The sequence below is a fragment of the Nitrospirota bacterium genome (assembly GCA_040757335.1).
Classification (GTDB): Bacteria; Nitrospirota; Nitrospiria; order 2-01-FULL-66-17; family 2-01-FULL-66-17; genus JBFLXB01.
The window spans coordinates 57,672-169,201 of the sequence record JBFLXB010000002.1 but is presented as its reverse complement, the minus strand read 5'-3'; the positions used below and the strand labels follow the sequence as shown (position 1 = coordinate 169,201).

General features: G+C 60.4%; 91 protein-coding genes, 2 pseudogenes and 1 riboswitch (1 of these 94 only partly in view). Of the genes and pseudogenes, 22 read left to right on the top strand and 71 right to left on the bottom strand.

Features of this window, described 5'->3' with window-relative positions:
- The coding region (locus AB1451_02785; protein ID MEW6681833.1) for a membrane dipeptidase at window positions 1-2,596 on the bottom strand (2,596 nt) is incomplete at its 3' end.
- 937 nt (window positions 2,597-3,533) lie between these two features.
- The gene (locus AB1451_02780; protein ID MEW6681832.1) at window positions 3,534-4,091 is read right to left on the bottom strand and encodes a hypothetical protein; all 558 of its coding nucleotides are present in this window, start codon (window positions 4,089-4,091) and stop codon (window positions 3,534-3,536) included.
- A 247-nt stretch (window positions 4,092-4,338) separates the two neighbouring features.
- Here AB1451_02780 and AB1451_02775 point away from each other — a divergent pair, with 247 nt between their 5' ends.
- The 6 genes from AB1451_02775 to AB1451_02750 all read left to right on the top strand — a co-directional run bounded on the left by AB1451_02775 (window position 4,339) and on the right by AB1451_02750 (window position 6,929).
- On the top strand, window positions 4,339-4,647 hold the full coding sequence (locus AB1451_02775) for a type II toxin-antitoxin system Phd/YefM family antitoxin (GenBank protein MEW6681831.1): 309 nt from the start codon (window positions 4,339-4,341) through the stop codon (window positions 4,645-4,647).
- Window positions 4,628-5,053: a putative toxin-antitoxin system toxin component, PIN family gene (locus AB1451_02770; protein ID MEW6681830.1), complete on the top strand. Its 426-nt coding sequence runs from the start codon at window positions 4,628-4,630 to the stop codon at window positions 5,051-5,053. Before AB1451_02775 ends, AB1451_02770 begins: the two co-directional genes overlap by 20 nt.
- 359 nt (window positions 5,054-5,412) lie before the next feature.
- Entirely contained in the window at window positions 5,413-5,829 is a 417-nt protein-coding gene (locus AB1451_02765; GenBank protein MEW6681829.1) for a DUF433 domain-containing protein, read from the top strand.
- Window positions 5,826-6,170, top strand: coding sequence for a DUF5615 family PIN-like protein (locus AB1451_02760; protein ID MEW6681828.1), 345 nt, complete (start codon window positions 5,826-5,828; stop codon window positions 6,168-6,170). Before AB1451_02765 ends, AB1451_02760 begins: the two co-directional genes overlap by 4 nt.
- Before the next feature lie 142 nt (window positions 6,171-6,312).
- A complete protein-coding gene (locus AB1451_02755; GenBank protein MEW6681827.1) occupies window positions 6,313-6,531 on the top strand; it encodes a ribbon-helix-helix protein, CopG family in 219 nt (72 codons plus the stop codon).
- Window positions 6,528-6,929, top strand: a complete 402-nt coding sequence (locus tag AB1451_02750) for a putative toxin-antitoxin system toxin component, PIN family (GenBank protein ID MEW6681826.1) — start codon at window positions 6,528-6,530, stop codon at window positions 6,927-6,929. Before AB1451_02755 ends, AB1451_02750 begins: the two co-directional genes overlap by 4 nt.
- A gap of 6 nt (window positions 6,930-6,935) precedes the next feature.
- Here AB1451_02750 and AB1451_02745 read toward each other — a convergent pair whose 3' ends face one another.
- From AB1451_02745 to AB1451_02650, 20 genes are all read right to left on the bottom strand, one after another.
- Window positions 6,936-8,219 carry an outer membrane protein transport protein gene (locus tag AB1451_02745; GenBank protein ID MEW6681825.1) on the bottom strand — a complete coding sequence of 428 codons (1,284 nt, stop codon included), beginning with the start codon at window positions 8,217-8,219 and terminating at the stop codon, window positions 6,936-6,938.
- Between the two features lie 90 nt (window positions 8,220-8,309).
- The gene (locus tag AB1451_02740) at window positions 8,310-11,276 is read right to left on the bottom strand and encodes a BTAD domain-containing putative transcriptional regulator (protein ID MEW6681824.1); all 2,967 of its coding nucleotides are present in this window, start codon (window positions 11,274-11,276) and stop codon (window positions 8,310-8,312) included.
- A gap of 6 nt (window positions 11,277-11,282) precedes the next feature.
- A complete protein-coding gene (locus tag AB1451_02735) occupies window positions 11,283-14,270 on the bottom strand; it encodes a BTAD domain-containing putative transcriptional regulator (protein ID MEW6681823.1) in 2,988 nt (995 codons plus the stop codon).
- 1,179 nt (window positions 14,271-15,449) lie between these two features.
- Window positions 15,450-15,614, bottom strand: coding sequence for a hypothetical protein (locus tag AB1451_02730; protein ID MEW6681822.1), 165 nt, complete (start codon window positions 15,612-15,614; stop codon window positions 15,450-15,452).
- Complete coding sequence (locus AB1451_02725; protein ID MEW6681821.1) at window positions 15,572-15,760, bottom strand: hypothetical protein; 189 nt, start codon at window positions 15,758-15,760, stop codon at window positions 15,572-15,574. The genes AB1451_02730 and AB1451_02725 overlap by 43 nt, the downstream gene beginning before the upstream one ends.
- A 4-nt stretch (window positions 15,761-15,764) precedes the next feature.
- Window positions 15,765-17,807 (bottom strand): amylo-alpha-1,6-glucosidase, encoded by a 2,043-nt coding sequence (locus AB1451_02720; protein ID MEW6681820.1) that lies wholly within the window; start codon window positions 17,805-17,807, stop codon window positions 15,765-15,767.
- A gap of 284 nt (window positions 17,808-18,091) precedes the next feature.
- Window positions 18,092-18,595 (bottom strand): DoxX family protein, encoded by a 504-nt coding sequence (locus AB1451_02715; protein ID MEW6681819.1) that lies wholly within the window; start codon window positions 18,593-18,595, stop codon window positions 18,092-18,094.
- Window positions 18,592-19,368, bottom strand: coding sequence for a DNA-binding domain-containing protein (locus tag AB1451_02710; protein ID MEW6681818.1), 777 nt, complete (start codon window positions 19,366-19,368; stop codon window positions 18,592-18,594). Before AB1451_02710 ends, AB1451_02715 begins: the two co-directional genes overlap by 4 nt.
- Window positions 19,352-20,197 (bottom strand): DUF692 domain-containing protein, encoded by an 846-nt coding sequence (locus tag AB1451_02705; protein ID MEW6681817.1) that lies wholly within the window; start codon window positions 20,195-20,197, stop codon window positions 19,352-19,354. Before AB1451_02705 ends, AB1451_02710 begins: the two co-directional genes overlap by 17 nt.
- An 11-nt stretch (window positions 20,198-20,208) precedes the next feature.
- The gene (locus AB1451_02700; GenBank protein ID MEW6681816.1) at window positions 20,209-20,541 is read right to left on the bottom strand and encodes a DUF2282 domain-containing protein; all 333 of its coding nucleotides are present in this window, start codon (window positions 20,539-20,541) and stop codon (window positions 20,209-20,211) included.
- A gap of 280 nt (window positions 20,542-20,821) precedes the next feature.
- A complete protein-coding gene (locus AB1451_02695) occupies window positions 20,822-22,378 on the bottom strand; it encodes a mercuric reductase (GenBank protein ID MEW6681815.1) in 1,557 nt (518 codons plus the stop codon).
- A gap of 71 nt (window positions 22,379-22,449) precedes the next feature.
- Entirely contained in the window at window positions 22,450-23,229 is a 780-nt protein-coding gene (locus AB1451_02690) for a DUF3047 domain-containing protein (protein MEW6681814.1), read from the bottom strand.
- Between the two features lie 42 nt (window positions 23,230-23,271).
- Complete coding sequence (locus AB1451_02685; GenBank protein MEW6681813.1) at window positions 23,272-24,036, bottom strand: TVP38/TMEM64 family protein; 765 nt, start codon at window positions 24,034-24,036, stop codon at window positions 23,272-23,274.
- A gap of 31 nt (window positions 24,037-24,067) precedes the next feature.
- Entirely contained in the window at window positions 24,068-25,198 is a 1,131-nt protein-coding gene (locus AB1451_02680) for an inorganic phosphate transporter (protein ID MEW6681812.1), read from the bottom strand.
- Window positions 25,198-27,657 (bottom strand): methyltransferase domain-containing protein, encoded by a 2,460-nt coding sequence (locus AB1451_02675; GenBank protein MEW6681811.1) that lies wholly within the window; start codon window positions 27,655-27,657, stop codon window positions 25,198-25,200. Before AB1451_02675 ends, AB1451_02680 begins: the two co-directional genes overlap by 1 nt.
- A gap of 139 nt (window positions 27,658-27,796) precedes the next feature.
- Window positions 27,797-27,973 carry a hypothetical protein gene (locus tag AB1451_02670; GenBank protein ID MEW6681810.1) on the bottom strand — a complete coding sequence of 59 codons (177 nt, stop codon included), beginning with the start codon at window positions 27,971-27,973 and terminating at the stop codon, window positions 27,797-27,799.
- Window positions 27,974-28,050: 77 nt separating this feature from the next.
- A complete protein-coding gene (locus AB1451_02665; GenBank protein ID MEW6681809.1) occupies window positions 28,051-28,638 on the bottom strand; it encodes a sigma-70 family RNA polymerase sigma factor in 588 nt (195 codons plus the stop codon).
- A 127-nt stretch (window positions 28,639-28,765) separates the two neighbouring features.
- Window positions 28,766-29,293: a hypothetical protein gene (locus AB1451_02660; GenBank protein MEW6681808.1), complete on the bottom strand. Its 528-nt coding sequence runs from the start codon at window positions 29,291-29,293 to the stop codon at window positions 28,766-28,768.
- 21 nt (window positions 29,294-29,314) lie between these two features.
- Window positions 29,315-30,733: a mercury(II) reductase gene (merA, locus tag AB1451_02655; GenBank protein MEW6681807.1), complete on the bottom strand. Its 1,419-nt coding sequence runs from the start codon at window positions 30,731-30,733 to the stop codon at window positions 29,315-29,317.
- Window positions 30,734-30,739: 6 nt separating this feature from the next.
- The gene (locus AB1451_02650) at window positions 30,740-30,928 is read right to left on the bottom strand and encodes a MerR family DNA-binding transcriptional regulator (GenBank protein ID MEW6681806.1); all 189 of its coding nucleotides are present in this window, start codon (window positions 30,926-30,928) and stop codon (window positions 30,740-30,742) included.
- Window positions 30,929-31,102: 174 nt separating this feature from the next.
- On the opposite strand from AB1451_02650, the pseudogene AB1451_02645 reads away from it, so the two are divergent.
- Window positions 31,103-31,360 (top strand): annotated as a pseudogene (locus AB1451_02645) (EAL domain-containing protein).
- Window positions 31,361-31,553: 193 nt separating this feature from the next.
- Here the strand turns inward: AB1451_02645 and AB1451_02640 are convergent.
- From AB1451_02640 to AB1451_02630, 3 genes are read right to left on the bottom strand one after another with little or no spacing between them, the layout of a single operon-like run.
- Complete coding sequence (locus AB1451_02640; protein ID MEW6681805.1) at window positions 31,554-33,167, bottom strand: hypothetical protein; 1,614 nt, start codon at window positions 33,165-33,167, stop codon at window positions 31,554-31,556.
- Window positions 33,168-33,213: 46 nt separating this feature from the next.
- A complete protein-coding gene (gene tsaA, locus AB1451_02635) occupies window positions 33,214-33,675 on the bottom strand; it encodes a tRNA (N6-threonylcarbamoyladenosine(37)-N6)-methyltransferase TrmO (GenBank protein ID MEW6681804.1) in 462 nt (153 codons plus the stop codon).
- 49 nt (window positions 33,676-33,724) lie between these two features.
- On the bottom strand, window positions 33,725-36,529 hold the full coding sequence (locus AB1451_02630; GenBank protein MEW6681803.1) for an AMP-binding protein: 2,805 nt from the start codon (window positions 36,527-36,529) through the stop codon (window positions 33,725-33,727).
- Window positions 36,530-36,661: 132 nt separating this feature from the next.
- On the opposite strand from AB1451_02630, the gene AB1451_02625 reads away from it, so the two are divergent.
- Window positions 36,662-37,132: a pyrimidine dimer DNA glycosylase/endonuclease V gene (locus AB1451_02625; GenBank protein MEW6681802.1), complete on the top strand. Its 471-nt coding sequence runs from the start codon at window positions 36,662-36,664 to the stop codon at window positions 37,130-37,132.
- A gap of 74 nt (window positions 37,133-37,206) precedes the next feature.
- Here the strand turns inward: AB1451_02625 and AB1451_02620 are convergent, their stop codons facing one another.
- Window positions 37,207-37,431, bottom strand: coding sequence for a topoisomerase DNA-binding C4 zinc finger domain-containing protein (locus AB1451_02620; GenBank protein ID MEW6681801.1), 225 nt, complete (start codon window positions 37,429-37,431; stop codon window positions 37,207-37,209).
- 281 nt (window positions 37,432-37,712) lie between these two features.
- A riboswitch (cobalamin riboswitch) is annotated at window positions 37,713-37,903 on the top strand.
- An 82-nt stretch (window positions 37,904-37,985) separates the two neighbouring features.
- Here AB1451_02620 and AB1451_02615 point away from each other — a divergent pair.
- Genes AB1451_02615 through AB1451_02585 form a run of 7 tightly spaced genes read left to right on the top strand, consistent with a single transcriptional unit; the run spans window position 37,986 to window position 46,060 of the window.
- Entirely contained in the window at window positions 37,986-38,900 is a 915-nt protein-coding gene (locus AB1451_02615) for a helical backbone metal receptor (GenBank protein MEW6681800.1), read from the top strand.
- Entirely contained in the window at window positions 38,897-39,931 is a 1,035-nt protein-coding gene (locus tag AB1451_02610; protein MEW6681799.1) for an iron ABC transporter permease, read from the top strand. The genes AB1451_02615 and AB1451_02610 overlap by 4 nt, the downstream gene beginning before the upstream one ends.
- Complete coding sequence (locus tag AB1451_02605) at window positions 39,928-40,728, top strand: ABC transporter ATP-binding protein (protein MEW6681798.1); 801 nt, start codon at window positions 39,928-39,930, stop codon at window positions 40,726-40,728. The genes AB1451_02610 and AB1451_02605 overlap by 4 nt, the downstream gene beginning before the upstream one ends.
- The gene (locus tag AB1451_02600) at window positions 40,725-41,474 is read left to right on the top strand and encodes an energy transducer TonB (protein ID MEW6681797.1); all 750 of its coding nucleotides are present in this window, start codon (window positions 40,725-40,727) and stop codon (window positions 41,472-41,474) included. Before AB1451_02605 ends, AB1451_02600 begins: the two co-directional genes overlap by 4 nt.
- Complete coding sequence (locus AB1451_02595) at window positions 41,471-43,324, top strand: TonB-dependent receptor (protein MEW6681796.1); 1,854 nt, start codon at window positions 41,471-41,473, stop codon at window positions 43,322-43,324. Before AB1451_02600 ends, AB1451_02595 begins: the two co-directional genes overlap by 4 nt.
- A gap of 40 nt (window positions 43,325-43,364) precedes the next feature.
- Window positions 43,365-44,210, top strand: coding sequence for an NAD-dependent epimerase/dehydratase family protein (locus tag AB1451_02590; protein MEW6681795.1), 846 nt, complete (start codon window positions 43,365-43,367; stop codon window positions 44,208-44,210).
- The gene (locus tag AB1451_02585) at window positions 44,207-46,060 is read left to right on the top strand and encodes a hypothetical protein (protein ID MEW6681794.1); all 1,854 of its coding nucleotides are present in this window, start codon (window positions 44,207-44,209) and stop codon (window positions 46,058-46,060) included. The genes AB1451_02590 and AB1451_02585 overlap by 4 nt, the downstream gene beginning before the upstream one ends.
- A 142-nt stretch (window positions 46,061-46,202) precedes the next feature.
- Here AB1451_02585 and AB1451_02580 read toward each other — a convergent pair whose 3' ends face one another.
- The 5 genes from AB1451_02580 to metK form a co-directional block, all read right to left on the bottom strand.
- Window positions 46,203-48,335: a hypothetical protein gene (locus tag AB1451_02580; protein MEW6681793.1), complete on the bottom strand. Its 2,133-nt coding sequence runs from the start codon at window positions 48,333-48,335 to the stop codon at window positions 46,203-46,205.
- A gap of 133 nt (window positions 48,336-48,468) precedes the next feature.
- The gene (locus AB1451_02575; GenBank protein ID MEW6681792.1) at window positions 48,469-50,889 is read right to left on the bottom strand and encodes a BTAD domain-containing putative transcriptional regulator; all 2,421 of its coding nucleotides are present in this window, start codon (window positions 50,887-50,889) and stop codon (window positions 48,469-48,471) included.
- 218 nt (window positions 50,890-51,107) lie between these two features.
- Window positions 51,108-51,410 (bottom strand): hypothetical protein, encoded by a 303-nt coding sequence (locus tag AB1451_02570; GenBank protein ID MEW6681791.1) that lies wholly within the window; start codon window positions 51,408-51,410, stop codon window positions 51,108-51,110.
- A gap of 139 nt (window positions 51,411-51,549) precedes the next feature.
- Window positions 51,550-52,806: an adenosylhomocysteinase gene (gene ahcY / locus AB1451_02565; GenBank protein MEW6681790.1), complete on the bottom strand. Its 1,257-nt coding sequence runs from the start codon at window positions 52,804-52,806 to the stop codon at window positions 51,550-51,552.
- A 46-nt stretch (window positions 52,807-52,852) separates the two neighbouring features.
- Complete coding sequence (metK, locus tag AB1451_02560) at window positions 52,853-54,004, bottom strand: methionine adenosyltransferase (protein ID MEW6681789.1); 1,152 nt, start codon at window positions 54,002-54,004, stop codon at window positions 52,853-52,855.
- A gap of 167 nt (window positions 54,005-54,171) precedes the next feature.
- On the opposite strand from metK, the gene ccsA reads away from it, so the two are divergent.
- Both ccsA and AB1451_02550 read left to right on the top strand, forming a co-directional pair.
- Window positions 54,172-55,002, top strand: a complete 831-nt coding sequence (gene ccsA / locus AB1451_02555) for a cytochrome c biogenesis protein CcsA (GenBank protein MEW6681788.1) — start codon at window positions 54,172-54,174, stop codon at window positions 55,000-55,002.
- A gap of 8 nt (window positions 55,003-55,010) precedes the next feature.
- The gene (locus tag AB1451_02550) at window positions 55,011-55,970 is read left to right on the top strand and encodes a D-glycerate dehydrogenase (GenBank protein ID MEW6681787.1); all 960 of its coding nucleotides are present in this window, start codon (window positions 55,011-55,013) and stop codon (window positions 55,968-55,970) included.
- A gap of 47 nt (window positions 55,971-56,017) precedes the next feature.
- Here AB1451_02550 and AB1451_02545 read toward each other — a convergent pair whose 3' ends face one another.
- The 6 genes from AB1451_02545 to AB1451_02520 all read right to left on the bottom strand — a co-directional run bounded on the left by AB1451_02545 (window position 56,018) and on the right by AB1451_02520 (window position 61,917).
- Window positions 56,018-57,361 carry a sigma-70 family RNA polymerase sigma factor gene (locus AB1451_02545; protein ID MEW6681786.1) on the bottom strand — a complete coding sequence of 448 codons (1,344 nt, stop codon included), beginning with the start codon at window positions 57,359-57,361 and terminating at the stop codon, window positions 56,018-56,020.
- A 154-nt stretch (window positions 57,362-57,515) separates the two neighbouring features.
- Window positions 57,516-58,139, bottom strand: coding sequence for a serine O-acetyltransferase (cysE, locus tag AB1451_02540; GenBank protein ID MEW6681785.1), 624 nt, complete (start codon window positions 58,137-58,139; stop codon window positions 57,516-57,518).
- Window positions 58,139-58,627 (bottom strand): 2-C-methyl-D-erythritol 2,4-cyclodiphosphate synthase, encoded by a 489-nt coding sequence (ispF, locus tag AB1451_02535; GenBank protein ID MEW6681784.1) that lies wholly within the window; start codon window positions 58,625-58,627, stop codon window positions 58,139-58,141. The genes cysE and ispF overlap by 1 nt, the downstream gene beginning before the upstream one ends.
- Window positions 58,624-59,364, bottom strand: coding sequence for a 2-C-methyl-D-erythritol 4-phosphate cytidylyltransferase (gene ispD, locus AB1451_02530; protein ID MEW6681783.1), 741 nt, complete (start codon window positions 59,362-59,364; stop codon window positions 58,624-58,626). The genes ispF and ispD overlap by 4 nt, the downstream gene beginning before the upstream one ends.
- A complete protein-coding gene (locus tag AB1451_02525) occupies window positions 59,361-60,407 on the bottom strand; it encodes a PIN domain-containing protein (GenBank protein MEW6681782.1) in 1,047 nt (348 codons plus the stop codon). The genes ispD and AB1451_02525 overlap by 4 nt, the downstream gene beginning before the upstream one ends.
- A 22-nt stretch (window positions 60,408-60,429) precedes the next feature.
- A complete protein-coding gene (locus AB1451_02520; GenBank protein MEW6681781.1) occupies window positions 60,430-61,917 on the bottom strand; it encodes a DegQ family serine endoprotease in 1,488 nt (495 codons plus the stop codon).
- Window positions 61,918-62,126: 209 nt separating this feature from the next.
- Between AB1451_02520 and AB1451_02515 the strand changes: the two genes are divergently transcribed.
- The 3 genes from AB1451_02515 (at window position 62,127) to AB1451_02505 (ending at window position 67,343) form a co-directional block, all read left to right on the top strand.
- On the top strand, window positions 62,127-64,424 hold the full coding sequence (locus AB1451_02515; protein ID MEW6681780.1) for a tetratricopeptide repeat protein: 2,298 nt from the start codon (window positions 62,127-62,129) through the stop codon (window positions 64,422-64,424).
- Between the two features lie 400 nt (window positions 64,425-64,824).
- A complete protein-coding gene (locus AB1451_02510) occupies window positions 64,825-65,913 on the top strand; it encodes an ATP-binding protein (GenBank protein MEW6681779.1) in 1,089 nt (362 codons plus the stop codon).
- Window positions 65,910-67,343: a sigma-54 dependent transcriptional regulator gene (locus AB1451_02505; GenBank protein ID MEW6681778.1), complete on the top strand. Its 1,434-nt coding sequence runs from the start codon at window positions 65,910-65,912 to the stop codon at window positions 67,341-67,343. Before AB1451_02510 ends, AB1451_02505 begins: the two co-directional genes overlap by 4 nt.
- Window positions 67,344-67,410: 67 nt before the next feature.
- On the opposite strand, the gene AB1451_02500 is transcribed toward AB1451_02505, so the two are convergent.
- From AB1451_02500 to AB1451_02490, 3 genes are all read right to left on the bottom strand, one after another.
- Complete coding sequence (locus AB1451_02500; GenBank protein MEW6681777.1) at window positions 67,411-68,247, bottom strand: exosortase/archaeosortase family protein; 837 nt, start codon at window positions 68,245-68,247, stop codon at window positions 67,411-67,413.
- A 144-nt stretch (window positions 68,248-68,391) separates the two neighbouring features.
- Window positions 68,392-69,504 (bottom strand): dTDP-glucose 4,6-dehydratase, encoded by a 1,113-nt coding sequence (rfbB, locus tag AB1451_02495; protein MEW6681776.1) that lies wholly within the window; start codon window positions 69,502-69,504, stop codon window positions 68,392-68,394.
- Window positions 69,505-69,642: 138 nt separating this feature from the next.
- Window positions 69,643-70,770, bottom strand: a complete 1,128-nt coding sequence (locus tag AB1451_02490) for a hypothetical protein (GenBank protein MEW6681775.1) — start codon at window positions 70,768-70,770, stop codon at window positions 69,643-69,645.
- Window positions 70,771-71,567: 797 nt separating this feature from the next.
- Here AB1451_02490 and AB1451_02485 point away from each other — a divergent pair.
- Window positions 71,568-72,005 (top strand): fibronectin type III domain-containing protein, encoded by a 438-nt coding sequence (locus AB1451_02485; protein MEW6681774.1) that lies wholly within the window; start codon window positions 71,568-71,570, stop codon window positions 72,003-72,005.
- A 542-nt stretch (window positions 72,006-72,547) separates the two neighbouring features.
- Entirely contained in the window at window positions 72,548-73,504 is a 957-nt protein-coding gene (locus AB1451_02480) for a hypothetical protein (protein MEW6681773.1), read from the top strand.
- Window positions 73,505-73,601: 97 nt separating this feature from the next.
- On the opposite strand, the gene lhgO is transcribed toward AB1451_02480, so the two are convergent.
- The 31 genes and pseudogenes from lhgO to AB1451_02325 all read right to left on the bottom strand — a co-directional run.
- The gene (gene lhgO, locus AB1451_02475; GenBank protein ID MEW6681772.1) at window positions 73,602-74,810 is read right to left on the bottom strand and encodes an L-2-hydroxyglutarate oxidase; all 1,209 of its coding nucleotides are present in this window, start codon (window positions 74,808-74,810) and stop codon (window positions 73,602-73,604) included.
- Window positions 74,794-75,819 carry a Coenzyme F420 hydrogenase/dehydrogenase, beta subunit C-terminal domain gene (locus tag AB1451_02470; GenBank protein MEW6681771.1) on the bottom strand — a complete coding sequence of 342 codons (1,026 nt, stop codon included), beginning with the start codon at window positions 75,817-75,819 and terminating at the stop codon, window positions 74,794-74,796. Before AB1451_02470 ends, lhgO begins: the two co-directional genes overlap by 17 nt.
- A gap of 90 nt (window positions 75,820-75,909) precedes the next feature.
- Window positions 75,910-76,047, bottom strand: a pseudogene (locus AB1451_02465) (4Fe-4S dicluster domain-containing protein).
- Between the two features lie 30 nt (window positions 76,048-76,077).
- Window positions 76,078-77,436: a polysaccharide pyruvyl transferase family protein gene (locus AB1451_02460; protein MEW6681770.1), complete on the bottom strand. Its 1,359-nt coding sequence runs from the start codon at window positions 77,434-77,436 to the stop codon at window positions 76,078-76,080.
- Window positions 77,424-77,948, bottom strand: coding sequence for a DUF1566 domain-containing protein (locus AB1451_02455; GenBank protein ID MEW6681769.1), 525 nt, complete (start codon window positions 77,946-77,948; stop codon window positions 77,424-77,426). Before AB1451_02455 ends, AB1451_02460 begins: the two co-directional genes overlap by 13 nt.
- Window positions 77,949-78,004: 56 nt before the next feature.
- On the bottom strand, window positions 78,005-79,285 hold the full coding sequence (locus tag AB1451_02450; GenBank protein MEW6681768.1) for a class I SAM-dependent methyltransferase: 1,281 nt from the start codon (window positions 79,283-79,285) through the stop codon (window positions 78,005-78,007).
- On the bottom strand, window positions 79,282-80,415 hold the full coding sequence (locus AB1451_02445; protein ID MEW6681767.1) for a class I SAM-dependent methyltransferase: 1,134 nt from the start codon (window positions 80,413-80,415) through the stop codon (window positions 79,282-79,284). Before AB1451_02445 ends, AB1451_02450 begins: the two co-directional genes overlap by 4 nt.
- 95 nt (window positions 80,416-80,510) lie before the next feature.
- On the bottom strand, window positions 80,511-81,740 hold the full coding sequence (locus AB1451_02440) for a class I SAM-dependent methyltransferase (GenBank protein MEW6681766.1): 1,230 nt from the start codon (window positions 81,738-81,740) through the stop codon (window positions 80,511-80,513).
- 88 nt (window positions 81,741-81,828) lie between these two features.
- Window positions 81,829-82,875 carry an NAD(P)-dependent oxidoreductase gene (locus tag AB1451_02435; protein ID MEW6681765.1) on the bottom strand — a complete coding sequence of 349 codons (1,047 nt, stop codon included), beginning with the start codon at window positions 82,873-82,875 and terminating at the stop codon, window positions 81,829-81,831.
- Between the two features lie 62 nt (window positions 82,876-82,937).
- Window positions 82,938-83,708 (bottom strand): glucose-1-phosphate cytidylyltransferase, encoded by a 771-nt coding sequence (rfbF, locus tag AB1451_02430; GenBank protein MEW6681764.1) that lies wholly within the window; start codon window positions 83,706-83,708, stop codon window positions 82,938-82,940.
- Between the two features lie 174 nt (window positions 83,709-83,882).
- Complete coding sequence (locus AB1451_02425; GenBank protein ID MEW6681763.1) at window positions 83,883-85,979, bottom strand: VCBS repeat-containing protein; 2,097 nt, start codon at window positions 85,977-85,979, stop codon at window positions 83,883-83,885.
- A 235-nt stretch (window positions 85,980-86,214) separates the two neighbouring features.
- The gene (locus AB1451_02420; protein MEW6681762.1) at window positions 86,215-87,183 is read right to left on the bottom strand and encodes an SDR family oxidoreductase; all 969 of its coding nucleotides are present in this window, start codon (window positions 87,181-87,183) and stop codon (window positions 86,215-86,217) included.
- Window positions 87,184-87,223: 40 nt separating this feature from the next.
- Entirely contained in the window at window positions 87,224-88,069 is an 846-nt protein-coding gene (locus AB1451_02415) for a class I SAM-dependent methyltransferase (protein ID MEW6681761.1), read from the bottom strand.
- A gap of 840 nt (window positions 88,070-88,909) precedes the next feature.
- A complete protein-coding gene (locus AB1451_02410) occupies window positions 88,910-89,716 on the bottom strand; it encodes an FkbM family methyltransferase (protein MEW6681760.1) in 807 nt (268 codons plus the stop codon).
- Complete coding sequence (locus AB1451_02405; GenBank protein ID MEW6681759.1) at window positions 89,713-91,188, bottom strand: hypothetical protein; 1,476 nt, start codon at window positions 91,186-91,188, stop codon at window positions 89,713-89,715. Before AB1451_02405 ends, AB1451_02410 begins: the two co-directional genes overlap by 4 nt.
- A gap of 652 nt (window positions 91,189-91,840) precedes the next feature.
- A complete protein-coding gene (locus tag AB1451_02400) occupies window positions 91,841-93,139 on the bottom strand; it encodes a glycosyltransferase family 4 protein (GenBank protein ID MEW6681758.1) in 1,299 nt (432 codons plus the stop codon).
- Window positions 93,140-93,186: 47 nt separating this feature from the next.
- Window positions 93,187-94,164 carry a GDP-mannose 4,6-dehydratase gene (locus AB1451_02395; protein ID MEW6681757.1) on the bottom strand — a complete coding sequence of 326 codons (978 nt, stop codon included), beginning with the start codon at window positions 94,162-94,164 and terminating at the stop codon, window positions 93,187-93,189.
- A 12-nt stretch (window positions 94,165-94,176) separates the two neighbouring features.
- Window positions 94,177-95,019, bottom strand: a complete 843-nt coding sequence (locus AB1451_02390; protein ID MEW6681756.1) for a PIG-L deacetylase family protein — start codon at window positions 95,017-95,019, stop codon at window positions 94,177-94,179.
- Window positions 95,020-95,046: 27 nt separating this feature from the next.
- The gene (locus AB1451_02385; protein ID MEW6681755.1) at window positions 95,047-95,901 is read right to left on the bottom strand and encodes a hypothetical protein; all 855 of its coding nucleotides are present in this window, start codon (window positions 95,899-95,901) and stop codon (window positions 95,047-95,049) included.
- A gap of 71 nt (window positions 95,902-95,972) precedes the next feature.
- Window positions 95,973-97,586 (bottom strand): oligosaccharide flippase family protein, encoded by a 1,614-nt coding sequence (locus AB1451_02380; protein ID MEW6681754.1) that lies wholly within the window; start codon window positions 97,584-97,586, stop codon window positions 95,973-95,975.
- A 637-nt stretch (window positions 97,587-98,223) separates the two neighbouring features.
- A complete protein-coding gene (locus AB1451_02375; GenBank protein MEW6681753.1) occupies window positions 98,224-99,177 on the bottom strand; it encodes a glycosyltransferase family 2 protein in 954 nt (317 codons plus the stop codon).
- Window positions 99,162-100,607, bottom strand: a complete 1,446-nt coding sequence (locus AB1451_02370) for a class I SAM-dependent methyltransferase (protein MEW6681752.1) — start codon at window positions 100,605-100,607, stop codon at window positions 99,162-99,164. The genes AB1451_02375 and AB1451_02370 overlap by 16 nt, the downstream gene beginning before the upstream one ends.
- A complete protein-coding gene (locus AB1451_02365; GenBank protein MEW6681751.1) occupies window positions 100,604-101,857 on the bottom strand; it encodes an O-antigen ligase family protein in 1,254 nt (417 codons plus the stop codon). The genes AB1451_02370 and AB1451_02365 overlap by 4 nt, the downstream gene beginning before the upstream one ends.
- 33 nt (window positions 101,858-101,890) lie before the next feature.
- Window positions 101,891-103,591: a hypothetical protein gene (locus AB1451_02360; protein ID MEW6681750.1), complete on the bottom strand. Its 1,701-nt coding sequence runs from the start codon at window positions 103,589-103,591 to the stop codon at window positions 101,891-101,893.
- Window positions 103,543-105,450: an asparagine synthase (glutamine-hydrolyzing) gene (asnB, locus tag AB1451_02355; GenBank protein MEW6681749.1), complete on the bottom strand. Its 1,908-nt coding sequence runs from the start codon at window positions 105,448-105,450 to the stop codon at window positions 103,543-103,545. The genes AB1451_02360 and asnB overlap by 49 nt, the downstream gene beginning before the upstream one ends.
- A 47-nt stretch (window positions 105,451-105,497) precedes the next feature.
- Window positions 105,498-106,451, bottom strand: coding sequence for a glycosyltransferase family 2 protein (locus tag AB1451_02350; protein ID MEW6681748.1), 954 nt, complete (start codon window positions 106,449-106,451; stop codon window positions 105,498-105,500).
- 2 nt (window positions 106,452-106,453) lie between these two features.
- A complete protein-coding gene (locus AB1451_02345; GenBank protein ID MEW6681747.1) occupies window positions 106,454-107,314 on the bottom strand; it encodes a glycosyltransferase family A protein in 861 nt (286 codons plus the stop codon).
- Window positions 107,315-107,363: 49 nt separating this feature from the next.
- Window positions 107,364-108,086, bottom strand: coding sequence for a polysaccharide deacetylase family protein (locus AB1451_02340; protein ID MEW6681746.1), 723 nt, complete (start codon window positions 108,084-108,086; stop codon window positions 107,364-107,366).
- Between the two features lie 179 nt (window positions 108,087-108,265).
- Entirely contained in the window at window positions 108,266-110,428 is a 2,163-nt protein-coding gene (locus AB1451_02335) for a glycosyltransferase (protein ID MEW6681745.1), read from the bottom strand.
- A gap of 21 nt (window positions 110,429-110,449) precedes the next feature.
- The gene (locus AB1451_02330; GenBank protein ID MEW6681744.1) at window positions 110,450-111,496 is read right to left on the bottom strand and encodes a GNAT family N-acetyltransferase; all 1,047 of its coding nucleotides are present in this window, start codon (window positions 111,494-111,496) and stop codon (window positions 110,450-110,452) included.
- On the bottom strand, window positions 111,472-111,530 hold the final stretch of the coding sequence (locus tag AB1451_02325) for a DegT/DnrJ/EryC1/StrS family aminotransferase (GenBank protein MEW6681743.1). It continues 1,132 nt past the right edge of the window; the window shows 59 of its 1,191 coding nt (coding positions 1,133-1,191); its start codon lies beyond the right edge, outside the window; the stop codon is at window positions 111,472-111,474. The genes AB1451_02330 and AB1451_02325 overlap by 25 nt, the downstream gene beginning before the upstream one ends.

The following is a 111,530-nucleotide window of genomic DNA, read 5'->3' as shown; positions in this document are numbered from 1 at the left end:
CGCAGATCGTGGTGCAGAACCCGTAGCTCCCCGGCGCCAACTGGAAGCTCTGCACCGTGCTCGTCGCAAAGGTCGCCGTCCCCAAGGCGTCCAGCCCAAACGTCGCCACCGCCAGCGCCCGCGCATCAATGCCGATCGCCGCGCCATTGACGGTCAGCGTGGCGGTCCCCCGCCCGCTCAACACCCCGTCCAACGCCGGCGCATAGTCCACCAGGCCCGCGGGCGTCACCGTAAAGCCAAAGCCCGGCGCCCCGCAGATCGTGGTGCAGAACCCGTAGCTCCCCGGCGCCAACTGGAAGCTCTGCACCGTGCTCGTCGCAAAGGTCGCCGTCCCCAAGGCGTCCAGCCCAAACGTCGCCACCGCCAGCGCCCGCGCATCCACGGCGACTGCGTGTGCGATGCTGATCGTCCTCCCTGCGTAGACGCAGTTGTTGTCCTCATTGCTCTCGGCCACGGCGAATGTGTCATCGGCGCACGCCTGAAGGCGGTACGTACGGAGCGTCATCGTTGCGGGAATGGTCACACTGACCGCGCCAGTGGAGGGAACGCCAGGGGCCAGGCTGGGGACAGCCCGGCCCCCCGTCAACAGGAACCTTTCAACCAGACAAATTGCTGGACATACCGGCACCAAATAGTACTGCGTGACCGATGTACCAGCAGGCGAACCGCTCTGATTGAGTACAGTATCGGTCACGACAAAGCTCGAACCGACCGCAACCGCCGCTGGCGGATTACTCACCGACGTGACCACAAGGTCTGCCCTGCGGTCAATCATCGCCACGAACGGGCCAACCGTCGTGCAATTTCCTTGTCTGTCGCAAACTATGCGTGAACTGGTTTGTGCGGCGGAGTCCACGACCCCAGGCTCAACGGCCGTGCTGAGTGTAAAATTTCCCTCCGACAGTTGCGTGAGACCACTCGGCCAGTCGTTCGCTCTGCAGACGACGGAGAAGTTGTCCAGCTGCCAGCCCGAAGGCACAGGCGAACACGAAACCACTGGCGGCGTCTCGTCCTCAGCTTTCTCCCACATCCGCACGTAGGCCCCTGCGGAGTTGAACAGCGCATTCAGATCGTCGTCGTGCGGAAGTAGCTGGCGCACCTCCTCTATGAAATCGGGAAGCTGACCCACCGAGGCCATCCCCTCGTAATTGTAGTCAATAACCCGCTCACCGATCTGCTGTCGGTCGAATTGTGGGCCTGAGCCACCGAAGCCATCGAACGGGTAGCTCACGAGAGGAAACTGTCCGACTTCCCCGCCACAGAAGACTGGATCCGCTCGGGGAGCAGGCATTCCTGCGAAGCCATTGAAGTCGGAGCCGACTGCAACGGCTCCACCGTTCATCCGGTCGACCACGTAGAGATAGGCCTGTAGCCAAGCGTCCGAGGAATCATTGCAAACGAATGGGACGGATCCATCACTACGGTTATACTGGACAATGCGGTTGTGCCCACCCTGGTGAAGGATTACGCCGACAAGGCCACCGAGGTCGCGGATTCGATCAATCTGCTCGTCAGTCTTCTGCCCTTCGTGGCGATTTTCACCATTGCTAACACTCAGGATGCCGGTGTGCCCCGAAACGATTCCGGGATAGTTCGCCGTCTCGGCGCGATCGAGTATTGCGTTGGTGGTCAGAGTCGAGCTGTGGTCAACGTCAATGAGCATATGGTGGTTCATGAGCTCGTCGACCAGCACTTCTCCGAGAGGCGTCAATCCACGAGCGTTGCAGTGCGGGCCAGTCGGACCTCGGGGAGGCAGACCAAATTCAGATAGTGCATAGAGTGCCGCGGCGTTGAATGGCCCTGTCCAATAGGTAGATGCGATTGCGGCAGCTGACCCAAGATCGTGGGCCGTGTCTCGCCAACCTACCCGGAACTCCATGCCGAGGTCCTCTGGGCAGCCTGCTAAATCCCAGAATTTGCCGGTGATGACCGCGTTGTTGGCGTCGAAAACCTCATTATACAGGGCAGTTCCACCAAACGCGTTGTCGGCATTGTGCACCGGAAAGACATGTCGGACGCCGATGTCATAGAGATGTTGCACGCCGTCGCGAACCTGCTGTTCTGTGCAGTCGCCGTCCTTCTTACAGCCCAACAGGCTCGGCGCCTCGATTCCAAGCACGACTGCCAGCTTGCCCTCACTGATAACTCTGCGCGCATGGGCGCCTGAATAAACGATCCTGAACCAGCCCTGCCCCGGTCCACCGGACTTCGCATCAATGAACGCCTCGAGATCTTTGGCAGCCTGAACCTGGCGCTCGATCGCCGGCATGTCCTCGCAGCCGAAAGCCCGTAGGTGGAAGGTGGCTTGGCAAAGTGTTTGGTTGTTAACGGCCAGCATCACCATTAGCCGCTCGCCCCCCCGCCAGGCGCGCTCCAGCCACCGGTAGTACATCTGCTGGGCAGTAAGGACATCATGGGCGGGCCACCCGTCGAAGGGAAGTTCTGGTGCAGGATCAACCAGATTCCCCACAATATCGTAATGGGGAGGCTCGTCGATCCCACCTCCCACGTTGTGCTGGAGACGACCATGACCAAAAGGAGGGAGACCATAGAGACCAACCGTAAGAAAGGTATTTAGAGTGTCGAGCGTTCCCAATGGCCCATGGATGTAGACTCCCGAACACAAAAACGGGAAGTGAGGCGGGGGACAACCTGGCCGCCACGAAGGCAATTGGGGTATAAGTGGAGCGGGAGCACCGCCGATCCCCTGGACGGTATCAAGTCCTGCCGGAAAGAAGTCACTGTAGGGGAGCGCGGTCGCAATATTGTCATCGGGACTAAATGGTGCTCCCCAGAGCATCAGTCCTCCAAACCCAAGATTAGCGAACTGATGGGCGTGCAAGTCAGCGAACCCCCAGGCTGGGTCGCGAGCACTAGTTATGAAGACTTCGTTGCTGGAAGTACTTCGGTTGCCAGATGCGTCATAGGCCAGCACTCTAAAGTAATAACCTTGCTGATACCGTAGGTTATATTCATTGACACCAATAACAAATCCTGTGGCGCTTGGATCAGACATAGTTTCTAAGTAATTCGGACTGCCCGAGCTTGTCCCGAAGAAGATCTGGTATCCGGCAAGATCGCTCAATGGCGTGCCATCGGCATTGGTCGTTGGTGGACTCCAGGAGAGTAGCAACCCTGATGAGCTGCTTGTCGCCTGTAACCCTACCGGAGCTGCGGGGGCAACGCTGTCTCCAGCGTAGGCGGAACTGATCAAACCTATTCCTATCGTGGTAAGACCACACAGAATTGATAATATCCTTTTCATTTTCTCCGCCCCCACGGTTCCATCAGGATCACTTTGCGCTGCCCACCCGGCACCCTGCACGCAGGCTGAGTATCAACGAGTCCTCCGCTCGCCCAGTTCAGATACGCTCGATGCCCCTTGGAGCGATGGTTCGCCGGACCTACTCCACCCCGCGCAAGAAGGACTTCCATGAGCCGCGCACCTGCTTGATCTGCCCAAAGGCGGACTCAACTATCGCTTTGCACTGGGCATGGAGCAGCTTTCACTTGCCAATGACTCTTGTTGACAACTACGCCGCGCTCAGTTGTCTCTCCACCCAGCGCCATTGTCGATCCAACGCATGCCGCTTGGCCTCGACCCACGGAACGCCGTCCCACGCCGGCAGATACTCCCCCTTGTAGAGGCTCTTCGCCTCCTCCAGCCGCGCGCGGGCTGCGAAACGCTGCCCGAACACTTCCAGGCGATGGGCGCGGCGGACCGCCTCCTCGAACGCCCAGCAGTCGGCCCAACAGAACATGGGATGGAGCGACACCCGTGCCCCGACCATGGTCACGAATCCCGGCCCCTTTCTCTCGGGTCGGCCCAGGGCCGTTTGCAGGCGGTGAAGGGCCGCATAGAATTCGGTTACGCCGCGGTCGTCGTCCAGATCAGGCCATACCAGTTCCACCAGTTCGGCGCGCGGGACCTGCCGTCCGTCCAGGGTGACGAGCGCCAAGAGCAGTTCCAGGTCCTTTGGATCGTCCCACGCCTCATTCGGCACCACATCGCCGCGGAGCAGAATTTCGCAGGTGCCGAGCGTGCGGATCGCGAGCGCGGGCGCGATTACGGTCTCTGCTGATGTCGTCAACACCACTCTCCTGCTCCGAATGCGGCCACCACCGATCGTGCGGCGGGTGCAACATCGGATCGTTCACGGATCGATAATGAGGGCGACTTATACCAGAGTCCGTCTTACAAACCTCTTACAAGGTTTTTGATTGCCGGAGGCGGGTTCGGAAGGGTACGGCGTACCGTTATGCGTGCGTAGCGTCCGCCTTGACCATGACTAATTAGTTCTGTATAGTACTCATGAGTTCTCACTCGAGGAAATGGCGATGAAAAAGCACGTGGATACCACGCAGAAAATCCCGGCCCTCCAGGCCCGCACCCGATTCGGCGAGATCCTCAGGAACGTCCAGGCCCGACACACCCGCTATCTGGTGGAGAAGGGAGGGATCCCGGTTGCGGGGATCATCAGTGCGGAGGAGTTTCAACGACTGATCCAGGAACGCGAGGCCCGATTTCAAGTCATTGACGAGATTCGTTCCGGTCTCCCGCCCGTCTCGGAAGAGGAGGTCGTCAAGGACGTGAGCTCCGCGGTCTCTGAGGTTCGGGCCAAGCGGCGTGGATCGAGTCGTTCTTGACACCAACCAGATTGTCAGCGGGCTCCTGATGCGCCGAGGAGCCCAGGCCGAATTGCTGGATGCCTGGCGAGATCGGCGTTTCTTGCTCGTCACGTCCCCCGTTCTGCTGAACGAAGTCGAGGAAGTGTTGTCGCAGGCGCGCTTGCGGCAGAAATATCATCTTCGCGATGATCAGATCGAACGATTTCTGACTCTGCTCCGCATCGACAGCCTGCAAGTTGTCGGCAATGTTCAGGAGCCGGTCTGCCGAGACCCCGATGACGATGCGATCTTGGTGTGCGCGGTCGAGGGGCACGGTCGGTATCTGATCACGGGAGATCACGATCTCCTGGTGCTCAAGGAGTACAGGGGAATTCGTATCCTGACGGCACGTCACTACCTCGAGCGACTGCATCTGGAGCGATAATCTCCATATCGGTCGAGACGCTGCGGCACGTCGATGGAGGGAATCCAGGGCTACTGCATCCACCTCGCGAAGGAACGGGGCATTCTGACCGACGAAGACCTTGAGCGATTGCTCAACGAGTGAGTCGCTGTCAAGTCTTTGTTCTGCGCAATGACGGACCGGCCCGAGTACAGGCGCATCGTGGGGTCGGCCAACACGCCCGGGTTGTTGAACGGCGCCCGCCCAATGACCAGCCCCGCGCCCGGATCAGGACGGTCTTGGGCACATCCCCACCCACGATGAGGCCTCCGATCATCACATCGTTGCAGGGGATAGACACAACGTGTTACAGTGTATTACGCTTTGCCGGGAGGACCACTATGACCACCGCAACCAAAACCCTGAGGCTCCGCCAGTCCCTGCGCTCCGAGATCGACCGGATCGCCAAACGGGCTCGCCGCTCCTTCTCGGAGATTACACAGGACTTGCTCGAAGAGGCTCTGCGGATGCGGCACTGTCCCGGGATTTATTTCGCGGATGAACCGGCCGGCCGGGAGGCAAAAATCGCTGGCACGGGCCTGGGCGTCTGGGAAGTCATCGCGGTCTTTAAGGCGGTCTCACACAACGAACGGACGCTGCGGGCGCGTTTTCCCTGGCTGACGGAGGCCCAGATCAAGGCGGCCTTCTTGTACTACCGCCGCTATCCCGATGAGATCAACGCCCTCGTTACCGAAAACGAAACGCCGTCCCCGGACGTTTCCCCAAGCGAGCTCTCCAGCCGAATCCGCAGAACGTGAAGCTCTATCTGGATGAGGATCTGTCACCGACCCTCGCCCAGATGCTGCGGCGTAAAGGTATTGACGCCGTGAGCGCCCACGAGATTGGCAACCTTCAGCTTGCAGATCCGGAGCAGCTCGCCTACGCCGGCCGGGAGGGTCGATGCCTTGTGACACGCAACGCCCGGCACTTCGTGATGTTGGCCCGAGACGCAATTCATCGCCAGACCCCTCACGCCGGCATTCTGCTGATATCGCCTCGTTTCACCGGCGCGGAGGTCCGCACCCTGACGGATCGGCTCTCCCGTACGGCGAAGCAGTACCCGACGGGCTTAGGCCCGTATGACATCCTCTACCTCTGAAATGATGGGCTCAACGCTCCCGAGTGCTGCTGGAACGAGAAAATTCAGTACGGAGATGTCGGTCTGCAGACCTCCGTTTTCACAAACAGATCCCTTGCCAGTTCTACGATTCGTAGTGTAGTGTCATACAGGGAGGTGTCCTATGAGAACGGTACTGTCGGTCAGTCTTCCGGAACACATGTCGGCGGAACTCGACAAATTTGCGAAAACGACCGGGCGAAACAAGAGCGACATCGTGAAAGAATCCCTAAGCCTGTTTCTCTGGGAAGCGAAGTTCAAGACACTCAAAAGGAAACTTGAACAGAAAGCAAAGAAAGCCGGGGTGGTGACTGAGGATGATGTCTTCAAAGCGGTCTCGTGATCGCCGTCCTCGACACCAATGTGCTTATTGCCGCGCTGGTCACGGAAGGGGCCTGTTCCAAACTGTTGTTCCGGGCGCGCCGAAGGGATTTCTTCCTCGTGACGTCTCCCTTCATTCTATCCGAGGTGCAGCGCGTCCTTGCCAGGAAGTTTAGGGCCTCACGAGCGGAGAACGTCAGCGCGATCCGCCTCATCCGCGAGGCGGCCCACCGGGTCGTCGAACCGAACGTACGAGTAGAACGAACCTGCCGCGACCCCGACGATGATCACATTCTGGCCTGCGCCCGGGAAGCCGAGGCGGAGTATCTCGTGACCGGAGACCACGACCTATTGGTCATGGAAACGTTTCGCGGCACCCGTATCCTGACTCCCCGAGATTTTGAGCTGTTGTTCGCCTGAACCGCGCTACCACGCCCGGCTCAGCGCCATATGGACGGACGTGAATTCGTAGGATTCCTTGGCATCCGGGCCAAAGGGCAGGTTGGGGTTGGTATAGGTCACCTCGTTCTTGAACGCGTATTCGACTCCCCCGTCGATCCGCCACTTGGCGCCCATCTGATAGCCGCCGCCGAACGTGACGTGGTGCTCGCCGATGGGAGCCAGCAGGGGGTTCATGGTCTCGGCCGGGACCGGGTTTCGGCCGTAGTTGTAACCCGCCCGGATCATGGCCCGCTCGGTCGGCGCGTAGGCCAGGCCCAGGGCGAGCACGTACTGATCCCGCCAATTCTGGTCCTGGGTGACCCGAACGGTCGCGGGCGCGGCCGCGTTGTCGGGATCGCTTGCCTCCAGCGTGGTGCGCTTCACGGCGCCCGACCAGTCGATCCAATTCACCTCCCCGGACAGTAACCACCGATCCGTCGGCTCGATTGCAACCCCGATCCCCAGTTCCTGGGGCTGATCGATGCCTTCGGCCATGACGGACCGGTACGTCACATTTCCCAGCCCCACCGCCGACATATTCGCGATCATTTGCCCCTCGTCGAACTTCAGGGGCACCGGACTGGTATACGCCATGCCCACACGGATGCGGTCGTTCACGCGGTAGAGCAGGCCGAGCTTGGCGCCCACGTTGACGGTCTCCAGGTCTTTGAGCTCGCTGCCGAAGAAGGACCGCGTCGGGTCGGGATCCGCATAGGACGTGTTGGGAAAGAACTTTTGCTCGAAACTCGCGTAGGTGACCAGCAGCGACCCGCCCACGGAGAGCGCGTCGGTGACCTGCACCGCCACCGCCGGCGTCAATCGCGCCACCAAGAAGGCGATGGACAATTCGTCACGGGTGCCGAAGGCGGTCTCCAGCGCGTCGTGCTCGATGCCCGACCCGCCTTGCGCAAAGAGGCCGACCCCGATCGTGGTGCGACGGCCCAGGCGATGGCCGTACCCGAAATTGGCGAGTTTCGCCGGTGGACTTGAGACCAGCGCATCATTCCCGAACGTGTCTTGATGACGAAAATCATTCAATTGGAATCCGAGGGACACGTACAGATCCAACCGCCGGTTGTCGATCTGCCCGAGCCCGGCCGGATTGGTATTCGTTGCGGTGGTGTCGCGGGCAACTGCGAGATCCGCCCCGCCCATGATGTAGGACTCGGCCCCAAAGCCGATCAGGTTGAGCCCGTTCGAGGCCGCTGCCGGACTCGCCAGCGTGAGCAAGACGACCACCACGGCACATAACAGGGTGATGAATCTCATAATCCTTCCGTGCTCCGACGACGCTCCAAACCGCTGTGGGCGTAGTCCTCTGCCGGGCTATCCTCGAACAATCGCGTCCTACGGCGCAGCCTATAGCCGCTGTTCGACCCAGAGCCATTGCCGCTGCAACGCCTCGCGCCGCGACACGATCCACGCCTCCTCAAACCCCGGCAGGTACTCGCCCTGATACAACGCCCGCGCCGATTCAAGATGCTGCTTCCCCTCGCTCCACCGGCCGCGGCGCTCGGCCTGCCTGGCCTGCTGCACCGCATCGTCAAACGCGCAGCAGTCCGACCAACACTGCGCGGGATTCACGGACACAGAACCTCCGGTGAGCGTGATGATCCCGGTCCCGTTATTTCGCGAACCGTCCAGCACGGCCTGGAGTCGGTGCAGCGTGGTATGAAAATTCGTCACGCCGCGATCCCCCTCAGCTTCCGGCCAGAGCAGATCGCTGATCCGGCTCTTGGGCACCTGCTTGCCGCCCAAGGCCAGTAGGGCCAGCAGGAGCTGCAGGGTCTTTCGTCCTTTCCACGCCTCTGGAGGCACCGGCTGGTCGTGCAGCCGCACCTCGAATCGGCCCAGGGTGTGGATCTTCAGGGCGATCGTGGGGGTGACCTTCCAGTGCGCCATGAGCCGCTGGACATAGGGCGGCTCCAGGTTCCACTCCAGGGCTCGGGTCACCAGGATCGACTTGGTTCGCGGGAGGAGCCCATCGGCCTCCTTGTACTCCTCGGTCTTTCCCAACTTCAGCGCCCGGGCCAGATACGTTTTGGCCTTCTTCTCGTTGTGCTGATCCAAGGCCACCTTGGCCAACTGGAGCAGGACCCAGAAGGTGTAGAAGTTGCTCTTGGCCTTCTCAAGGCCGCGCAGGGCCGTCAGTAGGTTCCGCTCGGCCTTTCCTGTCTCGCCCATCTCGCCCAGAATCACCCCCTGGATATAGACACATAGATTGAGAAACAGCGGTGCCCCGCACGCTTTCAGAAGACGCACCGATTCCTCGGCGTGGATGAGGGCCTGGGATATCTTCCCGACGGAGAGGAGGTGGACGGCCTGAGTAAAGAACGTGAACCCACCGAACAGTCTATTCCCCGCTCGAATGGCCTGTTGCTGTATGGCCTCGATCGAGGAGACCGCTTCCGTGTGGCCCAGTCCCATCTTGATGCGATGATGGACCAAGTTGCTTTGGACAGCGGGGAGCATGGTCAGGAGCCCGTGCTCTCGGCAAAAGCTCTCCAACGCGGTCATCGACGCCAGGGCTTGTTCCGCCTCACCTTGAAAGGATTCGAGCAAGCCTCGAAAACAAATCGGTTGAGCGGCAATGACCGGGTCAAGGTGCTCCTGAAGACCAGGGTCCTCCACCTTGGCTAAGCTGAGTTTCGCAACCTGCAGTCTGCCGCTGTGTAGCGCCGCATTCGCGGCATAGCTCATGGCCATGATATATAGGGGGAATAGCCCATTTTGATGGGCCAAGTCTGCGGCCGCAAGACTCGACCGAAGCCCCAGGTGTGGCTTCGCTTCGGCATAGATCGCACTCAATCCATTGGCAAACAGGAACGAGGCACGGGCCATCGGTGAACAGGAGTCCGGAAATTTCTTTAGGAGGCGTCTCCCTTGCTGGGCATATTTCTTCATCGGTCGATAATCGTGGGCGCGGTAGAACCCCACGAAGATCAATGACCCGAGCGTCCAAAGCTGGCCTTCAACATTCCCTGTCGTTTCAAAACCTTGCAGCGCCCGCTGATAGCAGGCCTCCGCCTCTTGGGGCGCTTCAAATTCTCGCCCAGCGCCGAGCAGGTAGACCAGCCAGGGACGGCCTTCCACCTGGGTGGGCGGAATGGAACGGATCCACTGGCGCAATTTCATCCGCTTGCCTTGAAACACCGCGCCCAAGCCGATCTGCTCGATGAGCCCCATGGCTGAGGCGTACTGGCCGGCGGCCAGATACAGGTCCACGGCCTTGTCCGCTTGTCCCTTGGCCAGGAGCACGGCTGCGACCTGCTCAACCAGGTGCTGTTGTTCCTCGCTCGGGAGTTCCCTCACCCGATCCTGAAGGAACTTCCGCAACAGCGGATGATACCGAAACTGGGTGGCCTCCTTGCTCGGGATTTCCGAGAGCAGATGCTGCCGTACCAGGAAGCGCATGCGAGACGCGATGTCGCTGGATGGGCTCATGAGACCCGCGTCCTTCATCCCAAAGGATTCGAAGACCGAACATCGCACCATGAGATCCTTTGTGGTCGGATCCAGCCGGCCATACACCCCGTGATAAAAATAGTCGGCCAACCGATCGTCCGCGAGTGATGCCGGCATCCCCTCGACCACGATCGCTCTCCCGGCTCGCCGCACCCGATCTTTCAGCAGGATCAGGCCGGTCACCCACCCCTCCGTCGTCCGATGGAGGTCTACGGCCTGATCCGGGGTGATGGGAACCTCCAAGACCTCGTTGAACAGGGACTGCACCTCCTCGGTCGAGAATCGCAGCGCCTCCTGGTCCAGATGGAACAATGCCCGCTTGCCGATCCAGCCGGCCAGAAAGGTCGGGGGCGCGTTTCTGGACAGCAGGACGACCTGCACGCTGGGTGGCGCGTGCGAGATCACGACCTCGATGATCGAAAACAGAAGGGCGTTGTCTTCTGGAATCGAATGGCAATCGTCCAAGACCAGGGCGTACCGGCCTGATACTTGGGAGAACAGCTTTTGACAGTAGCTCCGGGCAAACATGACTGGATCGAACGGACCGGCGGTGGGCAGAGACGGAAGCGTCAATTGCGTCTGGGGAAAGGCGACGGCAAAGGCCTCAGCCAGCAGGCGGAGGAATCCCGCTGGGTCATTGTCCTGCTCATCCAGCGTGAGCCAGACGGCTTTGGTACGGGTCTGTTTGAGCCACGAAAGCGCCAGCGTGGTCTTGCCCAGACCCGCCAGCCCTGAAATGTAGATGATCTTGTAAGCCCGAGCGGCCTTGAGCCGGCTCAGACACGCTTCCCGAAGGAGAATCCGGGGAAGCGCCGGGCGGCTGGCCTTGGCGGAACCGAGGTCTGGGGAACGGGTCGACAAGCAGCCCTATCTCCCCGGCGTTGCGGGCGTTGTGAGTTGCTGTTCGACCCAGAGCCACTGCCGCTGCAACGCCTCGCGTCGGGAGACGATCCACGCCTCCTCGAACCCCGGCAGGTACTCGCCCTGATACAACGCCCGCGCCGATTCAAGATGCTGCTTCCCCTCGCTCCACCGGCCGCGGCGCTCGGCCTGCTTGGCCTGCTGCACCGCATCGTCAAACGCGCAGCAGTCCGACCAACACTGCGTGGGATTCACGGACACAGAGCCGCTGGTGAGCGTGATGATCCCGGTCCCGTTATTTCGCGAGCCGCCCAGCACGGCCTGGAGCCGGTACAGCGTGGTATGAAAATTCGTCGCGCCCCGATCCCCCTCAGCCTCGGGCCAGAGCAGGTCGCTGATCCGGCTCTTGGGCACCTGCTTGCCGCCCAAGGTCAGCAGGGCCAGCAAGAGCTGCAGGGTCTTTCGCCCTTTCCAGGCCTCCGGCGGCACCGGCTGGTCGTGCAGCCGCACCTCAAACCGGCCCAGGGTGTGGATCTTCAGGGCGATCGTGGGGGTCACCTTCCAGTGCGCCATCAGCCGCCGGACATAGGGCGGCTCCAAGCCCCACTCCAGGGCTCGGTTCACCAGGATCGACTTGGTCCGTGGAAGGAGTCCATCGGCCTCTTTGTACTCTTCGGTCTTTCCAAACTTCAGCGCCCGGGCCAGATAGGCTTTGGCCTTCTTCTCGTTGTGCTGATCCAAGGCCACCTTGGCCAACTGGAGCAGGACCCAGAAGACAAAGAACTGGCTGTTGCTCTGTTCCAGGCCGCGCAGCGCGGCCAGCAGATTCCGCTCGGCCTCTCGTGTCTCGCCCATCTCGCCCAAGACCACGCCGACCAGATACCTGTTGAGACTGTGAAACAACGGGCTGCCGCACGCCGCCAGGAGACGATCCGCCTCTTGGACGTGGCTCAGGGCCTGAGACAACTGTCCGGTCGAGAGAAAGCCGAGCGCCTCGCAATAGAACGTGAAGGCGCCGAAATACCGGTTGCCCCCTTGGAGGACTTGGTGGCGGATGGGTGCGAAGATGGCCGCCGCCTCCGTCTCCCCCATCACCATGCGATGGCGGGCCAGGTTGGTTTGCACAAACGGGAGTACGGTGACCAGTCCGTTGGCCAGGCAGATGCGTTCCGCCTCGATCAGAGACGCCAAGCTCGCTTCCGTCTCACCCAGAAATGACTCGACGACTCCTCGACACCCGAGCAATTGGCTCGAGAAGATCGGATCCAACCGCTCCAAAGGAACGGCTTGCTCGGCTTCCGTAAAACAGCGTTTGGCGAGTTGAAACTGCCCGGCGTACATGGCCGCAGTCCCGACATTGGACATCGCGGAGACGAACAAGGGGAGGAGCCCGTGTTGCCGGGCCAGGGCCGCTGCGGCCAGAAGGGCCCGAATCCCGAGCTGTGCATCATTGTGACCATACGTCGCACTAAAACCACTGGCAAGGAGAAAGAGGGTGCGAGCAATCGGTGAACAGGTACGCCCATACCTCTTGAGGAGGGTCCTTCCACGCCGGGTATACTCCTTGAGCGGCCGGAAGTCGTGCCCGCGCCAAAACCCCAGGACGATCAATGACCCGAGCGCCCGGAGTTGGCCTTCCGGATCCCCCGCTGCTTCAAATCCTTGCAGCGCCCGCTGGTAGCAGACCTCCGCCTCCTGGGGCGCGACAAACTCTTGCCCCGCGCCGAGCAGGTACGCCAGCCAGGGACGCCCTTCAATACGAGCGGGCGGAATGGAGCCGATCCACTGGCGCAGCGTCATACGCTTGCCTTGAAACACCGCGCCCAAGCTGATCTGCTCGATGAGCGCCATGGCGGGCTCGTACAGCCGGTAACTCAGATACAGGTCCACGGCTTGTTCCGCCCGCTCCTCGGCCAAGAGGACGGCCGCAGCCTCCTGGACCAGTGCGCCGCGTTCACCCTCCCCAAGGGCCATAACTCGCGTCTGTAGGAACTCGCGCAACAATGCGTGGTAGCGAAAGCGTCGTCCTTCACCCGTGGCGATCTCCACTACGAGATGGTGCCTCAGTAAGATGCGAATCATGGACTCCGCGTTGCCGGACGTGCCGAGAGTGCCAGGCGATTTGAGGGAGAAATCCTCAAAGAACGAGGTCCGCACCATGAAATCTTGCACCGCCGGCTCCAGCCGTCGGTAGACCTCGTGATACAAATAATCCGCCAAATGATCGCCCGCAGCGGACGGTTGAATCGGCCCCTCAAGGAACGAGCCGGTGGCACGGCCTCCCTCCCGTAAGAGAATCATTCCGGTCACCCATCCTTCGGTCACGTCATGAATCGCCTCAGCCTGCTCGCGGGTAGTCGGCACACCCAGCACCTGTTCGAACAGCCCGTGGGTCTCGCCAACGGAAAATCGCAGGAGCGCCTGATCAACAAGAAACAGTTGGCGTTTGGCGATCCAGCCGGCCAGAAAGTCCGGCGGCAGGCTCCGCGATAGGAGGACGATCTGCACCGACGGGGACAGGGCGTCCAGCAAGGCACTGAGAATCGACGGGATCGGGCCGTCCTCCCGGAGGGTGTGAAAATCGTCGAACACGAGGGCGTACCGACCGGTGGCCTGGGCAAACAATCGCTGGCAGTAGGTCCGCGCAAACGCCGCCGGGTCGAACGGGGCGGTAGTCGGCAGCGGTGGAAGGTCGAACTGGATGCTCGGAAATGCGACGGCAAAGCCCTCGGCCAGCAGCGGGAAAAACCCCGCCGGGTCATTATCCGTCTCGTCAAGGCTTAGCCACACGGCCTTGGTGCGGCTCTCTTTCAACCAGGAGAGAGCCAAGGTGGTCTTGCCCTGGCCCGCGGGAGCGGAAATGAAGAGAATCTTGCAACCGTGTGCGCTGTTCAGCGCGTCAAGGCAGTGTCTCCGGGCGAGAATCCGCGGGAGCTTGGGGCGGGTGGTTTTGGCGGCAAAGAGTACGCCGTGCCGGTCTGGTGAAGGAGCCATGTCCGCCCCACTCCTCGCTGCACCGCCCGAGCCGCCTCCAACTCACGCGGTGCGGTCCCGTGACTGTCACAAACAGCAGATAGAACTCCGCCGATGGCCGCCTAGGGGCCTTCGCGCGGTGAACCTGACTTGGGAACAGAGTACAGCGGCCTCTGGACGGGCTTGGCACCGGATGTCCAAGCCCCGGATTGTATGTCCCAGGCCTTCTCGGAGCTCGATTGAGGCCCAACTATACGCTAGGCGGATAACGAATTCAACGGGTTGTTTCCATTGCAGACCTCATGAGGACGCGAAAGCCCGTTCCGCGAATCGTGGAGCGGCAACCAGCCGATGGTGGCTACAATATTGAGGAGCGTCGCTGGAAACGATTCTGGTCAGGGGGGTGTGCGGGACTAAAAGTGGTGTCTCCTCCCGGATTTCTATTCTCTGGCGCGGTTAACCATCGTTAACTGTGAGGGTGTATTTCGGTGCTTCTCGGCGCCATCCAGTACCTTAAAGCAGTGATTGATCAAATATCTGTAACGCGATGATGTTACGAATCAATTACGGCTACACCTCTACTAAGGCGGTGAGGCCACTTTGCGCTCTATTCCGCTTAGGAAACCGCTGCTCTTACACGCCCCCCCTGCACCACGGACAGACTATTCCTAAATGGTATTTGCTACCGCCCTGCTACCGACTTTCGTGATCCAAGCTGATTTGGGCCGATTTACTCCCGGGAATCCCCCATGCAACCGCTTGATAAATCGTGCTCTCTGCTCTAGGATTCATCCTCCCGGGAACTGAAAAGCCTTGTGTCCGGAGTTCGATTCTCCCCCTCGGCACCACTTTTCTCTCAGATTTTCAATGGATTCTCGATGTGTTCATCCTATCGGCTTCAGTCCAACGATCAGGCGTGGGCGTGGGGACGCACCAGCTCGGCCTGGTCGGACAGATGAAGGGTTCGGCCCGATGTCAGCCATCGAACGGTGGACTCGTACGAGCGGTGAATCAGCTCGGCCGCGCGAACGAAGTCGGCGGGAGAGACATTGAGCGGACAGAGCGGTGGAACAGCGTCCCGTCCCGCTCCACATCGCGAGGGACAGGATGAGACTTCCCGTTCCATTGGCCCATCGCATCAGCTCCGACTCGGGACCGCGCGGAGTCCCTTGTAAGCTGTAGCCAATCAACGCGTCAGAATCAGCGCCGGCCGGATAGGCCCAGGTCTTGGGGCTCAACCTCCCGGCCCGGCGTCCAATGAAACAGGTCTCGCTGGAATGCAGGTATTTCGCCCAGCCTCTCCGGCCTGGAGAGGCAGAGCGTCACCCGGACTCCGCGATTCGCCAGGTGCCTGGCGGCGCACATCCCACCCCCGCCGTTTCCGCCAGGGCCCGCCGGAACAACGACCTCGCTCCGGCGCCACGCGTCACCCAACTCATGGGAATTCCCGGGTCACCCGGCCAGATCGGCAGGTCCTCCGAGATCGGGAGATTGACGTCGTAGAGGGTCATTTTTTCACCGCGTCCGTTTCGATCCGGCCCGCCGTGTTCTTATTTCCGCCAGGCGCATTGCAGGATAATTCTGAATCGCCGTCCATGCGCGAAGCACCTCGGCGACGGTCCACGCTTGGGCGATGCATCCCCGCGGTGTCATGGGGGCATCGCCATCAAAGATCTCACTGAGGCTTCCCACGCCGTGGGCCAACAGATGATCGGCCAGCGGATCCAGCAGCGCAAGAGCCCTCTGCGGATCCTTGTACACCCTCGCGTGAGCCAGGACGAACGGTCCCATCAGCCATCCCCACACGGTTCCCTGATGGTACGCCCCGTCACGACTTCGTTGATCTCCGCCATAATGGCCCTGATACCGCGGATCACCGGGCGCAAGGCTGCGCAAGCCATATGAGGTCAGCAGATGGGTTGCGCACGCCTCCACCACTCCACGCTGCTGAGCCACGTCGAGCGGGCTTTCGGGCAAGGAGACCGCAAGGATCTGATTCGGTCGTAACGACGGATCGTGTCCATCCGGTCCGTCCAGCACATCGTAGCAATAACCGGCCGTCTCGTTCCAAAATCTTTTGAATCCTTTGCGGGAGCGCCCAGCCATCACCTCATACTCCTTGTCCGGTGTTCCAAGGTATCTGGCGAACTCCGCCATGGCCCGGAGGGCGTTGTACCAGAGGGCATTGACCTCCACTGGTTTGCCGATGCGGGGGGTGATGACCCGGTCGCCGACCTTGGCGTCCATCCAGGTCAATTGCACCCCGGGCTCGCCGGCAGACAGCAGCCCATCCTCGGGATTTACGTGAATCCGGTAGCGCGTTCCCTTGACGTGCCAATCAATGACGTCGCGCAATGCCGGAAACAGCTCGCGGAGAAGATCGTCGTCTCCGGTTGCGGCATGATAGACGCGGATCGCTTCGACGTACCACAGGGTCGCATCCACGGTGTTGTATTCGGGGGTCTCGCCCTCATCAGGAAACCGATTGGGCAACATGCCGTGGTCCACATACCGGGCAAAGGTCCGTAGAATGGACCGGGCAACCTCCGGACGGCCCGTTGAAAGCGTCAGCCCTGGCAGGCTGATCATCGTATCGCGCCCCCAGTCGCCGAACCAGTGGTAGCCGGCGATGATCGTCCTGCCGTCGGGTTTATCCCTGGAGGGACGGTTGACGATGAACTGGTCGGCGGCAAGCGCGAGGTGATCGATCCATTCAGGAACAACACCTTTCGTTTTGGGTCGAGCCGCCTTCCAGTGCTTCATCACATCCCGTTCGTGCTGCTGACGGGTTGCGAGTGCGGCTCTTCCGTCCAAGGTTGGATTGCTCTCCGTACTCGCCACGATCGTCAGCGATGTCCCTGGTTCAAGCTCCGCGCGAAACGTCACCGCGTGGAGGTGATCCTCTCGGTGATCGAGCCCTCGATCGCGTTCAACAGGCAGATCAAATCCGAGATGCCACGCGTGGGCCGGCAGCGCTTCGGCCCCCTCCGCCAGCAAATAAAACGGCCGGGCTCCAGGAAACGCGGTGACCGAGATGCCGTCCTTGATCGGATCAAGAGCCATTCGCCACGTTCCACCCCGTGTGGTGGCGTGGTAGTCCCGATAATTCACCAAGGCCTTGACCTCCAGGGTGAGCGGCTCCGTGGCCCGACGAAGATCGTAGCGCACGTAGGTTGTGTTCTCTCCCTGTTGCATCCAGACGCGCTTCTCCAGCCACGCATCCGCGCAGGCGAATCTCCAGACAGGGGTCGCGCCTTCCAGGGAGAAGTGCTCGATGTGCCGATACCCGTGGGGAGCGACGGTCCCGTCCGCCCAACGGTTGGTGGAGAGCGGGTAGTCGCGATCATGGTAGCGGGCCGCCTCATCGAGCTTGGCGACCAGCAGGGTCCGTCCCAGCGGCGGCTTCAGCGCAGCCACCAGCGTGCCGTGATAGCGGCGCGTGAGCACGCCCGAGACCGTTCCGGACGCGTACCCGCCAAGGCCGTTGGTCACCAGCCACTCCCGTGTCTCGGCTGACCTGAGGTTGCCGCAAATCTCCCGACCGAATCCGAGGCTCATGACGCTTCGCGGCTCACGGATTTCGATTCCTGTTGACTATTGAAGCTCCCCGCAGCGGGCTGCGGGGAATTTTCGGAGTGCAAGGTGGTGAAGGAGCACGGTCTTCATGTTGCTCGCTTGCACCGCAGCATGCTGCGGGGACTGCGGTCCCCAGCGCCGCCAATGCGCGATCCGGGTCCTTGACTCTTCCAGCCTTCGTTCTTCCGGCGTCATGGTCAGCGTCACTCCGTGCTCAGAACGGCGAGGCCAAGGGCTGCGTGCCGACACCGGCAACGAGCGGCGCGTCAGGATACACCCTTGTCACCCGCCACTTGCCTTCGTCCGAACCAATAGCGCAACAGGGCGTCGGCCGAGAGCAGTCCTGGTCCGTGCAGGACCAAGTACAGGAAGAGAACGCCCCAATAGAACGCCTCTTTCAGGGCGGCCTCGGACAACTGACCGTACGAGATCGAAGCGACGATATTGAGCCCGAAGAGCGAGAGGGCCGCCCATCGTCCGGCCAGGCCGATCGCCAGCAGGAACGATCCTCCGAGCTCCACCGCGGTCGCCAGATACGCGGCGATTTCCGGCGGCAGGTAGGGCACGTCGTAGACCAGGGTGAAGAGCATCACGGTCGACATCCAACTGGAGATTTTGACCATGCCCCCCTTCCAGAAGATCTGAGCCAGGTACAGGCGGACAGAGAGGTCGAAGACCGGAATCAGCGCCTCCAGCAGTCGAACCAGGCCGCCGTGGGCGGAGACGGTGAAATGCGCCGCGCGCTTCAGAACACCGGCATCCTGTGTCATGGCTTCTCCCTGACGGAAAACCCGCTGATGATGTGCAGATCCAGAACGGTGGCAAACAACCGGGAGAAATCGAACTCGGGCTCGGACTCGATCGCCATTCGTTCGACCGAAGCCAGATCGACTCCCCGTGACATGGCCTCAAGCAGCCGGTAGTCCAGGCTGGCCAGCGGCGTGACCCGCACCTTCCCGTCCGCCCGCGTCACGATCACGCCGGTCTCTTCCTCGGGAAGCGGCAGGTCCACGACTTCATCCGCCGGCGCCTCCGCTTGCAGCGCCAGCCAGACTCGCTGGACCGGGAGAGGAAAAGACAGGAGTCGCGAGGCCGCATGAAAGCGGACCGTCACGTGCGACGGATCGACCGACGCGATAGCCTGAAGTTCTTCGCTTGACAGTGGCGGGGAATCTGCGGCCTGATGGACCTCATGGCAGGCCCATTCCAGCCTCGCCAGTTCCGGCAGCAGCGGGGAGACCCGCAGGGCTCTGAGAAACGCGGGCAGATGGCGCCCGTAGGGAAACAGGTCCCCGCTGGTGGAGGGATGAGCTTTGAGGTACCCTCGCGCCAATATTCCGAAATAGTGTTCGCCGATGAAGCGAAACAGGACCGGATAGGTGACCTTCAGCACCTGCGTGTAGTTGAGACGGATCAGACGGCGGTAGAGAGCCACGCTCCGCAGGGCCGACCCGTCGGGCGCGATCGCCGCTGCCACGGCGTGGGGTTTTCCCTCCATGACTCCCTCGGAAAACGTCCGCTGGATCTCACGAAGCCGTGACATGGCATGCTCCGAGAATGGTGTCCGCCTGATTGGCCTGGTCCGCCAGCACCGCAAGCGGCGGGAGATTGGTATCCCATTCGATCAGCGTGGGCCGCGGGCCGATGCGGTCGATCGCCCACCGATACAGGTTCCAGACGTCCGGATGCACGACCTGGCCGTGGGTATCGATCAGCCGTCTGCCGAAGCGATCGAAGCCCGCCAGATGGATTTCCCGGACGGCCTCAGCCGGAATCTCTCGCAGGACATCGAGTGGATCCAGGTGGAAGTTGATCGCGTTGACGTACACGTTGTTGAGATCGAGCAGAATCCCGCAACCGGTTCTCCGGGCCGCCTCGGCCATGAACGCTCCCTCCGGCACGGTGGAGTCCCGCCACGTCAGATACCGGGTGATATTTTCGATGAGCAGCGGCCGCTTCAAGACATTCTGAACTTCGTCGATCCGTGCACAGACGTGATCCAGGCTTTCCGGGGTGTACGGGAGCGGCAGAAGCTCGTTGAGAAAACGACCGCCCACGGAGCTCCAGGAGAGATGCTCTGACACGAATGCCGGCTCGAAGCGGTCGATCAAGGCCTTGAGTTTGTGAAGATGGCTGCGGTCGATCGCATCGGTGGAACCCAGCGAGAGACCGACCCCGTGAAAGCTCAGCGGGTACCGGCTCCTGATGCGCTCGAGAATCCGAAGCGGCGCGCCCCCATCCCCGAAATAATTCTCCGGATGGGTTTCCATCCAGGCGACCGGAGGGGGCGCCTCCAGGATCTCGCGAAAATGATGAGACCGCAGCCCGATCCCGGCCTGCGCCGGGATCGGGGCGGGAAGGTGAGAAGACATCGGGCGCCGCCCTACATCTTCTTCATCATCTCTTTCATTTTGGCCAAGTCCTCTTTGGTAATGGGCAGCACGGTGCCGTTCGCGAGCTTGGCGCACATGCCTTTCGGCAGAAAGACGTAGGAGTCGGATTCGCCGTCTTTCTTCGCCAAGCCCACGCAGGAATGGAGGCTGGTCTTGACCGCGCAGTCGTTCATCCCGGCCCGGGCCACGCCCCCGCAGGCCTCCCAACCGGCGGGCATCTCCGGCATCGGCGGTGCGGCGGCCGCGGTCTGGGCTCCTGCCAGGCTCAATGCGACCAACAGCGCGGACGACCCGACAGCGTTTTTTCTCGTCTTGGCGTTCATCTGAATCTCCTTTCCGGTTGATGTGTGTTCTGACCGACACCCTTACTCATACTGTTCACGTCATCCCGAGTGAGGACCAACTCATGCTGCCTCCTTTCCTCGCTTGCATAACCGAACCTGCACAGCGCCGGCAGGCGCCGAATACGCTGCCTCCTTCCACTCAGGTGGCGAAGCAACGCAGCCCTTGCGCCAGCCTGAATCCCCCCATCCCCCTTTGGCAAAGGGGGGCAAGGCGGGGGCCTTGCGCTCCAGAACGAGTGTGGTGTTCATTCTGGACCCGTTAGTAACGGCTCCAAGCAAACCACCGGCGAAGGGCCTTTTTCTTGCCCTCGGTCAATGTGGTCTTGCGCCAGGCGTTCGCCACCTTCTTGACGACCTCGGCCTGGGTGGGATACGGGTGGATCGTGGCGCCGATTGCGCCTAGGCCCAGCCCGGCCTTCATCGCGACCGTCAGTTCGCTGATCAGGTCGCCCGCGTGCGCGGCCACGATCGTGGCGCCCAGGATCTTGTCCGTGCCCTTTTTCACGTGGACGCGTGCAAAGCCCTGCTCCTCCCCGTCCAGAATCGCGCGATCCACCTCGTCGAGGCGGTGCGTGAACGTGTCCACCTCGATGCCCCGGCTCTTCGCTTCCGCCTCGTACAGGCCGACATGGGCGATCTCCGGATCGGTGTAGGTAGCCCACGGAATGATCAGCGAGGCGGTGCTCGCATAGCCCAATCCGAGCGGATGCGGAAACAGCGCGTTCTGAATCACGATCTGCGCCATGGCATCGGCCGCGTGGGTGAACTGGAAGGAAGAACAGACGTCACCGGCGGCAAAAATCTTGGGGTTGGTTGTCTGCAGGCGTTCGTTGACCCTCACGCCGCTCGTGGTGTCGTACCCCACGCCGACCGTGTCCAGCCCGAGGCCCTGCACGTTGGGCGCGCGACCGACCCCGACCAAGACTTCATCCACCGTGAGGTCGTAGTGTTGCCCGTGCGAGTCCACGGTCAGTCGCTTGCCGCCGCCGGTCTTGTCGATCCTCAGGTCCTTGCCGCAGCACAGCAGGCGGACCCCGTCGCGCTGCATGGATTCGCGGACGATGTCCGCCGCCTCGCGGTCTTCCTTGGGCAGGATGCCGTGCAGAGCCTCGACCAGGTAGACTTGGCTGCCGAACCGGGCAAAGGCCTGCGCGAGCTCGCAGCCGATCGGCCCAGCCCCGATGACCGCCAGACGAGGGGGCAGGCTGGTGAGCGTGAACACGGTCTCGTTGGTCAAGTAGCCCGCTTCCTTCAAGCCCGGAGTCGGCGGCGCAGTCGCGCGGGCGCCCGTGCAGATCGCGGCCTTCTTGAAGCGCAGGGTCCGGTTGCCGGCCTCGCCCGTGACCTCGACGGTGTCAGGCCCGGTGAACCGTCCCTCGCCCATGAAGACGTCCACGCCCAGGCTCTGGTAACGGTGCGCGGAATCGACCGGGCTGATCCGGGCCCGGAGTTTGCGCATCCGCTCCATCGCCGCGCCGAAGTCGTACCGGACCCCCTCGGTCCCCGAAATCCCGAACTCCGCGCCGTCCCGGACCGCGGCCCACGCGCGCGAGGCCGAGATCACGCCCTTGGACGGCACGCACCCGACGTTGAGGCAGTCCCCGCCCATGAGATGCTTTTCGATCAACGCGACCTTGGCGCCCAACGCCGAGGCGATCGCGGCCGTGACCAGGCCGGCCGTGCCCGCGCCGATCACGACGAGGTTGTAGCGGCCCGCGGGCTCCGGGTTGACCCAGTCCGGCGGGTGCACGTTGCTGACGAGCAGGCGGTTGTGCTCATCGTCCGGAAGGAGCATTGCGCCGTCGTGATTGACCATCGTCACCGTGCCCCCCGTTCCGTCTCGCCTCGGCTCATCAAGCGTGCCGCTCGCTGGCGGGCCCTTTCGCCTCACCGGACTCGTTTGAACACGATGTCGCCATAGTACGCCGTGGCGGCTTCGCCCGTGTTGTCGGTGTCGGTCATGATCGCGACGCCGTTGACCAGCAACGGCTCCTCATCGAACGCTTGCCGGTAGTCCTCGTAGAGGTTGCGCTCTTCTTCCATCCAGCGGCCGACATCGGCGTCACCGGATTCGACCACGATCATCTTGACGAAGTCGGTGAACGCGTTGGGGACGATCGTCCCCTGCGGCGTCCGGCGGTCCCAGATGTAGTTGATCGCGCCGATGGGGATGTCGCCGAACAGAAGCCGGCCAGCCTTGTACTTGGCCTTCTTGGAGAACCTGACCTTGTCGGGGTCGTACGCAAACGTGATGTAGAGCCGCGCCGCGTAGTCGTCGCCGGCTTTCTTCGTCACGTCGCCCTTGGCGATGACGTTGGCGATCCTCCACCGCCACGCAACGATGGGATACTCCTTGAGGTCGATCGCCACCTCGCGCGTGAGCCCCGACGCGCCCGCGCGGCTGTCCGCGCGCACCACCGTGCGGTCTCCGTCGCGCACGACGGCGTACGCGGTATGGGTGGGCACTTTCTTGAACGTGAGCGGCTTCCACCCCGGCGGAGGATCGGGACCTTCGGGCGCGGAGGAGAACGCGCCCACGATCAGCGCGTCATCCGCCGCGGCAGGACCCGCGAAAGGCGCTGCCCCCGCCACGACCAGCGCCACGATTGCGAACAGCGTCCAGGCACCGGCGTGACTCGTCCAGCCGATTGCCGATGGTCGATCCATGACCGCTCTCCTTGGCTCTGAACGTGAGGGCCATCGGCGTCTCTACCGGACCGGCGATGGCCGTCGCAGTTTCTGATAGATCACCGGGACGAGCGCGAGGCCCCCGAGGAGCGCAAAGGCGCCCAGCACACCGGGCGATACCACGTCCTTGAGCGACTCGATCGCCCCCAGTTGGCTGCCCGCATTGGCGTACACGGCGCTGCCGGGCAGAATCCCCACCGCGGTCGCCGCCACGTACGTGGAGAGCCGGACCCGCGTCAATCCCGACGCCAGATTGACGAGAAAGAACGGAAAGAGCGGGATCAGGCGCAGCGTCAACAGGTAGTTGAACGCATTCTGAGCAAACCCGCGCTGGATCGACGCCAGCCGCGGGCCGAATTTGCGCTCGACCGCGTCCCGGAGCAGGTACCGGGCCGCGAGAAACGCGAGCGCGGCACCCGAGGTCGCGGCGAGATTCACGTACACGGTGCCCCACAGCGTGCCAAAGAGGAATCCGCCGGTGAGCGTCAGAATCGCGGCACCGGGAAGCGAGAGCGCCGTCTGTGCGCAGTAGATCACGATATACGACCCGACCGTCGCGGCATAGTGCGCCTCGGTGTAGGCTCGCAGCGCATCCTTGTTCGCCTTGAGCGCGGCCAGGGAGAGGTATTGCCCCAGGTCGAAGTAGAAGAACGCGGTCACGCCCACCACGAAGAGGGCCAGGATCGCCAGCTTGCCGAGCAACGGCCCGCCCCGCACCGCGCGATGCGGGCCCGGCCTCGCCCCTCCGTTTCTCCGATCGCTCGTCACTACGTTCGACGGTCTCACTATGCAGAGCTCCGCGCTGAGAGTGCTCGTCTCAACCCTGACCGCCCATGGTGTAATAGGCGGCCGCGGCCAACACCGCCGCGACCGGCAACGTCGTGATCCACGCCAGGGCGATCGAGCCGATCGCCTTCCAACGAGCCTGCCCCGTGACCGCGCCGATCCCAAACAGCGCGCCGCAGGAGACGTGCGTGGTGGAGACCGGCAGCCCCCAGCGCGAGGCCCAGATCACGAGAAAGGCCGTGGCCAGGTTGGCGGTGAACCCCTGCCCGTGGTTCATCGCCGTGATCCGGTGGCTCATGGTCTCCGCCACCCGTCGGGCGCTGAGCAGGCCGCCCATGGCCATCGCGATGGTCACGATCGTGGCCGCGAGCGGCAGGTGCAGCGCCTGCGCCGTGACCAGCAGTGCCACGACTTTGGGCGTGTCGTTGAGTCCGCGCGCGAAGCAGACCGCCCCCGCACTCAGGTAGTGCAGCCGATCCAGAATGGTTTGGAGGCTCACCCCCCACATGTGCCCGGCATATCGCTGAAAGCACTCCTGGGGGTCGGCGATGGCGATCGAGGGGAATGTGCCGGCGACCGACGCCGCGAGGGGTGCCCCGCGCGGTTCAACCGCAATGACGCGGACTTCCTCCCCCACGCACACGCAGGTCTCTCGCGCAAACCCCAAACCCTTGCGGGCCCCGTGAAGGAGCGGATAGGCGGCAGCCGTGAGCGCGATGGCGGCCAACGGCGCGATCACGAGCGGCGCCACGAAGGCCGTGCCCAGCGACGCGAGGTTCACCCCCCCAAGACCGCGCGCCGCCAGCCCCGCGCCGACCAAGCCGCCCACCAGCGCGTGGGTGGTGGAGATCGGGAACCCGAAGCGGGTGGCCAGAAACACGGTGGTCGCGGCGGCCAACGCCACGGCGGACGCGAATCCCGAGTCGGCCAGCACGGCATCGGGCACCAGGCCCTTGCCGGAGAACTTGGCGACCAGCCCCGCGGCCACCACGATCGACGCCAGCGAGCCCGCGAACGTCGTGATCGTGGCCCAGCGCAACGCGCCCGGGTATTCGCTCGCGCCCGAGCCGAACAACGTGGCCACGCCCTTGAAATTGTCGTTGGCCCCGTTGGCATAAGCCAGCCAGAGCACGATCGCGCCGATCAGGAGGACGGTGGTCATCAGCAGCACCCCGAGGCGGGATCGCAGCCGCCAACCGTGGGAGCGATCTCACCGGTCACGCCCGTGACCGCGAACAGCCCGGCGTACGACGCGTGCGAGAGCTTGGCCGCGGTGTCGGTGCAGACCTCGACCGCCACGTTCCGCGGGAACCAGTGGCCCTCCTCGTCGCTGACGCCCTTGAACGGGCCGAGGTACGTCGCGGTCTGGCCCGCGTACACGCAGCCCGCGGTCTTTTCGAACTTGAAGCCACGTACGGTGACCGAGAAGAACCTGAAGCCCTCGACCTCTTTCCAGAACGTCTTCTTGAGGACCTGCAGCCCGTAGAACCCCGCGCGTTCCAGCGCCGCCAGGAACTCTTCCTCGGTCAGCGAGCCGCTGATGCACTCGCCCCACAACCTGGGATCTTGGCGCTGGTGCGGCGGGACTTCCTGGTCTGCGACGATGTCGGCAATCACGATCCGGCCGTGGTCCTTCAGCACGCGCCACATCTCGGCGAACACCCGCGGCTTGTCGGGCGACAGGTTGATGACGCAGTTGGAGGTCACGAGATCGACCGTCTTCGATTCGACGGGAATCTGCTCCAGATACCCCTCGCGAAATTCCGTCACGTCGTATCCGAGGGCGGCCGCGACCGGCTTCTGCGCCTCGCGCGCGACGGCCAGCATCTGGGGCGTCATGTCCACGCCGATGGCCCGGCCCGTGGGGCCCACCTTCTTCGCGGCGATGAACACGTCGATACCCGCGCCGCTGCCCAGATCGAGCGTGGTCTCGCCGGGTCTGATCCCCGCCGTGCCCACCGGCGAGCCGCACCCGTAGAAACGCTCGACGACTTCCTTGGGGATGTGAGCGAGGTCGTCGGGGTTGGGTTGCACGGGGCAACAGAGTTCCTCCTGCGGCGTCTCCGCGGCATTGCCGTAAAACTCGCGGACGACCTTGCGCGGGGCGTCCAAGTCGAACGTCAAGACGCACTCGGACCGGCTGGTGAGCACCTCGCCGGGCGTCTCATCGGTCGCGCACGTCACCGCGGCTTCGCCCATGCCCGTGTACACGATCGGCGCGGAATACCCGGACTTGCGGTTGGTCACCAGCGCCTTGCGCTGCTCGGTCAGCTCCTGTAGGGCGTCGGCGATCATGGCCTGGTGCAGCTCGCAGTAAGGGTCGTGCGCGTTGATCGAGCCGCCGTAAAAGTGGGCGTGCTCGATGTCGCCGCCCCCGCACAGGAACTTGAGCGGACAGGTCCGGCAGATCGCCTTGTCTTCGACCGTGGCTGACGCGAATGCGCGCGCCACCGTGCTCGACGTCCAGATGTCGGACAGGGGTCGGTCGAGGATCGACCCGCACGCCAGCGCCGGCACATTGGCCATCGCGGCCGAGGGGTAGACCTGGCCATCGGAATAGACGCAGAGGCTGGAGACCCCGGCGCTCGCCAAGTCGCGCTTGGTACCGGCCGGGTATCGGAGCCGGGTTTTCACGGCCTCGTGGTTGTCCACCATGACGCCCATGGATCGCCCCACCTCGCGGCAGCGACGCACCACCTCGATCACGCGTTCCACCGGGGGCGTGCGATCGACGCCCCCGTCATCCGCGCGCCCGCGCTTGTGCAGCCAGAGGAGGTGGTGCGTGGTCCCGCCAAGGCGCGAGACCAGTCGGGTGACCTCGGGGACATCATCGGCATTCGCCTCGGTGATGACGGTGCTGACCGTGACCGACAGTCCCGCGGAGATTGCGGCACGGATGCCGTTGACGATCCGCTGAAAACTCCCCCTCCCGCGGATCGGGTCGTTGGTCTCGGGCATGGAGCCGTCGAGACTGATCTGGATTTTCAGTCGCGCGGGGTCGCGCCGACGAAGCTCCTCGATCCGGCTCGGGGTGAACAGGATACCGTTGGTCAGGATCGCCAGTTCGGCTTGGGGGTCTTCCAGCGCGGCGTCGATGAGCGTCAGGATGTCTTTTCTGAGAAACGGTTCGCCGCCGGTGAAGAAGAACCGGCGCACGCCGAGCGCCCGGGCATCCGCGGTCACGCGCAGGAGCGCGTCGGTGGGCAGCCCCTTGTCGCCGTCCGGGCCGGAGGAGACCAGGCAGTGGCTGCACGCGAGGTTGCACGAATTGTTGGTGTGCAGCCAGAGTTCGGTCAGGCGCCGCGGCCCCAGGTGCGACGCGCGCCCGCGATACGGCTCCCGAGCGATGGGCTGGTGGGCCAGCATGCCGCGGCGGATCGCGTCGCGCGCGAGCGTGTCCACGTGCTGCCAGGCCGCCGCGAAGTCCAGTTTGGCTTCAGCGGCGTAGGCGCGGACCACCTGGCCGAACGTCCGCGTGCCGTCGAACAGATCCAGGATCCGCCGGCCGCGCTCGTCGGTCCCGATCCAGTTCGGCCCCGCGGGGTCGAGCAGGACGGTCACGCCGTCGAGCGTCATGGTCTCCCGGATCGGCACGTGCAAAACCGTCTCATGGGTCAACATCAAGTAGGGCCTCCTTTCCGACCTTGCTGGGACGTCACCTGGCGCCGCCTCACCCGATCGAGGCGACATGACGATTGCAACCGGTTAGTCGTATGCGCGGTCGAAAACTTACAGGCCCCGGGGAGCCAGGGCGCGGGGACTACCCCAGATCGATGAGTCGCTGGATGATCCGCCGACGGGCGTCGGTAGACAGGGTGTGCGGAGTGGCGTCGGCCAGTCGCTCGCCATTCGTAAGACTGACCACCTTCCGGAGAAAGCGAAGCTGGCGGCTGTACCGTTGGCAGAAGCGGCACATGACCAGGTGGACGGCCAGCATCCACCGCTCCCCAAGAGCCAGTGGTTCGTCCAGGGCTCTGGATGCGAGCGGCGCCATTTCCGAACAATTGAATAGTCTCATCGGTCCTCAGCAAACCAGTGCACTTCCAGGCAACGCCGCAGGGCTTGGCGCGCCCGGTACAAGATGACCCACACATGATTAGTCGTCGCAACACCGACAACCTTACGGATCGCCTCGCCATCCAGGCCCTCGTCCTCTTTGAGCGCAAAGGCCAGCCGCAACCGGCCGGGAAGCTGCTCGAAGCACCGGGAAAACACGCTCCAGAACTCCTGGTTTTCGGCGAACGCGGCGGGCGAATTACCCCAGTCGCCAGGGGGATGCTTCCAGCGGCCGCGCTCGTCGAAATACTCGTCGGCGTCCTCGTCGGACTCAAGGGAGTCGGCGGCGGGCCGGGCGCGATCGCGGCGACGGCTGTCCGCGATCTTGTGTTTGAGAATGCCGACCAGCCAGGTGCGTTCGGAAGAATGTCCCGCGTAACGATCTTTCGATTGCCACGCCGCCAGGTACGTCTCCTGGACCAGCTCCTCGGCCAGGTCGCGATCCGCAACGCGCAGCATGGCGAATCGAAACAGCGCGTCTCCGTGTCGATCCACCCACGACGCGGGGTCGTTCGCCTGGGCGATCTCGTGATCGGTCCGTTCCATATCGGCTGAAATGTCGTCCTCCGCGAGAGGGGTCCATCATACCGTTCACCTGTTGAGGGATCAAGATTGGGCAACCTCCTCCCTCTGCGTTACTGCCGTGAGCGGCGGTATCGGCGATTCGCTTCCTTCAGTAGACGAGGTAAGAATCCGCGCTCGTCCGCAGCCGGATCATCTCGGGCAGCGTCACCGGTTTAAAGAACTTGCCGGAGACCCGATCGAGATCGCCCGGCTGCTTGGCGATACCCGCAGTGATCAGCATCTCTTCGTCGATATAGAACTTCGCCCCCTTCTCATTCAGCATCTCCAGGTACTCGCCGTACACCCTGGGCACGCGTTCCAGGGGCACGCCGAACTGCCGGGCCAGCACCTCCCGCATCCGCTCCGGCAGCTTATACGCCTCGATATCGTCCTTGCCCCGCCAGCCGATCTTGTAGGTATTGACCGCGTCGGCGTCGATGAGCACGTTGACCTTCAACCCTTCTTCGAGCGCGGCCCAGATGGCGTTGTAGGCCACGCAGATCTGCGCGTCGTCGTGCTTGAGGCTCGTTTTCAGATGGATCAACATCGTCTGGGGTTCCGCCGCCGCTCGCACACTACTGATCAGCATCAGACTCACGGTGATAAGCACTCCCGCCATGACGGTTTTGGGGTTCATTGAGACCTCCTTTTCTCCGCATTACTCCGCGCAACAGGATAGCTTTGACACATCTTTTGTGAACATCTGGGCCGCCATCCGGATGGCCTCCGACATGGTGGGATAGACATGGATGGTTCCGATCAGATCGTCGATCGTGAGCCGGCACTTCACCGCCAGCGCGGCTTCGTGGATGAGATCCGCTCCTCGATTCGCGACCAGTTGGACACCCACGACCCGCTTGGTGTCTTGCTCGATCACCATCTTCACCAGGCCCTTCGTCTGATGGATGGCCGCGGCCTTGGGTAAGTGGGCGAGGTCCAGACAGTCAGCCTCCACTTGCATTCCCTGTGCTCTGGCCTCGGCTGCGCTCAGTCCCACGGCCGCGACTTCCGGATCGGTGAAGACCGCCCGGGGGATGACCGTGTAATCCATCGTGACGTGATTTCCACTGAGCATGTTCTGGGCCGCCACCACCCCTTCACGAGCTCCCACCGGCGTGGCCAGCGGTGGGCCCGTCACATCGCCCGCCGCCCAGATGTGGTCGGCCGTGGTCTGCATCGTGTGATCGACTTCCACAAAGCCGTGTTGATCCACTCTGACTCCCACGGTTTCCAGCCCGATCCCATCGCTGTTGGGGACCCGGCCGCAGGCGACCAGCAGCCGTTCGGCTACAAACCGCCTCGCCCGGCCCTGAACCTGCGCCGTGACTGCAGTCCCCCTGGACGCTTGAGCGATCTCACTCACCGCCGCATGGGTCTCGATCCTCACGCCTTCTTCGATCAAGATCCGCTGAATCGCTTGAGCCACCTCCTCGTCCAACCCCAAAAGCACGTGACCGCCCCGCTCCAGGATCGTGATCTTGGTGCCGAATCGGTGAAACATCTGACCCAACTCTAGCGCGATCACGCCCCCACCGATGATGACCATCGACTTCGGCGGCTTCTTGAGTTGAAAGGCCTCGGTGCTGGTGAGATACGTGACCTTGTCGATTCCCGGAAACTCAGGAATGCACGCCCGTGAACCGGTCGCAATCAGAAAGCGGGGAGCCTCCACCACCCGATCGCCGACCTGAACCTGGTGCTTGGAGAGAAAGCGGGCATGACCTTTTAGGATAGCGATTTTCTCATCCGCCTCAGCAATATCGATGTATTTTTGCCGGCGCAGTGTCTGCACCAGTCGATCCTTCTGTCGGATCAGGGCCGCGAAGTCCAACGTTCCACGTCTTATTCCCAGGCCCTGATAGGTGGTATGCGCCGGCGCATAGTAGAGCTCGGCCGCCCGGATCAGGTTCTTGCTGGGAATGCACCCCACGTTCACACAGGTGCCGCCGATGACGCGACGCTCAGTCATGGCCACCCGCGCCCCCAGCTCGGAGGCCTTGATCGCTGCGGCAAACGCCGCCGACCCGGACCCCAGGATCACCAGATCATATCGATCATCGGCGGTCAGGTGTGGCACGGCCGATCACCGCTCCTGTCGCGGCCCTGTCCGCCGGATGAACCGCACCCGCGCGAGGGCCGAGTCCGTATATTCCCGATAGCCCGAATCGCGCCGAGAGGGCGGCGGGATCAATCCCCGGCGCTCGTAGCAGCGGATCGTATCCACCCGGACACCCGCTTCTCTGGCAAGCCATCCAATGGTCGAGGGCTTCATCGAGCGCACTGTACACCCTGGACCTAGGTCCAGGGTCAAGCCCCTGAAACAGGCTGCTGAAAAGGTCCGTCTGCAGCGTGAGTTCTGAGGAGCCTCGGCCGCCTCACCGTCTCGGCGGCGCTCGTGGCTCGGAGCCGCTTCTCCTTGGCGCCACTCGCCTCACGTACAACCCCGGTTCGTCACGCGGTGGAACGGGGCGAATTTATCGTCTATTACCAGCCGCAAGTGGATCTCACGACCAAGCGGATCACGGGGATGGAGGCTCTCGTGCGGTGGCAACACCCCGAGCTGGGTTTGCTGTCGCCGGCCCAGTTCATCCCCCTGGCTGAAGAAACCGGCTTGGTCGTCGCGATCGGCGACGCGGTGCTTCGCCAAGCCTGTGCGCAGACCCGGTCGTGGCAAGCGGCGGGCATCGCGCCCTTTCCGATCTCGACCATTCAGGGCTACCTCGCAAGCCGTCCGATTCCAGCGGATGAGATGACGGCGCTGCTGCAAACCACGAGGTGGAGTGGCCGCGGCGACGACTGCCAAGAACGGGCACTCCCGCGCGCCGCCTAGGTGTACAGGCGTGACCTTTCCAGTGCCCCAGCGAGTCCCAAAGGTATTCCCCTCCATGAACAGGCGCTCAGAACCGAGAGGCGGTCAGGGTCACGTCCGCCTGCTTCCACGCTTTTTTGAACTGCTTCTCCACCGCCACCCTGTCCTTGTCCAAACCCTGCGCTTCCAACGCTTGGGACAACCCGAATAAACTCCAACCGTTGTCGGGGTGGCGTTGCAAGTCTTCGCGGTACACGGCCTCGGCGTCCTTGGGCAGGCCCGCGGCCAGCAACACCGCGCCCAGCGAGTGGCGGACGGGCGCGTGCCACCCGGGCGGTTCCTCGTACGTCAGCCCGTCTTCCAGTTCAACCGCTTTCCGGAGCTGCGCCACCGCGTCCTCGGTCCGGCCGCGATGCGCCGCGAGTTCGCCGCCCAACACGTACCCTGCGATCTGCAACAACGTGGACGCGGAGTTCAGACCCACCATCTGAGTGTCGGGCACCTCGACCGACAACATCCGCACCTCACCCAGCGCCTGATCCGCCCCCTCGAGCCGGCCTTTCGCCATGAACGCGAGCCCGCGCGCGTAGTGCCAGATCCCCCTGGTGTACGCGAACTCCTTGGCCGGCTCGGGTTCGTTGAGAATGTCGTCCCACTTGCCGAACCGCACCATCGCGTACAGGCTTGTGGGCTTGAACACCTCCAACGGCGGAATTTGTTTGATCGCGTCGTCCGGGACGATCGCGGACAAGTCGCGCGCGGCCTTGATCGCTTCGGCGCTCCGCCCGCCCATGGAGGCCGCGGACCACAAGAAGTGCACGTTGTGGGGGTAATACATCAGCGGATACACGCCTTCGGGCTTGCGGCCTTCGATATAGTGATGGTCGATCGCCACTGCCTCGGTGTTGCTCTTGACCGCGTCGTCGTACCGGCCCACGCGCATGTAGATGTGCGCCGGCATGTGCACCAGGTGCCCGGCGCCCGGCATGAGTTTGGCGAGGCGCTCCGCGCAGGGCACGGCGAGTTGCGGCTGCACGGCCTCGACCGCGTGGATATACAGATGGCACGCGCCCGGGTGGTTGGGATTTTTCTTGATCGCGGCCTCCAGCGTGGCCGCGATCTCCTGGGTCCCGGGGTGTGGGTCGCCCGCTTTGGTCCAGTAGTCCCACGGCCGCAGGTCCATCATGGCTTCGGCGAACAGGGCTTGGGCGTCCACGTCGTCCCGAAACTGCCGCGCCACCTCGCGCATGGCGTCGGCATAGGCCTTGTCCAGCGCGGCGCGGTTTCCCCCCGGTCCTGCGTAGCGGACCGCCAACGAACGGATATACACCTGCTCCGCCACGGTCGCCTTGGCGGCCAGCGCAACCGCTTTCTGCGCGGCCTCGTGCGCCGGTGCTTCCGCGGCCGGGTCCATCGGCATGTTGATGTTGGGACCCAACACCAGCGCCATTCCCCAGTAACACATCGCGCATTGCGGATCGAGGCGCGCGGCTTCCTGAAACGATTGGTGCGCTTCGGCGTGATTAAAGGCATATGCCAGCCGAAGCCCCTGGTCGAAATATCGCTGTGCGGGTTTGGACGACGTGGTGATCGGATGGTGCAGACTACCCAGGTCTTTCATGAGCGGGACTGCCGAGTCGGCCTTTTCCGCGGCCGCAGCCTGGCCCCATCCCAGAGCCAATGCCCCGGCCAACATGATCATCACCCCTCTGTACGCACGCGCCTGCCTCATTTGGCTCCTCCCCGTTTCACGGTCTTAGCGGGTTTTCTTCCACGGCGTCCATCCACCCGAGCGTGGCCTCGGGACGACAGTCAAAATGTCCCAGATAGGGTTTGATGTCCAGCACCGGCGTGCCCTCCACCACATCCACCCCTTTCACGAACAGGCGGTTTCCCTCGCGTTTGAGCAACTCCACCGTGAGAATACCGATCCCATTGGGCCGGTGGGGAGAGCGGGTGGCGAACACGCCGCGTTCCTGGGTCTGCCCAGGGGGAAACACCCTCAAGGGTTTGGCGGTGCTGAGATGGAACGCGAAGATCACGAACAGGTGAGAAAACCGATCGATGTCGAGCAAGCCGTCCGCGTACGCCGGGTCCACCTCGATCACCGCTTCGGCGGTCGGGGCCTGGCCCAACGCCTTGGGAATCTCGCCGGGCGTGCGATACGGCGTGTGAAACACGCCGATGGGCGTATACGTAAAGGCCGTCATCGGGAACCGATATACCGCAGCCTCGCCGGACGCCGCAAGCCCGCAGATGTCATGGGTTGGCTCCGACCGATCTGGCCAGGAGCAGATCGGGCTCCCCGCTCCATTGCAGGATGTGCTTGCGGGTGGCTTCCCGCAACCCCAGGGCCGCGGCCCAGTCTTTGCCCTGCGGGACCAGCGGCTCGCCGATCACCACGCTGACCGCGCCGCGCCGCGGGAACCACGACCCGTCGCGGAGGATCGACCGCGTCCCGCGCAACGCCACGGGCACCACCGGGGTCCCGGCCTGGGCCGCCACCACGAACGCGCCCATCCGAAACGGTCGCACGCCGGTGGCGCGGCCGAACGTGCCCTCGGGAAACACCACCAGCGAACGACCGCGCCGCGCCGCGTCGACGAGTTTCGCGGTGTCCTCCACGCTGCGTTTGGCGTCGAACCGCTCGACGAATTCCGTCCCCAGTCTCCGGAGGAAAAACCGGGCGACCAATCCGCTCGCCAACTCGCGCTTGGCCACGAAGCTGCCGCCGTAGGGCAACGACGCCGCCAGCACCACCGCGTCGAGATAACTCGCGTGGTTGGTCGCAAAGAGCACGGGCGTGCGCGGCGCGGTCCCGCGGATCACGAGCGGGATGCCCGCCAGTCGCAGCCCGAGGCGCGCGACCCCGCGCGTGATGCGCCACCGGACCCGTTCCGAGGGCATCACGGTGGCTCCGACCAACGCCAGCGTGATCCCGGCTCCGAACACCGCCCACGCGTACGCCGCGTAGGCCATGCGGCCTGCGGTGCGCAGCCCGCCGCGCGAGCTGATCAGGACCCCGCCCAGCGCCACGCGAGCCACTTGCAGCCAGACGGCGCGGCCGGGTTTCCCGAGGCTGCCGCGTTCGTACAGTTCGCGGCAGGCCGCCCGCCGGATCTTGCCGCTGGACGTCTTGAGCACGGCGTGCGGCGGCGCGAGCACGATGTCGTCGGGCGCGGTGTGCAACAGGTCCATCGCCAACGCGCGGATGCGGTCACGGAGTTCCTCGCGCGCGACCGGATCCGCCTCGCGGGTCTCGGCCACGACCACCAGCCGCTCGGTACTCGTGTCGGCATCAGCGGTCCCGAACACTGCCACGCAGCCCTTGCGGATGCCCGGCACCGCGCCCACCGCCTCCTCCAACTCGTAGGGGTACAAGTTCCGACCCGCCCGGATAATGACCTCCTTCGCACGGCCGGTGATGTAAATGTCTCCTTCAGCAAGGTACCCGTCGTCGCCCGACTCCAGCCATTCTCCGTCGAACAACGCCCGGGTGGCCTCCGGGTTGCGGTAATACCCGCTGGTGGTGGACGGCCCGGTGAACTGGATGCGGCCGACTTCGCGATCACCCACTTCGCGCCCGGTTTGGTCCACCACGCGGATCTGGTGACCCGGCAGCGGCCGGCCGCAGGCCACGAAGCGCAGCGCGGTGGGATCGTCGGGGTCCGCGGGCTCGGCCCGGCCCTGCGCGGTGAGGACGTCGCGCTTGATACGGTCGATCGGCGGCACCCGCCCCAGAGGAGGAAACGCCAACCCCACCGACGATTCCGCCAACCCGTACACCGGCGCCATGGTTTCGGGCCGGAATCCCGCGGCCGCAAACCGAGCCATGAACCGCGTCATGGTGTCGGGACTGATGGGTTCGGCGCCGTTCACCGCCAGGCGCCACGAACTGAGATCCAGCCCGGCGAGCGCGGTGTCGTCGATCTTGCGCACGCACAGCTCGAACCCGAAGTTGGGGCCGGCCGAAATCGTCCCCTTGTAGTCGGTGATCGCGCGCAACCATCGCTCGGGTCTCGCCAGGAACGTCAGCGGCGACATGACCACGAACGGCGCGGCGTAGTAGGAGCTTCCGAGCCACGCGCCGATCAATCCCATATCGTGATACAGGGGCAGCCAGCTCACCAGCACGTCTTCGGAACTCGCGCGCACCGCCTCGCCCATCGCGCGGATGTTGGCCAGAAGGTTGGCGTGGGTGAGGATCACCCCCTTCGGCGTCCCGGTGCTGCCCGAGGTGTATTGCAGCAACGCGATGTCCTGGGGGTTGACGCTTGGCTGCGCTTCTTCCCGCGCTCCCGCGCTCAGTTCCTCGACCGAGGTCACGTGCCGCAACGACGTCACCTGGGCCTTGAGCAACTGCGCGACCCGCTGCGCCTCGGGCACGGTAATCATGAGCGCAGTGCCCGCGTTGCGGAGAATCGTGGACTGGCGGCGTAGGTGGTCTTCGATCTGCGCCAACCGAAGCGGCGGATAGAGCGGCACCGGGATGCCTCCGGCCAAGAGAATGCCGGCGAACCCGAAGAAATACTCCCGGGAGGTGGGCAACATGATCGCCACCGTGTCGCCGGATCCGATCCCACGCGCCCGCAGACCGGACGCGACCGCGGCGGCACCCCGCCAGAGTTCCCCGTACGCGATCCGCTCGCGGCACCCCTGATCGTCCAGCAGGTAGACGTGCGGCCGCTCCGGGTGTCGCTCCACGTGCCAGCGGAGCACCTCCACCAAGGTGCCCGCGTCCGCGGGCTCACCTTCCACCGCCCCCACGCGGGCGTGCACGGTTTCAACGGTGCCGGCGGGCGCGGCGCCGGTCTCGCCGGCCAGCACCGCCCGCAGTAACTCCCTCGGCGTCTCAGCCGTCGCCATCACCTGCTCGGACAGCCGCACCCCGAACCGCTGCTCCAATCGCAGCACCAACTCGACGCGGCCCAGACTGTCGAACCCGAAGTCTCGTTCGAGCGAGCTGTCGAGCGTCAAAGACTTTGCCGGCGGAGACCGATGCAACTCGGTGGCCAACGCCTCCAACGTCTGCAACAGCGCCTGTGCGGTCTGTGGGAGGTCCATGCCTGGTCGGTGGATCGTCTCGCGGTCCGTGCGCAGGTATACCCTAGAACCCCATACCCACGCAACGTCTTGACGCGGTCGAAGCGACCGGCGTATATCTTCGTGGCGACGGGGTGAGTCGACGCTGACACCGTGAGGCTGTGGACGCTACATCCGAGGTACTTGGACGCCAAGGGGCTGGTCGCTCTCTGGCGAGAGGCCTTACTGGCCCGCGCCGTGCTGACCGGATGCACGCGCGGATACCGACGCCATCCGCAGCTCGCGCGGTTTCGCACCGCCAGCGACCCATTGGCGGCGATCAACGCCTACTTGGCGGGAGTCGCCGACGAAGCGCGCCTCCGCGGGTACGACTTCGACCGACGGAAGATCCGCGGCCGCCGCACGCACCCTCCTATCCCCGAGACGCGCGGGCAGTTGCTGACCGAATGGGACGACCTGCTCCGAACGCTCAAGGACCGGTCCCCGGACTTGGCGCGACTGTGGGAGGCGATTCCGCAACCCGGCGCCCACGGACTGTTCCGGGTGGTCGACGGGCCGGTCCGGACATGGGAGCGGGCGCCTGAACGGGCTCGCGGGCCGGACTATCGAAAAGAGATCATCTGAGATCGCCGTAGGTCGGCGCGGCGACTGCTCCCTGCGAACCGAATTTCGCCACTGCGGCGTGGCCGGATTGCGGCTCAGGACGTGGTGATGGTCGAGCAGCACCTCGGGTAGCGGGAGCACCCCCAGAACGACGTGCCGATCCTTGCGCCCCACGACGTGCGCAAGACCATCTGACCGCCGCATTTCGGGCACGCGGGTCCCCCCGCAGTGCCGAATTTTTTCTCACCAAACACGATCCCCGGGATGGATGGTCGACCAGCGCCCGGGTTCACCTTGCCTTGATGATCCCTCGATGCCATTGGATGACCCTCCCTGCACCGTGCCTCCCGCACGGCGCGTTGGTCCAGCGTTTACCGATTTCGGCTCGTCATGTCAAATATTTGCATAAACCGCGCCATCGACCCCCTATATCCGGATGTCCCTGACCCATCCGTAGGACTCGGGTCTCACCTGCGTGCAACCTGGAGCCTTACAGCTCCGACACTTTTGTGGGATCCCTCGGGCTGGAAACACCCGCACCACCCGGCTGATTCGAAAGCGCTGTTTCGAAAGCGCTTGACAGGCCCCTCTGTTTTCCTCTACAGTGCCCCTCGTTCCAGGTAGCCCGTATCGGGCTTGAAAAGGGAACCCGGTGAAAATCCGGGGCGGTCCCGCCGCTGTAACCGGGGACGATCCCCCAAGCAGTGCCCACTGGCCGAGTGAATCAGCCGGGAAGGGTGGGGGTAGGATGATCCGGGAGTCAGAAGACCTGCCTGGAGCTGATCGCGGTCGCGCCTCGCACGAAGGCCTGAGCCGCACTTCGGGATGAAGAAGCTGGGTGCAATCCTCGAAGGCATGGTGCCGAGGATTGCGCATGCTTCGCGTTTCTTCCCGACCTAGGCGGTCTCCCCTCTTTCTCCTCGCACCACTCGCGCTTGCGTCCGTTGCATCAGCGGAGCCTCTCTCCGTCCGCGACGATCTCGGCCGCACGCTGCGCTTCGACGCCCCTCCGCAGCGGATCGTGTCGCTCTCGCCCGCCGTCACCGAAATCCTCTTCCTGCTCGGGCTGGACGAGGCCATCGTGGGCGTCTCGGATTTCTGCAACTACCCCGCGGCCGCCCTGTCCAAACCCAAGGTCGGGGGCGTCAACCCCAATATCGAGGCCATTGCTGCGCTCAGGCCCGATCTGGTGGTAAGCACCGGCGGACTCGGCATGCGCGACACCGCACGCCGAATGGAGCATCTCGGCATCCCGTTCCTGGGTGTGGAGGCGGACTCGGTCGAAGCGGTCTTGACCCGGATCACCATGTTCGGCGAGATCACCGGGCGCCGCGCAGCCGCAACCGCGGCGGTTGACGGGCTCCGCGCGCGTCTGGCCGCGGTCGCGGCGCGGCGTTCATCCTCCCCACCGGTACGGGTGCTCTATCTGATCGACGAGAACCCCTACTTGACCATCGGGCCGAAGAGCTTCCTGTACGACGTGTTGATCAAAGCCGGGGGCCGACCGTTCGAGACCGGTCCCACCGAATCTTACCCGCGCGTGGGGCTGGAACCCATTTTGCGGTTCGATCCCGAGGTGATCTTTTTCGCCGGCGAGTCCGAACACGTGCCGGAGGAACGGATCGCAGCCTGGCGGCGATGGGATCGGATCACGGCGGTGAAGACCGGCCGCCTCTACGCGGTGCCTCGCGATTTGGTCAACCGACCAGGGCCACGAATCATCGATGCCATCGAGTTCTTGGCTTCGAAACTTAATGTCGTACATGAAGATTCTGCGGCTGGCCCGTGACCACGCTCACCCGACAACGCGCCGCACTCACGCTCGCGGTATTGACGACCCTGCTCGGCGTGACGGGCATTGCCGCGCTCTCGCTGGGGAGCGAGCCGGTGCCGATCAGCCGCCTGCTGGCCATCGTCGCCGGGTGGTACGCGCCGGTTTCACCCACCGACATGAGCGAAACCATCGTGCTCCAGATTCGCGGTCCGCGCATCGTCCTGGCCGGTCTGGTGGGTGCCACCCTGGGTCTCACCGGCGCGGTGCTCCAATCCATCCTGCGGAACCCCTTGGCCGAGCCTCATCTGATCGGCGTGTCCAGCGGAGCCGCGTTGGGCGTGATCGTGGCGGGGCTGTGGCCGATCCAGCACGCGCTCGCGGGCGCGACCGCCACGTGGCTGTTGGCGTTTGCGGGCGGCATGACCACCTTGGTGGCGCTTTATCGCCTCTCCATGGTCAGCGGTCGCATCCGACCCGAGACCCTGGTGTTGGCCGGCGTGGTCCTCAACGGCACCTTGTCCGCGGTGATCATGTTCCTGACCAGCTACGTGGATCCCGCCAGGATCTTCGGGCGCGTGGTCTGGCTCATGGGCAATCTGGGATCGGTCGAGTCTCGGGTCCTGTGGCTCATCGGTCCCGTGCTGGGCACGGGCATGACCTGGCTCTGCCTCCAGGGCCGGCCCCTGACCATCATGACGCTGGGGGCCGAGACCGCGCAGTCGTTGGGTGTCCACGCCGAACGCGTGATCCGCTCGAGCCTCATTGTCGCGGCCATGATGATCGGGCTGGTGGTGTCGCTCAGCGGCATGATCGGCTTTGTCGGCATTCTCACGCCCCATATCCTCCGCCGACTCATCGGCACGGATTACCGCCTGCTGCTGCCCGCGTCGGTGCTGGGCGGAGCGATGTTTCTGATCATCGCGGACACCGTGGCGCGGGTCGCGCTCGCGCCCACCGAGTTGCCGGTCGGCGTGATCACCGCGATCTGCGGCGGACCGTTCTTCCTCTGGCTCCTCGCGCAACGGCGCAAGGTGGTGGCCGGATGAGGGCCGGAGGGTCGGCGCCGCTCTTCGTGATCGATCACGCGACGGTGCGATACGGCGCCGCCGCCGTGCTGGACGCCGTCAGCCTCACCATCCATCGCGGAGAAACCGTGGCCGTGGTCGGGCCCAACGGCTCGGGCAAAAGCACCCTCTTGCGCGTCTTGGCCGGCCTGGTCGAACCCACGGTGGGATCTGCGACGCTCCACGGGACGCCGCTCTCGCGCATGACTCCCCGCACCCGCGCGCGACAGATCGCGTACGTGCCCCAGGACACCACGATCCCGTTCGAATTCTCGGTGCGCGACATCGTGGGAATGGGCCGGTCGCCGTATTTGTCGCCGTGGGGGTTCGAGTCCGGGGAGGACGAGGCCGCGATCAATGAGGCGATCGATCTCATGGAGCTCGCGCCGTTGGCCTCGCGGTCGATTCTGGAGGTGTCGGGCGGAGAACGTCAGCGAGCGGTCATCGCACGCGCCCTGGCGCAGAAACCCTCGGTCCTCCTGCTCGACGAGCCGGGCGCGAACCTCGATCTCCGGTATCAGGTCGCACTCCACGCGCTCCTGGCGCGGCTCACCGGGCCCGCCGGGTTGACCACGGTCACGGTCTCGCACGATCTCAGCGCGGTGGCGGCCTCCGATCGCATCGTCGCCCTGGTGGATGGGCGCGTCCGCGCGATGGGACCTCCGAACCGCGTGCTCACCGAGTCCATCATCCGCGAGACCTTCGGCTGCGGCGCGTTGGTTGATTCACACCCGCGAACCGGGCAACCGCGAGTGACCGTGGACTGGAGCACATCGTGAGTCCCACGGCGTGGCCGCGTTGGCTGGGACTGTCGATCGCCGTTCATGCCATCCTGATTGGCAGCGTGTGGATGTCGTTACGGACGACGTGGCAATCCACATCACCCGCGCCTCCCGCTTTGGTCATGTCGGTTACTTTGGTCGACCTGCGGAACGGTGACTCCACTGTGCAGACGGTGAGCCCACCCGCACAACCTCCGATCGCCCCGGAAGAGGCGCGCGTTGATGCGGTCCCACCGGACCCCCGCCCTGCGGCGATTCCCGAGCCGGATCCGGCGCAGCTGAACCAACCGGCGTCCCCCGAGGAACCCCCATCGCAGGTTCAGACGCCACTCGAGCCGCCACCGGACGCTGGCACGAGCACGGTGCCGAGCGATGCGCCCTCCCCGCCCGTGTTTCATCCCGATGCGCCCGCGGCACAGGCAGTCGCTCGCGCGCAATACCGCCCCCTGGTGCTGGCCATCCTGGAGCGCGCGAAACGCTACCCCTTGTCCGCACAGCGACGAGGTCTGGAAGGCACGGTCGAAATCGGGTTTCTCATCGGCGCGGACGGAGAGGTTTCGGATCCGCGAGTCCTTGTTTCATCGTCGTATCACGCACTCGACCAGGCGACTCTGGACATGGTCCATCGGATCGGGTCGCTGCCTGCGCCGCCGGAACGGACCCCGCTGCGGTTCCCGGTGCGCATCGAATACAAACTTGATTCCATCGCTTCACCGATATCCACGGAAGGAGCCCACCCATGAATCCGTTCTTGTTCGCCGTCTGTCTGTTCGCATTGCTGGTAGTCGGTCCGTTACGCCACGCATCCGGCCAAGAGAAGCCGGCACCCCCTCCGGATATCGTGGTTCAAGGCACGAAGACCGGGACACCCCTCGAACAGATGACCGGGGCGGTGACCGTGATCAACGAAGCCGAGATCAAGAGCCTGCGGGTCCACACCGTGCTCGAAGTGCTCCGGCACGTCGAGGCGCTGGACGTGGTGCAGTCCGGCGGCCCCGGCGGGATTACGTCGCTGTTCCTCCGCGGAGGCGAGTCGAACCACGTGTTGGTCCTGATCGACGGCGTGAAAGTCAACAACCCCACGACGGGAGCGTTCAATGCCGCGAACCTGACCGTCGATGGCATCGAACGCATCGAGGTTCTCCGCGGGTCGCAAAGTCCTCTCTACGGCTCCGAAGCCGTGGCCGGCGTGATCAGCATCGTGACAAAGCCCGGCCGGACGGGTGGTGACAATTCGCTGTCCGTCGAAGGTGGGTCCTACAGCACGTGGGGCGGCGCGCTCAACACCTCCGGCAAGGGCCCGGTCTGGGATCGGACGTTGTCGCTGTCGTACGAGGCTTCCAGCGGGTTCTCGAAAGCCGACCAGGATTTGGGCAACACCGAACCTGACGGCTATAAGAACACCACCTTCGTGGCGCGGCTGGGTCGCGGCGTGGGAGTCGGCGGACGCCTCGACGTAAACCTCAGGTTGAACGATGCCACCACGGATTACGACGACGCGTTTCCGCTGGCGGACAGCGCCGCCAAATCGCGCGACAAAGCCGCGGTCACCGGTCTGACCTATTCAGGGTTGTTCGCCCCCTGGTGGGATCATCGTCTGACGATCGGATGGGCGCGCAACCACCGCACCAATCAAGACACCGACGCCGGGGATTCCGACACCGACGCCCAGTCGCGCCAAGTGGACTGGCAACACACGCTCGACGTGGGCCCGGATAATCTCCTGACGGTCGGATACGAATACCAGAGCGACAGTGGGAAATACACGGCCGGGTTCGGATCCTACGACGAACGCATCGTGACCAACGCGGTGTACGTTCAGGACCAACTGGCGGCCCTGGACCCGTTGTTCTTCACCGCCGGGGTGCGGTCCGACGGCAACAATCGCTACGGCCGGCACAACACCTACAAGGTCGGTTCCAGCTTGGCGCTCGCAGGGTGGCGCTCACGCCTCTTCGGGAACTTTGCCACCGGATTTCGGGCGCCAGGTCTCGACGATCTCTTCTTTCCGCCCTTCCCTCCGTTCCCGCCGAGCTCGAATCCGGATCTTGAACCCGAAACATCGCGCGGCTACGAAGTGGGCCTGTTCCACGACCTGATCCCGAAGACCCTCAACCTCGAGACAACCTACTTCCATACCAAGTACCGGGATCTCATCGCCTTCAATCAGGCGTTCGTCCTGGCCAACATCGACAGCGCGGAGGTCACGGGGGTCGAGGTCTCCACCGAGCTGATCCCCGACCCCAAGGCCGCGATCCAAGCCAACTACACCTACACGAGCACGCACGACAGTTCGACCAACGACCAGCTCCTCCGGCGTCCGCGCAACAAAGCCAATCTCGCGCTGATCTTCAAGCCCGAACACGGGACCCAGCTCAGGGCGGACTACCGCTACGTGGGCGACCGGCTCGATGTCGGCGGGGTGACCACTCCGGGATACTCTCTCGTGAGCCTGGCCGCCTCGCGCGAGTACGCGTCCGGCCCGACGCTTTTCGTGCGAGTGGACAATCTGTTCGACCGCGACTATGAAGAAGTCACGGGTTTTGGCACGGCGGGACGGTCGATCTACGCCGGATTCACCGCGAAATTCTAGACGCTTTGAGCTCCCGCTCTCTTATGGTAGGCTGCATCACATGACCACGCCCTTGATTCGGGTCCTCATCCTCGGGTTCGGCAGACTCGGCGAGGCCCTGGCGCGCCGGCACGGGAACCACTACGAGATGCGTGGCGTCCGGCGCACGCACATCGATTCACCCCCCTGCGGGGTGTACGCGATGTCGCTCGACGACCCGCGACTGGTCGAGCACATGGCCTGGGCCGACCACTTGATCTTTTGTCCCGCGGCGGCCCCGTCGTCGGACCTCGCCGCCTACCGCGCGACCTATCTGGACAACATGGTGTCGGTCACGTCGCAACTGACCGAGCGTCGGATCACGCCCCGCTCGATCATCCTCATCAGTTCCACGGGCGTGTACCCCGAGTCCGTGGATGAACCGATTGACGAAAGTTACCACCCCGTCATCGAATCCGAGCGCCAGGAGATCCTGCTGCAGACCGAACACGCGCTGATCGACAGCGGACTGCCCTATGTGATCTTCCGCTGCGGAGGCCTGTACGGGGAAGGCCGCGACAAGTTCCGGTCACGCTTGGCTGAGGGCCTCATCACGTCCACGATGCTCACCCGCCAGTTCGTGCACTTCATCCACATCCACGACGTGTGCGACGCCATCGATCTCGCAATCCGACGCAACCTGACCGCCGAGGTCTTCAATCTCGTGGACGACTCCCAGATCCGACGGGTCGATTTCTACCAATTCGTGTCTACGATGTACGGACTGCCGATCCCGGACCGCGGCCCGGCGCCGAACGTGGCGCACGACCGCGTGATCTCCAACACCAAAGCCAAGACCCGCTTGGGGCTGACCCTGACCTCCCCCAGCATTACCGACTACCTTCGAACAACCGTTGGACGAGCATGACCAGAATCGGGCTTTCTCGTAACGCCCTCGTCGCGCGCACGTTTGAGCGGTTGGTCGCACAACTCGAGACCAGAAGGCACCGGGCCGCGCGCGCGAGTGCGTTGTTTACGCGCTGGCGGGTCGCCATCTTCGTCACAGGCGCGGTTGCCGTCACCATTTCCGCGTTTGCCGACCGCGCCCGAGGCGGGTGGATCCCATTGATCGTGTTCGGGGCGGTGTTTCTGCTCGTGGCCCGTTCCCATGGGCGGCTCAAGAGCAAGATCCGCCGATTGGACGCGTGGATCGCGCTCAAGCGCGCTCACCTGGCGCGCGTACGGCTGGATTGGTCCACGGTTCCTCCCGCAGACCATCCTGCACCCGACGACCATCCCTACGCCACGGATCTGGACATCACGGGCGCTCACTCGCTGTTGCGTTGGCTGGACACGACCATTTCCAGCACCGGCCGAGCAGAACTTCGTCGTTGGATCCTGCAACCTGATCCCGAACACTTCCACGAACGGCGTGCGCTCGTCAGGGAAATGGAGCGACTGCCCCTGTTTCGAGACCGATTGATTCTCCAGGCCAAGCAAATCTCCCCCGCTCCTCTGGATGGCGGGCGGGTCGTCGCGGCCGTGAGCCAAGGCCGGCCTCCGAAGCTCGGATTCATCTTGGCGCTCTCACTCGTGCTGGCCGCGCTCACCGCTACGCTGTTGACCGCCTCGCTCGCAGCAGGCGCGCCAGGGTACTGGGTGCTGTCGCTCATTGCCTATGGCGCGATCTTCTGGTTCGTCGCTCCCCAGATCGCGACCGCCTTTTCGCAGGCCGTGGAGCTGGAAGCCGACCTTGCGCCGTACTCCCGAGTCTTTGCGGTGCTGGAACGTCGCTCGTACCGGACGCAGCCCGCGCTCCGGCAGGTTCTCGAACCGTTCACATCCACGACCGATCGCCCGTCAGCCGCCACGCGTCGACTGGCCGGCCTCGTCGGTGCGCTGAACCTGCGGGCCAATCCGCTCGCGCACCTGTCGGTCAACCTGATTCTTCCGTGGGATCTCTTTTTCGCGGAACGGTATCGCAAGCTTCACGCGGAGATTGCGGACCACCTGCCGATCTGGATCGAGCGGCTCGGCCGAATCGAAGCCGCGTCCGCACTCGGACACTACGCCGCAACCCACCCGGACTTCGCGTACCCGGATCTCAAACTTCCCACCGACCCGTCGGCCGAGGTCGCCCTGGTCGCCACGTCGGTCGGCCACCCCCTCCTGCCGCCCGAAACCCGCGTGAGGAACGACTTCACGCTCAAGGGCCTGGGCGCGCTGTCGATCGTCACCGGCTCCAACATGTCAGGAAAGAGTACGTTCTTGCGAACACTTGGCGTCAACCTGTGCCTGGCTGAAGCCGGCGCACCGGTGTGCGCCGCGAGCTGGACATCGCCTTGGATGCGCCTGGTCTGCTGTATTCGCGTGGATGACTCGCTCGACGCCGGTCTGTCGTATTTTTACGCGGAGGTCAAACGCCTCAAGTACCTGCTCGACGCGGCGCGCAACACGAACGGCCCGCCCGTGTTCTTCTTGATCGATGAGATCTTTCGCGGCACGAACAACCGCGAGCGCCTGATCGGCAGCCGCCACTACGTGCGCGCACTTGCCGCGGCCAACGCCATCGGCCTGGTGAGTACGCACGATCTGGAGCTGGTCAAGCTGGAGGGAGAAAGTCACCGCATCTCCACCCACCACTTCCGCGAAACCGTGGACGAGCGCGGCCTCTCCTTCGACTACCGCCTCCGCCCCGGCCCCTGCCCCACCACCAACGCGTTGAAGATCATGGCCCGAGAGGGGCTGCCGGTGCCGAAGGAATCCGATGCGCCCTGAGCCGCTCCCCGGTTAGAAGCTCCCGGGAATCACGGCAACGCGCTGGAGCCGTTGCAGGACAGCACCACGCCTTCGCCCCCACCACGACCGATCCGACCACAGCGGCCGTGGCGAGACCATCCTACGCGAGGATTGTGAGGAATCAGAACAGCCACACCAGCACGCCATGTCCGCACGCCGATTCCGTCGTGGGGGGACCAGGCGCGGGATCTTCATGACCCTCGAACGGGCCGTGCAGGTGATCAAACGCGCAGAGATCAGGTGGCGCCCAGTGCGCACCCACAGGTAAGTCATTAACAGGATGGCGCTCAGTCAGTAGAAAAGGCCCGTCTTCATGCACGGGGCTGATCTCAGGGTTCACCACCTTCCAGGCCACGGCTCCTGGAGGCGGGTCCATCGAGGGATCAGCAGCAAAGACTGAAAGATCGGCGTTCAGGGTGGCCGAGCCGGCCGCCTGGCCGTTTGTTGTATTGAAAAATTGGAGCAGAACGTTACGAACCAAGATAGCCCTGAGCACATCGCCAGCAAAGTTCGTTTCGATACCGGTACAGGCAGTGACCGTGCAATCTAGGAGGGCAGCATATGCAATTGCAGCGACAGTGACCTGAAAAACAAGAAGCCTGGGGGCATGTGATTGCAGGTTGATGTATGCCGCCAAATGAACACCTTGTGCCTGATCAGGACAGTTCACCGTGACCTCGGTCCCCGCTGGGTCTGGAGTGACCGTGCATAGGGAAGGGGCGGCCTGAACATTGGTGATGCTTCCTGTGGCATCCGACAGGTTCGCCGTGTTTCCCCCGGTACCGCCTCCACCCCCCGTACCACCTCCACCGCCTGTATCGCCTCCACCACCCGTACCGCCTCCACCACCCGTGTCACCCCCGCCACCGGTATCACCTCCACCACCCGTGCCGCCCCCACCACCGGTATCGCCCCCTCCGGTCCCGGAGTCTGAAGGAGTCCGGCAGTGGACAAGGGCCACCAGGTGCCGCACACCCAGAACTTCATTATCCGGCCTATACATCAACAGGGTCACCTCCAGGGCGGTATCCCCCGCTTTTTGACAGGTATATTGAAGGGTCTGGGTGTTGTCTTGCTCCAGGGAAGGCGCCATCACTTCGAGGCGACCATACGGGCCAAACTTGTTTTCGATGTGATCCAAACTCACATCGGCGGCTCCCGTGGAACCGGAGAGCGTGGGTGAAGATAGGATATTACGGTTGATGTCCGTGATGCGAATCTCAAACCTCGGACTCGAAATCGAGTCCACCAGATCCTCGGTTAGCTTGATCTCGAAGGTCTCTCCCACCAAATGGGTGCTTTCAACCGGGACCACGGAGAATAGCCCCACAGGGCCAGGACCGGTTTCGGTCAGCCCATCCTCTGCTCCGCTCGCCAGGCAGATAATGTTGGTCTCTCCGTGGATACGGTACTGAACGGTGAAGGTGTCCTCAACGGGTAGAAAGGCTATGTCCAAGCTTTCCAGGATGACATCGGCCTTGTACCTCGCTAATCCGGCCGTATTACACCAATAATCGATGGCTCTCTGAACAGTGAACGCTCCGTCGTGCCGAAGACTCCCCAACGTACCTTCCAGGTTATCCCAGAACGTCCCAATGGGCCCACTGCTAAAATCTCCATATCGCACTCGATCTGACATCACCGTTGATTCCGCCGACTTCTCGACCGTCACCGTGACATTGAAATTCTCGCCTACTGGAATGATGTTTTTTTCAATCTCGATCTTCGCCGTGACTCCGGGGGCGATGATCCCCTGAAGGGTGGAAAAATGGGAGATCTTCCCCGTCACCGTGGCGGTCCCGGTGGACAGGTCAATGTCCAGTCCTTGCTGGTCCACCGGCTCGATGGTGTTCCCTGAAGAAGTGAGCAGCACGACCACTCCCCCGTCCAGGCTCTTACCGAACTGGCCGGAAAAGTTCTCCAACGTCATCGCAAGGTCCACCGGTTGACTGAACTGAAGTCCGTCAGGTTTCATCTCAAAGGCGAAACTCGGCTTGGCCCCGTCGAGGGATGTCGGCAAGCCGCTCGGATCGATTGACTCGATTGTGATCGTCTCGGCATTCCCCAACGCCCCGGCCGGGATGGTCAGGGTGAGCTTACCGTCCGCGGAGGTTACGGTCCCGCCGCTCGCGCCGATGACGGCAGATCCCGGCGGAAGCGGGGCTCCGTTGTCCCTGTCGCTGCTGCAAGCGCCCAGGACCATCACGAGTAAACCGACAGCAGCCGCGATCCCTGACATGACTCTCATCTTCATGACCGACCCCTTAGACTTGCCGTGAGCGAATACCAACAGTCCATCCAGCCTATGTGCAAGATTTTCTCACAGCCTCCGCCACAGATCGACTACAGATTGGCCCACGCTGGATCCAGGCGCAGTATGGACCAGCCTAGCCCTTGGGGATGAGGGCCTTGGTCGTTTCAGAGGGTTGGATGCCGAGGTGGGCGGCCAGGAGCCGCTCGCAGCGCTGGTAGACCGAGCGGGCCTCGGCGTGGCGGCCCAGGTGAACGTAGCAGGCGACCAGGTGCTGATACCATTCCTCGGCGAGCTCGTCCGCCTCCAACCCCTTCTCGTACCACCCGGCAGCCGTTGCCCACTCGCCTCGTTCGATCCAGTGCTGCCCCAAGGCGCGAAGGCAGCGCAGATACCCGGCCTTCTCCCGCGCTCGCGTGGCGGTGAGCCAGGGTCCATCACCCTCATCGGGAAGGAACGGTCCCTGATACAGCGTGGCCGCTCGCTCCAGCCGCGCGACACGCCCGGCGTCGGAGGCGTCTTTGCCGCGTCCGGCCGAGTCGGTCTTGGCTGGTTGGCCCGCGCCTGAGACGAGCCGCTCAAACGCCCAGGTGTCCACCCAGCAGCGCGCGGGATCAAGGCTCACGCGCCCGTGGGAGACGACCATGGCGTGGTCAATGCCCAAGAGGCGGCGCAGTCGGGTTAGGGTCACGGAAAAAGCCTTGTGCGCGCGATCGCCGTCAGCCTCGGGCCAGAGTGCGTCGGTGATCTGGTCCTCCGCGATGTGACGCCCACCGAGGGCGATGATCGCCTTGAGCATCCTGAGCGGCTTGTGCGGCGATTTTTTCTGAAAATGCATCGGCGATCCGTTCCTCACCACGCTGAATCGCCATCGCAGGGAACCGACCACGGTGCGGGCCTGCGCCGGCTCGCCCCGCCAGTTGTACCACGTCACGAGCGCGTAGCCGCTCTCCAGCCGCGCCGTGGGGTGCGTGGACTCGTCAAGCACCCCGTGTGCGCGCGCGACCCATTGTTCGATGTCGGGATGATCCGGCCGGCGGAGCGTCAGGGCAAAGAGGATCGCAGGAATGGCCTGGTCCGCGAACTGGGTGGGAGGGACGGCGTCGAGTTCTTGAGACAGACGATCCACCACCTTGATCCAGGGGTCCATACGGCGAAATGCGTGCGACTCGATCAGGATCGCGCGCAATGCGCCGATCGCGCTGGCCCACTGGCCGTCCCGATCCCCTCCCGCCGCAAAGCCCTCGGCCGCTCGCTCAAAGTGGGCCAGACTGTCGGTGGGGTCCACTGAGAGACGGCACACGCCTGACCAGTACCCGAGCCAGGGGTCTGTACGCAGAAGGCGCGGAGGCAGGCGCGACAGCCACGCGCGGACGGTCTGCTCGTGCCCCTCACGCACCAGGTGCCCAGCCTGTTGGCGGATCAGCTCGGCGAGGGAGGGCGCATCCCCGGTTTGCCCAAACAGAGCCGCGGCGTCAGCCACCGCCCCTGCCGCGAGTAGCTCCTGCGCCGCGGCTCGCTGAACGCGGCGTAAGGCCGGCGGGCGGAGCGCCTGCTCGGCGCGGTCGATGAGGAGGTCACGAAACATGGGGTGATACCGGTATGCAGCATTGGGCGCGCCCGTGTGTTCCTCGACGAACAGGCGGCGCTGGGCCAGCTCCGATAGGATCGCCCCTGCATCGCGCATTCCGGAGAGGCGCACGGCCGCCTCAGGCGTCACGGTCTCAAGGTACGCGGTCGTAAGCAGCAGCGTCCGGGCGCGCTGCTCGATGTGGGCAAACACCTCGGCGTCGAAATAGTCGCGCACGGCCCGTGGATCGGCCTGTGGGGAGGGGTTTGCCGCGGCCGCGGTCAACCAATCGTCGCGCAGGAGAGTTACGCCTGCCGCCCAGCCAGACGCTCGCGCCACCAGCTGCGACAGGGCCGCCCGCGGGAGCCGCGATCCACCGTGTGCGCGCGCGATCGCGGTGGCCTCCGCCCGCGACAGCCGTAGGTCGTCCCACTCCAGGATGGCGAGCTGCCGCGACGCCAGTAATCGCGCGAAGATCGGCAGCGGAGCGTGGCGGCTGATCACGATCACAGTCAGCCTGTTCGGAATTTCCGACAGCCCCGCTAAGATAACCCGATTCAGGTCGGCCCCCTCCCCCGCGGCCTGGTAGTCGTCCAGGACCAACACTGCGGGTCGTCTGAGGCGGGCATACAGCTCGCGAAAGAAACCGCGTGGCGAGGCGCCCACGCGCGCGCGCGAGGCGGGGCTCGGGGGCGGAAGCGGGGTCCAGGGACCGGGATGGAGCCGACGCGCAGCCAGGGCCAAGGCGCGACCAAACGACGATGGATCCGAGTCGCCCTCATCCATCCGGTACCAAATCGCCGGCACCCGTCGGCTACGCAGGTAGCTTGCGACCAAGCTGGTCTTACCCGACCCGGGTGGTCCCGTCACCCACACGGCAGCGCGCCGGGAGGCGCGATCCACCAAGCGAAAGAGACGCGGACGCGCCACAAGGCCGGTGGCGTCCGGAGGGGTGAACTTGGCAAGACCAGTCGATGCGCGCCCCATATCAATTCAAACAAGACGGCTATGCGGACTCACATAGGCGCCTTGTCAAGACTCAGCTAGAACTTAGCGTGGTTCGCGAGTGCGAGGTCAAGCATAAAGCACAAAGACTGGGGGGTGGCCAAGTCCAGAATCGGTATCACATGCCAGCAAGAAAGGACCGCCCTTGCGGAGGATGCCGGGCGAATCCGCACCCATCATACCCTGCGAAGCGATCGCCCTTAGACGCTGCGTGGTCGAGCCGCTTCCGAGGCCTGGGGCGAGACAATGAACACGTCGCTCTCTTCAGGCAACGGCGTAGTCATGCCGCCGCGGAAACGGATACTCTCATTCCAAACGAGAATATTGACGTCCGGCAGCACCTCGCCGGCCTTGGTCAACACGTGATCCCGCATGCCCGGGTAGTGTGTCCACAGCAGCGACAATGCGTCGGCTACCGTCTTCGGGGAGGCATCAATGGTCACGCGGCTCTGCCCCTCCGTGAACCGGTGCAGAGCCTTCGCGAGATGGAACGTCACGGGCACGAGGAATCACCTCCTATCCCGGTTATGGGACCCTCCGGATGACGGCTCGACCGCATCGCGCTCACGACACAAAAAACGGGGCGACCCTCACGTCGCCCCTTGGAGAACACATCCGTTTTCATCTGACGTGTACGGGCGCTTACGTCCCCATTTCCCACGAGGCCAAGTATTTCTGCTGCTCCTTGGTGAGCGTGTCGATCGCGATGCCCATGCCGTCGAGTTTCAGACGGGCGATCTGCTGATCAATTTCCGTGGGCACGGGGTAGACGTCCTTCTTGAGTTTCTTGGCATTTTTGACCATGTACTCGGCCGACAGCGCTTGGTTGGCGAAACTCATATCCATCACGCTGGACGGATGACCTTCAGCCGAGGCCAGATTGATCAACCGCCCTTCACCGAGCAGGTTGATCCGGCGACCATCCGCCATCGTGTACTCCTCGACAAAGTCTCGGATCGTGCGTTTTCGCTTGGAAAGTCGTTCCAGCGCCGGGATATCGATCTCCACGTTGAAGTGGCCGGAGTTGGAAATGATCGCGCCGTCCTTCATGACCTTGAAATGTTCTTTCGCAATGACCTTGACGTTGCCCGTCACGGTACAGAAGAAGTCGCCCAGTTTCGCGGCCTCGTCCATCGGCATCACGCGATAGCCGTCCATCACGGCTTCGATCGCCTTGAGCGGGTCGACCTCGGTGACGATCACGTTGGCTCCGTGCCCGTGCGCGCGCATGGCCAGCCCTCGGCCGCACCACCCATAACCCGCCACCACGAACACCGACCCCGCGAGCAGCCGATTGGTGGCCCGCAGAATCCCGTCGATGGTGCTCTGTCCCGTTCCATAGCGGTTGTCGAAGAAGTGTTTGGTGTTGGCGTCGTTCACCGAGATCACCGGAAACTTCAGCACGCCGTCTTTCGCCATGCTCCGAAGCCTGATCACGCCGGTTGTGGTCTCTTCGGTCCCGCCGACCACGTCCTTGGCCATGTGGCTCCAGTCTCCGTGGAGCTGGGAGACCAGGTCAGCGCCGTCATCCATGGTGACGACCGGGCGGTGCGCCAGCGCGGATTGCAGGTGTTTGTAGTACGTCTTGTTGTCCTCGCCCTTGATCGCAAAGACCGGTACCCCGGAGTGCTTCACCAGTGAAGCCGCTACGTCGTCCTGGGTGGACAAGGGGTTGGACGCGCAGAGTGCCACGTCGGCGCCGCCGGCTTTGAGCGTTTCCACCAGCGTGGCGGTCTCGGTGGTCACGTGCAGACACGCGGATACGCGCATGCCGGCCAGCGGTCGCTCCTTCTTGAAGCGCTTGCGGATCAACCGGAGCACCGGCATGTTTTGCTCAGCCCATTCAATGCGCAGCCGGCCTTTCTCGGCCAGGTCAATATCTTTAATATCGTAGTCCATTGTCGAAAGAACTCCTTCGTTGTGGCCTGTGAGCCGTGAGCTGATTTTACAGTCCTGCGTCCTTCTTTAGTTTTTCCGCCAGATCGGTCCGTTCCCACGTAAACTCGGGCTCCGACCGGCCGAAATGACCGTATGCCGCGGTCTTCCTATAGATGGGCCGGCGCAGCTTCAAGTGATCGATGATCCCGCGCGGCGTCATGGGGAAATGATCGCGGACCAATTTACCGATTTTCTGTGGCGAAATTTTACCGGTGTTGAACGTGTCCACCAACACCGACACCGGATCCGCGACCCCGATCGCGTACGCGAGTTGAACCTCGCAGCGGTCCGCAACCCCGGCGGCGACCAAATTCTTCGCGATGTAGCGGGCCATGTACGATGCCGAGCGATCCACTTTGCTCGGGTCCTTCCCCGAGAACGCTCCGCCGCCGTGGCTGCCCACGCCACCATAGGTATCGACGATGATTTTGCGGCCGGTGACGCCGGTGTCGCCCTGCGGTCCGCCGACCACGAATCGGCCGGTGGGATTGACGTGATACGTGATCCGCTCCTCATCGAGCATCTCTTTGGGGATCACGGGTTTGATCACCTTCTCGATGATGTCCTCACGGATCTCCTTCAACGTGATGTCCGGGCTGTGTTGCGCAGAGACGACGACGGTTTCGACCCGCAGTGGCTTGCCGTCCTTGTACTCGACGGTGACCTGGGATTTTCCGTCCGGACGCAAGTACGGCAGAATGTCTTTGCGGCGCGCTTCACTGAGGCGACGCGTCAGCTTGTGGGCCAAGATGATGGGCGTGGGCATCAGCTCCGGCGTTTCGTTCGTCGCGTATCCGAACATGAGCCCCTGGTCGCCCGCGCCCCCGGTGTCTACCCCCATTGCGATGTCCGGAGACTGCGAGTGGATCGACGTGATGACGGAACAGGTCTCATAGTCGAACCCGTACTTCGCTCGGGTATACCCGATGTCTTTGATGGTTTCGCGGACGATGTCGGGAATCTCGACGTACACATCGGTGGTGATTTCACCAGCGACAAACGCGAGACCAGTGGTGACCAACGTTTCGCACGCCACACGGCAATTGGGATCCTCGGCGATGATCGCGTCGAGGATCGCGTCGGAGATCTGGTCGGAAATCTTATCGGGATGACCCTCCGTCACCGACTCCGACGTGAACAAAAAATTCACACGACTCATACCCCACTCCTCCCTTCCTCGCTTGCGAGGGATCTTAGAAATTTCTCACGTGGTGCCCGTCCGGCAAATTGCCCAATCATATGCAAAATCCTCCACGTTCCGCAACAAAAAAGTGTCCGATGTGGTTTGTTTGACAATCTTTTTGAGCTTCTGGCATCATCCGACTGATGCCGGTTGCCGCAACCGCCGCCTTTCACGCCAGCACTCTCGCTCTGTATTTTGCCAGCGCGTTTCTCTACCTTTTTGATCTCAACCACCACGGTCGCGCCATTCGGTGGGCGAGGCCGCTGACCATTGTCGCGTTTTCGTTCAACAGCCTGATCTTCCTGCTGGACTGGTTTCGCCAAGACGGGATGCCGCCGATCGGTTTGCGCGAAAGCTTCGCCCTGCTCGCCTGGGCGCTGGCGCTGCTGTTTATTCTGATGGAGTGGGGCTACGGCGTGAGCAGCCTCGGCGCCTTCGTGGTGCCGGTCATCTTCTTCTCGGCCGCGGCCGCGTCCATTTTTCACCCCGGAAGCCGCGAGGTGGTCCGCGAGCAGTGGAACATCTGGCTGAATCTGCACATCATCCTGGTGTTTCTCGGCCACGCCGCATTCGCGTTGGCCGCGACCTTGGGCGTGATGTACCTGATCCAGGAGAAACATCTCAAGGAGAAGCGATTCACCACCTTGTTCTTCCGGCTGGGCGCGGTGGGCGAACTCGATACCATGCTCTACCGCACCATCCTGTTGGGATTCCCGCTGCTGACCCTCGGCATGCTGAGCGGCGCCATCTATTCGCGCATCGCGCACGGCGTGTTTTGGGCGTGGAGCTCGAAAGAGCTCTGGTCGCTGGCCGCCTGGACGATTTATGCCGTGCTACTGTACGGCCATCGCGCGTGGGGTTGGCACGGACGTCGCGCCGCGTTTTTCGCGATCGCCGGGTTCGTCGCTTACCTGCTCGCCTACCTGGGCCTCAAGGTCGCGTCCTGGCTCGCGGGTCAAGGCCAGACCATCTGACCACGGAGTTGTCGGAGCCGCCCCCGGTCCTGCTGACTCGGCGACTCCCGCCGCGCGCGATGGCGTTGCTCTCGTCCCGCACGGCTTTGACCTGCAATCCCCATGACCGCGAGTTGACCCGGGAGGAGTTGCGCCGCATGATCGCGGGGCACCACGGTCTCGTGGCCATGTTGACCGACCGGATCGACGCCGAGGTGCTGGACGCGGCGCCGACGTTGCGGGTCGTCGCCAACTACGCGGCCGGGTACAACAACATCGACTTGGCGGCCGCGCGGGCTCGCGGCATCGTCGTGACCAACACGCCGGGCGTCCTGACCGACGCCACCGCGGATCTGACGTGGGCCCTGATCCTGGGGATTACCCGGCGCGTGGGTGAAGGCGAACGCCTGGTGCGCGCGGGCCGATGGACCGGGTGGGCGCCGACGCAGTTATTGGGCATGGACCTTCGCGGAGCCATGCTGGGCGTCGTGGGCATGGGCCGCATCGGACGAGCGGTGGCGTCGCGCGCCAACGGGTTTGGGATGCGCGTCGTGTTCACCGCGCGCCGCCCCATGCCCGACGTGGATCCGGACTGGCGAGCCGCCTCGTTGCCCGACCTGCTGGCCACCGCCGACGTCGTCTCCCTTCACGTGCCCCTCACGGATCAGACCCGCCACCTGCTCGGGCCGGACCAGTTGGCGATGATGAAACCGACCGCGTACGTGGTGAACACGTCCCGCGGATCAGTGATCGATGAGGTCGCGCTCGCCGACGCCCTGGAAGCCGGCCGGATCGCGGGCGCCGCGTTGGACGTCTATGAGCGGGAGCCGCAGGTCCACCCGCGCCTCCTGTCGAGCGAGCGCGTGCTCTTGCTCCCGCATCTGGGGTCCGCGACCACGGAAACGCGCGAGCGAATGGGGTCGATGGTGGTCGAGAATCTTCTCGCGGTGTTGGAGGGTCGCCGTCCGCCCAACGCGGTCGACGAATAAAAAAGGGGGGCGCACGATGTGCGCCCCCCTTTGGGATCCGAACGACGTTATCCCCTGAGAGTCTGGAGCTTTTTCAGACGATCGGGGTACCGCAACTTCCTGAGGGCCTGGCTTTCGATCTGGCGCACCCGCTCCCGCGTGATTCCCATGATCGAGCCGATCTCCTCGAGCGTCGACTCCTTCGCGCCCCCGATGCCGAACCGCATTTTGATCACCAGGGATTCTTTCGGCGTCAACGTGTCGAGGATATCCGCCACCCGCTGCGAGACCTCGGTGGTCAGCAGGCGATCGTACGGCGACGGCGAGACCTCGTCGCGGATCAAATCCTGCAGCTGAAGTTCCTCGCCCCCGACCGGATCCTGCAAGCCGAGCGGTTCCTGCACGACGCGCAGGATCTCGTCGACCTTCTTGGCCGGAATTCCGGTTCGCCGCGCGATCTCTTTCGACGTCGGCGTCCGAGACAACTCCTGCTTCAACGCCTGATGTGCCGTCAGAATCTTGTGGAACGCCTCGGTCAGGTGGACCGGAATCCGAATCGTTCGTGACTGGTCGGCCAGCGCGCGCGTGATCCCCTGGCGAATCCACCACGTGGCGTAGGTGCTGAACTTGAACCCTTTGGTGTACTCGAAGCGGGTGATCGCCCGCATCAACCCCATGTTGCCTTCCTGAATCAAATCCAGCAGCGCCAGACCGCGGCCCATGTAACGCTTGGCAATGCTGATGACCAATTTCAGGTTGGCTTCGACCAACTCCCTGGTCGCTTCGGTGATGATGCGCTCGGCTTCGGAGAGCTGGCCGTTCCAGCGGATCACGGTCTTGAGATCAAGGCCGTCGGCCCGCAATCGCCGCTCCCATCGCTCGCGGCCGGCCCCGTCTTTCACGTCCTTCCCGGTCGCCAGCTCGACCAATGTTCGGACCAGGGCGACCAGGGGACGCTGCTCCTCGGGCACTGCCGCGGACAGCCGCCCCGTGACCGCGGTCAGGCGAAGCTGATCATCGGGCGTAAAAAACCGCTGGAGGCGATCCAGGGCCGTGCGATCCTTTTGGCGCACCGACCGAATCACGTCGGCCAACATCCGAAGCCCCCACTCCAATCGCTGGAACAGTTTCGTCTCAGCTTCCTTGGTCAGGAGCTCCTTCTTCCCCATGGTGCGGAAGTACACCCAGATCAGGTCCTCGGTGGCTTCCTGGACCTCTTCGGTCTCGGGTTCTTCCGGTTCCGGGGTCTCAGGGGCAGAGACCTCTACCGACACGCGGGCAAGATCCCGCGACAGATCGTCTTCCGCCAAACCGTCTTGCTCGAAATTGTCTTTGGGCGACGAACCAGATCCCTGTTCCGTCGCTTGCTCCTTGATCGTCGACACCTGCATCTCCATTCCCCCTCGCGTCATGGCTTGCGCCAACCGACTCCAACCGGTCGAACCTCCTGATCCGACGGCGGCCGGTTTCGTTTATTCAATCAGTTGTCAAGAGGGCTACAATTTTAGCAGGCACAAGCCGTTCGCGCAAGCTAACGCATTTTTTATCAATTAAAACAATGGGATGCTAAGGAAGGCGTTTTTTCAATTCCCGGATTTCTTGCTCCAGCAGCTCCAACCGCTCAGCCACCGGATCAGGTAGTTGGCTGTGGTTGAGGGCGTTCTCCGGCGCGTCAACGTCGCCCTTGATGATCTTGCCCGGAATTCCGACCACGGTGGAGTGTGGTGGAACGGATCGGAGCACCACCGAGTTCGCGCCGATCTTCACGTGATCGCCGATCACGATCGGCCCCAACACTTTTGCCCCCGCCCCCACCACCACGTGGTTCCCGAGCGTGGGGTGGCGCTTGCCGCGTTCTTTTCCGGTGCCGCCGAGCGTCACGCCCTGAAAGAGGATGACGCTTTCGCCGATCTCGGTCGTCTCGCCGATGACGACCCCGGTTCCGTGGTCGATGAAGAAGCCCGGCCCGATCGTCGCGGCGGGGTGAATTTCGATCCCGGTCAGAAAGCGGCCGATCTGCGACAGCAGGCGCGGGAGCACCGGGATTCCGGCGCGCCAGAGCCAATGGGACACGCGGTGCAGCACGATGGCGTGGAGTCCCGCGTACGTCAGCAACACCTCGAGCGAGCCGGTCGCGGCCGGGTCGCGCTCGAACACCGCGGAAAAGTCGCGCCGCAACGTCCGCCACATCATCGCGGCCGCTCCTTGGCGCGGAGCAGGCACACCGCCTGCGCGGCAATGCCCTCGCCGCGGCCCAGACTCCCCAGTCGCTCGTGGGTGGTGGCTTTCACGCTGACCGCAGCCTCCGGGACGCGCAGCGCCTTGGCCATCACGGCTCGCATCGCGGGAACAAAGGGCGCGAGCATGGGGGCCTCCGCGATCACGACCGCGTCCACGTTCCCGACCACAAGACCCAGGCCGTCCACCCGGTCGACCACCGCCTCCAGCAGGCGCACGCTGGCCATGTTCCGGTACGTGGGATCCGAACTCGGAAAGTGGCTCCCCAGGTCGGGCAACGCCGCGGCGCCGAGCACGGCGTCGGCCACCGCGTGCAGGAGCGCGTCGGCGTCGGAGTGCCCGTCGAGACCCCGGTCATACGGAATCACGACGCCGCCCAGCACCAACGGCCGGCCCGGCACCAGCCGGTGAACGTCGTACCCGATGCCCACGCGCGTCATGCCAGAGGGGACGGCATCGGAGAGACCCGGGGCTCGCGTTCGGCCGGAGTTCGAAACGTCGCGAGCAGCTCTTCCGCGAGCGAGAGGTCTTCGGCGCGGGTGATCTTGAAGTTGAACGGCTCGCCCTCCACCAACGCGACCGGGAGCCCGAGCCGCTCCACCAAGGCGGCGTCGTCGGTGCCCACGAATCCGTCGACCTTCGCCCGTCTCACGGCCTCGCGAAACAGCTCGGCGCGAAAGGCTTGCGGCGTCTGCGCGGTCCACAGTCCTTCGCGATCCACCGTGGTCACCGCGCCGTTGCGGGGCGCCCGCCGTTTCAGGGTATCCACCACCGGCAGCGCCGCGACCGCGGCCCCGGACGCTGCGGCGGCCGCGATGACCCGCTGCACCAGATCGCCGGTCACGAGCGGACGGGCCGCGTCGTGGATCAGGACGATCGAGGCGTCGCGGGCGATCGCGTCGAGTCCCAGCGTCACCGACTCTTGACGCACGCTCCCGCCCGGCACGATGGCGCGGATCTTGGCGAATCCATACGGCTCCACCACCGTGGCGCGGCACCGCGCTTCGTCTCCCGGGGGGACGACGACCACCACGTCATCGATCGCGGAAACGGCGTCGAACACCGCCAATGTTCTCGCCAGGATCGGCCGGCCGGAAAGCGGCAGAAACTGTTTGGGAGCAGGCGCGCCGAGCCTGGACCCACGGCCCGCAGCGGGAATGATCGCCCAGACGCTCACGCGGAGGCGGGCCGTTCTTGGCGGGCTGCGCCTTCGCCGCGGTCGGACTCGTCCCGCACGCGGGTAAAGATCATGCGACCCGCGGTGGTCTGGAGAACGCTGGTCACCACCACGTCGATGTTGCGGCCGATGTAGCGCTTGCCGTCGTCCACCACGATCATGGTGCCGTCGTCCAGATACGCCACGCCCTGATTCGCTTCCTTGCCTTCCCGCAGCACGAACACCCGCATCGCTTCACCGGGCAGCACCACCGGCCGCAGCGCGTTGCTGAGTTCGTTGATGTTGAGCACCTTCACGCCCTGCAGGGCCGCAACCTTGTTCAGGTTGAGATCGTTGGTCACGATCTTTGCGCCCAACTTCTTGGCGAGCGCCACCAGTTTGGCGTCCACTTCTTTCAGTTGCGGCACATCGTCCTCCATGATGGTGACCGTCACCTCGGGGAGGGTCTGAATCCGGTGCAGGATGTCCAGGCCTCGCCGCCCTCGCGCGCGTTTGAGCGAGTCCGACGAGTCCGCGATGTGCTGCAGCTCGTGGAGAATGAACTGCGGAATCAGAAAGGTGCCGTCGAGAAATCCGGTTTCACACAGGTCGGCGATGCGACCGTCGATGATCACGCTGGTGTCGAGCAGCTTGCGCCCCGAGAGCGGGCCGGTCCCGGCCGGGCCGCCGGCACGACTCGTCGTCTGCGGAGCGAGCCCGAACGCCCACGTCCCGCCGAATCGCCAGCCGAGATAGCCGAGCGCGAGCAGCACGGCCGCGGCCCAGTACATCCCGGTCACGGGACCCACGGGCACGTAACTCGTGGCCCAGAGCACGCCGCCGCCCGCCGCGAGACCCGCCACGGTGCCGAGCACGGCCGCCGCCACCCGCTGCCACGGCCAGTGGTCGGCCAACAGATCGAGCGCCAGCGGGATCACCGCGAAGGCCAACCCGATCAGCGCGCCCAGGGCAAGGCCCTGCGCCCCTCGGTCTTCCTCACCCGCCGCCATCGCCACCCCCAGCGCGACCGCGGCGACTACCAGGATGATGCGCGCGCTCCACATGATGGACCGTTCAATGCCTCCGTCACGGCGTAATCGTAATATACAGCGTCTGGCCCTGGCGATTCACCAACAGCAGGATCGACTCGTCCTTCCCGATCTCGCCGGCGACGCGATTGAAGTCCCGGGTGTTGCGCACGAGCTGCCGGTTGATCTCGATCACGAGATCCCCCCGTTGCACGCCGGCGTCGTCGGCAAGACTGCCGGGCTCGACCCGCGTCACCAGCACGCCTTCTTCGTCGTCCGACAACCCGAAGCGCTGCGCCAACTCGGGGGTGAGGTCCTGGACGCTGAGGCCGGCCAGCGCCCCGCTGCCCTCTTCTTCGGACGGCACGCCGCTTCGCCCCAGGTCCTTGGGCTGCTCGCCGATGGTCACCTCGAACGCCTTTTCCTTCTTGTCCCGAATCACCTTGATGTTCACCTTGGCCCCGACCGAAAGTCCGGCCACCTGGTTGCGCAACTGGACCGCGTTTTCCACCGCCTTGTGGTCGATTTCAATGATCACGTCGCCGCGCGTGATGCCGGCCTTGTCCGCCGGGCTCCCCTCCAGAATGTCGCTGACCAGCGCGCCCTTCGCGGTCTTGAGCCCGAACTGCTTGGCGAGCTCGGGACTCACTTCCTGGATGGTCACGCCCAGCCAGCCGCGCACGACCTTGCCTTTACTGACCAGGCTGTCGATGACGGCCTTGACCATCTGGCTGGGAACCGCGAACCCGATCCCCATGTAGCCGCCGCTGCGGGTGAAGATCGCGGTGTTGATGCCGACCAGCTCACCCTTGACGTTGACCAATGCGCCACCGGAGTTCCCGGGATTGATCGCCGCGTCGGTTTGGATGAAGTCTTCGTAGTCCGCGATCCCCACGTTGGCCCGCCCCACCGCGCTGACGATTCCCATCGTAATGGTCTGGTTCAACCCGAACGGGTTGCCGACCGCCAGGACGTATTCACCGACTTGAATCGTGGTGGAATCGCCCCACGGGATCGTCGGCAGATTGGAAGCGGCGATCTTGACCACCGCCAGGTCGGTCTTGGGATCGGTGCCCACCAAGGTCCCCTTGAACTCGCGCTTGTCCGACAGCACCACCTTGATTTCATCGGCTTTGGCGATCACGTGGTTGTTGGTGACGATGTACCCGCCGTCGACGATCACGCCGGAGCCCAGACTCTGTTCCTTGCGCTGTCGCGGCGTTTCAAACTGCCGATAAAATTCGTCGCCGAAGAACCGCCGAAAGAACGGATCCTCGAAAAACGGATTCCCCGGCCCGCCCCCCTCCTCGCTCTTGACCACGCGGGTGGTGGAGATATTGACGACCGCGGGAGTGACCGCCTTCGACACCTCCACGAAATTCGGCGCCGTCCCCAGCATCGCGGCGCGCTCCGTCGCCTTCGGCTGGTTCTGTGCCTCGCCCAACCGCAGCCACCCGAGGTCGGACGCGAGCGTGACGCCCAGCACCACGCCGATGCCGACCAGTATCGAAGCCACCAAAATCCCGCGCGTCACTTTCCTAGTCATGCCGATCCCCATTATCTCCGCCTCTGTGATCCGTTCCGCGTTCGTGATTCATTTCGAATGCGACATGCGACCGGCCCGAGGTATCCCGAACCGCGATCGGATTATACGCCCCGATTTTTCCGATTGCAAAGTTGCGCGGTGCGGCGAACGCCTTGACCTTTGCAGGGGCATCAGCTAAGGTTCCGCGTCGACGAGGCTGGATTCCCGATATGACTCGCGCGTTTCGCTCGCTGGCGTTGACCGCCGGCGTCATCACGATCTTGGTTACCGTGGCGGGATGCACCAAAGATCCGGCCGTGCAAAAGCGCGAGCACTTCGATCGCGCCGAACAGTACATGACCGACGCGAAGTATCCCGAGGCGGTCATCGAGTACCGCAACGTCCTCAAGATCGACCCCAACGACGCTCAAGCGAACCTCCGCCTGGGGCTGGCGTATCTGAACCAGCATCCTTTGACCTATGCCCAACCGGCGTTCGCCGCGTTGAGCAAGGCGGTCGAGCTGGACCCCTCGCTCCTGGAGGCCCAACTCAAATTGGGCGAGTTGCTGGCGCTGAATCGTCAGTTCGACGCGGCCCAAGCCAAGGCCGAACTGGTCCTGGCCCAGAACCCGCAGGACCTCGAGGCGCTGCTGCTCCTCGCCAAAAGCGAGTTGGGTCAGGGTCGCCGCGACGCGGCCCGCGACGCGGTCGCGAAGGCCAAGGCCGCCCATCCCACGGATCCCAAACCGTGGCTGGCGGAGGCGGCGATCGCCGTGGCCGCTGAAGAGTACGGCCCTGCCGAACGCGCCCTGAAAGAAGCGGCCCGGATCGCACCCACCAGCGTGGAGCCGCCCCTCGCGCTCGGCAGCCTGTATCGGGTCCAAGGCAAGAACGCGGAGGCCGAAGCCCAGTATCGCCAAGCCATCGCGCTGAAGCCCGACAACATGGGCCTTCGCTTAACGCTCGCCCAGTTCTTGGTAAACGTCGGGGAATTGACCCGAGCCGACGCCGCATACCAGGACGCGATCAAAACATTCCCGGAGAAGACGGGAGCGCGCCTCGCGTACGCGCAGTTCCTGATCGCCACCAGGAAGCTCGACGGAGCCATGGACCAGTACCGCGCGGTCCTGAAAGAGCACCCCCGCGACGTCGTGGCCCAAAAACAACTGGCCGGCCTGCTCATGGATCAACGCAAGCCCGAAGAGGCGCGGCCCTTGGTCGCGGACTTGACGGCCCAGCGGCGCGGAGACCCCGACGTGCTCTACCTGTCGGCGCGGTTGTTCATCGCGGACCGGGAGTTCGACAGCGCGGTCACCGCGCTGCAAGAGGCGCTCAAGGCCGACCCCGATCACGCCAAAGCTCACCAAACCCTGGGCCTCATGTACGCGATGCGCGGCGACATTCAGCAGGCCAAGGCCGAGTTGGCCGCCGCGGTGAAGGCCCAACCCGCGCTGTGGGACGCTCGGCTCGCGCTGGGCGACCTGCACCTCCGTACCAAAGCTCCGGATCTCGCGTTGGAAGAAGCGCGCGCCGTGCTGGCCGCGGTCCCGCGCTATCCCCCGGCGCTGCAACTCGCGGCAGACGCATTGCTGGCGAGCGGGAAAACCCGCGAAGCGCTCGCGCAGTACGACGCGCTGATCGCGGCGGCGCCGTCGAGTTACATCGGCTATTACCGCAAGGGCCTCGTGGATCGCGCCATGGGAAAACCCACGGAGGCCGAAAAGCAGTTCAGAGCCGCCCTGGATCGCGCACCCGGCGCTCCCGACGTGCTCGGACAAATGGTCTCGATCCTGCTCCAGAGAAACGACCACGCCGGAGCAGTGAGTCTCCTGGAAACCCAGCTCAAGGCAGCCGATTCTTCGGCACCCCTACACCACCTGCTGGGTACGGTCTACATGGCCGCGAACGAGCCCACAAAAGCCGAGGCCGAATTCCAGCGGGCCATCGACCTGAACAAGAGCTTTCTCCCGGCCTACGAAGCCCTGGGCCGTCTCTACAGCCGCGGCCGCGACCCCGAGAAAGTGATCGCGCACTACCGCGCCATGATCGAAGCCGCCCCGACCGCCGCCCCACCCTATTTCTTGCTCGGAATGGCCTATGAAACCCAGCAGCGCTACGACGACGCAATGGCGGAATACGAACAAGCCCTGAAGCTGGATCCCCGCTTCGGGCCCGCTGCCAACAACCTCGCGTGGCTGTACGCCGAGCGCGGCAAGAACATCGACGTGGCGCTGAGCCTGGCCCAGACCGCCATGGAGCAGTTGCCCAACGACCCGGGCGTGGCGGACACGCTGGGATGGATCTACTACAAGAAGGGAGCGTACCTCAAAGCCGTCACGCTCCTGCGCGAGGCCACCGAAAAACTCCCTGACAACGCCGTCACCCACTACCACCTGGGAATGGCCTACCACAAGCAGGGCGACGCCAAGGCAGCCAAACGCGAACTCGAACGCGCGCTCGCGCTTGACCCTGGGTTCCCAGGCGGAGACGAAGCGAAACAGGCCCTCGCCGAGCTGCGCCAGAAGTAACGCCCCCCCCGGATTCGCCCCGCTTCGCGGCCGGGCATCGACTCCAGCACCGAATCACCGCATACCCCGCCCCAGGACAAAGCTCCCGACTTTAGGTCGCAGGTTGCTCAAAAAGCTCCAGCCGCAAGGCCGCAGCGAGGAGGAAACCGGAAAGCGCTTCGCGCCGCCCAACGGCGCTGTCAATGCCACGTTCCGCTCGCTTGGCGAAGCAGCGTACTGGGTCGTACGTGAGGCGAGTGGCGCCACGAAGAAGTGGCGCTGAGCCACGAGCGCCGCCGAGACGGTGAGGCGGCCGAGGCTCCTCGAACGCAGCGGATGGACTTTTTCAGCAACCTGCCCCGCGGGCTTGCCGAAACGCCTCTGACTGCTACACTGCACCCGGGGATCGTTCCCGCAAGCCATGAAACAGCCAGCGCTCGTCGAACAACTCGTCGGAAACATTCGGGCCGGCCTCATCGCGGTCGGTACGCAGCGCAACGTCCTGATCGTCAATCCGGCCGCAAAAGCCATTCTGGGGCTCAACGGCCACCCGATTGAGGGCCAGCCGTTTCCAGAGGCACTGGCTGCCTATCCCACCTTGGTAGGATTCTTGCACGACTCCCTGCTGATGAGAACGCCCTTGGATCGCGTGGAGCTTTCTTTGGCCAGCGACCGCTCGGCGCGAACAATCGGGATCTCGGCCTCGCCGCTGCTGGATGAACGCGGACTCCAACTCGGCGTGGTGGCCTTGTTCAAAGACATCACCCAGACCGAGCGGAGCGAGGAGCAAGCGCAGCTCAAGGAGCGCCTGATGGCCCTCGGCCAAATGGCCGCCGGTCTGGCCCACGAGATGCGCAACCCCCTCGCCAGCATCAAAGTGACGGTGGGCCTGCTGAGAAAGGCCTTTGGCAAGGACCGGGAGATCGATCAGAAGCTGCGATCCATCATGGGCGACGTGCAGCGCCTGAACCAGAGCGTGACCGATTGCCTGGCGTTCGCCCGGCCGATCCGACTCGATCCCAAACACGTCCAACTCAATGACGTGCTGGAGAAGGTGCTCAATCAGACCATCCTGCTCGAGCACACGTACCCCTTTGAAGTGGTCCGAAAGTTGGCGCCCGATCTCCCCAAGACGTGGGTCGATCCCCAACAGCTCGAGATCGTGTTTTTCAACCTCATCAACAACGCGATCGACGCGGTCCGCATGCGACACGGCACGATCGTCATCTCCACCAGCGTCCAACGCGGCGCGGGCAAAGAGCGCGATCAACTCGTGACCACCATCGCGGACAACGGCGAGGGCATCCCGCCCGACCGCTTGGCCAAGGTGTTTTTGCCCTTCTTCACCACCAAGGGCAAGGGCTCGGGCCTGGGTTTGGCGAACGCGAAAAAAATCGTGGATCACCTCCAGGGCACGATCGAGGTGACCAGTGAGCCTGGCAACCACACGCGATTTTCCGTCCACCTCCCAGTGATCACCACCCTCACCGAGGAGGCTGCGGCGGCATGAAGAAAATTCTCGTGGTCGAGGACCATGATTCGCTCCGCAAGGGCGTTGTCGAGGCGTTCCAGCGCTCGGGGCATCGCGTGAGCGAAGCGCCCGACGCTGAAACCGCGATCCGGATGATCGGCGAGGAGTTCTTCGGGGTGGTGATCACGGACATGTCGTTGCCCGGCAAGACCGGCCTGGACGTGCTCAGGGCCGCCAAGGCCACGAACCCCCTGACCACGGTGATCGTGATGACCGCGTACGGCACCGTGGAAAATGCGGTCGAAGCGATGCGGATCGGCGCTGACGACTATCTCCAGAAGCCGTTTCAACTCGAAGAACTCGAGCTCAAGGTCTCAAAGTCGCTCGAGCATCAAGTGGTGCGGCAGACGCTGGACGACCTGCGCGGCCGGATCGGGTCGCCAAACCATCTGGTCGGCACCAGCCCGGCGCTCAAACAGCTCATCGGCGTCATCGAAAAGGTCGCGCGCAGCCACACCACCGTGCTGATCCAGGGCGAAACCGGCACCGGCAAGGAACTGGTGGCCAACGCCATCCACGCCGCGAGCCCGCGCTCCGGCCGAAGCCTGGTCAAGGTCAACTGCGCGGCCCTGCCCGAGCCGCTGCTGGAGAGCGAACTATTCGGCCACGAACGCGGCGCGTTCACGGGCGCGGATCGTCAGCGCGTCGGACGGTTCGAGCTCGCCAACGGCGGCACACTGTTCCTGGACGAGATCGGCGACATGAGCCTGCAGACGCAGGCCAAGCTGCTGCGGGTGCTCCAGGAGCAGACCTTCGAACGCGTGGGGGGAGAGAAGACGCTGACGGTCGACGTGCGGCTCATTGCCGCGACGAACAAGCAGCTCGACGCCGAAGTTCGCGAGCGCAGGTTTCGCGACGACCTGTTCTATCGACTCAACGTGGTCATGATCGATTTGCCGCCGCTGCGGGAGCGCCGCGAAGACATCTTGCTGCTGGCCAGGCACTTCCTCGACCGCTACGCCCGGGACCTGGGCAAGCCGGTCGGAGAGATCGACCCTGTGGCGTGCGACCTGTTGGAGAATCACTCGTGGCCCGGGAACATCCGGGAACTGGAGAACACGATCGAGCGCGCCGTGCTGATGGCCGAGGGCAGCTCCCTGCGTGCATCGGATCTGGGCTTGGCCTCATTCGGCGGATCCGCCATGGCTCCGCCCCGCGATGAAACCCGTCCCCGCGTTTCCAATCAGGTGCCGGTTCACAGCGGTCCGGCCGATCAACATTCGAAACGGCTGGACGAGATCGAGAAGAACACCATCCTTCGCGTGCTGGCCGAAAACAACTGGGTGCAGAAAGACGCGGCCCGGCTGCTGGGGATCAGCCCGCGCGTGCTGAACTACAAGATCAAGAGCCACGGCATCACCCACCCCTCGTGGCTCAAACACCGCCCGCCCGACCACACGAGCGACTGACCGTCACCAGCTCCCGCGGCGGGCAACATGGCCGAACGTGGTGGAGGACGATCGGCTCACCCAGCGCTTAGGACGCTCTTGGCGCTATTCCAAGCCGGTCAATACGTTGACCGCCTGCTTCGGCCCTTCTCAATAGCCACATCACAACCGCCAGGAACGTTAGCGCGACCAGGAAGAACGGAATCCCGCCTTGTGTGTGAAGTGGGCCTGCGAGGATTCGTGCGTCTATGTAATTGCCCACCAAAGTGAGCGTGACTATTCGGAGTCCGTTTTTCAGGACCGCAATGGGAAACACGACGAGCGTCAATGCCAACCTTGTCCACGCCGATGTCAGGAACAGCTTCCCGGCGACGATACTGGTCAGTAACAGCGCAATTGCGGAATGGATTCCGCTACACGCTTCTGCGACCTCGATGCTGATCCCGGTCAGATGAAAGACGAAACCCTCACGCAGGACCGGCACACCAGCGAGCCCAAACAGCGCTGAAGTCGCCTCCGCGGACGATTCCTGCAGCACCGCGACGATTTTCCCCAGGGCAACGGTGGGAATGGGAACGATGAAGAGAAGAAACAGCAGAGGGAAGAGCGCTGGTTTAACGGCCCGCAATCCGTAACAGAACGTGAAGCCGCCGATCCACATGATGACGGCCGACAACGTCACTAGGGAAAGATAGTCATTCCCGCTGAGTCTGTGGCCTTGGCCAACCCCAATGGCATACAGAGCCGCCCCCGCCACGATCGTTCCCAGCCCAATTGGCACAGCATAGCCGGTGTCCGCAAAGATCTCCTTCCTCCCCAAATAGAAGAAGTACGCACTCACCAGCGGAACGAGCGGGATGTAATCGTTGGTCTCGTGATCGAGTGATTGGACGAACAGCGTCTCCAGGTCTTCGTAGAAGACCACGATGGTCGCGATAAAAAAGCACAAGAAGACCAGGTGCCTTGAGTCAACAAACCGCGTCACGCGCCGCCCCGCACTCTGATCATTCTCGTCACTCTAGTCAACGGTCACTTCGGTAAACGAAAGGCGGCTCTCGGGTTCGATCGCTCAGCTCTTTCTAACCGCGTAGTTCGTTTCAATCCACTTCTGGTAGTCGCCGCTCCTGACGCTGTCGACCCAGGCCGCGTTTTGCAGGAACCACGCGATCGTTTCACGGAGCCCGTCCTCAAAGTTGTGGCGTTGCTTCCAACCGAGTTCGGACTTGATCTTGTCGCAATTGATCGCATAGCGGCGGTCGTGTCCAGGGCGGTCGGGCACAAAGGAGATGAGGTCACAATAGCGCTTGATACCTGATGCCGCGTCTCGGATCCGGGAGTTCTTTGCGATCGGATACATGTCTTCCAGCGCGTCGCAGATAGCCGTGACCACTTCAAGATTCGTCTTCTCGCATTCGCCGCCGATATTGTAAGTCTCCCCGGGCTTTCCCTGGCTCAGGATCGTCCAGATGGCCTCGCAATGGTCCTCGACATACAGCCAGTCGCGGACGTTCTTCCCGTCGCCATACACGGGCAGCTTTTTTCCCTCCACGGCGTTCAGGATCATGAGCGGGATGAGCTTTTCCGGGAAATGATACGGGCCGTAGTTGTTCGAGCAATTTGAAATGGTGACCGGCAACGCGTAGGTGTGAGAGTAGGCCCTGACCAGGTGATCCGAGGCCGCTTTCGATGCGGAGTACGGACTGTGCGGGTCGTACGGCGTGGATTCGAAGAAATATCCCGTTTCTCCCAGGGAGCCGTACACCTCGTCGGTGCTGATGTGATGGAACCGAACGGCCTTCTTCGTCGCCCAGAACTGCCGCGCGGCTTCGAGCATGCTGAACGTGCCGCTGATGTTCGTCTCGATGAACTCCTTGGGGCCGAAGATCGAGCGGTCCACGTGGCTTTCAGCCGCAAAGTGCACAATGACCCCGATGTCGTACTTGGCCAAGACCGTCTTGACGTGTTCGTAGTTGCAGACATCACCGCGCTCGAAGAAATACCGCTTCCCGCCGTGTTGATCCGCCACGTCCGACAGGCTCAGAAGATTCCCGGCATACGTCAGCTTGTCATAGTTGACAATCGTGCCCGTGAAGTCCGATCGGCCCAACACGTGCCTGATGAAATTGGAGCCGATGAATCCGGCGCCGCCCGTCACCATGATGTTCGCCGTGGCATGATGCATGTCGTCGTTCCTCTAAGGAGATGCCGGTGCTGGGTCAGGTCCTCTTAACCGAAACCCGTTCCGGGTTCTGTCTGCATGCAGGCTATTGTAACACTCTGAGATCATTGGATGTGGCACAGCACGGGCTACACACAGGAGTCACGGACGTGACTGCCATTGCGGTGCCGTGGCCGTCAAGGTCACGAGGAACAGGTGACGCTGCCCGCCCACGTTGGGGATGCCGGAGGAACGTTGGGTCAGCGACCTGTAGTCCAGACGAGCTGTGAGCCAGCGCGTCAGGTCGTGCTCCACGCCGGCGCCCGCCATGAATGTCACCACGCGGACCGAGGCATCGGTCCCAAGCGTCGGAGCCGCCAAGTTTCCCACAATGCCCAATTGCACGTTGGCCTGTGTGTGCCGTCCCATCCCCCGTAACGCGTCGGCGGTCAGGCTCCGCGTGACCGAAACAGTATCGGTCACACCCCCTCCTATGCCGGAGTCTTGTTGAGCCCTGACACGAAACTGGGTGTCACTCCAGTTCCGGACGAGATCCAGGTTTAAGGCAAGGCGGGTCTGGTCGTCCTCAATCGCCAAGACGCCGGCTTCGCCCCTGAACCTCAAACTCGATGCCGACGAATACTCAACACCAGCCGTGAGCCGAGCCGCCGTCCGGGAATCCGTGTTTGCCGCGAACGCCGTGCCGGATGGCACCGTACGGGTCGTACTCACGGCGGGTCTCAGCGTCAGGGTCGTACGCGTGGACCGACGATAGCCGAGCCCTAGTTGCAGATCGTGAACAATCGAGTCATACGTGGGCGCCGTGGATGTCACCAGGCTCGTTTCGACCTCCTCGAAGTAGGTCGCCACGTACGTGTACTCAAGGCTGGATTCGAGACGCCTGGACCACGCGTAGCCGGCAATCACGGATCCGCGCCATTCCGTACTTTCGATGGTGGCCGGAAAGAGCACACCGCCTCGAGACACCGCCTGACCACTGAGGGAGGTCCCGGGCAATTCCGTCATTCGCGTGTATGACCCCCCTAGCCTGAGGTCGAGACGGCGAACCCACCGTTTCAACCCCTTCAGTGCCGCCTCAATCTCGCCCTGGTGCGTGAACCGGTTGAGGTCGGCTTGCTGGCGATACCATTCTGCCGCCGCCTGATACCGAATCTGACTCCGAATGAGGCGCTCATCGAGCTGAAGGTTGACCCGAGGAGCGACGACCGTGCTGAAGCCACCAACCGGGTCAGTTTCCGACAGGAACAAATTGTTGTCGTAACGCGCCACCAAGGTGAGCGATGAGTCAAGGCTGATCGGGGCCGAGTAAGCAGGCCGTGTTTCCGAACCCTCCACCCGAGCAACAGCAGAACCGAGGGACCGCGGTGCCGAGAAAGCGGGTCGCGTCTCCACAATGGCCGGCAAGCCAACGCCAAAGAGCAGACACCAGATGATCGTCGGGCAGAGGATTGATGACCCCGACCGCGTGGGCCTGAACGAAGTCGACCGCGCGCCCCCCACAGAGCGATGGAGCGGTCTCGAAACCCGCAGCGTCGTGGGGCTCACCAATCGAGGAACGCTGAACCGATTCGGAATTCTGCTCTCACTTTGCGACCGAGCATGGACCAAATCCGCCGCCGGAATCCGAAGACCGCTGAGGCCGCAGAGTACACAACGCTCCCGGCGGAGTCAAACCGCGCAGACATGGACAACGACAACCGGTCGTCGACGCACCCCTCCCCTGCAAACAGACTGGCCCGTGATCGGAAGACCTCATGTATAGAACCACTAAACTTAGAGCGTCATCGTTGACTTCTTCGCAGCAAGGACATATCGTTGCTTAGTTACGGTTGCGAAATCTCAGTTTTGTGATGTGAACTCGATTTCGGCGATATTGCCGGATTTCTGGCAACAACTCGCGGGACTGACGATCGCTAAATTCAGCAATTTCAATATACTATGAGCAGTTGGTGTTGGCGGATCTTTCGGCACATGTATTGCTAATCCCGAACGAGACTGGTGAGCCATCCAAAGTGCCGGTGAAGCGGGCGGGCGATGGCCACCCAAACGATGGGGTGCCGACAGTTATGAAACGGACTCTGAGAGCGGGTGCAGCAATCCACGGAACGACCGTGAGGCACGGGGCACGTCTCCTCGGCCTCATTTCCGTCCTCTCCGTCCTCCTCACAGCCCCCGGATGTGGGGGCGGAGGGGGAAGCACCGGGAGCCCCCCAGCGAACCCCATCCCAGCAGGTGTCGGCTCCGCAACGCTCTCCTGGGAAAAACCCGCCACCAATCAAGACGGCACACCCTTGACAGATCTGGCGGGATACCAAATCTACTATAGCCAGACAACGCCGGTCACAACGGCTGACAGCCAGTTGATCTCAGTGCTCAACCCGAACCAAATCTCCTACGTGGTAGCAGGTCTTGCGCCGGGCACATACCACTTCGCAGTTACGGCTGTTAATTTGCAGGGAAGTGAAAGTCCAATGTCAAATGAGGCAATTAAAACGGTCGATTGAATCACTCACTTTGGCATCTCTTTCTCAAGGTGTTGCTGAACACGCAGAGACGCCGCGCGATAGCCATCCACTATGTCATCGCTGCGAAGATCGATTGGGTTTTCTTTCGCGAGGGGGCCAGCCCTACAAACGAAAGTTTCGCCAACAAACAACCCAGAAGAACTCAAGACAGAAAACGGAGGTGTGCGATGATACGTCTTTTCTTTGTAACTCTTTTAACACTCCTCTTTCACACTATAGACGTACAAGCCGCTAACTGGTATGTCCGACCCAATGGTGGAGCATATGGGAAGGAGGATGGGACCAGTTGGAGCAATGCCTATGACGGGTTCTCAGGCATCACTTGGGCGTCCGTGTCATGTGGCGATTCCATCTGGATCGCTGGTGGAATGTATACTCAAGACCTTAATCTCCAAAAGAAATGTACCAGCAATTCCAGGTTATCAATTCGCCGCGCAAGGGCCGACGCTCCGGACTCCGCTGGAGCATCAGGTTGGTCCGCTGGGTTTGATTCGACGGTCACACAAACGCGGGCCGGCATTGTGGTAAATGGCGACATTGACTACATAACGGTATCTGGGAGGACTACTGGAAGCGGTGGAAGTCACGGATGGCATATCAATTTCTCAGGAGCCACTGCAGGGGCAGGTATAGCACTTATCGATGGCGCCGATGCTGATTATAATACGTTTGAGTATATCGATATTCAAGGACCTGGCGAGGTCACTTATTCCGGTGATGGCCGGGGATTAGATGTCACACCGTTTGCCTCTCCGACTCTCTCCACAGGAAACACGTTTAGCCATATGAAGATCTGGAATTGGGAGTCCGGTGCCTACAACGTGTGGGCAGATGGCAGTATATTCGAATATATAGAAATGTACAATCTAATGGCCGTAAACTGGCAAGCTTTTCATCCAAACGGCATTTACATTCAGAGCGCTAAGGACGGAATCGTCAGATATTCTGACTTTCATAAAGAAACAAATGGTACCGGCGAAGGGATCTTTTTTGAGCAAGGCGGAGGAGCCAGCAATTGGCAGATTTATGGCAACATTTTTTATGATCTCGACAGCGGGAACCTTAAGGCTATTGAGATACAGTCTACGGTGCCAAACCTCAAAATTTTTAACAACACATTTGATAATGTTGTCAACGTCACTTATGGCGGATCGACGTACTGCGGACCTGGTTCTGAATTCCGAAACAACTTGCTCTATTACTCCAGTGGTGGAAGCTGCGGAGCAAGCTCGAACAATCTGGCACTGACATCACCTAACCCATTTGTCAATCGGGCTGGCCACGACTATCGTATTGTTAGCACGACAGGGAGTGGCTATCCGAGAAACATAGGTATGGATCTTTCTTTATATTATGCGGTAGATATGGAAGGAACAAAATTTGGCGTCGACGGCACATGGGATATAGGCGCTTTCGAATATAGCTCTAGCTCTGCTAGTATCCCTCCTGCTGCGCCTTCCAATCTCCAAGTCAACTGACGTCAGGAGCCGCTACCAACTTTAGGACGATCTCGCACAACGGCAAAACGTAGCCAGGCCCAAGTCCTTGAATTGGCAAGCCGTGTGTGGGTTCCCGTCATCTGACCCACCTCTTTTCAATCTCATCAACGAGAAATCTGCTAAACGAGAACGAGCAAGTAAATGCAGGAGACACCGCGTTCAAAACGTGAGTGGAGTTTTCTCGATGTTCCACCACAAAATCCATCACGAGCGATCGTGTTGTCGTATCAACCAGCTGGGCCCTGATTCCAGGCTGCAGGAATTCCCCGAATCGCCGTATGTCGATTTTCTTGACGAGAAGAGAGGCCTGATCCTTCAGATACGTTCCGGAATATTTTTTGATCTCCTCGAGAGCGAGCACTCTGAAGTTCGAGTGATTCGAGATAAACAGGCCCGCTTCGTGGAACACTGTCGTCAGAAACTCCGTGAATTTGAAATTTTCCACTCCTCGATAGTTTTCACGCCAGAACGCAGGAATCGCCGTGGGGCCGATCTTCACCCTTCCGTCCACGGTCTTGGTGAAATGGACTCCGAGAAATGGCATCCGCAAATCCGGGACCGGATAGATGTGTTTACCGATCAAGCTATTGTCGCTGTACTGCATATAGAGCCCCTTGAAGGGCACGACTGTGTATTGCCGGCCGACGGCGAACTGCTGGGCGATCTTGTCCGCGTAGAGTCCGGCGGCATTGACCAAATACTTGAAGCGAATTCGCCGACTGGTGGTGTCCACCGTAGTGTCGTCGGTCCTGCGCTCAAGTCGCTCATTCAGGAGGATGCTGACCTTGCCCTTGAGCGATTCCGCGATATGCGCAACGACCTCTTTCGGGTTGACGGTGGCGGTGGATGGCGAAAAGAGAGCGGCTCGGCGCGTCCTGGCATTGGGCTCGATTTTCGCAAGCTCGGCTTCGTCGACCAGCTGGAGGGCCACACCGTTCTTCTCCCCTCGGCTCTTCAGCTCGTATAACAACTCGATCTCTTTGTCGTCTTTTGCGACAACAACCTTCCCGCATTGATTGATCTTGAGCTGATGCTGTTTGCAGTAGTCGGTCAAGAGGCGATTGCCCTCGACCGTGAATCTTGCTTTCAGGCTGTCGGGCGAGTAATAGAACCCGGCGTGGAGAACACCGCTATTTCTCCCGCTTGCATGCGCACCGACAGAAGGCTCTTTCTCAATCAACGTAATACTCGTCGCTGGCGACCTGACGGACAATTCTCGCCCGATGGTGAGGCCAATGATTCCACCCCCAACAATCAGGATGTCGGTATTAAGCGTCGGTCTCACGAGAGTCAGTTGGCAAGATCGTCAACGCCGTGTGCACCCGCTGCGGCCTGAAGTAGCCACGGAGGATAATTCTCCTGGCGGTGCCGAGAACAGAACGCGCTTTGTCTTTGAACGACAGGCGCAGCCAGTTTCGGAACAACGAAAATCCCTCAAATCGTGGCGTGGGTATCCCAAACATCCTCATAGCCAGCACGCGACCCCAAACTGCCCCCCGTTTGTGGAGCAGATTTATTTGCGACGCCTCAAGAATCGATGGGTCGGCCGGTTTCAGGATCACATATCCGGCATCCATTGCCCCTCTTAGGGTCTCTCTGCCGCGTTCGGTCCGCACAAGCACGAGCGAGTGGCCCTGTTCCCCCTCTTTGATATTGCGATACCAAGGATCGCCGCACGCCAGGTCCGCGAACTCGCCGGTTCCGTCCGGGCAGAGGTGGCAGCGATAGGGTCGGTATTTCTGCAAAAAGCCCCACGAATCCATGTACCTCATCACTTCCCGCGGCTGCTGTTCACCCTTCAGCTTGACCGAGAATCGTCCCGGCCATCCCCGTCCGCGGTAGCGAATCTCCTCCACCGTGTCGGGAGCGATTCCCAGGGATCTGATCAGGTCCATGGTCCCTTGGGTCGACGGAGTCCCGGCGCAGAAAAACCCAATGGTCACGCCGATCTTCTCGGCGAGCTCGCTCCTCAGGGACTGCGCCATCCTGACCGCAGCAACGTCGCAGGGCTTGCCAATGAAGGCAGATGGACCCGGTACACCCGCGATCGTTGCAAGACCGTCACAGGGCGAAGCCGGCGCGTAGCGCGACCCCGTCCGCGCCACGATTTCCTTTCGAGACGTACTGAAGAATGTCTTGTTACGTAACGGAGCACTGTCATCCTGGCCGATGTGCAGGAGACCGTGCATCCCGGCCTTCTCGATGCAATAGAGCGCAAGCGCGCTGGCCAGCCCTCCGGATGATCCGTTGAATCGGACTTCCGGATCAGCCGCATAGCCTTCCCAGACCTCCAAAATTGGACCCCAGCCCCCCTTCAAGTCGGGGATGACTTGGTTCCAGCTTGATCCGGGCTGATGCGAGAGAGTGATGCCGGGACAAACCTGCAAGCACTCGTCACACTGTTCACACGGCCTCTTTGCAAGGCGTGGCCTGATTCCCTGGCTGACCACGTTGACCAGAGTGATGTTCTCTGGACAGACGTAGGCGCAGGCTCCGCAGCCGATGCAGAGCCCCCACTCCACAACATCCTGGACATCGCGGAGTTTCAGGACCTACGCTCCTTTTCCACAGTCCCCGATACCGCCAAACAGATTGAGCACAGTTTCTCTCACCCGCGGCATCGTCTGCTCCAAACGTGCTCTTAGAACCGCTCGCTGGTCAAACGCCCGGTCGATGACCGTCAAGATCTGCTCGTTCTCCAGCGTGCAAGGATCGGCCACAAGCTCCCCAACTCCGATGGTCCTCATAACACCAACGAACTTCCGGCTGTACGCGATCGAAACCGTTGGAATGCATTGGGAAAGCGCCGCAATGCACGCGTGCATTCGCGATCCAACGAAGAAATCGCACAATCCGATCGCGTATTTGATCTCGCTCTGGTTGTACTCCCCGCTGGCTATCAGCAGCCGTTCATTGTAGCGCGCTTTCTGAGCTGCATACACGTGACTGCAAACCACTGCATCGCTCTCCCCGCCTGTGCCGAAAACATGAGGAACGAGCATCACCATCGCATCCTTCTTTCGGACCATGAAGTCGATGAGATCTGCGATGAAGGTCCGATAGTCGATCTTCAACCCAAACATGTTGTCGCGTGAATACCCACCAATCCACAGCAGCCCGCTGACGTTGAGCCCAATCAGAGGCCTCACGTCTCGCTGATGATCATGCTCTGGAAGATTCGCGTTGTCCGGCTTCACCGGATCCACGACAAACCCAACGTCATAGCAAAATCTGACCCTGCGGCTCCCGTTGCTCCCGGCTCCTACGAGGCTCCTCGTCTCGTCAAGACCGTCATAATCCCGAGAATAGATGAGATCCGCTCTCATCAAGATGTGCCTTGCGATATTGCGTGCGATCGCTCCCTTGAACGGACCAATGGTCTGTGGCAGCAAGACAAGCCTCTTGCCCACTAACAACGCAAGGAGTTGTGGCAACGCCACGTAGATGAATCTCCCAAGGCCGTAGATGTCGCTAAAGCTGTCCCCCCCTGCAAGTGACGCGACCACGGAGGCCTCTGAGAGGCGCTTCAAGCAAGGATTGCCAGAGATGATCTTGTGCTTCAACTTCTCGAACGGCATTGCCCGAGCGACAAACGCCAACACCAGCAGCAGCGCGATATTGTTTCTCAGGAACACCTTCTTCGAGAATCGGATATTTTCGAGCTGGACGGCGACCTTCTTGCCCGACACGTCGACGATGTACGCTTTGCGTTCCTTGCCATAGTCGAGCAGGAACAGCTCCGCGTGGGGGAACTGGGAAAAGAGCGCTTTGATCGTACCAGCCGTCAAGGCGCTCACGCCCATGTTCCCGGTTCCGAACGACGCACCGAGCAGGCAAATGGTCGGATTGCGGCTGCCCGCGTTGGCCGGGTCGGCGGGTCGCACGGCCTGGCGGCCTGTTACCAGTTCCAACTGTTTCCTCCCCTACCCCCACGCACCGGCCACACAAAACCCGGGAGCGATTTGTTCCCCAGCCCGGCGAGGTGAGGACCAGCCCCACGCCAAAAATTCACAAACCAGGCCGCGCCTGTGGGGTTTTCGTAGTTGGTGCTCGACCAGTATGCCGGAACGCCGGATCCGTATTGGACGTTGACAAACGGATGACCGGAGGGCAACGCCAAATCCTGTTGGCTGGGATCGACCAGGCTGGCCAGTTCTTCGATGGCCGGCAGACGCCAACCCATCCGGTTTCCAAGCTCCAACTCTCTGCACACCGTGCTGGCATCGAGCCAGTTGCGCTGGCCGTGGAGGTTCGCGTCACGGGTCCACACCAGGCCTGTCTCCTTGTCGAGAACTAAGTCATCGGATGCGTTGTTGGGGGTGTTGGGGTCAAAGATCGCAAACCGCTTGTTGGGCCGATGATCGACCCACGTCGTGAACCGACCTGATCTGTCCTTTGTCATATTCCAAATGGGAGCAGCCATGGCCTTCCCTCCTGATTTGTTCGGGATGGTTAGCGCTGTGCCAGGGCGCAACGAGGTTACGACGCCAGCGCTGGCTGACTGACCGCCACAATCCGCGGGTTGATCTTCATCCCCGCAAGGGTTGCTCTCACTTCCGTCTCGTACGCAGGATTCATGAGGATCACGACATCCGGTCGATGCTCCTTTAGGAAACCTGGGGAGACAATCCGCTGTCCAGTTCCAGGGATGAATTTGCCGCACTTTTGGTCATTGATGTCGACGACATACCCGATCGAGCGGCTGCTCTGCACGACGTTGAGGAATGTCACCCCCTTCGATCCCGCGCCCCAGAGCACGACCTTGGCTCGCGACTCCGCATACGATCGCAGGGTCTGATTCCAGGCGTGCCGTTGCTCTCGAAACACCTCGGCAAAGGCCTGCGCGTTGCGCACCACCTCGTGCGGATCGAACTCCGCGGTTGCTCCCTTCGCCACCGCCCCTTCGCGAAGCGGTTCTGCACAGACGCAGAGAAACTGATTATGGAAGGCCCTCCAAACATCCAACACCGTAAACCCGGCCATCGCGAACAACCGGTTCAGAGATGACATTGAAAAGTACGAGCAGTGTTCATAGATGAAGTCCCAACTGCTGTGCGCCTCGAGCATGAACAACACGTCAGGCACTTCGAAAAGCACGCCAACTCTCTTCCGTGTCGGCAGTGCGTTCTTGATTTCCCGAAGAAAGGCCCGAGGCGCGGGCACGTGCTCCAGCACCTGCCGGCAGCACAGGAAGTCGGCGTCGACATCCGCGTGCTTGGGAGTATAGTGCTCGCGCACAAAGCGAATCTTTGGATGGCCCTCGATGCAACGACCCGCCAGCCCGCTGGGATCAAAGCCGATGCCGTCATTCTCTCCTTGGTCGCAGAGCAGTTTCAGAAACTCGCCCGAACCGCAACCGATCTCAACCACCCGCTTACCCCGAAGACCAAACCGCTTGATCAGGTCAGCGACGAGGGCCTCGGCATACGCTCGATACGTGGGAGAGACAAAGAGCGAGTTTTCGTAGTCCGAAGTGTACGTCATCCGCTCGGGCCGAAACGCCGCGTTGTACACGTGCCCGCAATCCCTGCAACAGCGCATCTCCAGATCCCCTGTGGGGACCTGGAGTGCTTGCGCCCGAGAAGCAGCCAGAACGTTGCTGTGCACGGGCACGCCCTTCATCTCGGCAAAGGTCCAGACACTTCCGGAACCGCAGACGACGCACCCTCCATCCGAAGCCCCGGGAATGGCCCTTGGCTGCTGGGCGAACGCAGAATCGGGAGGCGGGCCCTTCTGGGAGGCGGGCTCTGGGCTGGTCATAGCGAGAGCACCTTCGGGTTCAGCCCCATCTTCTGCAGTTCCGCTTTGATCTCCGGCTCATAGACGCGGTTCATCACGATGACCGCATCCGGCCGAATCGTCATAAGGGCGCTCGGCGCCACGATCTCGTGCCCGGTCCCCGGCATGAACATGCCTTGTCGGTGCGGATTGATATCCACCACATATTCGACCAGCTTGTCGAGTCCAAGATTGATCAGGAAGGCCACACCCTTCGACCCCGACCCCCAGACCACGCTCCGTTTCCCAGTCAGACCGTCCAGGCTCTTGCGCCAAGATGACAGCTTCTCCTTCACTCTCCGGGAGAAGGTTGACACGTACCCCTCGAGCTGCGCCAGGTCATTCTCCATGGCGGTCACGCCCTTCGGATTAGCCCCCGCGGTTCGAGCTTCAATGATCAAATACTGTCCGTCGTATTCCGTGCGAAGGTCGAGAATGTCGAACCCATTTTTACGGAATAGGCGCGCCAGAGATCCCGGACTGAAGTAGGAACAGTGCTCGTAGTAGATATCCTCGAAGGCGCAGTCCCGCAAGATACGGGTCACATCCGGAACCTGGAAGTACACCACCGTCGACCCTCTATTCCCGATCGCCCCCCGCACCATGTGAATGAATGGGCCGACCTGATGGATGTGCTCCAGCGTCATCTGGCAGCAAACGAAGTCGGCCTGGTACTGGGAATATTTCTCGGAATAGTAGTCCTTGATGAATCGGACACTCCCGCCTTCGATGGGCTCGTGCCTGCCTTCCACATACGCCGGGTCAAATCCGACCCCCTGGTTGTGCCCATACGCGCACAGCATTGAGAGAAACTCTCCTTTTCCACAACCGATTTCCAATATGGTCTTCCCCCTGAGCTGGTATCGTTCCACTAACTCGTGACCCAACCCGCTGGCAAAAGACCTGAATGTCGGCGAGAACCCCTGCGACTCCTCACAGTCCGCCCCGTACTCGAGCAACTCCCGCTTAAAGGCAGTGTTGGTGATGAACCCGCAATCGCGGCAGAACGCCAGTACGATGTCGCCACGCCGAAAGCCAAACGCCTCCGCTTTCGCCGCGATATTGAGCACGGTGTGAACGGGGAAATCCCTGAGTTCGTAGAAAACCGACATTTCCCCTTGTTCACAGGCGGGGCAGATATGTCCCGACGCAGCATCCACGCGAATCCTCCTCAAGCGATACCTCTAACGGCTTCCGCCGGTAGACTTCAGACGACCCTCGGTTCCGGAATAGGAATGATGAATCTTCCGCCGTTCTTGCGGTACGCCTCCTGCTGCTTGAGTATCTCGTCCGCAAAATTCCAGGCCAGAACCAGCACGTAGTCCGGAAGCGCCTCAAGCAGCTTCTCTACCGGAGCAATCGGTATGTGTTGGCCCGGCATATAAAGTCCGTGTTTGAACGTGTTGCGGTCCACCACAAAATCAATCAGGTCCTTTCCGATTCCCATGTAGTTGATCAGTGTCGTCCCTTTCGCCGCGGCCCCGTACGCGGCGATTCGCTTCCCCTGGGCTCTGAGGTCTGCCAGAATTGCCAGCAGCCGCTTCTTAAGGGCTTCAACCCGGACACCGAAGTCTTTAAAGTACGAGAGCTGATCAACCCCCTCCTGCCTTTCGGTCGCCATCAGCGATTGGACCGAATCGCGAACGTCTTCGTGTTTTCCGACGTAGAGCCGCAACGACCCGCCATGAATCGGAAGGCGCCTGATGTCGTTCAGGTACAGGCGATGACGCCGGAGCAGGCGGTCCACGGCTACGACCGAGAAATAACAGAGATGTTCATGATAGACCGTGTCGAACTCTACGTGGTCAATGAGATCTTTCACGTACGGGAACTCGATCACCGCCACCCCGTCGTCCTTCAGCAGGGTGCGGATTCCTTCCACAAAACCGTTGGTGTCAGCCACATGCGCCAGAACGTTGTTGGCGTGGATGACGTCGGCCGACTTGCCTTGGGTCACCAACCGGCTTGCGAGGTCCGTTGTAAAGAAGTCGCAGAGCGTCGGGACACCCGAGGCCTCCGCGGCTCGCGCCGGACCCTCCGCTGGATCGATTCCGAGGCAGGGGATTCCCATCTCCCGGTAGTTCTTCAAGAGGTACCCATCGTTGCTTGCCAACTCCACCACCAGACTCTTGGCACTCAAGCTCCTGGCCTGAATGAGTTCCATCACATTGTCGCGCGAATGCTGAAGCAAGGCGGGCGAGAAGGAGGAATAGTACGGATAGTTGTCTCGGAACAGCACCTGGGGATCAACGGTCTCCAGGATCTGCACCAGACCGCAGCTCGAGCAGAACGCCATTTGGAGAGGGAATTTGGGCTCTTTTTGAAGAAGCTGCTCGTCATTCAACAGCCGATCCGCCAGGGGCATATTCCCCAAATCAAGAAAGATGTCGAGTCCCTTCGTCCGGCACAGGCGACAGGACGCATCGTGTTTTTTCATATCAGACCTCTAAGGTGATTTCGTGGATGATGACGCCACACAGCGTTTGCCGGTCCCAGAGCCGTCTAGAACGAGTTGACGTGCGCACTCAGCGAGGGCCTTTAGCGGTTTCGCCGCGCCAACGCAGGCTCTCGTCGAGAACCCCCTCTTTGATCAAGCTCTTTACGTGGGCGATTCGCATGAACTTCGGCCCCTCGAACTCCTCCAACGTCAGGCCGACCCGTTTGTACTCCTCGTACAACTGTTCGATTCCCCTCCGGGCCGTCCATTGCGGTTTGAACTCGTGAAGCACCCTGGCAATCTTGTTGCAGTCCACGCGATAACACCGCTTATCCGGTCCGGCATCCGCCGCATACTCGACTTTGCAGCCCGGGACAACCTCTTTGACGATGTCGGCTATTTCACGGATCTGGTAGTTCTCCGTGGTGGTACCCACATTGAAGCCTTCGTTATGGACTACTTCCCGCGGCGCGTGCAGAACGGCAATATAGGCACGGGAGATGTCCTCAATATGGACAATCGGCCGCCACGGTGTTCCATCGCTCTTGATGAACACCCGGCCCGTTGTAAACGCCCACGCAGTCAGATTGTTGGCTACCAGGTCGAACCGGATGCGGGGCGATACGCCATAAGCCGTGGAAGCCCGGAGATAGGTCGGGGTAAAGTTCTCATCTGCCATTTTCCCCAACGCCGCCTCAACCTTCACCTTGGAAACCCCGTAGGGCGTCACAGGATTGAACGACGCCTCTTCGGTCAGGAACTCTGCCCCTGCCGCACCATAGTTGCTGCAAGACGACGCAAACACGAACCGCTTCACCCCTGCGGATTTGGCCATGCGGGCTAATGCGATCGACGCCTTCGCGTTGATTTCGTCCGTCAGCTCGGGGCGATAGTCCCCCAGGGGATCATTGGACAGGCCCGCCAGATGCAAGATCGCATCAAACCCTGCAAGCTCGTCCTGGATCACGTCCCGGACGTCTTTCCTGATGATCGGAAGCTCCGGGAGCGATCCGCTGAATGTGCACCGTCTATAGAGATCCGAGTCCAGACCAACCACCTCGATGCCGCTTTTCTGCATCATCGGCACCAGAGCCGTCCCGATATATCCTAGGCACCCTGTCACAAGCACTCTCATCGTGTTCTCCTTCGAGTCAGACGTCCAGACTTTGCGGACACTCTGCCTTCAGTCGGTCCCGGTTACTCCCAGATCTTCCAGGGGGCCTTCCCGCTCTGCCAGTAGTTCTGCAGGATGTGTTTCTCGCGCAACGTGTCCATGCACTGCCAAAACGAGGTATGTTTGTAGGCCATCAGCTGGCCGTCTCTCGCGAGGTTTTCCATTGGCTCCTTCTCCCATTGCGTGTCGTCCCCGGCGATATAATCGAACACTCCAGGCTCGAGGACAAAAAAGGCGCCATTGATCCACCCCTCGCCAATCTGCGGCTTTTCTGAAAACTCTGAGATCCTGTCACCGTTAAGTTTCAGATGCCCGTATCGTGCCGGTGGCCGAACGGCTGTCAAGGTCGCGAGCTTCCCGTGAGAACGGTGGAACGCCAATAGTTGCTTGAGATCGACGTCCGCCACTCCGTCTCCCCAGGTAACCATGAACGTTTCTTTGCCGACATAGGGCGCAAGGCGCCTAATCCGCCCGCCGGTCTGGGTGTGGAGGCCCGTATCGATAAGATCTACCGTCCAGTCCACTTTGTTCCCGTCGTGATATTTTACGCTCCCACTGCCTAAATTCACTGTCACATCACTGGATAGCGTGCAGTAGTCCAACATATACCTCTTGATGATCTCGCCCTTGTATCCAAGAGCTATTACAAAGTCCTTGTAGCCCTGGTGCGCATAGATCATCATGATATGCCACAGAATCGGTCGTCCTCCGATCTCAACCATTGGTTTTGGTTTCGTTTCTGTCTCTTCCGCAAGTCTGGTCCCATGTCCGCCTGCCAGGATTCCTACTTTCATATCTCCTGCCTCCTTGACAAGGAAGATGATCTATTCAAGTTTCAATTCTGAAAGGAACTGCTATTGTGACATCTCGATCAAGAATCAATTATCCGAGTTTTGAAATTGCCAGTTCAAGTTTGCTTCTTGCTTGGACTTAAATGCCTTACCATACAGGACATAGTTGATTCCCCTTCATCCTCCATTCCCGGGGTTGGCCTTTTTCCACAAGTGAACGAACTGGTATTGGCTCCACCCCATGGAAACAATTTCTAAAACCCCATCATTGTTAAGATCCACTAGCCTAGCCCCTAAGTGGCTGCTGTGCGGGCCTCTCTCAACTACATGTGGAATCCAGTTCCGACCCCTGTTCCTGTTCAAATATACCAGGGTGAGGTTGTCGTCCGCCGCTTCCTCCTTTTGGTCCGTGTGTTCAGCGGCGACGATATCGATGGCGCCGTCACCATCAATATCAGCAGTATCCATACTGTTTAAGGACCGGTGTCTGCCGATGATGTGGCGTTTCCATTCCCCCGTCTTGGTGGAATCAGCAGGGGACTCAAACCAATAGAGGTGGGCGGCTAACTCCCAATCCTGCCTTTCCTCCGTAGCGATGATGTCAAGTTTTCCGTCGCTGTTGAGGTCCGCCAGGGCGATGCGGTCCAGGAAAGTCCTGGAGGGATCGATCAATCTGCCTGCGACGTGCATTCTCCATTTCCCGGCCAAGGAGCCCGGATTCTCGAACCAGATGAATTGTTGTCCATCCGCACGGACAGCAGCAATGTCCAGGTCCCCATCTCCATCGATATCTCCGACACCCACGCCTTCTTCTTCATTTTCTGTGGAAATCGCGTGAAGCGGCCACAGACCCCGTTCCGGATCTTCAGGGACTTGAAGAACATAAAGGCGTTTGCCGCGGGTGAAAATCAGTTGTGGCTTTTTCCCGGGAATGAGGCTCGCAGTAGAATACCCCTGGGTACGGCCTTTTTCCACTCTACCAACTGCTATGGTCCTCCAGGAGGCTAGTTGGTCACTTTCGGCCTCAATCCACTGCACGGTGTCGCCGTCGATTCCAACCAAATCGAAGAGGTTATTGCCGTTCACGTCTATGGCAAAGAACCCGTCGATGTTCCCTGGCAGTTCGATTCTCTTCCACGGCTGCTGCATATTTCCCTTCGGATTCAGGTAGAGGAACGATCCGGCCACGATATCGGCAAAGCCGTCGCCATCCGCATCCCCAAAGGTCGTGCCCATCTTGCCCCTCTGGCTCTTGGGGCGCCTCTGGTCGACGGACACGTACTCCCAACTCCCCTCCGCGCTGGAGAGGTTTTCCCACATCTCTATGGCCCTTCCTCTGCCCGCGTAGTTCTTGCCAAGAATGTCTATGTCTCCATCGTTGTCAATATCGGCCGAGCGCATGTTATGAGAGCCGGTTCTGGCCAGCACGGCGGGCTCAAACGATCCCCCTTTGTTGAAATAGACCAGCACCCGCCTCTTCCAGGAAGTGTGCATCTCTGCCGTGACGATGTCGAAATCGCCGTCTCCGTCAATATCAGCGACCTGGAGCGAGTGAGCCCCGTCAAGGCCCCCCTTCTCGATAGAGTGCTCGGCCCAGGGATCGGTTCGGGGATCTTTGGGGGATTCGAACCAGGATATCCCCCCCTTTCCCTCCGAAACACTCAGGACGACATCAGGCAAGCCGTCGTCGTTCATGTCTGCGATCGCCACCCTGGTGTCGGGAGACCACTTCGGAGCAATCGGGTAACGCGTCCACCCCTGTGCCCCCGTACCAGCGTTTTCCAGCCACGATCCTCCAAAGACGATATCTAGATCACGGTCCTCGTCCATATCCTCCAAGGCGATGCCTTCACCCTGGCGCTCGATGATAATATGCCCTTTGAAGACATCAAGGCTGACCTGCGTCCAAAGTACGACCTCCTTCTTGTCGCAGGTTACGATATCCATTTTTCCGTCCGCATTCATGTCACCGACTACGACATCATGCCCATAGGCGCTCCCAACGACATGCGGGATCCACTCTCTCGGGTCAGATCCGGAATCGTTTTCAAACCAGACAATCTTCCCTTCCTTCTCACCGAGTGAGCTAATCACTATGTCGAGATCGCCATCTCCATCAATGTCCGCCAACTGTCCATCGGTTGTGAATTCTCCGCTCGCCACAGCGTGTCTTTCCCACGTGGGGTATTGATACCACACCAGACCCGCAACCTGGGCTCCTTGACTGCCAATCACCACGTCCATGTTCCCGTCCCCACTAACATCTCCCAGCATCAAAATGTCCGTGCAACAGTCCTCCCCAGCGTCTGGGTGAGGGTCGATGACCCAGTGTTCTAAGACCTCGACAGACTTCTCTCGTTGCGCGCATGCGAACAAAAGGAAAAGGCCCAATCCGATTCGAACAAGGGGAATCGCCCTTTTCACCGCGACCACTCCCAACTGCACTCACAAAAACCGCACTGGTAACTCCGCGCATTGACAGAATGAGCGATTCTCTTCGTACTGCTACTCACAGGATCATTTCTCGGGAAGTGAGCGATTTCCGATACCAACGCATCGTCATCTCCAACCCCTTCTCGAAGCTCACCAACGGAGCGAACTGCAGATGTTCGCGCGCAAAATCGATCGCGGCCAAAGAGTGCTGGACTTCTCCCGGCCGCTGCGGCGCATGAACAGGTTTGGCACTCCCTCCAGACAGGGATGCAATCGTTGCCCACAGTCCGTTGATTGAGACCGATTGGCCGGTGCCCACGTTGAAGATCCTGCCGGGAGCGGACGGCGAGTGCGCTGCCAAGATCAACGCCTGAACCACGTCCCCTACGAAGACAAAATCCCTGGTCTGCAGACCGTCACCATAGATTACCGGTTGCTCGCCCGTCAACGCCTTCACGATAAAAATGGAAATGACTCCGGAGTATGGCGACGAAGGATCCTGCCTCGGTCCAAATACATTGAAAAAGCGCAGACTCACGGTTTCCAGGCCGTAGAGCGATTGATAGACGCGGAGGTAGTGCTCCACCGCCAGCTTTTGCACAGCGTAGGGGCTGAGGGGTCTAGGCCGCATATCCTCCCGCTTGGGCAACGTCGGTTCATCGCCGTATACGGAACAGGAGCTCGCAAAAACCACCCGACGTGCCCCGGCGGCGCGCCCAGCCTCGAGCACATGGAGCGAGCCCGCCTCGTTAATAGCAGCTGTGCCGATCGGATCCTCTGTTGTCTGCACCACGGAGACAACCGCCGCTAAATGGAAAACGACTTCGCAGCCAGCGGCGGCCTGGGCCAGGGTCTTCCGGTCACGGATGTCCCCGTGGATGAAATGCACGTGCCCGGCGCTTGACCCGAGATTGGCCATTTTGCCGCTGGAAAGGTTGTCCAAGACTGTCACCCGGCAGCCCTCGGCAGCTAACGATTCTACGAGGTGTGACCCGATGAAGCCAGCGCCTCCTGTGACCAGGGCGCTCCCGAAGCTAATCAGCATGGCAGATCGTTATTCGATGGAAAGTTGTGGTGCTCTGCAATCAACCCTGCGCCCTCCACCTTTCCCCCATATAGTTAGAAGGGAGCGGAACGAGGATAAATCTACTCACGAGTTCACTAAGTCTTTCATCATTTGGATCTCGCTTCTCCTCAAGCAACTGTAACAATTCATTCCTATCAACTTGATATTCACGCGGCACGATAGATTCCGTAACGGAGCACTCTCTCTTCATAACTGGATTTGGCCATTTCAAGCTCAGATCCAATTTGTCTCCCGATCGTTTGACGCGGTAAATCGGGTTAATTTCTAGGCTAGTTCGGTCTCTGTAAAACGCCGAGGGAAATCCTTTGTGGATGCCCCAAAGTTTCGGTTGGCCTCCGATCAGTGTTAGGGTCGGAGACTCGTTCAGCCGAGATAAAGCCGAACTCGTTCCCAGGTCAAGCATACGTTTCTCGCACAATCCGTGGAGGATCTCACCCTCATCAAAGAGTCTCGCCTCAAGGAAAGCGAAGCACTCCAAATACTTTTCAGGGCTCAGCGGAACTCCGGCGACTATGTTGTCTTGCAGTGCATTGTGTAAATGTGGGAACAACCAGACTGCGCTGGAGGTCAGGATGCGCCTAAGTTCTCCAATGACCGCTCTCTTTGAGTGAAGGTAATGGAACGCATCAAGGCAGAAAACCGCATGAAAGTACCTATCAGGAAACGGACTGGGACATTCCGCATCGAGACACAAATGCGTTGCCTCGGGAGCCATAAACCGCTTGGCAAGATAGAGACTTATAAAATCTGAATCCACTGCCACCACAGACATCTCTGGATACAAACGCCGCATCAGGAAACTGCTGTGCCCTGTTCCGCAGGCCAAATCAATCACGCGAATCACAGAATCGGAGGTAACCTTGCCTCGCCAGTTTGGCGCCTGGGATCGTTCTAGCGTCCCCTTTGGCGCTGAGCGCTCCGTCGGGGCCCCTGCGGAATCTTGGTCCAACGACCCTAGCAATTGAAGAAGCCCTGCCGCTGCCAGGAAACTCGGATTCGCATACCTGTGGAAAAGGTAGTCGGCAAACACCCTCGGCCTCCTGACCAGGTCGACCGCATCTCTAAAACACAAATCTCGATCCGCAACAAGGCGGCGGCAGTTAAGGTAATACCGGGCTTGGTGCCATCGTGTGCGATGTGCCCATTTTATTCGAAAAACGTTCATGCACTGAAGGAGTGCTCTTCGTTCATCCCGGCCCGTGATCAGATCCACTACGCTCTGTAGTCCATCAATGTGCCGCAGTATCGGTATGCCCCCAACGACAGGATAACGACTGCAGGCACAGCGAAGAACCCCATATCGAACGCTGTCCGCATCGCCTTCGCCACCCTCACCCGACGACCGAAACAGCACATCGAGGCCAGAGCCACAAAACGGACAGTGAAGTGTGCCGAGGGATGAGAGTTCCATTCTGTCTCTGACGAATGTTACCTGGACCTAGCCCGGACTATTCATGAACCTTCTACTGTACCCGCGGATACGCGGCTGCACCGGGCGGTCTCGCCGCTCAGTCGGTCAACGTACTGCACTGAGTACGCCTCCCTTCCTCGCGGCTCTGAGCGCCCGTTTCGCTGGCGTCTGCGCGGGTTCGTTACGAACGTTCATGAATAATCCGGGCTAGGACTTCTCGCAGCAGCTAGTCTCTGAAACACGTATAGCAGGCGCCCTCGGGTTCCAAACAATTCAGCCCGCATCCGGAGACTCCACCGGCACCGCCAGGGAGTGCCCGACGTTCCATTTGAGGGTAGGATATGACTCTTCGAGATGGAGGATCCGGTAACCGAATCCGGCGACCAATTGATCAAGTTCCTGCCAACGGCTGCTGAAGGCTTTCTTGTTTCCATCGTCAATCTCGTACAAGAGGATCGGCCTTGACGTAGCAATCGTTCTTGACATCCCTTGCACCACATCGAGTTCAGAGCCTTCAACGTCGATCTTTACCAGGGTCGGAGCCCGCAAATTATGCGCCTGTATGAAGTCATCCAACGCCACAACACGCACATTCCTTGTGGAAGCCGGCACAGCCGGTTTGACGACCGACGTCGAGAGGCTGGCTCCACCATTCCATTCCGTCAAAAGCAGGTCCTCGTTTCCGGACATTCGCCCCACAGCCACCTCAAAGGATTTCATATTTTCTAGCTTATTGACTTTGGCGTTCTCACGGATGGATGTAATGTTCTCTTCCACAGGCTCGAACGAGTAAACGTACCCCTCTGATCCCACCAGCCTCGCGGCAACGATGGAGAAGAATCCCACGTTGGCACCGACATCATAGAACACATCGCCCGAATGGAGTTGCGTCGCCAAGGCGTTCTGAACTGGGCGCTCGCTTGACCCCAGAATGTAGTCATGGTTTTGGGGATAGACCACCTTCAGACCCGCCCCTTCCCCCCGCTCAATCGTCCAGAGTCGCCCGCGCAGTAATCGCTGCCCGACATCTCCAAGCAACCTCAAGGAGAGTAACCTCAGAAGGCCTTCTTGAAATGTCATGCTCGATCTCTCACGACAAAGTTGTGGAAGACACTTCCCGTGTCGGTTCCCCATTCCCAGTTCGCGACAATGCCAACGCGGCTTATGACAAGCTCCTTCCAGTCCGCGTAAACGTCGGAGAGCGCTCGGTAGAGTACGGGCTCGCCATTTATAAAAGCCAGAAATCGCTTCCCGTCGAATACCACTCTGAAGTCATAAGGCACTCCCCAGTGGACTCGGTTGCCAATGTTACTCCATACGGCATCATATAGCTCCTCGTATCCGTCCCTATAAAAGAAGGCCGCAATGGACATGGCGGGAAAATCTCCCAGGAATAGACTCAGAGTGATGTAATTTAATCCATCCTGCCAAAATATTAGGCCTCCTCGCCCTTTCTCCCTCATGCCTTTTCGCATCCCAGGGGGCGTGATCTTCACCTCGACGTCAGCAAACGTGGGGTTATGCCATTCGATTGTGTACGCCGTCCGATCAGGACACGGCTTCTCGACGGTGGCAAGTACCTTTGCACCTCGTCCACCAATCGACTGAATAACGCCTCGTCCAATATCCTTTTTCCAGATCCTGGCTCCCACCTTTGTAGTACGCCCAGCGAGGTCACCAGGTGGACCCTCGAAGGCGCACTCCACAACGACATGATTCCCTTGTTCGAACCATGCGTTCCCAAGGTCGAACGCTTTAGGAATCGGCATATCACGTGGATGGGCCTCAAACGAATGCACCGTGGCGTTGTCAGTGCTACCGGCGACTCGAACTCCGACTCCAGTTCCGTCCCCCAACCTAGTGTCCGATAAACTCGTCCCGTATACCAGGTCTCCATTGAGGTGCAATCGGATATTCTCGCCATCATCAGCGACCTGCACAACATTCTCCGCATTGGGCGCAAGGTAGTGGCCCTTGGCGGCGGGAAAGCTGTGCCACGATCCGTCTTCATTGACGGACAGCTTACACTGCCGGCTTCCCACCTCGAAACTCCAGTAGTTCTTCTCATCCTTGGCACGCCAGATCAATGCCATTCCTCCCATAGCCTTATCGGATGTGTGGATCACAACATGAACCAACCCCACAGGCGCGTTCAACTTCAGCATAGCCACGTTCGTGGCACCTGTTGCGATCAACCCTCGCTTAGTCCTAGCAAACTCTCCCTCGTAGACCGTCCAGTTCCCTCCGATTTCAGCATTAGACAGGTGAAGCTTCCCCTCGCCGGTCAACGAATCAGCGCCGTGCGCTGAACCGTACCATTTGTCGAACTCGGATAGCATTTCCACTTGCGTACTATAGACTCTCGTGTCAGCCCGGAAGCCGATCTCACCGAGGACACTCTGGTGGACCCCTGCGTACACCTCTTTGTCGGCGTGCACCGCGTCGACCGCCAGCAATCGCATCCTCGGATAGGCCGTAAGGCCTGGCACACCCGGAACCGAAGCACCATAGTATGCGGCCCCTTTTTCGCGCAATACGACGAAGTAGTACATTGGAACATTCTGAAGTCCGCGAACTGTCCGGACGACGCCTAACCCCGATCGCGCCCAGAGCTCACCGCCCTCAGACGTGAGAGCATGGACGATAAGCGAATTGCCCTCGCTTAAGGGATCGCCGGGTCTATCACTAGGAAACCACCCTACGGCAAGATTCTCACGGAGAGGGTCCACCTTAAGAAATCGTGATCCGTGTCTAAACCAATGAGACAATCGCCGCCACGTGAACTTCTTCTGCGAGCCTCGTAGCCATCGTATAATTCGTGTGAGCGGCTTGTCCGTCTCACTCCCTCGAACCCAGCGCACGAGTCTGGCCCTGAATCCGTCGGGAAGCGGCTCGGATTGAGATATGTTATGACCATTGGTGAGAAAGGCGCCAAAGGCCAACCCGTTCCTTCTCGCGTATGGCCCGTAGGCGATTCCAGAGCGCCCCCACCCTGGTCGAATCAAGGGCTGGATCCGGAGGGCTCCATTGTCTATGCTGATCACCCGCTCCTCGTCTACACCCTTACGCGCAACCCGCGCCTTCACTTCCGTCCCGATCACACCACCCGGTGGCCGCTCGTCAAGGAATCGATCAATCATCGAATCAGTTTGCTCACGTTCTACACCTTCTGGGCTTGTGCTGCTGTCCATTCGGGGCCCCGGATCAACACACGCCTTTATGCGTGGACTCGGTCTCCACTACCGTGTCATACACACGCGAAACCTGGTCGGCGATGGCGCGCCACGAAAACAACCTCAACGCCCGCTCACGTCCTGCAGAGCCCATCCGTCTGCGTAGGTTGCTGTCCCCAAGAAGCCTGGATAATGCCGCAGCCAGCGCCTCGGGATTGTCAGGCTCGACCAACAGCCCCGTACTTTCGTCGACCACCGCCTCCGCGATGCCACCGACGGCGCTGCCTGCTACTGGCAATCCGGCGGCCATGGCCTCAATAGCGGTTAGCGGAAATGCATCTGAGAGCGACGAGATAGCGAAGACCGTCGCCCGGCTATAATGTCCTGCCAATTCTCCATGAGCCACACTTCCGTGGAACCTGACGCGATCGGCTAGCCCCTCGGGAATCCGATTCCTCAAGTCCTCCAGGTAATCTCTGCCGTAAAATCTCTTCAGGCCCTTCACCGCGGGATCGTCACTTAAGGACACCAGGAATTCTTCAGGCATACTGCCGGTCCCGCCTACCAGTTCGAGACGTGCCGTGGGGTATTCGGCAGCTACAAGCTTGAACGCCTCAACCAAGATGTGCACTCCCTTTTCCGGCGAAATGCGACCAACGAAGAGTATCCGAAGTGTGTCGGGAGAATTCATCGCGACTGCGCCTACGGAAGGGACGAAGAGCCCGACATCTGCGCCATTGAAGACCACACTGCACTTCTTATCAAGATGCGGGAACTTCTCAAGTATTCGGCGAAGAATGTGAGTGCTGCATCCGACAATCGCATCCACGGCTTCAAGTCGTCCCGCGATCATAGCTGGATCAAGCTGCGAAAGCCATTCACAATTCATGTGGAGGACGATTTTGGATTTGGGATTGAAGAATCGAACAATAGGGACATATTGAGAGAACTGATGGATATGGATTACATCGCACTGTTGCTTGCGCAGATTGAGCGCCACCCAGAGAACATAGCCCACATTGTGAATAGACGAAGCAAAAATGGGGGTGCCTCTTGAACCAGTGATATATCCCGTCATGCTTTTTACGCGATGCAACGCCCGATGGTATCGGTTGATGAGGCGATTCAACAGTGTGGGGGCATAAATATACGTCACCCCTCGCTCATATTTTGTCCTGCTCCGAAGGAGCCCCCCCTCCATTTCGTATGCAATGATATGCTCGCTCTTTGCCAACTCTTTAAGAACGCCATAGGTCCAGATCGAAATCGAACCGTAAGCTCTGGGCGGATCGATGCGACCTAGCCCCTGAGACACAAAAGCGATCCTCATTTTCCTTTCCTTAGGTTCTCTGAGCTTTGCCTTCCTGGCGTGTAGGCCTATATCTCTGGCTTCCACTCCTCCCGGTAGTAGTTGTAGACGTCTTCGATAATCGTGTCCAACGTCTTGGTGGCATGGTACCCAATGAGCTGGCGGATGCGGGTGAGATCAGGCCTCCGAGCATCCATGTCCTCGAAGTTTTTCCCCAGGACCTTTTCATAGGGGAGCCGGACTATTTCTACCTTTGGATTTACTCTCTTTTGAATCTTCTCGGCAAGGTCATTGATCGTGATTTCCTCATCGTTGCCGATATTCACAACGAGTCCTTGTGCCTTTTTCGTCTTCATCAGATTCCGTAGGGCCGGCACAACATCAAGAACGTGGGTAAAACATCGCGTTTGCTCTCCCGACCCGTATACGGTGATCGGTTCCCCAGTCAGCGCCTGTTTGACAAATCGGGGAATCACCATACCGTAGCGACCGGTTTGCCTCGGCCCTACGGTATTAAACAGCCTCACGATAACGCCGGGGAGTCCCTTCTGCCGGTTGTACGCGAGAAAGAGAAATTCATCGACAGCCTTTGATATGGCATAGCTCCACCGGAAACGGCTCGTCGGCCCGTATACGACTTCACTCTCCTCCGAAAAGGGGAGCTTGTCGCTCCGGCCGTACACTTCCGATGTGGACGCAACCAAGACCGGCTTCCCGTAGGTTACGGCATGTTCCAACACCACCTGGGTTGAATTGATATTGTTCTCGATGGTCCGCACCGGGTCTTCCACGATCAATTGAACCCCTACCGCAGCGGCTAGGTGGTAGATTCGATCAACGGAGTCTACGATGCCCTCGAATAACCTTCCGTCTTCAACCTTGCCTATGTAGTACCTAAATCGCTTGTTGTCTACCAGGTGCTTGATATTGTCGAAACTTCCGGTGGAAAGGTCATCCAAGATAACCACTTCCTCCCCTTCCTTCAACAAATAGTCTGCGAGATGACTTCCGATAAACCCAGCTCCGCCTGTGATCAGATTTCTCATTAGTCGACTCCCTTATCCTTGAAATTTGTATCGAAGGAATATCTCATACTCCCTAAAGAAACACTCTAGAAACTGGCCGCCAGAAATGTCCCTGAGCGTGATCCATTCTTTGTCAGGTATGATCCGTGACATTTGGGACTTGTGCTCCTCCAAGGCCTTTTCCTTTTGCGCCAACACACCGCCTATCCGAACGCCATAATTAAAATCCCTCCCGATTCTTAGCCCGAACAACTGAGAAAGAGTGTTCTTCAGGATCACCTTTCTATAGTTGTGCTCCAGTATATCTATCCCCACCCAAGGCCAGTGATACCAGTACCATACGGGGTACTCGAGGACTATCGGATTCCTTCCCAAGAGCCCTAACGCTTTCTTCACGATCCGCGTCGTCTCGCGGTGGTCAGCAGACCATAGCAACGGCTCGCTACGGTGAGGAATAAAAATCTCATCGGGATTCTCTTCCTCGATCAATTCACTGACTCTTTTAGCTGCTCTCTCTGACTCGGACGCAAGGGCCCCTTCTTTGAAGCCTAGTAAAGTGACATTGTCAGGCTTTAACCCGAGATTGATGGCCGCATTCACGCCTTCAGCCGAGCGCATCTTCGTCAGCGTTTCCCCGGACACCAGACTCCGATGCGACGTGCTCCCATCGGTCATGAAAACGATTTGAACTCTCGTCCCAACACGGGTTTTCCTTATAATCGTGCCGCCACACCCGAGTGTCTCGTCGTCGAAGTGAGGCGAGAAGACCATGGCCGACCTACTGCCACACAGACTGCCCTCCTCGTCCGCATATCCTCCCTGTATTCCGCGAATGAAACGTTCGTATAGGATCTCTCGAAGCCAGACGCTGATCATCTATTAGTGCCCCTTTCGCCCGACCACCTATGGCAGATGTTTGGAGCGCATTATCAGCCATTCCTGAACAGCTGGCCGCCGTTCGTCGAGCGCGCCTGCCCAGTGTTGGCGTGGAAGGACCTTAAGCCCGGGATACCGCTCGACACTCGGCTCCCTAGTTCGGCTCTCTATCCTGTCAATCAAGTGGGACGCCCTGAACCTCTCTTGGATGGTGGATGAAATCTTCGGGTTGAGATAATCATGGCACTCGACGATGATATCGGCCTTGCGAAGAGACGGTGCCGCGCCAGGATCCAGCAATTCGTATTCCGGTCCGTCACAATCCATGAACACGAAAGTCCGATCTGTTATGAGCCTCTCAAGTTCCGCTGGAGTACAGAGGCCAAGCAACGTGATCCTAGACTGAACGTTGTTTAACGCCGCCAGCGTTGAGCAGCGCGCCAGCGCCTCCTTGTCGCCATCGAAGCCAAACGCCTTGGCTTTCGGCATTCGAAGGGCCAACCCAGTTAGCCAATAACCCGACGCACAACCTACATCAATAATGCGGTCAAATCCCCTTTGGAGGAAGGCCTCAATCGTCGACGCGAGTTCTTCTTCGTAACACCCGAGCAGCTTCGGAACCAGACATCCTTCTTTCGCGTCTCGGATACAGACCATACCCTTAAACGGACCGCTCTGGGTGATGGCGCCGTAGTTCCTCATGACGCGATCCGCAAGGCACTGCTGATAGGCTAGCGATTTCGGCCAAGGGTCCATCGGCAACAACCACTTGATCGCCCACGTTTGAACCGCCAGAGGCATCGGCGTCCCAACGATGAGACCCTCTAGAGCGGAAGCACCACGCCTCTTGAGCTTTCCAAGCATCGTCCGCATAGTGGTCATCAATCTCCTTGTCTACCACTCACCATGAACCGCCCACATTCGCTTTCTGTCGCTGCCATACCGCTCCAAGGTCACCGAGCTTGCCAAAGGCGGATGCGGTTGCAGATCGCATCGATCTGCCTCGAGCGAAAGGCTCGTTCCAGTACCCTTCTTGATAGCGAGTCGCCGCCGAAGAGCAGATCCGCACCGATGACCAGTAGACCCGTCAACCCCGCGAATACGCCGCCCAGGACAAACAAGCCGAGCCATCCGACCTCACCGAAATGCCCCCGAATAGCAACCTGGGCTGTAAACACGGCACCCGCCAGCAACAGAGGTACACCCACTGTCCTAGTTAGCAGTATGATCGAACGGCCCCCGAAGATGCGAAACCAGCCCCATAACAGGCCCGACAGCCACCCGATTGAGCTCAGCAGATAACCGTATCCAACCCCGACCGGTCCGTGTGCGGGCACCAGTAACACGCTGGCAAATAGAACTGCGCTTCCTGCCGAAGCCATTACAATCGTCACATACCCTGGCTTCCCGCTTCCTCGAAAGAATGTGGCAATCGGGGCAAATCCAGCCGGTGCAATAAAACTTATAGCCAGTAACTGCCCCACTGGAGCACCCTCTCGCGCAAACTCCGGTCCGATCCAAAGCCGCAAGAAGTCAGCCATAAGCGTAGCGAGGGGAATGAACAGCGCCACGGCAGCGGCCAAAGCAGCCCAAGTAGCATTCACAACGAGAGCATTCGCAGTCCTTGCGTCCCGGTTGGCGCTGAATCTGGGCATCAAGGTTTCAATGCCGCTAATGACGACCATATAAATGTTATAAGCAACACTGTCGGGCGCTCCGAGATAGGCTACACCGGATGGACCAACGCGATTTCCCAGGATAAGTTTTCCAGACTCGCGGTAGAGGGAAAGGAAGATTTGAGTCAGAAAAGAAAACATTCCGTAGCCGAAGATCTCCCGCAGTCCCGCCAACGACGCCTTGGGCACCCACAGCACTCCCGGCAAAAGCGTTCGAGCCACTCCCACTCGCACGCACAGTGTCGCAAAAGCAATCAGGACATCCCACAGGACCACATGGAGAACCCCAAACCCTGAGATCGCGAGAACTACAAAACCAATGGAACGAATTATACCCTGGCCAGTTCCGACCTTGCTGCTGATATCATATCGCTGCAGGGCCATGGGAATCGACTGGAATGCGTTCGAGATCATTCCGAGCGAAAACAGCAGGGCCGCAAGACGCAACAGCGAACCGACCAACGGATATTCGCCGGCAGGTACTTTCAACAACGTTGCCACCACCGGGCCCGCAAAAAGAAAGACCCCTGTAACAATGCCACAGACCACCACATAGAAGGACAGCGTGGCTCCGAAGACCCGATTGACGCCTGCCAGATCTCGATCTCCGAGATAGTGAGCCACATAACGAAGTGTGGCCTCGCCGACCCCGAGGTTCGTGATGCTCAAAACGCCGGTTACGGACCATACCACCAGCAGAAGGCCGTACTGCTCCGTTCCCAGGTTACGGATCAGCACAGGAGCCAACAGGAAACTGATGGCGATGCTGCAAATGGTGGCAAACGCATTCCAACCAGCGTTCGTTAGTGCCCCCATTGGACGGGCGTTTTGCACACTCGTGGTGCTGGCCATCGGAGCTTCTGTCACCTCTTTATCGCCAATCGCCGCCAAGAGCATCCTTCCTACGCACGCCCGGCTCTAACTCGAACCACGTGCCATTCCGTCTGTTCCTCACCAGACAGTCGCAGAATCCCGCTCTGCGTCTGCCGACCGTGCGCACCGGCTCTTCAGGCCGGGACACGGGGAACGATCCCGTATCCGCGTGCACTCTCGTTGTAGCCGGCTGGAGTGATCCTGTACGCGATGGCACAATCCGATCTCGTAGACGCAACACGGGCCACTCAACCAGTCTGCTCGCCATAGCTCCCGCCACGATTGCCCCGCTGCCAACCACAAGCACGCTTACCAGCCACACAAACTGGTTCGGGCCGCCGGCCAACGCCACTAAACGTCCACCAAATTCTCGCTCCAAAACTCCAATAGCGGTTACGTGCCAGAGATAAATCCCGTACGAGTACACGCCGATCAACCTATCAGTGATGCCGCGCGTGATACGACGGGCGCGAGGCGCCCCCAATCTCCGGAATGCGTGTGATACGCCGCCACAAAAAACGCCCCCGAGCCCAGCAGCGTCCCAAGTCAGGCCCACAGTCCAGACGAACGTTGTGCTCGGGTCAATGAAGACGTTTGGAAGCCAGAAAAGAATCCCGAACACGGCCAACACACCCCGCGATCGCCTCGAATCACCTCAGGACCCTCGCCTCCCCAACTGCTGCTTTACTTGATCCGCTGGCTGTCCGCCGACGACGTCCCTCACTCGGCCCTTGAGCCGGCCTCCCGCATTTTTAAAGCGCCTCCAGTAATGCACCGTCGTCACGACCAGACCACATCTCAACTTCTCCGCGGAGCTAAGCGGCGCACGCGAAACCGCCCGCAACATTTCCCACACCATCCGTTCCCAGCTTGGAAGAATAAACACCTTCTGTGCGGCGGTGGGATCATACCATGCGGCTCGAGCACGGTGGCTCGGATTCGCTTTCATGGACCGCCCCCGGTGCATCCGCATCCGGAAGAGAACCTCATCCAATTCCCGAATCTCTCCAAGCATCGCCAACTCAGAGAGCAGGACGTTGTCTGCGCCGAAAAAAGGGCCGATCAACCCTGTCCTCCGTAGGACCTCCGCCTTGATCAATCCAAACACCGGGTCACAGAGGTTCAACGACCAGAGAATTTTCGCCAGACGGCGATGCGGCCGCGGGTCACTGAAGCCAATTCGATCTGAACCCGTCTCTAGTGTTCGTCCCTCTTCGTCAATTAACTCTGCCTGCGGATAAACCATTACCACGGACTCAGGTGCCTCCTCCAAAACCTCGACACAACGCCGCAACATCGTGCGATAACACTCGTCATCATGGGCCGCCCACTTGAAATACTTTCCCTTCGCCAACTGAAATACTTTGTTGTAATTCCCGGCTGCGCCAACATTGGCCCTATTGCGCGAATATTGTATCCGTTTGTCGTTCCGAGCATATTGCCTACAAATGACCTCGGTCTCATCATCCGAGGCATTATCGGAAATAATTATCTCAATGTCATCGATGTCCTGATTTAAAAGTGAAACCAGAGCTCTCTCGATAAATCTCTCACCATTAAAAACAGGGAGACCAATGCTTACCATGGGGTTGTTCATTTGTTCTTCCACGCCACCCCAGACTCATGTGGCAGCGGTTCGGCGCGCACAACGATATTTCGCGAGAACCAGTTATTCAGTAGACCCAGGCAGACCCAACCTAACACCTCGTAGCGAGGTTCGACCACGGAGCACGATTTGGTCACCACAAGCCCGCTTCTATCCAACCATAACGAGAGCATACTTCGCGTAGTAAAATGTAGCCTGTAACGATTGAAGCACTGACCGTCGCTAACGCCTCGAGCGCGAAGCCTCATAAGCTCTCTTTCGCGTAGTAGCGAGGGGTAGTTGAAATTTGGCACACTGATGATCATGGAACCGTTTTCCGACAGAAACGGCCGGAAGTCCCTCAGCGTCGCAATTGGATCAGCTACATGCTGAAGTACATCCTGGAATACGATGCAATCATAGTGCATACCCCGCAGGGCCTCCCTGGCAGCTTCGAAACTCGGATTAACTGTTTTGATCCCTTTTGCGGCAGCGCTTACCGCAATTACGCAATCCAACGGAATTCCAATCACTTCCACGCCTTGCATCACCAAGTCGGCCTCAGTTGATCCGCATCCGCATCCGACTGACAAGACCCGGTTCGCGCCTTTTGGGATAAGGGACAGAATATCGTCTCGGCGGGGCTCGTGGTACTTTTTATCCCACCTAGCATCATCGAGGAGCGTGCTCGTATCAAACAAAGGGCCTCGGATTGTGGGCGTGCCGGAGAGCACTTTAAGGGCCTCGATCTCCCTATCCGCCCACTTGGCCTCAAGTCCTATCCTGCCAATGTAGGCATTAGGGAGATGCGGAAGACAAAAGTCATTCAAATGAGAAATGCAGACTAGCTTCTTCATTCCGCACTGAGTGTAGGGATCCGTCGCCGCTGTTACCAACATGTCATAGCGCCCTTTCCTCGGCGGCAAAAGGAACCCACCAGATTCGATCGCCTTTCTTAGCTGTCCTCGAGTCAAGATAAAGCATGCCGAATGGTCGTTGGTATAGTGAGCGAAGATATACTCTCCGATCTTTACTATCGAATTCGGGTCCCAATGGAAATGATCATGAAACGTCGTGAAGAACTTCTTCCCCTCTGGGGATATCTCGTAGCGAATGAATCCCGAAATGTATCGGTCTGGCAGAACTCGGGTAACCTGAATAAAGGCGTCAATATTACGTTCAGTTATGAGAGTGTCGTCCTCTGTATAGATAAAAAAATCATATTCCTCTATCCGCTTAGCAAATAAGGTCTTATGGCCAAACGGGAGCGACCATGGATCCTTCGCCGGAAGACCCACGATGACTTCGACGTCTGAACCAAGCTCCTTTGGGACATTCGACAGGACAGCGATAGAGACCTCATACCGCTTCATCGAACGATATTCATCAAGCAGTCTCTCTAGATACTTAGCATTCTTGCTTCCGAAGTTCGCAATCGCTACTAGGCCTTTCACGATCGTATTCCAGACTTTACAGATCCGATGAGAGCAAGATTGAGATAAATGAATAGTGACGACTGGTCGAAGTACGAGACTGAAATGAATGTTACGGCATGTGTGAATAACGCCGCTCCAAGGGTCCAGACCACGAACCGTGAGTGGGGTGAGAAGTCATCCGTATGCCGAACCGCCTGACCCACGAAGGAAAATCCCTTGGCAAGGGTGCCGATGAAGAGCAACATCAGGGGCAACCCACCTATAACTCCCATTTGAAGGTAATGGTTCGTAATGTCAGTGTGTTCTGCACTCCATGAGACGCCTGACGCCATCCAGTGTCTGGTATAGTCAGTTCCAGCAAACCACCATTCAGAGATATGCTCGATCGACGATTGTATTAGTCTAGCTCGGTGCCAACCGGTGCTACCGCCAACTAAATCGATTCGCGCAATAATGTAATATGCTGGGTCTTTCATGTACAAATCAAGGGCGACATACGCTGCTAACCCAAGCCATCGGGCGAGATGAACCCGTCGGCGAAACCGCCACATAACCAGAGCTCCCACAGCCGCAGCACTGCTCATGATCGGGCCGCTCGACGTACTGGCAATCACGATTGTTAGAGAGGCTACAATCCCGGCGATAGCCCAAAACCGGTGATCTCTCCACAGCCCCACCATAAGGGGCCCAGAAACAGCACCCACAGTCCCAGCCAATATGGCGTGGGCAAATGGTCCATTTGCTCGGACACGGCCTTCTCGGATGTACGGATCGGCGCTCACGCCGCCGAACACCGCAAAATAGTTGTGGGACATGAGCTTTTCATAAACCATTTCAGCAGCAACCGGTACCAACAGGATCGCTGTTAGGCGGGACAGCCCTATAACGTCATCGAGGGACTGACAAAAAACCCGAATCAGAAAGTAGATTCCGTACGCATCGTAAACGACCCCTAGTCGATATACCAACGCCCCCCAAGGATCTCTGTGAAAGACGCTACTGGTCGAGGCCCAGAGGGCCCATGCCAGCATCAGCCAATCCAGGCCGTTCATTCCACCCGTCATCCGCTCGCCTCGGGACATGATCCGTACGAGCCCAACGGCAATCAACATTCTGAGCACCATAAAGTGGAACGGTCCGACCTCAATCCCCTGGCCACGGGTCATATAGCACGCTCCCGCCAAAAGAGGCAGTGCAGCTAAACGACGGGGCAATAGCAGCAACGCCGCCGCGTTGATGAGTAGAAACGATATGGCAATAGAGTTCACCTATTCGACCCCTTTATTATCTTACGCAAACGATCACGCACCTCGATCTATCTTCGCTTTCGCTGCAAATCCGGTAGCTCGTCTCAGCACAGGTGATATCCGATCCCTCACTTCCGTGATTTGTCTGCGCACCATGGGCCAAAGGCGAAGGCCATTGCCCTTCATTGCGTCGATCACGGGCGATGTCGGAAACTCAGATACGATCTCAAGTCTCTGCAGAGGTCGCACGGTAATCGGCGCATCTGGGAGGTGCGGATTCCATCCTGACCTCTCACCCAACAGTCTCCACAAAAATGGCGCGGACTGAGCCACTCGCAGCCTCGGCTCCTCCACCCAGAGTTCATTTATTCCATCAGGGATACAAACCTCTACGCGTTTTGTAAACATTCTAATAGAAAGGCTTTTCCCATCCAGCCTCCGTGCATAGTGCCCCCGACAGATCTGCCTCATATTTCCCCACCGCACGGTTCCGATTGAATCGATAAATCCAGCTAAGTCAGAAAGGAGATGTAACCCTTCCGCAACATCGTGGTGGTGCCCAACCGCGATGACAGGTTGATGGAGTAGTGCTGCAATCAGAATGCTGTTATGACAACTTCGCTTAAGAGGAAATCTTAATAGCACAGGCCCCCCCCCAATCATCTCAGATGGTCTCATGCCGAGGGTACGGACCCAGGTCGCCTCTTTGTTATAGTGGTGAAGCGATCCTCGGGACACACAGGCGGCTTCGAACCCCAACTGTGCCATCGCCCGAAGAGTACTTTCGCTGCACGCTCCGTGGGGAGGTGCCATCACTCTGGCTACTTCTACACCGGAACGGCGTTCAAACTCGCCAATTCGTCTGAGTGCCTGCCACAACTTTGTGTCGAGCTCTTCAGCCAAGTACGGCCTGGCAAATTCCTCTGCTATGTGATCATTCCCGTGGATCAGCAGTGACAGTTGATCACGCTGCTGCTGAAATATTACGGATGTGGACTTGTGGACGAACCATGTATCGAGCGGAATCGTAGCAAATGACACGTGATACCGGTGCCTTTCTGCATGCATCGCTATTTCCGCGAAATCGACGAAACCGTATGTTCGCCAATGCAGATTTGGATCGTCAAACATAAAACACGCTTGCAGAGGGGGCTGTTCCCAGCGCTTATCCTCAGTCAGATTGCGCAGAAAGAGAATTAAGGGAAGCAGTTGCAAGAATTCCCGCCCGTGGAAGTATCGAAACAGTGGCTCCCCTTCGTTCAACTCTGGAAGGGGTGAGGCGACGTAGTGATGCTGCCGCCCATCAACTTCCTGCATCGCCCAGAACGGGGCCCCCCCTTTAGAGGCAAGAACTACAATATCGTTCCTTAAGTTCAACGGCAGAGATTGCAACTTCGAGGCCTCAGCAGCCTCGACACGTCTGCCGGATAGAACAGCAGGAAGCGCGGAATGCCGACCGAATTCGATGGTGGAGGACATCCCACATGGAACAAGTTGATCATCAGGGATGATGGTGTAGGATGGGCAGTCACTATGGGCACGCCGCCGCCGAATCTCTGAATCCCCTTCGTGGCGAATCCATGCATCAAGCCCAGCGTCGCTGCCAAAAGGACGTTCTTCAAGACGAACGCCGAAGACTTCTCCCAAGGCATCGAGTAACCTCCAATGCCCTGACTTCAGGGGGGCTGCAATCCCAATGGTTTTCACTAAACTCGTGTCAGAGACGCTGAAGTGTCGATAAAGGATCGGTGCCACAACTCCAAGGCAATCAAAATAAAAAGGCTCTTCGAGTGGGCCGCCTGTTCCAGGCTTGCATTGAGCATACGCTCCACCGCCTCCCGCCGAAAATATCCCCTCCTTACGGCCGCGTCGTCGAGCAAAATGGTGCGGATATGCTCTTGCAGCTCCCCGGCGAACCACTGATCATATGGCACTGGGAGTCCCGTCTTCTTTCTGTGAATGATCTCGGTCGGGACTCGTTTGTCGAATGTCCTCTTCAGAATGTACTTGGTAGTCATACCGCTAACTTTGAAACGTGTCGGCAGTGAAGCCGCGTATTCCAGGATGCGGTGATCAAGAAGGGGAACCCTTAGTTCAACGGAATTCGCCATGGTCATTTTGTCGGCCTTGACCAGAAGATCGTCAGGAAGCCAGGTCTTCGTGTCGATGTAAAGCATCTTGTCAAGAATTTCCAGATCCTGGATCCTGCCGAGAAGGGACTCCCTGTAGTCCTCCTTCTTTCCCTGCGCTAATAGACGTCGAAACTCATCCGTATAGAGATCCAGCAAATGGCGGCTCACTAAGGAAAAAGGGCTTGACGTCCTACTATAGTAGTAGTCGTCGAAGCCCGCGCTCATCAGTTGCGCATACTTCGCGATCCTACCCCCGTCCGCCATCCCATTTGCCATTAGTAGAAGCGATCCTGCGGCGGGCGAGAGCCGGCCAAGCGCTTTCTTGATCCGTTCCAGCCACACCAGATTTCTGTAGTTCGGATAGCCGGCAAAGGCCTCGTCTCCGCCCTCTCCGGAGAGAAGCACCTTGACGTGAGAGCTTGCCAGCTTTGTCACGTAATAGAGCGCAACGGCAGGAGGTTCGCAGATCGGCTCCTCCATATGCCAGATGAATTGGGGCAGACACTCCGCAAAATCATGCGCATCTATAGTCATATCGTAGTGTCTTGTGCCAAACCTGTCTGCGGCAATTCGCGCATACTTTCGCTCGTCTGCGAAGGCTGGGGAGTCGAACCCAATCGTAAATGTGCTGATCGTCTTGTCCGTCTGCTCGACGGCAATACTCAACAGCGCCGTTGAATCCATCCCGCCGCTCAGCAGAAAGCCAACCGGGACGTCACTGATCATATGATCACGAACAGCCCTCTCCAGCAGTCCCATCAGTTCTTCCTTGACCGCCTTCTCATTCTTGTCAGTTTTCACCGAAGGAAATATAAGATCCCAATACTCAATATCCTGTATCACACCGTTTCTGCAGAGCAGATAGTGGCCGGGGAGTAGCTTCTTAATGCTCTTGAAGAGCGTCGCTTCGCCTGGAATGTAGTGGTACCGAAAAAGAGAATCGATAGCTCTGAAATCGACACTACGGTTGATTGTCCCTTCGGCCAGAATTGCCTTCAACTCGGAAGCAAAGATCAGACAATCTTCTGTTTTACAGTAATAGAGGGGTTTGATACCGACACGGTCCCTCGCCAGCACGAGTGTCCTACGCTGGTCATCCCAAACAGCAATGGCAAACATCCCCTGCAGCTTCGATACAAAACCGACACCATACTCTTCGTACAAATGGACGATAACCTCGGTATCCGATTCCGTAATGAACCGGTGTCCCTTCACCAATAGGCCTTCGCGAAGCGTTTTGAAATTATAGATCTCGCCATTGAAGACTACCCAGACCGTTCCGTCTTCGTTCGACAGCGGCTGCCCGCCGGTCTGGAGATCTATGATTGAGAGTCGTCGATGCCCTAGTCCAACCCCTTGCGACAGGTAAATGCCGCCATCGTCGGGACCACGGTGTCGCATGACGTTGGTCATGCGTTCAATATTTTCACGCTCGACCCTTCCGCGACCGCTGAGAACAAGCTTACCGCAGATCGCACACATTACGATGGTATTCCACTCATTTCACAACTGGTCCCCGCCCTGTCAGGCTACCGTGCCCACTTCTCAAGAGCCAGCGACCACCGAAGGATACTGAGCCACTTTATGAGTGAGGACCGGATCGATGGAAACCGTCCCACGAATGCGAATGGGACGGACAAAGCCGCCAGAAGTCCGAGCCGAGCGAGTGCAACTGTCAACATAGTTGAACGATAACAGCTCGCGTAGAGCCTCCCTCTCGTTTTTCTAAAATACTTATAGACCGACTCCCGCATTTGAACGTTCGCGAAAGATCTCTCCTTTCTGTTGCTCGAGCTCCCACCACCGTGATGGACAACGGCTGCGCTGCATATGTAGTAGTTCACGAAGCCGGCCAACCTCATCCTGTAGCAGAGATCAATATCTTCCGTGTACATGAAATAGTCCGGACTGAATCCTCCGATTGCCTGGAAGGCAGCCTTGCGAACCATTAGGCAGGCACCGGATATCACATCGACTTTGTAGAGACCTTTTGCGCTAGACAAGAGCGGCCCAACACCCCAGAAGCCAAACTTAGAAGCCATATGCAGAATGATCTCCGAATCGAGAGCTTGGTTCAAAATCGTTGGGAATGGCTGGATGCAACTGGTTTGAATGGTGCCATCAGTGTTGCGAAGCGCACACCCCACTGCACCGGCCTCAGGCCGACGCTCGAAGATAGACGCCATCTGCGCAAGAGCATCTCCAAGCACTTCGGTATCTGGGTTCAAAAACAACAATCTTGATCCCTTTGCCCTTGCCGCGGCGAGGTTATTGGTGACGCCGAATCCGAGATTATCCTTATTTTGTATGAAAACAGCTTCTGGAAACTCCCTACTGACGACTTCGTGACAACCGTCAAATGAAGCATTGTCAACGACAATTACCTCGATGTCGAGTCCTCCAGAGTTGTGGGCAATGGCGCCCAGGCATTTGCGTACATAGGCCACAGAATTCCAATTTACGACAATGATCGAAAGATCCATGCCTATTTCCAGATGCTTTCCCTAAACAGAAGCCTCCTTACTTGCTGCTTCCGTAGATATAGAATAAGTTGAACATCAGGAACCTGTTGAATTCTCTTCGTATAACCCGTGACAAATCCGTAGAGTAGGCCGAGCGCACTAATGAGATACGGCTTCTCATAAGCCCTTTTGATACACTTCAAAAGCATGAAGACTGGATGATATCCAGCTATGTAGTTTGCCCTGCCGTTCTTCACGGAGTTCCCCCAGGTCCCATCGGCCGATCCGGTATACTTATGATGGATTAGCCTCAATTCATTGAAAGAATACGTTTTCCACCCCAGCATGTTTGCTTTTACTTCATCAAGCGTATCCCATCCTGGAGCCCGTATTAGGCCTCCCACAGCCACCCAGCACTCCCTTCGGTAGACTTTTGTCGCGCCTCGTACGTGAAAGGCTGGAGTTCTCTCCCGCTCCAACCGACCCCCAACTATGTGATATATATCACCGCCCCCTATGCCAAGTTGAGGGTCTGCAGTAAAACGCCTGAGCACGCCCTCAAAGTAGTCCGGTGCAAATGAAAGATCTCCATCAAGCTTGACGACGAACCCCCAATCGCTAGACGCCAGTGCATCGTAGCCCTCATAAAAGGTCTCGACTACCCCGCCGCCAGACTTCCTAAAGCCCCTGTTTTCCCGATGCAACACCTTAATCCACGAAGTCCGCTCAGCATACCTATCAGCAATCGCCCCTGTATCGTCTGTGGAACCATCGTTAACTATGATCCACTGTTTAGGACGTATCGTCTGGGCTAGCATCGATAAGATCGTCTTCTCGATGTGCCGCCCCTCGTCTCTGGCCGGTGTGATCACAACGTATGTCATTGGCCGCTCTTCAAGGAGTCAAACCGGTTCAAGTGAAGCTCCGCCGCACTCAATACCGCGACGCCCATTTCTCGAAACTTCTCCTCCTTTTGATTCCCGTAATCCCCCTAAGGGTTTTGGCCATATATTGCACTGTGTGTAGCCAATCATAGCCCCCAGCCATCTTTGCGTGAAGCAGCCGGGAATCGTCATCTCCGTTCATGGGTATCCGCCTGAGCGCGAACAGGTCATCCCCGCGCACAGCAATACCGATTTTGGTAGTGACGGCGCAAGAGTATCCACAAGCGTGCAGAGTCTTACGCATAAAGGAGATAAAGTCCTTATCATTTTCAGGAAAAGCGTAGGGCACTGAGAAGGTGTCAACCGGTGCTCCGGTTCGATCCTCAATGGTTTCCTTTGACCGCCGAATCTCATCCTCCCCCTGTGATCGAGACAGCTCGGCAAGGTATTTGTGTGTGACAGTGTGGGACCCAACGGTTATGCCAGCCTTGATCAGGTCGCGCACCTGGCTCCATGACAGAAACCTTCTGTCCATGACTGTCGTATTCGTATCGCTAATAAACGCCGTTGGCAGAAAGAGAGTTGCGGTAGATTCGTACCGGGCAAGGATCGGAAAAGCATCGGTATAAACATCCTCGAAACCGTCATCGAAGGTAATGACAGCGTACTTCGAGTCTCTGGCTCCGACTCGATCGGCGCTCCTTCCCGATAGCAACCCCACCGCTTGGCCAAGACTGATGATTTGGTATCCGTGGTCCCGCAGCCAAGACATATGCTCCACAAATCTTCGCGGCGACGTACATGTTCTAAAGTAGGGATGGGCGCCCTCTTCGTTACGATCGGAGATGCTGTGGTACATCAGGATACGAATCGCAGGATGTGTCGGCGCCCCAAGCTTCCGCAGAGGGCTGAAACAGTACAAAGAAAGCAGGCGATCGAGCCTCGGCATGGTCAGCGTGTGCCCTGTCCTACGAGATGGCCGACGAGCGACAGGTAGTCGTTCTCTCTCCTGTCCCATGTGTAGGAACTGACAAACGCCGCGGCGTTGGCTGCTAACCGATCCCGCTGTTCCTTGCTGCGGACCAACTCCTCAATCGCCATCGCCAGGCTCGCGGCATTCTCAGGCTCAAAAAACCTCACGATGGTATCGTCGAAGTAGTAGCGGTCGATCCGCGTTTCCGCCACGACAACTGGAACACCCAGGGCCATGAACTCGAATATCTTGGTGCTGAACGCATCGCCACCGAATGAATCATTCCTCTTCGGAACCACCCCCAGATCCGACTTCGCCATCACCATTGCAATCTCCTCCGACGGCAGAGCCCCCCTCAAGAACACTCTATCCCGTACACCAAGATCCGAGATAAGCCGTTGGAGGTCCCCCCGCATCGGCCCGTCGCCATAGATGTGGAATTCCGCGTGCGGCGCGTTGTCTTTAATCAGGGCAAACGCCCTGACCGCGATGTCGACGCCCTGATGCCAGTTGAGCGTGCCGGGGTAGATCATGATGAACTTGTCGGGCACCTTGCCATTGCGTCGCTGCGAGAACACCCTCGGATCGGGGTAGTTCATGATCGTCGTGCACTTGTCTTTCTTGACCGAGCGAGCCACGAGCCGCTGTTCCCAAAGGTGATTGGAGATGATCACGTGGTCGGCCAGCGCGGTCGACCATTTCTCAAGGCGCAGCAACGCCTGGTACGCGATTGATTGCTGCCCCGCACTGAACTTGCTCGCATAAAACTCCGGGAGAATGTCATGGATATCCAAGATGATCTTGGACCCGGCGAGCTTGGGCACGAGCGCGGCAAACACCTGAAAGTCCGGCACGTTGTGGACATGGATGAGATCGTAACGCTTGGTGAGACTCCTGCCGGTCAAAAGCACCGTCGACTTAATCAGGAACGCGAGAAGCCGCGTGAGATACGTCAGCGCCCCCCGTTCGTTCACAACCCGCTTCTGGACGCGCGAGACATCAACCCCGTTGATGCAGGCGCACGATGCCTCCCCCTCCTTCCGCAATGCGATCACGTCTACATCGGCTCCATGCCGCTTCAGCGTCTCGGCATATCGCTTGACCCGGTTATCCGTGTCATAAAATGTGTAGGCCACCATGCACGCACGTAGTCTTCTCTTCCCACCTGTTCGGTCTGGCCGTGATATCTGCGCCGGCGTCGTGCTCCTCGTCACGATTCGATTATCACACTGTGCTCGCCAGAATCGCGCGATTTCTCGTGGCAAGGGGTTCCAATATTGACCGTCGTATCTGCTCCGAACGTACTCCAGCAGCTCCCGGTACCGTGTCATCGGGTACTCATCAGGCGCCATCGGAGCATGGCTGTCAGCCATATAGTCGGGATGCGTGATCAGGAGCGCCATGCCCCCGTTGTCAGCAATCCAATCTAGTTTCCGTTTCCAAATATCGATGTTCGTTTCCCGCATGAGGACAAACAGGGTGAAGTCCTGCGGGAGTGTGTACGGCAGTTCAACGTATCCTCTCCTGCCCTGATCCCCTTGAACAGCAAACGGGAAGATCGTCTGGACCCCATCAGGTTGCGGTTCAAATGGATCGGTATCGAATGTCGACGTGTCGTACTCGATTTCCAGTTCATGCATCCAATCCAGATTCCGGTGCATCGACGGCGAGACAAACCCGACGGCTCTCCATTCTTTCAGGTACTGATTGATACGAGCGGCGTGTCGATCGAACCTCTTTCGCGACAGGAACAGTTTGCCGTCGTGTTTGAGCCCGTGTACGCCGATCTCGAATCCCTCGTTCCCCAAGTCTTGCCGCAGCTTGGACGACACCGCGTATCGTTCCGGAACGAAGTTGAACGAGGACCGAACACTCATCGACTGCTCGAGCTGCATCAATTGGCGGCACTTGCCTTGACCCCGCTCGGTCTCGACGTCGTGCATGAGCACGAGGGCGAAGCGTTTTTGTTCAGGCCAGCCGGTCCAGCCGTCGGGGTGTCGGTTTGATCGTTCGTTGATGGGCCACACGTGTCGATACCGCGGCGCCCGCACGGCAATGAGCGCTCGTCGGAGCAGTATCTGCAACCGTCTGGGAATGAACGGCTTGACGGCATAGAACAATCTGGCTCGATAGCTGATCATCGCTCGCAACGCCGGTTACCACTATCCGATGTGTCGGTACAAGACTGTACCTGCAAGCCGCAGCAAAGGAATTGGCACGCGATGGATGATCTTCTTATGGCCTCCGAGTGCCTTGGGCCGCTCGCTGACGAACCATGCGCTTCTCACGTCATATTTGTAGTAGTGCACGCGCCGTTCCCGAGCACCCCACCCGCGCTTGAATTGCAGGAGACCGTCGTGCTCCGGCTCCGTTCTTCCCAAACAAAGATTCCGAACTCCGTTCTCAGAGCACCACCTGATCGCCTCCCACATGACCAGGTTGTTCGCCCTGAGGTGCTGGTAACTCTTGTCCGAGGCGCCGTATTTGTAGATCGCCGTCCCGCCGAAGTGCAGAAAGACGGCGCCGGCGATGCTCTCATTCCGAATCGACGATAGCGCCACGAAGCCCCGGCCCTGGGACAACACGTGTTCATGCAGCTTCTCGAAAAATCGAAACGGTTGCGGAGGCAACCCGTGCTCTCTCCTGGTTAGACAATTCAGCCGATAAAACGTCCGGAGCGACTCCATGGAATCGGAGAGTTCGACTCGAACGCCTTCGTTGATCGCCTTTTTGATATTGCGTCTCGTGCTCTCGCGGAGCCCCGAGAGCAACTCCTCGGCATCCCTCGCAACGTCGACGACGTGGCCGTAGTGGACGGCAAACGGTGGAACCTCCTCCGAGAGCCGGTTGCCGCATCTGATCTCGATGGACCTCCAGCCGGCTTGTTTGCCGTACCCCATGAGTTCATCGAACAGAGACTGAGCGGTGTGCTCGGATCCAGGGGCAACGATAGCTTCGCAGTAATCCGTAAAGGGGAGAGAAACCGCTCGCGCTCCCGTCAGGAGACTCTTGATTTCCATACACGGGAGTGAGGCCACGATTTTCCCGGCGTCCATCGCCGTCAAGTAGACAGGCCTGTACCCGTATGTTTCGTGCAACACCCTTGCCCAGTTTGAGGAGTGGAAAAACGAATAGCCTTCAGTGGCGAGAACTAGGTCATCCCATCCTAGATAATCAAGGGGATTTATGATCTCTGTTTTTGGAGACATTCGGCCACACGCTGCTGCTGACTTTCCGCCAACC

Bases quoted from the DNA above. Each gene is read 5' to 3' on its own strand.
- AB1451_02720 (MEW6681820.1), bottom strand. From the start codon at position 17,807: ATGAGCCTCGGATTCGGTCGGGAGATTTGCGGCAACCTCAGGTCAGCC.
- AB1451_02660 (MEW6681808.1), bottom strand. From the start codon at position 29,293: ATGAACCCCAAAACCGTCATGGCGGGAGTGCTTATCACCGTGAGTCTG.
- AB1451_02745 (MEW6681825.1), bottom strand. From the start codon at position 8,219: ATGAGATTCATCACCCTGTTATGTGCCGTGGTGGTCGTCTTGCTCACG.
- AB1451_02585 (MEW6681794.1), top strand. From the start codon at position 44,207: ATGACCAGAATCGGGCTTTCTCGTAACGCCCTCGTCGCGCGCACGTTT.
- cysE (MEW6681785.1), bottom strand. From the start codon at position 58,139: ATGTGGCGGACGTTGCGGCGCGACTTTTCCGCGGTGTTCGAGCGCGAC.
- AB1451_02690 (MEW6681814.1), bottom strand. From the start codon at position 23,229: ATGGATCGACCATCGGCAATCGGCTGGACGAGTCACGCCGGTGCCTGG.
- AB1451_02640 (MEW6681805.1), bottom strand. From the start codon at position 33,167: ATGATCATGTTGGCCGGGGCATTGGCTCTGGGATGGGGCCAGGCTGCG.
- AB1451_02670 (MEW6681810.1), bottom strand. From the start codon at position 27,973: ATGCTGGCCGTCCACCTGGTCATGTGCCGCTTCTGCCAACGGTACAGC.
- AB1451_02735 (MEW6681823.1), bottom strand. From the start codon at position 14,270: ATGGCTCCTTCACCAGACCGGCACGGCGTACTCTTTGCCGCCAAAACC.
- AB1451_02575 (MEW6681792.1), bottom strand. From the start codon at position 50,889: ATGGGGCGCGCATCGACTGGTCTTGCCAAGTTCACCCCTCCGGACGCC.
- AB1451_02425 (MEW6681763.1), bottom strand. From the start codon at position 85,979: ATGCTGGGAGATGTTAGTGGGGACGGGAACATGGACGTGGTGATTGGC.
- AB1451_02445 (MEW6681767.1), bottom strand. From the start codon at position 80,415: ATGTCGGTTTTCTACGAACTCAGGGATTTCCCCGTTCACACCGTGCTC.
- AB1451_02665 (MEW6681809.1), bottom strand. From the start codon at position 28,638: ATGGAACGGACCGATCACGAGATCGCCCAGGCGAACGACCCCGCGTCG.
- AB1451_02400 (MEW6681758.1), bottom strand. From the start codon at position 93,139: ATGAGGATCGCTTTTGTGTCTCAGGGGCTAGGTCGCATCGATCCGCCC.
- AB1451_02765 (MEW6681829.1), top strand. From the start codon at position 5,413: ATGACCACCGCAACCAAAACCCTGAGGCTCCGCCAGTCCCTGCGCTCC.
- AB1451_02395 (MEW6681757.1), bottom strand. From the start codon at position 94,164: ATGAGAAATCTGATCACAGGCGGAGCTGGGTTTATCGGAAGTCATCTC.
- AB1451_02390 (MEW6681756.1), bottom strand. From the start codon at position 95,019: ATGATCAGCGTCTGGCTTCGAGAGATCCTATACGAACGTTTCATTCGC.
- AB1451_02725 (MEW6681821.1), bottom strand. From the start codon at position 15,760: ATGACCCTCTACGACGTCAATCTCCCGATCTCGGAGGACCTGCCGATC.
- AB1451_02580 (MEW6681793.1), bottom strand. From the start codon at position 48,335: ATGAAGATGAGAGTCATGTCAGGGATCGCGGCTGCTGTCGGTTTACTC.
- AB1451_02620 (MEW6681801.1), bottom strand. From the start codon at position 37,431: ATGGCATCGAGGGATCATCAAGGCAAGGTGAACCCGGGCGCTGGTCGA.
- AB1451_02710 (MEW6681818.1), bottom strand. From the start codon at position 19,368: ATGTCACGGCTTCGTGAGATCCAGCGGACGTTTTCCGAGGGAGTCATG.
- AB1451_02705 (MEW6681817.1), bottom strand. From the start codon at position 20,197: ATGTCTTCTCACCTTCCCGCCCCGATCCCGGCGCAGGCCGGGATCGGG.
- AB1451_02615 (MEW6681800.1), top strand. From the start codon at position 37,986: ATGCTTCGCGTTTCTTCCCGACCTAGGCGGTCTCCCCTCTTTCTCCTC.
- AB1451_02340 (MEW6681746.1), bottom strand. From the start codon at position 108,086: ATGTCTTGGCTGCGGGACCACGGATACCAAATCATCAGTCTTGGCCAA.
- AB1451_02455 (MEW6681769.1), bottom strand. From the start codon at position 77,948: ATGGCTGCTCCCATTTGGAATATGACAAAGGACAGATCAGGTCGGTTC.
- AB1451_02510 (MEW6681779.1), top strand. From the start codon at position 64,825: ATGAAACAGCCAGCGCTCGTCGAACAACTCGTCGGAAACATTCGGGCC.
- AB1451_02385 (MEW6681755.1), bottom strand. From the start codon at position 95,901: ATGACCACTATGCGGACGATGCTTGGAAAGCTCAAGAGGCGTGGTGCT.
- AB1451_02545 (MEW6681786.1), bottom strand. From the start codon at position 57,361: ATGACGCGAGGGGGAATGGAGATGCAGGTGTCGACGATCAAGGAGCAA.
- AB1451_02605 (MEW6681798.1), top strand. From the start codon at position 39,928: ATGAGGGCCGGAGGGTCGGCGCCGCTCTTCGTGATCGATCACGCGACG.
- asnB (MEW6681749.1), bottom strand. From the start codon at position 105,450: ATGTGTGCGATCTGCGGTAAGCTTGTTCTCAGCGGTCGCGGAAGGGTC.
- AB1451_02450 (MEW6681768.1), bottom strand. From the start codon at position 79,285: ATGACCAGCCCAGAGCCCGCCTCCCAGAAGGGCCCGCCTCCCGATTCT.
- AB1451_02675 (MEW6681811.1), bottom strand. From the start codon at position 27,657: ATGTTGACCCATGAGACGGTTTTGCACGTGCCGATCCGGGAGACCATG.
- AB1451_02515 (MEW6681780.1), top strand. From the start codon at position 62,127: ATGACTCGCGCGTTTCGCTCGCTGGCGTTGACCGCCGGCGTCATCACG.
- AB1451_02405 (MEW6681759.1), bottom strand. From the start codon at position 91,188: ATGTACTACTTCGTCGTATTGCGCGAAAAAGGGGCCGCATACTATGGT.
- AB1451_02520 (MEW6681781.1), bottom strand. From the start codon at position 61,917: ATGACTAGGAAAGTGACGCGCGGGATTTTGGTGGCTTCGATACTGGTC.
- AB1451_02700 (MEW6681816.1), bottom strand. From the start codon at position 20,541: ATGAACGCCAAGACGAGAAAAAACGCTGTCGGGTCGTCCGCGCTGTTG.
- AB1451_02350 (MEW6681748.1), bottom strand. From the start codon at position 106,451: ATGGATCTTTCGATCATTGTCGTAAATTGGAATTCTGTGGCCTATGTA.
- AB1451_02330 (MEW6681744.1), bottom strand. From the start codon at position 111,496: ATGTCTCCAAAAACAGAGATCATAAATCCCCTTGATTATCTAGGATGG.
- AB1451_02335 (MEW6681745.1), bottom strand. From the start codon at position 110,428: ATGATCAGCTATCGAGCCAGATTGTTCTATGCCGTCAAGCCGTTCATT.
- AB1451_02505 (MEW6681778.1), top strand. From the start codon at position 65,910: ATGAAGAAAATTCTCGTGGTCGAGGACCATGATTCGCTCCGCAAGGGC.
- AB1451_02485 (MEW6681774.1), top strand. From the start codon at position 71,568: ATGAAACGGACTCTGAGAGCGGGTGCAGCAATCCACGGAACGACCGTG.
- AB1451_02775 (MEW6681831.1), top strand. From the start codon at position 4,339: ATGAAAAAGCACGTGGATACCACGCAGAAAATCCCGGCCCTCCAGGCC.
- AB1451_02630 (MEW6681803.1), bottom strand. From the start codon at position 36,529: ATGGACCTCCCACAGACCGCACAGGCGCTGTTGCAGACGTTGGAGGCG.
- AB1451_02695 (MEW6681815.1), bottom strand. From the start codon at position 22,378: ATGGTCAATCACGACGGCGCAATGCTCCTTCCGGACGATGAGCACAAC.
- AB1451_02345 (MEW6681747.1), bottom strand. From the start codon at position 107,314: ATGACATACGTTGTGATCACACCGGCCAGAGACGAGGGGCGGCACATC.
- AB1451_02650 (MEW6681806.1), bottom strand. From the start codon at position 30,928: ATGAAGCCCTCGACCATTGGATGGCTTGCCAGAGAAGCGGGTGTCCGG.
- rfbB (MEW6681776.1), bottom strand. From the start codon at position 69,504: ATGCATCATGCCACGGCGAACATCATGGTGACGGGCGGCGCCGGATTC.
- AB1451_02435 (MEW6681765.1), bottom strand. From the start codon at position 82,875: ATGAGAGTGCTTGTGACAGGGTGCCTAGGATATATCGGGACGGCTCTG.
- AB1451_02680 (MEW6681812.1), bottom strand. From the start codon at position 25,198: ATGACCACCGTCCTCCTGATCGGCGCGATCGTGCTCTGGCTGGCTTAT.
- AB1451_02525 (MEW6681782.1), bottom strand. From the start codon at position 60,407: ATGTGGAGCGCGCGCATCATCCTGGTAGTCGCCGCGGTCGCGCTGGGG.
- tsaA (MEW6681804.1), bottom strand. From the start codon at position 33,675: ATGACGGCCTTTACGTATACGCCCATCGGCGTGTTTCACACGCCGTAT.
- ispF (MEW6681784.1), bottom strand. From the start codon at position 58,627: ATGACGCGCGTGGGCATCGGGTACGACGTTCACCGGCTGGTGCCGGGC.
- ahcY (MEW6681790.1), bottom strand. From the start codon at position 52,806: ATGGACTACGATATTAAAGATATTGACCTGGCCGAGAAAGGCCGGCTG.
- AB1451_02730 (MEW6681822.1), bottom strand. From the start codon at position 15,614: ATGTGCGCCGCCAGGCACCTGGCGAATCGCGGAGTCCGGGTGACGCTC.
- AB1451_02410 (MEW6681760.1), bottom strand. From the start codon at position 89,716: ATGACATTTCAAGAAGGCCTTCTGAGGTTACTCTCCTTGAGGTTGCTT.
- AB1451_02715 (MEW6681819.1), bottom strand. From the start codon at position 18,595: ATGACACAGGATGCCGGTGTTCTGAAGCGCGCGGCGCATTTCACCGTC.
- AB1451_02420 (MEW6681762.1), bottom strand. From the start codon at position 87,183: ATGCTGATTAGCTTCGGGAGCGCCCTGGTCACAGGAGGCGCTGGCTTC.
- AB1451_02595 (MEW6681796.1), top strand. From the start codon at position 41,471: ATGAATCCGTTCTTGTTCGCCGTCTGTCTGTTCGCATTGCTGGTAGTC.
- AB1451_02755 (MEW6681827.1), top strand. From the start codon at position 6,313: ATGAGAACGGTACTGTCGGTCAGTCTTCCGGAACACATGTCGGCGGAA.
- metK (MEW6681789.1), bottom strand. From the start codon at position 54,004: ATGAGTCGTGTGAATTTTTTGTTCACGTCGGAGTCGGTGACGGAGGGT.
- AB1451_02440 (MEW6681766.1), bottom strand. From the start codon at position 81,740: ATGAAAAAACACGATGCGTCCTGTCGCCTGTGCCGGACGAAGGGACTC.
- AB1451_02590 (MEW6681795.1), top strand. From the start codon at position 43,365: ATGACCACGCCCTTGATTCGGGTCCTCATCCTCGGGTTCGGCAGACTC.
- ccsA (MEW6681788.1), top strand. From the start codon at position 54,172: ATGCCGGTTGCCGCAACCGCCGCCTTTCACGCCAGCACTCTCGCTCTG.
- rfbF (MEW6681764.1), bottom strand. From the start codon at position 83,708: ATGAAAGTAGGAATCCTGGCAGGCGGACATGGGACCAGACTTGCGGAA.